Raw genomic sequence first — 113,765 nt, forward strand, 5'->3', positions numbered from 1 at the left:
AAAGCGCCGAAGCTGATAATCGGTGCGATGATGCGCAAGCTGGCGCAGGTGGCATACGGCGTCCTGAAGTCAGGACGCCCGTTCGATGCCACGCTTCATACGGGAAATGCTTGCATGGCATAACAGTATCTACGAATAACGTTTACCAATAATTAAGGCTTTCGGCCAGTCCGTAGGGGGGATAAGCAGCAGCGTCATCCACCAGTTTGTCGGATGGCGCTACGCTTATCCGACCTACGAATAACGTTTACCAATAATTAAGGCTTTCGGCCAGTCCGTAGGGGGGATAAGCGGCAGCGTCATCCACCAGTTTGTCGGATGGCGCTTGCGCCTATCCGACCCAGGAATAGCTTTTACCCATAATTAAGGCCCGCTTGCGGGCCTTAATTTTAGTCCTGGCTCTCGGCCAGCTCGCGCAGATAAGAGAAGATCTGGCGGTAAGACTTCGGCGGCTTGTTGGCCGCTTTTTCTTTCTGGGCGTTGCGGATCAGCCCACGCAGCTGCTGGCGGTCGGCGTCCGGGTACAGGCGCAGCACTTCGGTCATGGCGTCGTCGCCTTCTTCCACCAGGCGATCACGCAGGGCTTCCAGCTTGTGGAACAGCGCAACCTGCTGGTTGTGGCGGTTCTTCAGCTTGTCCAGCGCCTGGCGGATCGGGTCCATGTCGCGGGAGCGCATCATTTTACCAATCAGCTGCACCTGACGGCGGCGGCCTTCTTTCTTGATCTTCTGCGCCAGCTCAATGGCGGCGCGCAGGTCGTCGTCCAGAGGGATTTTGTCGAGCGCGTTTTTGCCCAACTCCATCAGCTCCATGCCTAAGCGCTTTAGCTCTTCGGCATCGCGTTTAATTTCGCTTTTACTGACCCAGATAATCTCATCGTCGTCGTCTTCGTTTTCATTATCGGGGACGTCATCGAGCCAGTCGTCGGGCTGCTTAGTCATATTAGGCTCCTAAAAAAAAGTGGCTAATTCTAACAGTAAAGCCTGTTCACTGCGAAATTGTTCTGTTCCTGTTAGACTTAATTAACTCACCTTAGATTATGGCAGTCGCGATGAAAGTAAACACGCAGGTAGCAGAACAACGTAAGACGCTTGAGCAGGCGGTTTCACAGGCACTCGAACTGGCTTCCGCGCAGTCCGATGGCGCAGAAGTTGCCGTCAGCAAAACCACGGGCATTGGCGTAAGCACTCGCTACGGTGAGGTTGAAAACGTTGAATTTAACAGCGATGGTGCCCTCGGCATCACCGTTTATCATCAGAATCGTAAAGGCAGCGCCTCCACCACGGATTTAAGCCCTGACGCCGTAGCGCGCACCGTGCAGGCCGCTCTGGATATCGCTCGCTACACCTCGCCAGACCCGTACGCGGGCGTGGCGGAAAAAGAGCTGCTGGCTTTCGAAGCCCCAGATTTAGACCTTTTCCACCCGGTAGAAATGGACGCTGACCGTGCCATTGAGCTGGCGGCGCGTGCCGAAAACGCCTCGCTGAACGTCGACAAACGTATCACCAATACCGAAGGCGGCAGCTTTAACAGCCACTACGGCATTAAAGTCTTCGGCAACAGCCACGGCATGTTGCAAAGCTACTGTTCCACGCGCCATTCGCTTTCCAGCTGCGTTATCGCCGAAGTTAACGGCGAAATGGAGCGCGATTACGCTTATACCATTGGTCGCGCTATTGAAGATCTGGAAAGCCCGGAGTGGGTCGGTGCTGAATGTGCTCGCCGCACCTTGTCCCGCCTCTCTCCGCGTAAACTCTCCACCATGAAAGCGCCCGTTATTTTTGCTGCGGAAGTGGCTACCGGCCTGTTCGGGCACCTGGTCGGCGCTATCGCCGGCGGCGCGGTTTACCGTAAATCAACGTTCCTGCTCGATCACCTCGGTAAGCAAATTCTGCCGGAGTGGCTGACCATCGAAGAGCATCCGCACCTGCTGAAAGGCCTGGCCTCCACGCCGTTCGACAGCGAAGGCGTGCGCACAGAGCGCCGTGACATCATTAAAGACGGCGTCCTGCAGCAGTGGCTGCTGACGAATTACTCCGCACGTAAGCTGGGCCTGAAGAGCACCGGTCATGCGGGCGGCATCCACAACTGGCGCATCGAAGGCCGTGGCCTCGACTTTGACGGTATGCTCAAAGAGATGGGCACCGGGCTGGTGGTGACGGAGCTGATGGGGCAGGGCGTGAGCGGCATTACCGGCGACTACTCGCGCGGTGCGTCCGGCTTCTGGGTAGAAAACGGCGAGATCCAGTATCCGGTAAGCGAAATCACCATCGCCGGGAACCTAAAAGATATGTGGCGTGAAATGGTCACAGTAGGCAGTGATATCGAGAAACGCAGTAATATTCAGTGTGGGTCAGTGTTGTTACCGGAGATGAAGATCGCCGGGCAATAGCACGGTAATGGGCGTCTCCTGCGACGCCTTTCTTCGACATAATAATAAGGTAGAAACATGATACGTAAGAACTTGTTTGCAATGTTGGCAGTCTCATCCGTCCTGTTCACCAGCGCTGCCATGGCTGCAGACGTCGGCGAGGATATGGACACCATCGCGGAGAATTACAAAACCGTGATGAGCACCGACAGCGCCGCCGAGCTGAAAACCTCGCTCAACAACATGCGTACCGCCGCGCTGGATGCGCAAAAAGGTACTCCGCCAAAGCTTGAGAATGAAGCGGCAGACAGTGCAAAAATGAAGGATTTCCGCCACGGGCTTGATCTGCTCGTCGGCCAGATTGACGGCGCGCTAAAACTTGCTGACGCAGGTAAAGTGAAAGAAGCTAAGGCTGCTGCCGAAGCGTTCAAAACTACGCGCAATACCTACCATAAAAAATATCGTTAACCCTGTTTGCCCTGATGAGCAGGGCAAATTTCATTACTACCATAAGGATGTCCAATTAATGAAACAGTTACCTGGCTTTATCAAAAATGCTGTCACCGTTTCTCTGCTGGCCTTCAGCGCTTTCGCTGCTAATGCAGAAACGCTGCCGGTAGCCGGTGATTTCCAGGCTAATCACTACTCCGGGAAAGTGACCTCTGTCGATCAGAAAAACCACGTTGTGGTGCTTACCGGCAGTGAAGGCAACGAAGTGACGGTCAACGTGCCTGAGAAAGCGGGCACCCTCGATAATCTGAAAGTGGGTGATATTGTCGATACCACCGTGACGCACTCCATTGCTGTCGCGCTGGATACCGACATTGATAAAGCAGCACCAACGGCTTCTTCTACTAAAGGGTCTGCACAGGCTACCAGGGAAGATCCTCAGCACGAAGCTTTCCGCCAGGTTAACGTGCAGCTGAAAATTAAACACATCGACCTGAAGAAGAATGAAGTGACCTTCGAAGGGCCTAAAGGGCAGCAAAAGACCGTCGCTGTTGAAAACCCGGACATCCAGGCCCGCCTGAAAGATCTGAAAGTTAACCAGAGTGTTCGCGTCACTTATACCGACTCCCTGAAGATCGCAGTACGTAAGTCTTAATTTTCTCCAGACCTGTCCCCCTCGCTGACTTGAGGGGGATCTCCTGCTATTACTCGAATCATGGAAAATTCCGCATAAAGCCCGTGCCTATCCTCTTCTATGAAAGGAGATCGTATAGTATCCGTCCATAACAAGTAGTGGTTCGAAGGACACAAGGGATTTTATGGCTTCGGTTTTACTGGTCGACGATCATCCGGCGATCTGCTTTGCTCTGAAAGTAACGCTGGAGAAAAAGGGCGATCTGCATGTCACTACCTCAAACGGTGAGCGGCTGATTCAGCAAATTCATCGGGACGCACCCGATCTTCTCTTGCTCGATCTTGAACTCGACGGCCAGGACGGGCTGGATCTCCTGCCGCGACTCAAACAACATTTTCCCTCCCTTAGCATTCTTATCTATACCAACCAGCCGGCTGCACTGTATGCCCGTAGAACGGTACAGGCCGGTGCTGACGGTTTCGTGAATAAAAGCCTGGATCTGGATGCGCTGGAGTCAGTTTGTCGCCTGTTACTTGAGGGCTACCACTGTTTCCCTCAGGAAGCGATGGAGCTTTTGCGAAACGATCGGCCTGCGCCGCAGTCCTCGCAGACCTTACTTTCCAGGCTATCGGACCGCGAGCTGACGGTTTTACACTCTCTCATGCGCGGTCAGACCAATAAGCAGATTGGCGATAGCCTGTCGCTGAGCAATAAAACGATCAGTACCTATAAGGTCAGGATCATGAAGAAGTGCGGCGTAGATAGCCTTGATCCCTTGTTTAAGCTGCTGAATGAGGAAGTCGAGAGTTGAAGAAACCTCTGATAGCCGGGATCCTTTTGCTTCTTTTCTCAGGCTCTATTTTTGCTGCGGACAATGAGCTCCAGCTGCTGGCGCGGAGCAACATTGTGCTTGAAGACCCTGGCCTGAACGTCGCGCAATGGCGCTGGGTGCGGGAACACAAGAAGCTGCGGCTTGCCGTCTGGTTGCCGATGTCCCCTCCTTATGACATCACTACTGGTTTAAGCGATTATGGCGGCATTAATGCCGATTTTATCGGCATTATCGGCACCAATCTCAACGTTGAGATTGAGGTGTTACGTTTTAGCAGCTATGACGCCGCGTTAGCCGCCCTGGCAAAAGGAGAGGCTGATATCATGGCCCAGGCGGGCAGCAGCCAGCGGAAAGCAGGCCTGATACTGAGCCAGCCCTACAGTAAAAACCGGCCGGTAGAAGTGAGCAATATGGACGCGCCGAGGCTTAAGGGCGAGCAAAGCATTGCTATTTGCCCGCAATATGACCGGCAGGCGGTGCTGGCCCGCTATCCTTCCGCCCGCCTGGAGACTTTCTCGTCCAGCCGCCATGCGCTGGAAGCGCTGGCGTTTCGTCATATCGATCTGTTTATCTGTGATTCCACTACGGTGCAGTACCTGATAAGCCAGTCCAGTTTAAGTAATTTATCCTCACGTCCGGTTCCTGCCCCCTTTGCCACCGAAGGCTTTTCCTTTGCCGCTTTACCGAAACAAAAGCAATGGATAGGAGCGATTGATCGGCTGCTCCAGGCTTTGCCGGAGAGCGTGTCGGTTGAGATTCATCGGCGCTGGAATGGCGGTATCCCTCTTTCTCTCGGCGAGCAGCGTCCAGTTTTTACCACGCTTGAAAAGAAGTGGGTTGCGGAACACCGTCATATTCGCGTGGCCGTGATTGCGCAGAACAACCCTCTCTCCTGGTTTAATGGCTCGGGCCAGATGCGCGGTATCATTGCCGATATTCTTACCGCGCTGCGATTACGCACCGGTTTGATCTTCGATATTCAGCCTTACCCCAGTTTCGAAGCCGCGCTTAAGGCGGTGGAAAACGATAAAAGCGATATCGTCGCGGGAGCCATTCAGACCAGCATCTGGCAGCATAACCTTCTGACGACGCGTACCTGGCTTTATAACTCATGGGTGATGGTCGGCAAAAAAAATCCGCCGCCTGGTTTGCAGCCGACACGCATCGTGACGCAGCTTGCGCAGGCACCCGCCGACTGGCTTGAGAGACATAGCGACGAAGAGATCGTTAACGTGGATAACTGGCGCGCGGGCCTTAAGCGGGTAATGGACGGCAAGAGCGACATGATGATTATGCCGCTGATTGTTGCAAACGACTGGCTCCTTGCCGATGAGTTTGCCAGTTTGAAAATCCTCGGCAGCGTGGATACCGCACCGATGCGATTTTCATTTGGCTCCTCGCGGCGTTTATACCCCTTGGTGATGATCCTCAATAAAGCATTAATCAATATACCTCCCGAAGATCTCCACGCTATTACCCGCAACAGCGGCAACGGTAATGAGCTGGCGGTGATGCAATCTAACCCTCTGCTGGCGTACAAGGGGCTGTGGATTTCGCTGCTGCTCTTCCTGACTTTACTGGCCGCTGCCGGTGGCTGGCGCATCGCCGTTTTGCGCCGCAGGCTACAGAAAATGACCAGGGAGAAAAACCAGGCCGAAAGCGTAAGCCAGATTAAGACTCAGTATCTTGCCACCATGAGTCATGAAGTGCGTACGCCAGTCAGCGCGATGATTGGTTTGCTGGAGCTGGTGATGTCCAGGCCTCAGGATACCCAGGACAACCAACAGCGTATTCAGGTTGCCTGGCAGGGCGGGCAGTCACTGCTGGCGCTGATTGGCAATATTCTGGACGTGTCACGCATCGAAGCTGACAGGCTGGTTCTTTATCCGCAAAGGACGTCACTGCTCGCTTTGCTTGAGTCGATTGTCGTGCTTTTCGAAGGTATCGCGGGGCAGAAAGGGCTGGCATTTCATGTGGAAATAGACAGCGAACTGGACAAAGAAGTCCTCATCGACCCGCTGCGTTTCCGACAGATATTGTCCAATTTGCTGAGCAACGCCATTAAGTTCACCTCTTCGGGAAGCGTGACGCTGCGGGCGATTCATCACCATGAGGAGTCCAGCAATATGGTTAACGTGCGTCTGGAGGTAGAGGATACCGGGCAGGGGATAGATCATGACGTCCAGCAACGTTTATTTCAGCCGTTTTCTCAGGGGCAGGTGGGGCAAGGAAGTGGCTTAGGACTGTATATCAGCCGCAGGCTCGCGGAAATGATGGGCGGAAAAATCGCGCTTCTGAGCCAGCCTCAAAAGGGCACGCAGGTCACGGTTAGCCTACGGCTGTTGCCTCTTTCGCCGCTGCCTGGCAATATCCCCAAAGCGCAGCACGAGAGCGCACAGCAAAATGTTTCTGCGCGCGTTGTCGTCGTGGATGACAACAGTGCGGGCAGAATGCTGCTTGAACATCAGTTACTGCATCTCGGACACCAGCCCGTGTGCTTTGCCGATGCGTCTGAAGCCTTGCGCTATCTTGAGCAGCATACGGTCGATTTAGTTATCACCGATTGCAACATGCCCGGCATGGATGGTTTTGAACTGGCTGCAGCGCTGCAGGAGCGTAACCCGATGCTTCCTCTGATTGGCCTGACGGCGGACGCGCGAGGCAGCACGCGTGAAGCGGCAATCAATGCCGGAATGACGGCCTGTTTGTTTAAACCCGTTACGCTCGAACAGCTGGCTGAGAACCTTAAAAATGTGGCCTTTGTCCATGCCGCTGCCGCAGACCCACTCCCTTCCATTACGCTTCCCTCCGCGCTACTGGCCGGCGAAAACGGTAAAGCTTTTCTGCGCCTGCAGCTCGATGAGCTGGAAGAGGTCTTGCACTGGTTCAGGCAGGGCGACGCAGCAGAGAGGCAGTCTCGTTTACATCGCCTCCGTGGCGGGCTTCAGCTGCTGGGCGTCCCGGCTATTGAGGCGCTGTGTGTCAGGCTGGAAGAGCAAAGTGAGCCGGAAGAAATGGCTGAGCTTGAGGCGGCGCTAACTGCCCTGCATCAGGCGCTCAACGAGAGACTACAGACGCTGTAGAACGTCCTACAGGAAATTGAAGCCCGAGGCGCGTCGTAAACGTCGCGCGGGGAGCTTACTCTTTTGTTAACAGGATGCAGCCTGGCAACCGCGGGCTGTTTATAAACAAAGGAGAAGTCCATGAAAAAGTTAGCAACCGTTTTAACTCTTATTCTTTCTGCTGGTACCTTTAGCGCTGCTCACGCGGCTCAGTCATGTGCTGACAAAAGCGCAGCGCTGCAAAAAGAGATCTCAATCGCTCAACAGTACGGCAACACTTACAAAGTTGCTGGCCTGAAAAAAGCGCTGGCAGAAGTGAAAGCGCATTGCACCAACAGCAGCGTGCTGGCTGATGCACAGAAAGATGTGAACAAACTTGAGAAAAAAGTCGCTGATAAGCGCGAAGATGTCAGCGAAGTTCAGGCTGATTTGAAGCAGGCGCAGGCTAAAGGCGATCAGAAGAAAGTGGCTAAGTATCAGAAGAAGCTGGCCGAAAAGCAGGCTGACCTGCGCGAAGTCCAGCAGGAACTGAGCCAGGCACGTGCTGAACTTGCTAAGCTGCAAAAATAAGTATTAGCGCTAAGCAAAAGCGGGCCTCCGCTTTTGCTTTTTCGCGTATTAACGCCATGTTGCGTCTCTCCGTTCCGCTGTTAGTCCTCTTCTGTTCGCTCATCCTGCCTGCATCTGCATGGGCCGCCGATAAAACCTGGATAATCCTTAATAACGCCTTTAAAGGCGCTATTTCGCTGACTTTTTATCAGGGTTCACCCTGCCTGACTCGCCCTCTGTTGGAGGAGTGGGGTATTCGCCCGAACGTACTGAAACGGCTTAGCTTTAGCGAACAAGGTTGCCTGACGAAGGCGTCAGCGGAACGCTTCGGCTTTCAATCCTGGTATCGGGAGTCTGCGGGGTTGCTGACCTTACTGCTCCCTGAAGAAGCCCTGGCTCCACAGGAGAACGGGGTGACGACCAGCCGCTGGGACGATGGTATTCCCGCGCTGTTTACAAATTACCGTCTCGATGCTGATAAAAAGAGTGCGCAATATAGCTGGGAGAAAGCGGGAACCGACGCCACGCTTGATCTGGATAATGGCCTGAATATCGGGGCCTGGCGGCTACGCTATCAAAATACCTTCTGGCGAGATCGAACGAACAATCACGGTTCTTATACCCGCTCCGCCTCTTTGTGGCGCAGCATCCGCTCGCTGCGTTCGCGGATGACCTTAGGCGACGGAACAACCTCCAGCGCGATGTTTGACGGCTTCTCTTTTCGCGGGGCTTCTCTTGCCAGTGATGAAGCGATGTATCCGGACAGCTGGCGACCTTCCTCTCCCTGGATTACAGGCTATGCGCGCAGCGAAGCCGAAGTCACCATTCATCAGAACGGGCAGCGGGTCTATCGTCTCCACGTCCAGCCCGGCGCTTTTACCATTCAGGATTTCTATCCTCCCGATCCGCAGGGCGACCTGGAGCTGACGGTGCAGGAGAGCGACGGCACCGAGAGAACGCGCATTTTACCGTGGTCGGTCATGCCCAATCTAACGGGGCAGGGGATTGTCAGCTACGAGCTGGCGGCCGGGCGCTACAAACCTTATCACGGCACCGAGAGCGACAGGGACCGTTTTGCCCAGTCCACCTTTTCATGGGGCGCTGCACCGGGCACAACGCTGTTTGCCGGATGGCAGCAGGGTGATGATTACATAAGCCAGGTCGCCGGGGTCGGGCAAAACTTTTATGCCCTTGGCGCGCTTTCTGCGGATCTCAGCCATGCGCAATATACCCAACAGGGGGTAAAAAGCAGGGGGATGGTCTGGCGGCTTCGTTATACAAAGGCCTTTTTCACCACCCAGACGCACCTCAATGCCCAGCTGCAAGGGTATCCCCACGGCAGCCAGTATCGAACCTTCGAAGAGAAAATTAACCGTGCCGACACGCTTCGCTACGGCTGGGACGATGATACGACCAGCCGGGCAATGCGCGGCCAGCTTGAGATTAACCAGAGTTTTAACGAGGACTCCACGCTGGCCATCTCCTGGAACTGGACGCGATCCCGTCAGCGCCACGCCAGCGACCAGAGCCTGAGTCTCAGCCTGAATACCCGCTGGCAAGAGATCGATATCAGCCTCGCGGTAGACAGAAATCAGTATCAGGAGTATCCCGCTGAAACCGTGATGGGCCTGAACATCAGCGTGCCGTTCTCGGCGGCAAGACACACGGTTAACGTCGGCTACGTTTCCGAGCTGGACAGCAGGAACAGCGCGACGCACGGCGTAAATCTCTACGGCTCGGCGCTGAGTGACTATAGTTTACGCTACGACGTCACCGCGCAGCATCAGGAGCACGCTAACGATGAGCTGAGGATGACGACGGGATATCAGTACAACGCGGGAGAAGCCAATCTTGGCCTGACGCGAAACGGTCGGCAACGGGATTACCATGCGGATATGAGCGGCAGTTTAATGCTGCACAGCGGCGGGTTAACCGCTGGTCAACAGCTGGGTGAAACCGTGGCACTGGTTGATGTTCCTCAGACGCCGGGGGTAAGTTTTTACAATCAGTTTGGCACCACGACTAACGCACGGGGCGAGCTGCTGGTCAGCTATCTGACTCCGTGGCGAGTGAATGAATTAACGGTAGATACGTCCAGCTTGCCTGCCAACGTGCACTTTGACAACGATGAGCTTGAAGTCGTACCCACGCAGGGGGCGGTTGTCAGACGCAGCTTCCTTCCCGCTAGCCCATAATCCCCAACCCCGCCTTCCGACCCGATCACAAATCGTTGCTATGATTATTACTCTCAGGCTAATAATCTGCCCCTGACCTTAATTGATACCCTAAAGAGGTAAGCGCACAATTTAATCAGACTAAAGCAAATCAAAATGATGAGCTGAATCAGGAGGTTAATAATGAAGGCTTCCCAAAAGCCAGCACGAGTGTGGAATTCACGTCGCTTAGAGAAGCAGCGGCGCATGGCTTCCACCAACGTGCAGGGCAAGGTTCTTCCGACTGAAGGCCTTGTCGATATGCTGGAACGACTGATTGCCCCTGGCGATCGCGTGGTACTTGAAGGGAACAACCAGAAGCAGGCGGACTTCCTTTCCCGCATGCTGGCGGAAGTCAGCCCGTCTAAAGTCCACGACCTGCATATGATCATGCCGAGCGTAGGGCGCAGCGAGCACCTTGATATCTTTGAAAAAGGCATCGCACGCAAGCTTGATTTTGCTTTCTCCGGCACCCAGAGCCTGCGCATTTCGCAGCTGCTTGAAGACGGTCAGCTCGAGATTGGCGCCATCCATACCTATATCGAACTCTACTCCCGTCTGTATGTGGACCTGTCGCCAAACGTGGCGCTGATTGCCGGCTTCAAGGCCGACCGCAAAGGTAACCTCTATACGGGCGCCAGCACCGAAGATACCCCGGCCCTGGTTGAAGCCGCCGCGTTCCATGACGGCATCGTTATCGCCCAGGTTAATGAACTGGTCGACGACGAATGCGATCTGCCTCGCGTGGACATCCCAGGTTCGTGGATTGACTACGTGGTTGTTGCCGACAAGCCGTTCTTTATCGAGCCGCTGTTTACCCGCGACCCGCGCCTGATCAAGCAGGAACACATCCTGATGGCGATGATGGCGATTAAGGGCATCTACGCGGAGCATCAGGTGCAGTCGCTGAACCACGGTATTGGCTTCAACACCGCCGCCATCGAGCTGCTGCTGCCAACCTACGGCGAACAGCTGGGCCTGAAGGGCAAAATCTGTAAACACTGGACGCTGAACCCGCATCCGACGCTGATCCCGGCAATTGAAAGCGGCTGGGTAGAAAGCGTGCACTGCTTCGGCGGCGAGCTGGGCATGGAAGAGTACATCCGCGCTCGTCCGGACATCTTCTTTACCGGTGCCGACGGCTCCATGCGCTCCAACCGTGCGATGTGCCAGCTGGCAGGTCAGTACGCGGTGGACATGTTCATCGGCTCTACCCTGCAGGTTGACGGCTTTGCCAACTCCTCCACGGTAACCCGCGGTCGCCTGTCCGGTTTCGGCGGCGCGCCAAATATGGGCCACGACCCGCACGGTCGTCGTCACGCAACGCCAGCCTGGCTCGCGATGCAGAACAAACCAGACATGATGGAGCGCGGTCGTAAGCTCGTTGTGCAGATGGTCGAAACCTTCCAGGCGGGCGTGAAGCCAACGTTTGTGGAAAAACTCGACGCGCTGGACGTGGCGAAATCCTCCGGCATGCCTTTAGCGCCGGTGATGATTTACGGCGATGACGTCACCCACGTGCTGACCGAAGAAGGCATCGCGTATCTCTATCGTGCTGAAAGCATGGAAGAGCGCCGCGCAATGGTCGCCTCCGTGGCCGGGATCACCGACATCGGCCTGGGCGTTGACGCTAAACGTGTCGCCCAGCTGCGCCAGAGCGGCAAAGTGGTCTTCCCGGAAGATATGGGCATTCGCCGCAGCGACGCGACCCGTTCCCTGCTGGCCGCCAGCAGCGTGGCGGATCTCGTTGAGTGGTCCGACGGCCTGTACAACCCACCTGCGAAATTCCGGAGCTGGTAATGAAACTACAGCCACAGACTGGGGTTGAGGGCGGGGCGCTTTGGCTTGCAAGGGTTGCCACCCAAAGCATGATTGAAGAAGCACGTTTAAGCCCGAAGCCCGGTCTTGTGGACAGCCGGGGAAACGGCGCCCATCACGACTTAACGCTAAGCCTGATGGAGCGCTCGGCGCACAGCCTCTCCCCGACGTTTCATGCGCTGGCGCTGCAAAGCTGGAAGCGCCCGGCGGATATCGCCCTGCGTCAGCTGGTTGGCCGCTTAGGCCGTGAAGGCGAAGCGCAGATGATGGAGGCCACCGGCGGAGTGAACACTCACCGGGGGGCTATCTGGGCGCTGGGTTTACTGGTGTCTGCCGCCGCCATGCACGGCATGGAAGGCAGCAGCGAAGAGATAGCCGCGAGCGCGGCGAAGCTCGCCGGTTTACCCGACAGCACGGCACCAAAAATTTTCAGTAAGGGGTTACGCGCCACAAGGCGTTATCAGGTTCCCGGCGCACGCGAAGAAGCGCAGCAGGGCTTCCCGCACGTTATGCGTCTGGCTCTGCCGCAGCTGCGCCGCAGTCGCGAAGCTGGTGCCACCGAGCAGCAGGCCCGTCTTGATGCGCTGATGGCCATCATGACGTCGCTTAGCGATACCTGCGTGCTGTCCCGCGCGGGCCTCAAAGGGCTTGAGACGATGCAGAACGGCGCGCGAAGCGTGCTGGCCGCTGGTGGCACCGCGCAGGCCGCAGGCCATGAGGCGCTGGCAACGCTCGATAAGCAAATGCTCGCGCTTAACGCCTCACCGGGCGGCGCGGCAGACCTGCTTGCCGCCACGCTGCTGATGGACCGCATCGCCTGCGATGACGCTCGCGTCACCCCATTACCGCAACATTCACACTTATAGAGGGTGTTATGGAACACATTACATTGTCATTTCCGGCAACCCGTACGCTCAGCGGCAAAGCGCTGTCCGGCGTGGTTGGCTCCGGCGATATGGAAGTTTTGTTCACCGCCGCCGAAGGCGATGCGCTGACCGTCGATATCACCACCTCCGTGGATAACAGCAAACAGCGCTGGCAGGCCCTGTTTGGCCGCCTGGCCGCGCTCGGCAGCCTGCCTGCGGGGCAGATGCTGATCCACGATTTTGGCGCGACGCCGGGCGTGGCCCGCATCCGTATCGAACAAGTATTTGAAGAGGTGAGCCATGCGTGACGACCGCAGTTTTATCGAACTCAAAGCGCGTGAGCGTGCCCGTCTGCTGCTCGACGACGGCAGCTACCGTGAACTGCTCGACCCGTTCGACGGCATTGTTTCCCCATGGTTAGGCGCTCAGGGCATCGTGCCGCAGTCTGACGACGGCATGGTTGTCGCGAAAGGCACCATCAACGGTGGCCCTGCGGTAGTGATTGCTATCGAAGGGTCGTTCCAGGGCGGCAGCATGGGCGAAGTGTCCGGCGCAAAAATGGCGGCGGCCCTCGAGCTGGCGGCAGAAGATAACCGCAACGGCATTCCGACCCAGGCCGTTCTTTGCCTGGAAACCGGCGGCGTGCGCCTGCAGGAAGCCAACCTTGGCCTGGCGGCAATTGCCGATATCCACGCCGCGATTGTTGACCTGCGCCGCTACACTCCGGTTGTAGGCGTGATTGCCGGGACCGTCGGCTGCTTCGGTGGGATGTCCATCGCCGCCGCGCTTTGCAGCTATCTGATTGTGACCCGCGAAGCGCGTCTTGGCCTGAACGGCCCGCAGGTTATCGAACAGGAAGCCGGTATCGACGAGTACGATTCCCGCGACCGTCCGTTCATCTGGAGCATGACCGGTGGCGAAGTTCGCTACCAGAGCGGCCTGGTGGATGCGCTGGTCGGCGACGGCGTGAACGCGGTTAAGCAGGCGGTTAACGACGCTATCGCCAAAGGCGTTCCCGCTAAGCACCGCACCGATAACTACACGTGGTATCTGGAACGTCTGTCTAACTTCGACACCAGCAAGCAGGCCGATGCCGAACAGATCAAACAGCTTTTTGGGGAGAAACAGTCATGAGCCAGAAACTGAATCGTGCCGCCGTCTGGCTGGACAAACTGACCGCAGGCGCGCCGCGCATGGCCGGTCTGTGCCCGTCCGTGCAGGTTGCTGACGGCGAAGTTGACGGTAAAGCCGCGCGTTTTATCGCGGTAGTGCCGGATGAAAACAACCATTACCCACGTGCCGCAGGCGGTGAAGTAGGGCTGCTGGAAGGCTGGACGCTGGCGAAAGTGGTCAGCGAAACCATCGCAGAAGACGCGGACAAAACCGAGAAGCGCGCCATTGTCGCGGTCATCGACGTGCCGAGCCAGGCCTATGGCCGTCGTGAAGAGGGCTTCGGTATTCACCAGGCGCTGGCCGGTGCGGCAGGGGCTTACGCCAATGCTCGCCTGGCAGGGCACCCGGTTATCGGGCTGATCGTCGGCAAGGCTATGTCCGGGGCGTTTCTGGCCCACGGCTACCAGGCAAACCGCCTTATCGCCTTTAACGACGCCGGGGTGATGATCCACGCGATGGGGAAAGATTCCGCGGCCCGCATCACGCTGCGTACCGTTGATGCGCTGGAAAAGCTGGCGGCAACCATTCCGCCAATGGCCTACGACATCAGCAACTACGAAACCCTCGGCCTGCTTTCAAACCTGCTGGATATCGCTAATCCGCAGGCGCCAGAAGCAGACGACCTCAGCAAAGTGAACGCCGCGCTGGTGACGGCCGTTCGCGAAGCCCGTACCGATACCACCCTGAAAAACAGGCTGCATGCTAAGAATCGCCATAGCTCAGCCCTTGTTCGTGAACGTATGCGCGCAAGCTGGTAAGCACTGAAGACAGACCTGCCAGACGGTACATAAGAACGTCGGCGGTGGGATTTGTAAAACCCTGGGGTGGATAAGCGTAAGCGTCATCCACCACAGCAGGGTCTACAGGTTCCGCCGTTGAGCGTTGACATAAAATCATCGTCTGAAAAAAATAATCATCGCACCAGTGCTGGAACTCTTTTTCAACTACAGGTGAAGTTATGACTTACGTAATTGTTCATGCTCTTGCTCCGATTTTCGTCATTATGCTGCTGGGCTTTTTCGCGGGCAAAGCGAAAATGGTCGACAACAAAAATGTGTCCCTGCTCAATATCTTCGTAATGGATTTTGCCCTGCCTGCCGCGCTGTTCAGCGCAACGGTTCAGACACCGTGGGAAGGGATTGTTAAACAGTCACCGCTGATTGTGGTGCTGGTGCTGGCCATGTGGATCACCTATGCGGCAATCTATTTCACGGCAACCAAAGTGTTCAAAAAATCTCCGCAGGATGCGGCAGTCCTGACGCTGACCGTGGCGCTGCCTAACTACGCGGCCCTTGGCCTGCCGATTCTGGGCAGCGTGCTGGGTGAAAGTTCTGCAACTTCACTGTCCGTTGCGGTTTCCATCGCCTGTGGTTCCGTACTGATGACGCCGTTCTGCCTGATGATCCTAGAGCGTGAAAAGGCGCTTGCCGCCGGTGAAGCAACGGGTTCTACCCTTGCGATGCTGCCGGTGCTGATGTGGCGTTCACTGAAAAAACCTATCGTCTGGGGTCCGCTGCTGGGCGTGGTGCTGTCGGCAATCGGTATCCGTATGCCGGACCTGCTGCTGTCGTCTATCAAACCGCTGGGCCTGTCCGCAACTGCTGCGGCGCTGTTCCTGACCGGTGTGATCCTTTCTGCCCGTAAGCTGAAAATCAACACCATGGTTTGCTTCGCCACCATCACCAAGCTGCTGATTCAGCCGTTCATCGCCTGGGGTATCGTGCTGGCGCTCGGCCTGAGCGGTCCGGTTGCCGTCACCGCTATCCTGATGATTGCGCTGTCCGCTGGCTTCTTCGGCGTGGTCTTCGGTAACCGCTTCGGCGTGCAGTCCCCGGATGCAGAAGCAGTGTTGCTGCTTAGCTCCGTGCTCTCTATCCTGTCGCTACCGCTGTTTATCTCGCTGACTTCAGGAATGTAAATCATGACCACACCACGCCCCCACGACCTGCTCTGGCTGACCGACCGCGATGCGCTCGAAGGCATAACTGAAGAGTGGGTAGCAAGCCAGTGGCGCCCGGCGCTGCCGGTGGTGGTGAGGCGTGATGTGAACCGTGAAGGGCGCATCCCGGTAGGCGTTCGTGGGATGCGCCGCGACCAGCGCGCGGGTGGCTGGGCCAATACAACAAAGGTGAAACGCGTTGTTTCGCCGGAAGCGCTTGCCTCCCACGACGTGCTGGTCAGATCTCCGTTTGTCTCAATGCCTCCGGTACAGGGTGCCATCCAGCTCGCGCTGCGTGAGTGGCCCTGGGCCTGGGGGATAACCGGTAGCGCAGGCTACGCGCTGGCAACGGAAGTTCCGGTGCTGCATGCGGACAGCGATCTCGACCTGCTGATTCGCTGCCCGGAGCGCGTTGCTCGTGAGGCGCTGGCGGAATGGCAGCAGATTATCGGCAGGCTTTTGTGCCGCGCCGATACGCAAATTGAAACCCCACGGGGCGCTTTTGCGCTGGCCGAATGGCTGCGCGAAGGGCGAGTTTTGCTGAAAACCAGCGGCGGCCCGCAGTTAGTCAGCGATCCGTGGGCGTTTGAGGGAGAAGCATGAAAATCCTCTTCACCTTTCCCGGACAGGGAACGCAGCGTGCGGGCATGCTGCAGCAGTTACCGCAGGACAGCGACATTATGCCGCGAGTTCGCGCCGTTTTGGGCGACGAAACAGATTCTTTAGATTCCCCTGATGCCCTGAAGCATACCCGCGCCGTGCAGCTCTGCCTGCTCATTGCGGGCGTGGCATGGGCGCAGGAGCTTGAGCGCAACGACGTGGTGGCGGATATGGTCGCCGGATTATCCATCGGCGCTTTCCCGGCGGCGGTGGTGGCCGGAGCGTTAGGGTTCGAGGACGCGCTGCGTCTGGTGGCCCTGCGCGGTGACCTGATGGAGCAGGCTTACCCGCACGGCTACGGCCTGACCGCTATCACCGGTTTACAGCTCGGCCAGGTCGAGCAGCTGGTGGAAGGCAGCGGCACCTATATCGCTAATATCAACGCCGAGCAGCAGATTGTGATTGCCGGGCGCGATGAAGAGATGGCGAGCGTGGCGCAGAAAGCCCTCGCAAAAGGTGCGCAGAAGGCGAAACGGCTCGCGGTCAGCGTTCCTTCGCATTGTGAATTGTTGAGTGAACCTGCTCTGAAACTTCAGCAGGCGTTTGCGGACGTGGCGCTAAATCGCCCGCGCAGCACTTACCTCAGCGGCAGCACGGGGCGCGTGCTCTGGCAGCCGGAACAAATTGCCGATGATTTAGCGCTGAATATGTCGCGAACCGTACGCTGGCGCGATGCGATGGTTGCCGCTAACGAGCGCGACGTGCGCCTGGCAATTGAAATGCCGCCGGGCAGCGTGCTCACAGGCTTAACCCGCCAGGCCTTCCGCGAAGGCGATACGCTGTGCCGTGAAAACAACAGCATGAGCACCATCGCTCGTCTGGCGCAGCGGGTTAAAGCGGCGCGTTAGGGGAAGAGGCTAAGGCTGCTGATATCCGGCTTCTTTCTGCTGCTTTATCTTCAGGATCACAATGTTGTCGGTTAGCTCGTCGTAGCGATAGAGCATGACATAGCCGCTGCTGCCGAATTCGATAACCAGCTCTTGATATTCCAGCGGGAGATTGGCTACGGGCCGCCCAATTTTGGGCATCGATTGTAGCTGTCGAATGCCGCGGATCAGTATCTCAGCGGCTTTCTTCGCTGCCAGCACGTTTTTAGCTTTCAGGAATTCCTGCAAACGTTATAAATCCTGGCGGGCACCTTAAGAAACAATTAGTTGTGGCATGCCAGCGCATCCTGCTCAGCGTTTGTTCCCCATGACTCCAGCCAGGCTATCGTCTCCTCGGCCGTAATATGTTGACCCGTTTCCTGATAGGCCAGCCAGGCGGCCTCGGCTTCTTTGCGATACTGGCCGCGCTTCTCTTCCCGTTCGACATATTCAACGATGGCTTCCAGCATCAGAGCATGCGCAGAGCTGTGGCGGTCGTCTGCCGGGGTTTCCAACCGATCTTTCTTTTCCTGGTCGATCCGCAGAGTCGTGGTCTGGCGCAGTGTCGTCGTCATAATGATCTCCCGATGATATCTCTGGTGTCACCAATGACATTAAACTTGTTAAGCCATGATGTCACTTTGGCCTGACAGGGAGCAAGCGCTGGCATTCTGCAATGCGTAGCGCCTCGCAAACCAGACTTTAAAGCGGCGCGTTAGGGGTATCGGCAAACGTTCGGGCGTACATGCGCCCTTCGGCGGCCAGCGCCAGCAGGTTCGGATCCAGCTCGCGGTTGCGGGCGAAGACAATCGCGATCTGCTGCTTCATCTGGTACGGCTCGGACAGCTTCAGCAGCTGGATAGAATTCTCGTAGACCTTCTTCATGCGCCCCGGCATTAAAGACAGGCCCACGCCCGCCTGCACCAGGCTCAGCATCGAGAAAATATCGTTCACCCGCGTGACGATCTCCGGCTCAAACCCCGCAATATGAAACGCTTCCTGGAAGCCGTTGTAGGTGGCGAACCCTTCCGCCAGCGAAACAAATTTCTGGTCGTGGAAGTCGCGAAGATCGGCAAACTTGCTGGTATCCAGCGGGTAAGAGGCCGGAGCGGCAAGAAAAATATCGTCCTGGAACAGCGGCAGCGTTTCGAGGCCAGGATCGAGTTCGATTTCAGATACGGAAATCAGGATCGCATCCAGCACGCCGTCTTCCAGCATGTTCAGCAGCAGATCGTTCGAGCCCATCGTCAGATCAAGCTCCAGCTCCGGGCGACGGATCTTCATGCCCATAATCAGGCGCGGCACGGTTTCCAGCGTCAGGGAATAGAGGGTGCCGATGCGCAGCCGCCCCTGGCCCACACCCGCCGTCTGGCGAGTTTCTTCAATGCCGCGCTCCATCAGCGCCACGGCTTCTTTACTGTGTTCCAGAAGCGTAACGGCGGAAGGCAAAGGCACAAGGTTGCGCCCCTTGTGGACAAACAGCGGGCAGCGCACGCCTTCTTCAAGCGTATGCAGGGCGCGGTGAACGCTCACGCCGCTGATCCCCAGCGCATCCGCCGTGCGGGCAATGTTTCCCTTCTCCATAAACGCCATAAAAATCTCAAGCTTACGGAAGGTGATTTCTGCGTCGATTTTCATTTACAGCGTAATCTGCGGATGTTTTACGCCACAGGCTTTGGCGTATCTGGCGATAGTTTCAATACTTGCCCTGACGATATTGGCCTCCATGCGTGAAACGGTCGGAGGAGTGACGCCCATACGCTCTGCAACCTGTGCACGGGTCAGTCCGGCATGGCTACGCCATTGAGCCAGCATTTCCTGGAGTCGGGCTTTACGCTCTTCGGCCTCGTATGCGGCCTGGACTTCCGGGTCGGACATCAGCTCAGCTCTGACTGTTTCCCATTGAACACCTTTAGTCTTTTTCATTCAGCATCTCCTCTAACCTTGCAACGGCGAGCGTAATCTCCCCAGGCGGGGTCTTCCGCGTTTTCTTTATGAATACTCTTAATAAAAAGATGTTTTTGCCTTTTTGATAGACATACAGCCCCCTGGCAATATGGGTCCCCATGGTCCTGACTTCGAATAAACCGTTGCCGAGCGGTTTGCTGTCTGGCTCTCTTAAAACGGTTGGGTTTGCCTCTAATTTATCGATGAGACGGACCATTTTGGTTCTGATAATTGGCGGCAGTGCAGCCAACTCGTCGGGAACGAGATCGTGCAAAATGACGTTAAATGCCATGAGGTTCTCCATGAAAATATTAGCTTATAATGCAATTTGCATCAAAGGCTAATGTCCGTTTATGAGAGCAGCGCGTTGGTACCGGATCGGCGGGATGTGGCAGTTTTTCGGTGGATGGCGCTGCGCTTATCCACCCTACGGCACGAATGGTTTTGTAGGCCGGATAAGCGCAGCGCCATCCGGCGGGTTTAGCTTTGCGGCCCGCCTCGCAGACTGCGAACAAAAGCTTTCGGTGGATGACGCTGACGCTTATCCACCCTACGGCACGGATTGTTTTGTAGGCCGGATAAGCGTAGCGTCATCCGGCGAGCTGTCGCCATAAGCCTTTCCAGTCACCGACTCAAAAATCCACCCACGTCACACTTTTACGCAAAAAACATCACTGGCATTGATGTATTTCACCTGGTAATCACGTGACCTGAATCACACAAAACCAGCGGATTATCGTGATCCCTGCATTTTATGTGGAATAGATCACTATCGAGGGTGGGATTTCCACTTCGAAGTGGAAAACAACTCGCTACAAACCAATAAGCCCCGTCGATACCTTAGAGCCATATCAGCGAATGAGGTACGTAGTGTGAATAACGGAGCGGTAATGGTTAGTGAAGCCGGAAGTACCGAAGCGACACAGCTAACGGAAAAAGCGTTGGCGTTTATCAGAACGTTGTATCAGGCAAGAAATATCACGCCGAACGAGGTACAGGAGCAGATGCTCGAGTCCCACGTTCGTGCCATGGTCCACCGTTCATTGACGGGTGAACCGCTGCCGGAAGTTGAGGAGGAGCTTTTTGAAGAGATCTCCCCTGACTCGCTGGCGATGGCGAAAGAGGTCGTGGATCTGTTTGGCAATTTACCGACGGAAGAGTCGTGGTTGCTGTCGGTACATTTTGAAGTCGCAAAAGACAATCTTTGAATAATCAGGAGAGACACATGGAACAAATTACCGTAGTGATTGGCGATCGTCTGGGTAAAGGCCAGAAAGTAGCAGCAGGCATCGAAAAAGCGGGTGGTCGTGTCATCGTGATTCCTGGCATGGCTGCCGACATGAAACTGGGTGACGTGATGAAAGCTGAGAATGCCACCTTTGGTATCTCCTTCTGCGGCAGCGGTGGCGCAGGGGCTATCACCGCGCAGACCAAACATGGTTATAAAGCGAAATATGGCATGCGTTCTGTTGAAGAAGGTGTGACGGCCATTAACGAAGGCAACAATGTGCTGGGCTTCGGCTTCATGGACAAAGAAGAGCTGGGCGAGCGCCTGGTCCAGGCGTGGAACAAGAAGTACGGTAGCTGAGTATGAAAGAACACTTCTCAGAAAAAGTGAGAGTGAGCGGGCGTGGCGATTCCAAAGCCAAAGCCTTTGCCGATGCCCTGAGCCACGTTCAGGGTACGGTGCTCAAGTCATCACAGCACATTTTACTGCGTATTGAGCCACAGGACGTTCAGGTTGTTCAGGCGCGGGTACAGGCGAAGAAAGAGGCCTTTTTATTCTTCTTTCTGAAGCGTGAACGACGGACATTCAGCGTGGAGCTGGATGTGACGGTCAACGTGACGGCCATTAATCTCGAGAAAGTGGATTTCGTCAGCCAATAATAAAACACACAGAAAGGACAGACTGATGTTCTTAATCATTTTAATAAAATCGCTCATCATCGGCGGCCTGGTTGGTGTAGGCGTCGGTGCAGGGGCTGCGCGTATGTTCCATGCGCCAACATCCCAGGGAATGGGGGCATTTCGTACTCTGGGTGAACTTAATTCCTGTGAAGGCGATCCTGCTTCGCATTTTTCCTTCGGTTTAGGCTTCTTCTTCAACGCCTGGGCGTCCTCTGTTGCCGCGGGTGCGTTTACTCAGGACGTTGACCACCGCATTATCCCTAACTGGGGTGCCGCCGCGTTGATGATTAAAAATCGTAACGTCGCCGAAACCATGCATGACCCGAAAAAAATGGCCATCGCCTGTGGTTTGATTGGCATGGTCGTGGTCGCCTTCCTTAACTCTACCGCTTCCGCTGTACCAGAAGCGCTCCAGGTGACCGCCGTTAAGGTGCTGGTGCCTGCTGCGAACCTGCTGGTTAATACCGTGATGCCGGTGATTTTCTGGCTGGCGGCGATTGATGCCGGTAAGAAATCTGGCTTCTGGGCGACCATCTTTGGCGGCTGCGCGCAGCTGATTATGGGTAACGCCGTACCTGGTCTGGTACTGGGTATTCTGATTGGTAAAGGTGTGGAAGAGAGCGGCTGGAACCGCGTCACTAAAGTGATGATGGGTGCGATTGTTGCGCTGTTCGTGATGAGTGCCTTCTTCCGCGGCTTCGATATGAAAGTGATCGAGTCCTTCCACCTGACCGTGCCGAACTGGCTGGATCTTATCCATAACTCTATGAGCGGAAAATAACGGAGCCTGCAATGGAAGAGAATAAAGGGTTTTGGTATGCCGACTGGTCGTTCCCGATTTTTGTTGGTCTGCTGTCCTCCGGCGTGTTCGCCGGGACACACATGTATTACCTGTACGGCATTGGTGCCTTTAACGAAGTCGCTTTTGTCTCCATGCTGCGTGCCGGGATTGATACCGGAGCTTACGGTGCAGTCGCTGCATTTGGTGCAAGCTTCCTGTTCGCTCGTATCATCGAAGGTTCGCTGGTGGGGATTCTGGATATCGGCGGGGCCATCCAGACCGGTATTGGCCTTGGCGTTCCGGCCCTGTTACTGGGCGCGGGATTTGTCTTCCCGGTAGCCAACTTCGGAGCCTCTCTGGTGACCGGACTGGTGCTTGGCCTGGCCGTTGGCTATGTGATTATTCTGGCGCGTAAATTTACCATCAACCAGAGCGACTCCACCTACGGGGCGGACGTGATGATGGGGGCGGGTAACGCTTCCGGCCGCTTCCTTGGGCCGTTGATTATCCTCAGCGCAATGACCGCTTCCATTCCTATCGGTATCGGTTCACTGGTTGGTTCTCTGCTGTTCTACCTCTGGGGCAAGCCAATTACCGGCGGCGCGATTCTGGGCGCGATGATTCTGGGCGCGATTTTCCCGGTCGCACTGTAACACCACGGTAGATAACACGAAGTGGCGGATGGTGGTTTGTGCCATCCGCCTGTAAAGGAGAAAACCATGTTCGACTTAATCCTGCGTCAGGCCCGTCTGGTAGATGATACGGTTATCGACATTGCGCTGAAGGACGGCAAAATTGCAGCCCTGGGCGAGGTAGCAGGCCAGGCGCAAGAAGAGCGTCAGCTCAATGGCGAATATTACGTTAGCGCAGGCTGGATTGATTCCCACGTTCACTGCTACGCAAAATCCCCGATTTACCACGACGACCCGGACAGCGTTGGTGTCGCAACCGGCGTGACGACCGTCGTCGATGCGGGCAGCACCGGTGCAGACGATATTGACGAGTTTTACGAGATAACCCGCAAAGCCGCGACGGATGTTTACGCACTGCTGAATATCTCCCGCGTCGGGCTGATTGCCCAGAACGAACTGTCCGACATGGCGAATATCGATAAAGCCGCGGTGCGTGATGCGGTGAAGCGCCATCCTGGTTTTATCGTCGGTATTAAAGCGCGCATGAGCAGCAGCGTGGTGGGAGCCAACGGCATCAAGCCGCTTGAACGCGCCAAAGAGATCCAGCGCGAGAATGGCGACCTGCCAATGATGGTGCACATCGGCAACAACCCGCCGGATCTGGATGAAATTACCGAGCTGCTCTCCAGCGGCGATATCATCACCCACTGTTACAACGGCAAGCCGAACCGCATTCTGACTCCTGCGGGCGAGCTGCGTGCCTCGGTCGCCAAAGCCATTGCCAACGGCGTACGCCTTGATGTGGGCCACGGCACCGCCAGCTTCAGCTTTGAGGTGGCAAAAATCGCCATCCAGCAGGGCATCCTGCCGCATACCATCAGCTCCGATATCTATTGTCGCAACCGCATGAACGGCCCGGTACATAGCCTGGGCGCGGTGATGTCCAAATTCCTGTCCATCGGCCTTTCCCTGCCGCAGGTTATTGAGAGCGTGACCGCTAATGCGGCCGACGGCCTGCGCATGAAGCATAAAGGCCGGTTAGAAGTTGGTCTGGACGGCGATCTGACTATTTTTGAACTTAAGTGCCAGCCGACGGTGTTTACCGATTCTGAACAGCAGACGCTCACTGGCGATCGGCTGCTCGTGGCCCTTGCCGCCGTCCGTGCCGGTAAGTGGTTTGATTGCGAATAAGGAAAAGCAGAACATGCCTTCAATCTATGAGAAATATAATTTAAAACAGGTGATTAACGCATCTGGCCGCATGACCGCGCTGGGCGTTTCCACCCCGCGTCCGGAAGTGGTGGATGCCGTGACTACCGGCATGAATCACTACTTCGAAATGAAAGATCTGGTCAACAAAACCGGTGAGTACATCGCGAAGCTGCTGGATGTGGAAGCGGCGACGGTTGTCTCCTGCGCCTCGGCTGGTATCGCCCAGTCCATTGCGGCGGTGCTGGTGAAAGATAATCAGTGGCAGATCGAGAACCTTCACGGCATTACGCTGGAAAATAACGAGATCGTGCTGCCAAAAGGGCACAACGTTAACTTCGGCGCACCGGTCGGCACCATGGTTAACCTGGGCGGCGGCAAAATTGTCGAAGCGGGTTACGCCAACGAATGTTCCGCTGATCAGCTGGCGGCGGCGATTTCCCCGCGCACGGCGGCCATTCTGTATATCAAATCTCACCACTCCGTTCAGAAAAGCATGCTCAGCGTTGAGCAGGCCGTTGTGGTGGCGCGTAAACACAACCTGCCGCTGATTGTCGATGCGGCGGCGGAAGAAGATTTGCAGTGCTACTACCGCGCTGGCGCAGACCTGGTTATTTACAGCGGCGCGAAGGCCATTGAAGGGCCAACCAGCGGCCTGGTTATCGGCAAGCAGCAGTATGTCGAGTGGGTGAAGCTGCAAACCGGCGGGATTGGTCGCGCCATGAAAGTGGGCAAAGAGGGCATTCTCGGCCTGACATGCGCCATTGAGCACTACCTCATCGCACCGAAAGAGAGCGGCGAAGAGATGGTGCAGAAAATGACGCCATTCATTCAGAGCCTGAATACGCTGAACGGCGTAAGCGCCCGCGTTGTGTGGGACGCAGCAGGTCGCGACATTGCCCGTACGGAAATTAAGTTCGATGAAGCGGCTATCGGTATTTCAACCGGTGAGCTGGTCAGCGCGCTCAAGCAGGGCGAATACGCCATCTTCTTCCGCGGCTACAAGGCGAACGAAGGGATTATCGAAGCCGACGTGCGTAGCGTTAGCCCACAGCAGTTAGATATTATTTATCAATGCATTAAAGCGAATACCCGCCAGGAGAAGCAGGCATGAAACTGACCCCAAAATTTTACCGTGAACGCGTTTGTCTGAATGTACTGGCTGGCTCCAAAGAGAATGCCAAAGAGATTTTTGACGCAGCCGAAGGGCATGTGCTGGTTGGCGTGCTGTCCAAAAATTACCCGGATGTGGATACGGCGGTGGCGGATATGCGCGAATACGCGGCGCTTATCGACAATGCACTTTCCGTAGGGCTGGGCGCGGGCGATCCGAACCAGTCAGCGATGGTCAGCGAAATCTCCCGCCAGGTTCAGCCGCAGCACGTAAACCAGGTCTTCACCGGCGTAGGCACTTCTCGTGCGCTGCTGGGGCAGAATGAAAGCGTGGTTAACGGCCTCGTTTCTCCAACCGGCACCGTGGGTATGGTAAAAATCTCTACCGGGCCGCTTAGCGCTAAAGCGCCGGACGGTATCGTACCGGTTGAAACGGCCATCAAGTTGCTGAAAGATATGGGCGGTAGTTCGATTAAGTACTTCCCAATGGGCGGTCTGGCGTGTCGTGATGAGTTCCAGGCGGTAGCCGAAGCCTGTGCGAAACACGATTTCTGGCTGGAGCCGACCGGTGGTATCGATCTGGAGAACTACGAAGAAATTCTGCAGATCGCACTGGATGCGGGCGTCAGCAAAGTTATTCCGCACATTTACAGTTCTATTATTGATAAGGCGAGCGGTAACACTCGTCCGCAAGATGTTGCTACTCTGCTGGATATGACGAAGAAGCTGGTTGGTTAACACGAAACGGCGGATGACGCTGCGCTTATCCGCCCTACCTGGCGGGCGCTCGTAGAGTGGATAAGCGCAGCGTCATCCACCAATAAATCAACATCGAGGATCTCCAATGCCTGCAACACGTAATCTGCTTATCGCTTCACTGGCTATGGTTGCCGGGACGGCAGCGGCCCAGCCGCAGTTCGCCTGGGTAGGGACCTACAACCCAAACGGCGAAGGCGTTTATCGCTTTCAGGTGGATACGAAGACCGGCGCGCTCAGTCATAAAACGCTGGTGAATCAGCTGCCGAATGCCGCCCAGCTTACCGTCTCTAAAGATGGCAAAACGCTGTATGTGGCGAGCGAAGCTGAGAAGGGCGTGGTGGCAGCCTTACGTGTTGGCGAAGATGGAAATCTTACTGAATTAAACCAGGTGGCCTCTGGTGGTGCCGGGCCGGTGTATCTGTCGATGACGCCGAACGGACGCCATCTGCTGGTGGCTAACTATGTCAGCGGCACCATTGCGGTGCTGCCGGTGAAGCAGGATGGCAGCCTGGGTGATGCTACAGACACAAAGCAGGATCAGGGAGAGCCTGGTGCAGCTAAGCCGGAAGCCGCCGTTGAAGGCAGCTTTGCGGCAAGCGATCATAATGGGCCGCATGCGCATATGATCTCCGCCGATCCGAGCGGGAAGTTCGTCTTTTCTACCGATCTGGGTCTGGATCGGATCTATCAGTATCATTTCGATGACGCGACGGGCAAGCTGACGCCAAACGATCCGCCGTTTATCTCCGCCTCATCTAAAGGCGCCGGGCCTCGCCACTTTGTGTTTACGCCGAAGGGGGATGGGCTGTGGTTGATTAACGAAGAGTCCTCAACGCTGACCCACTATCAGCTCGATACGGCGAAAGGGACGTTAACCGAAGGTAAGACGGTATCCGTGCTGCCGAAGGGTTACAAAGGGACAAGTTTCGCGGCGGGCCTGGTGCTGAGTCATGACGGTAAGCAGCTGTATGTCGCCAATCGTCTGCATAACAGCATCGCCCACTTTACTGTCTCCGCAGCTGGCAGCCTGACGCATCAGGACGATATCTGGACGTGCGGTGACTATCCCCGCACGCTTACGCTGGATAGCAGCGGTCATTATCTCTATGCGATGAACCAGCGTAGCGACAATATTACACGTTTTAGCGTGGATAAATCGGACGGTAAGCTGTCATTTATTAACGATTATGCGGCGGTTGGGAGCCCCTCACAGCTGGTATTCTCTCCCGCAAAATAGCTTTACCGGGCACACGCTGCGCCCGTTTAATGAAAGGAAACTGTATTGAGATTCCCAAACCAACGTTTGCACCAGTTGTTTGAGATGCTACAAACCGAGACGCTGCCCCAGGATGAACTGGCGCGGCGTTTGTCAGTTTCCACCCGTACCGTTCGCGCCGATATCACAGCGTTAAATGGCATCCTCGCAGGTCACGGCGCGCAGTTTACGCTGGCTCGTGGCGAAGGCTATCAGCTCATTATCGAAGATGCCGATCGTTATGAGGAGCTGGTTCAACAACCCTCCCGGCAGCTACGTATTCCCAGAACTTCGCCCGAGCGAGTTCACTATCTTATTGTCCGCTTTTTGACTACTGCCTTTTCGATCAAGCTCGAAGATCTGGCTGATGAGTGGTTTGTCAGCAGGGCTACCCTGCAAAGCGACATGGCAGAAGTGCGCGAGTGGTTAACCCGCTACAACCTGACGATTGAAACGCGCCCGCGCCACGGCATGAAGCTGTTTGGTAGCGAAACGGCCATGCGTGCCTGTCTGACAGACCTGCTCTGGCAGCTGACTCAGGAAGACAGTGAAAACCCATTGCTCACCGAAGAGGCCCTTAACGCGGGTGTACCGGAGCTGCTGGCGACAGAGCTGCACGATTGCTTCACCCGCTGCCGTATCCGCCTGACGGATGAAGGTGAGCAGTTCATCGGCCTTTACTGCGCCGTCGCCGTGCGACGCATCAGCGAAGGTTATCCGCTGGCCGAGTTTACCGCCGATAACGTGGAAGATGACGTTCGTGAGGCAGCCAGGCAGATTACTGACCTGCTTGAAAACCTGGCGGGTAAACCCCTTTCTGAAGCGGAAGAGCAGTGGTTACAGGTGCATATCGCCGCACGACAGGTGCAGGACGTGGCGCCGAGCGCTATCAGCGCCGACGATGACGAAGCGCTGGTCAATTACATCCTCCGCTACATCAATACCCACTATAACTACAACATGCTGGCGGATACCCAGCTGCATGCAGATCTGCTCACGCACATCAAAACGATGATTACCCGCGTGCGCTACCAGATAAATATCCCTAACCCGCTGCTGTCCAACATCAAGCAGCACTACCCGATGGCCTACGACATGACGCTGGCCGCGGTATCGAGCTGGGGGAAATACACGCCTTACGCCATCAGCGAAAACGAAATTGGTTTCCTGGTGCTGCATATCGGCGTGGGGCTGGAGCGACACTACAATATTGGCTATCAGCGTCATCCCCGGGCGCTGCTGGTCTGTGACACCGGCAACTCTACGGTACGCATGATTCAGGCGATGCTGCTGCGCAAGTATCCGCAAATCGAAGTGACGAGTATTATTTCCCTGCGTGAGTATGAGCAGCTTCCCGGCGTTGAGGAAGACTTTGTGATTACCACCGCGCGCATTCACGAAAAAGATAAGCCCATTGTGGCGATGTCGCCTTTCCCGACAGAGTATCAGCTCGAACAGCTTGGGAAGCTCGTGCTGGTGGACAGAACGCGCCCCTACATGCTGGAAAAGTTCTTTGATGCCCGCCATTTTATGGTCATTGATAAATCGGTTACCCAGCAGCAGTTGTTCAGCAAGCTCTGTGAGCAGCTTGAGGAAGAGGGCTATGTCGGAGAAGATTTCTATCCGTCGGTTGTGGAGCGCGAGGCGATTGTCAGCACCATGCTGGGCGAAGGGATAGCGTTACCGCACTCGCTGGGGCTGATGGCTAATAAAACGGTGGTTTATACGGTGCTTGCACCCGAAGGCATCAGCTGGGGAGATGAAACGGCACATGTGATCTTCCTGCTGGCGATCAGCAAAAGTGAATATGAAGAAGCGATGGCGATTTACGATATCTTCGTGACGTTTTTGCGCGAAAGAGCGATGCCGAAGCTGCGTGAATGTACAGACTTTGCGAGTTTCAATGCGGTGGCCGTGGAGTGTCTGAGCCGTTTTTGATTTGAGCTTTTCGGTGGATGACGCTGCGCTTATCCACCCTACGTGTCGGTAGGGCGGATAAGCAATGCTTACTTCAGAATCGTAAATGCCGTCGTCACATGCTTCACGCCGCTAACGCGGCTGGTGATATCCGCCGCTGCTTTACCCTCTTTCTCGGTCAGCAGACCCAGCAGGAACACTTCGCCGTTTTCAGTCGTGACTTTGATATTTGAGGATTTCACCTGATCGCTGGACAGCAGCTGCGAGCGAACTTTGGTGGTTATCCACGTATCTGACGATGCGGTGCCCAGGCCAACTGGTGCGATATTACGAATCTCGTTATACACCTCGGTGGTGCCGTCTACGCCAAGAGCGATTTGTTTCGCGCGCGAGGCAAGCTCGGTATTTTGCGTTTGTCCGGTCAGCAGGACTTTGCCCTGATAGGCCGTGACGTTAATACGCGCGTCTTTCTTCAGCTGTTCATCTTTGTTCAGCGCGCTGTTCACGCGAACTTCCAGCGTACCATCGTCAACCTGGGTGCCAACGGTACGCGGGTCCGTGGCGGTTTTAGTCGCGACGGCGGCAGTGCCGACAACCGCGGCAGCAACACAGCCTTGTAGCAGTATCGCGGTAATAAGGACTGCAAGTGGCTTATAGGCCTTCATCTGTACTCCTTAATCATCCTGGTGTGGGAATAACGTGTTATCAATCAAATCACATAGGCAGTTAACCGTCAGCATATGCATTTCCTGAATGCGGGCGCTGCGATGCGAAGGGATGCGGATTTCTACGTCCTGCGGCCCTAATAAGCCGGCAAGCTCCCCGCCATCGTAGCCGGTTAGTGCAACAATGGTCATATCGCGGGTCACGGCGGCTTCTACCGCTTTGACAATATCACGACTGTTACCACGAGTTGAAATCGCCAGCAGCACGTCACCGGTATGTCCTAACGCGCGCACCTGTTTGGCATACACTTCTTCATGCAAACGGTCATTGGCGATAGCGGTTAAGACCACGTTATCAGCATTAAGGGCAATGGCGGGTAAACTTGGCCGTTCGGTTTCGAAACGGTTGATCATGCTCGCGGCAAAATGCTGAGCGTTGGCCGCGGACGTGCCGTTGCCACAGCAGAGAATTTTGTTGCCGTTAAGCAGCGACTGAACCAGCGTCATGGCTGCACGGGAGATAGCATCTGGCAGAGCTTCCGCGGCGGCAATCTGGGTTTGAATACTTTCCGTGAAGCAGACTTTGATTCTTTCGAGCACGTTGTTCTACCTGGTTGTTAAACATCTGCGGTAAACGCGTTGGTTAACCACTCTATTTCATTGCCGGTGAAGGCTACCACATCGAAACGGCAATCCACAGTATCAAAACTACCTGACGTGCGTGCAAGCCAGTTCTGAGCGGCGCGGAGCAGCTTTTGCTGTTTGTTGCGGGTGACGCTGGCGGCCGCGTCGCCAAAGCGATTGCTGCGGCGGTAGCGCACTTCGACAAACACAATCACATTGTGCTGTTTCATGATGAGGTCGATTTCGCCGCCGCGCTGATGGACGTTTGCGGCGATGAAGCGCAGTCCTTTGCGCTCGAGAAAGCGGCGCGCCTGAAGCTCATAGTGCGCGCCTGCCTGTTGACGACTCAGTTGGCCGGGATGATTTGACCCTGAGAGAATTTCAGCCAATTTAACTTCCTGCTAATGACGCAATCCTGGTTTGCGGACAATACGCCGGTGTTCCCGCTCACCTGGTACCCCGGTACCTGACGGATCTGAGAGAAATGGTTTGCCAGTGACCAGGCGTCAACGCCCATCGCGTACAGACGCGCCAGGGAGTAGTCATTGCGCACGCTACTTAATGCCTGCTGCTGGAGCGAAGGATTGCCGCCAGAGAGCATTGGAATGTCGCTGAACTGCAGACCATCCATTTCAAGACGGAAGTCAGGGCCGTTGACGCCGCCGGCGCTGCGGGAGCTGGCATAGAGCTGTGCGCCGCTGCGGCTACCGGTACGCATGGCGATCATCGGTTTGATTAGCGCAACTTCTTCAGGCGTCGCGATGATGTAAGCAGCATCAACGTTACCGCTGGAACCGCCGGTGATCTGCGCATCCGTTGGCGGTGGTGGAATAGTCAGCCCGCCGATGGTGACGGCTTCCTGCTGCTGCGGTGCAGTTGAAGCGACCGGGGTGCCGGTTAAAGCAATGCCGGAACCACTGTTAATACCCTGTTTTAATTCACCCACGGAGCCAAATTTCTGCTGCAGAACGAGACCTCCGCCGAGCTTCTGCCACTCATTGCTGAATGCTTTGGCTACGCGATCGCCCAGGGATGAGCGAGGCAGTAACAGCAGCGGTGCACGATGACCCTGCTGCCAGATGTGGTCAGCAGCATCACGCGCTTCGTCTTCCGGGGAAAGCGCGAAGTAGCAGATATTCGGACGGTTTTGCACGTGCTCTGGCTGGTTCAGTGCCAGCACATTCAGTGAGGTCGTGCTGCTTGCAAGCTGCTCGACGTTACTCTTAAGCAGCGGGCCGACAACAAGCGTTGCGCCGTCCTGCTGAGCCTGAGCCAGCACCTGCGCCAGCGGCTGGGAACTGGTGTCGTAGACTTTTACTTCAGCAGATGGGTTGGCCGGAACCGCAGCAGCGCTTTGCACCTGCGGTTGAGCGGGGGCGGTTGCTGGCTGTTCTGCCTGGTCGACAGGCTGATCTGTAGGTGGTTCGTTGGTCAAATCACTGACGGAGGCAGCAGACGGGCTTGCGACAGCATCGGGATCTTCGACAGGCTGTGGAGCCACTGTGTTATCTGCAGGCTGTACAGCAGGGGTTTGCGCAGGCGCGCTCAGGGCGGAAACCGGTGCAGTACCGTTATTCTTCGCTGCCTCAAAACCTTGCTGTATGGTGCGGCTGTAAACTGCGGCCTGGCCGTTCAACGGCAGCAGAAGGGCAATTTTACCGACGGATGCCTGCTGGTAATTCTGCATATTGCTCAGCTGAGTGGGCAGCGTTTTTGCACCCGGATTCAGCGGATAGCGGGTTTGCCAGTCCTTAATACCCACTTTCAGCATGTTGGGATCGTTGCGGTTATCATTCCAGACACGCTGGAGGTCCAGCCAGCCCTGAAGCACATTTTCGTCTGCGTTGATGACCATGCTGTTCATCTGTGCTGGCGTCAACGCGGACAGTGCCTGCCAGGTACCGTCGATATTTTGCTGGTGGGCTTTACCCGTCAGCATCGGCTCTTGTGCAATATAGGCACGCAGTAGGGGAAGGGAAGGACGGTTCTGGCTGGCATCGATGATGGCCTGATAGTAACGAGCCTGCTGATTTTTGTTAAAACCGGCGGGGTCGAGTTTCGCCAGCAGAGCGTTTGCCCCTGCATAATCTTTCAGCGCGATCTTGATCTCAGGTGCCAGCAGCAACTGTTCGTGACGCTGAACGTCGTCCATTTTTGCTGGCAGCTGGTTATACAGCTGCACGGCCTGCTGGGTCTTGCCTTCTGTCAGCAGTGCATGAATGGCGAGTAATTGCCATGTGGTCTTGCTATCATCTGCGCTTTGCTGCATCTGTTGCAGGTAGTACGCAGAATCCGCAGAGGCTGTGCCCTGGATGTGTGCGCTCGACGGGTCTGGCGTTTTCGTGGTACAGCCGGCGAAAACCAGCGCGGCAAGCACCACAGGCAGACAGCGCCCGGCTTTAGAACGAATTATTTTAGACGGTAGCATTCTGTTTCCAGTGAATTTTTCTTCTCAGTGTTCAATATTAAATCGGCAATACGGATGAAACAATGAAACAACTCGAATCGGCGGCGGTTTCTGCCAGCACGCTCTACATCGTTCCGACCCCCATCGGCAACCTTGGCGACATAACCCAGCGGGCGTTAGCCGTATTGCAAGGTGTCTCACTGATTGCTGCTGAGGATACCCGTCATACCGGCTTACTGCTGCAGCATTTTGCCATTAATGCGCGGCTGTTCGCATTGCATGATCATAATGAACAACAAAAATCAGACACTCTCCTGGCAAAATTGCAGGAAGGGCAGAGTATCGCGTTAGTTTCTGATGCAGGAACGCCGCTGATTAACGATCCTGGCTACCATCTTGTGCGCACTTGCCGTGAAGCTGGTATTCGGATAGTGCCATTGCCAGGACCCTGCGCGGCAATTGCTGCACTCAGCGCCGCAGGATTACCCTCGGACCGTTTTTGTTATGAAGGTTTTCTGCCCGCGAAATCAAAAGGGCGTCGCGATGCGCTCAAAGCGATTGAACAAGAACCTCGCACACTGATTTTCTATGAGTCTACGCATCGCCTGATCGATAGTTTAGACGATATCTGCGCTGTGCTCGGTGAATCCCGCTATGTGGTACTGGCTCGCGAGCTGACCAAAACATGGGAATCCATTCACGGTGCGCCAATTGGCGAACTGGCAGCGTGGGTAAAGGAAGACGAGAATCGCCGTAAAGGTGAGATGGTATTGATTGTGGAAGGTTTCAAAGCGCCCGCTGACGATGCCCTACCTGCCGACGCGCTGCGCACGCTGGCACTGTTGCAGACTGAGCTGCCGCTAAAAAAAGCTGCCGCCCTTGCCGCTGAAATCCACGGCGTGAAGAAAAATGCGCTCTACAAATATGCTTTAGAGAACAATGAGAAGTAAGGTTTCTGCGCGAGCTCAGGCTAGTCCGTAAGGGCAGTTTTTGACATGGCAAACGCCGCCAAAATCGCAGCGTCCGGGTTTGATCTCTGCATTTCCCGGACAGCGAGACTGGCGGAAAACGGTTTGCCAGAAGGTGGCACTGAATGGGCTTATATTACACAGTGTTAACGCTTCTGATTTCCCATTAATGAATAGACCTAAATCACTGGTTATCAATTCATCACCCGGAAATAAAAATCCGTTCGCCTTGTACCAGATTATAAGTTTCAGGTCACGGTCGGTAATAATACAAGAGAACGCCATTCCTGTCTCTGGATTCACTATTGAGTCAATCACCACCCATTTCATTCAAATCTCCTGGTAACTCTTCCCTTTTTATCAATAGGGTGGGTGAATAATATTTATCCCCTTGCATTTAAAGCGCAGAAATATAGCGACTTAAGGTAGAAAATCCATTGGGTTAGAAATTTACGGCCCGGATAGTATCGTCATCATACTTCTCTTGCTAACCATTTTCAGAATCTAGTGTAGATGATTTTCACTTCAACAGATTGAAAATGATCGATTTTTTTTGTTTTTGATGAAAATCCCCTTTCTATTCAAAAGGATATTAAAGTTTAAATAAAATCCGCGGATATCAGTTGTTCGTTTGTATACGGCATAAGGATCATCCTTCGCCACAAAGCAGGTTAGTGATTTTTTTACCGCTTATAATAGCTTTATTTGCCTTCTCAGTGGGGGTGCTGGAACGTATTCAAAGGCTCCAATAAATTCATGCCTCAATGAATATCCAGCCACATCATACAGAAAGAAAAAGTATCCATTCCCCTGGCTTAATAAAAACTCTCCGTTAGCTTGCTTTTTTCTGGATTTAGCCTAATTTTCCCATATCGATGTTGTGGTTATTTGTTTTCAGTATTTTGCTAAGCTTTTAAATAATGGAGAAAAAGATGTCTTTGAGTTCAGGTAACCAGCAGATGCCTGCTGAGCTTTATGCCAGCGACGCGCCGCAACGCATGGGGAGCGTGGTGTTGGAACTGCTGATGTCGGGGAGAACGTTAACGAACAAAGATGTTATCGCGACGCTGATTGCGCGTCTTGAGCGGGAGAACGATATCCTCACGCTTGATACCTACCGGCAATTACTGGAGTTCGTGATTTACCGAACGGGAGGGGGGTCAGGAAAGGTGTTTTAGGCATAAGGCATGTCAGCGGGTAACTGGTTGGTTACCCGCCTGAAACTAAGTCATTTTCAAAAAAATCAGGTCACCGGCGCCGGGTTAAACACCGCCAACGCGTTGTGTAAGCCCCACTGGTCAGAGAAGGTCTGCTTGCGGCCGCTTGCGACATCCAGAATAAATCTGAACAGCTCCCAGCCAACGTCTTCAATGGTTGCCTCGCCGGTGGCGATGGTGCCCGCGTTGATGTCCATCAGGTCGTGCCAGCGGTTTGCCAGCGCGGTGCGGGTAGCCATTTTAATCACCGGCACTGCCAGCAGGCCGTATGGCGTTCCGCGGCCTGTGGTAAAGACCTGCACGGTGATACCTGATGCGACCTGCTGCGTTCCGCAGACAAAATCGCTGGCCGGGGTTGCTGCATAAATCAGCCCACGTTTAGTTGGGCGCTGGCCCGGCGACAGCACTTCGACAATCGCACTCTGGCCGGATTTGGCAATGGAACCCAGCGCCTTTTCCACCACGTTCGCCAGGCCGCCTTTTTTATTTCCTGGTGAAGGGTTAGCGCTGCGGTCGGTTTGCCCCATGTCCAGATAGTTGTCGTACCACGCCATCTCTTCCAGCAGGCGTTTGCCCACCTCTTCGTTGATGGCTCGCGGTGTTAGCAGGTGGATGGCGTCACGCACTTCCGTCACTTCCGAGAACATGACCGTTGCGCCGCAGCGTACCAGCAGATCTGAAGCAAAGCCCACCGCCGGGTTTGCCGTTACGCCGGAAAAGGCGTCGCTGCCGCCGCACTGCATCCCGACAACCAGTTCAGATGCGGGGCAGATTTCACGCTGACGCTGGTTGAGCTTGTGCAGGTGGCGTTCGGCAACCTGAAGAATATCGTCCACCATTGATTTAAAGCCAACGTGATGTTCATCCTGCAACCGTACGATGCTCGCATCTTCTACGGCAATTGCCTGCACGTCGTCGGTGCCTTCCAGCAGGCGCTCCGGCTGAAGCTTCTCACAGCCCAGGCCGATAACCATCACTTCGCCGCCAAAGTTCGGGTTCAGGGCGATGTTATGAATGGTGCGGATAGGAATAACCGCCGCCGGGGCGTTGATCGCCACGCCGCAGCCGTACAGATGATTGAGGCCAACCACGCCGTCAACGTTCGGATAACGCGGCAGCAGATCGCGCTCGATGATTTTGATCACGTAATCCACGACGCCCGCCACGCAGTGCACGCTGGTGGTAATGCCAAGCAGGTTCTTGGTGCCAACGCTGCCGTCGGCGTTGCGGTAACCCTCGAAGGTGTAGCCTTCCAGCGGTGGCAACGGAGCCGGTACTTTAGTCGCCAGCGGCAGCGTATTCAGCGGCGGAGCTTTCGGGAGTTTTACTAAGGATTCGTCGATCCAGCTTCCCTGCGGGATGTCCCGCACCGCGTAACCAATGACTTCGCCATAGCGAATAATCTCACCGTGAGCGGGGATATCGACCAGAGCGGCTTTATGCCCCTGCGGGATATGTTCAATTAACGTCAGGCCGTCCGGGAATTGAGTGCCTGCTTTCAGACCATTGTCGTTAACAATAATAGCGACATTGTCGGTTTCATGAACCTTAATATAAAACGCCGCGGGCGCGTGTTCTTTAATTTCTATCTTTGACATTGTCACTACTCTCCAGATATTACCTGAATGTTAATTAAATAATTTAAAATGTGATTTGCTCACTTGTTGAATAAAGAATGTCAGGTCACGAGAAATAAGAATGTGACGGAGATCACTTAATCTGTTCAGCCCCTGCGCCGTAAGGAGGGCAATCTGAAAATCTGTGCAATGCGCCCCATAAAGCTGTGCCTGTGCTCAATATTATAACCAATTATAAATTGTTTATTGTGCATATGCCTAATGCCCGGCTATTTCATGCTGACTATACTGTATTGCGTATTATCAACACCAGGCTAATTAACGTCAGCGATATAAAGCCAGAATATATTGGTTTCGTCGCGGCTTATAAATAAAAGATCCTTGCAAGCTGTATCCGACCCAGAGGATGTATAAATGATTTTGGACACTGTCGTTGAATCAAAAAAAGGGCATCACACCCGATATTTAATATTATTAATTATCTTTATTGTGACGACCATTAACTATGCGGACCGTGCCACGCTTTCCATTGCCGGTTCCGAAGTTGCCAAAGAGCTGCACCTGAGCGCTATCTCGGTCGGCTATATCTTCTCCGCCTTCGGCTGGGCCTATCTGCTGATGCAGATCCCCGGCGGCTGGCTGCTTGACCGCTTCGGCTCGAAAAAGGTCTACACCTGGAGCCTGTTCTTCTGGTCGCTGTTTACCTTTACGCAGGGATTCGTGGGCATGATCCCGCTGGCTTACGCCGGTATCTCCATGTTCTTCATGCGTTTTATGCTTGGCTTCTCCGAAGCGCCTTCTTTCCCGGCCAACGCCCGTATTGTAGCGGCCTGGTTCCCGACGAAGGAGCGCGGCACCGCTTCCGCGATTTTTAACTCGGCGCAGTATTTCTCGCTGGCGCTTTTCTCTCCGCTGCTTGGCTGGCTGACCTTTGCCTGGGGCTGGGAGCACGTGTTTACCGTGATGGGTGTGATTGGCTTCGTACTGACCTTCCTGTGGGCGAAGTTTATCCATAACCCAACCGACCACCCGCGCATGTCAAAAGAGGAGCTGGATTTCATCTCCAGAGGCGGCGCGGTGGTGGATATGGACCACAAGAAAGAGAAGAATGCGGACAATGGCCCGAAATTGCATTACATCAAGCAATTACTGAGCAGCCGCATGATGCTCGGCGTGTTCTTCGGGCAGTATTTCATTAACACCATTACCTGGTTCTTCCTCACCTGGTTCCCCATTTATCTGGTGCAGGAGAAAGGCATGTCGATTCTGAAGGTGGGCCTTGTCGCCTCTATCCCTGCACTGTGCGGTTTTGCCGGTGGCGTGCTGGGTGGCGTGTTCTCGGATCACCTGATTAAGCGCGGTAATTCGCTGACGTTTGCCCGTAAGCTGCCGATTGTGCTGGGCATGCTGCTGGCTTCAAGCATCATCCTTTGTAACTACACCAACAACACCGCGCTGGTTGTCTTCCTGATGGCGCTGGCATTCTTCGGTAAAGGTTTTGGCGCGCTGGGCTGGCCGGTGATCTCCGATACGGCACCAAAAGAGATTGTTGGGCTGTGCGGCGGGATGTTCAATGTGTTTGGTAATGTGGCCTCCATCGTGACGCCGCTGGTGATTGGTTATCTGGTCAGCGAGCTGCACTCTTTCAACGCAGCTCTGGTGTTTGTCGGCTGTTCCGCCCTGATGGCGATGATTTGCTACCTGTTCGTGGTGGGTGACATCAAGCGTCTGGAATTGCAGAAGTAAGCAACGAAAACTTTAAGGTAAAGCAGATGAATAACAACGTATTCCCGAATAAATTCAAAGCCGCGCTGAAAGCGCAGCAGACCCAAATCGGCTGCTGGTCCGCGCTGGCAAACCCCATCAGCACCGAAGTGCTGGGGCTGGCAGGGTTCGACTGGATTGTGCTGGACGGCGAACATGCGCCGAACGATGTCACCACGTTCATCCCGCAGCTGATGGCGTTGAAAGGCAGCGAAAGCGCCGCCGTGGTCCGCGCGCCGACCAACGACCCGGTGATCATTAAGCGCCTGCTGGATATCGGTTTTTATAACTTCCTGATCCCGTTCGTGGAGACGCAGCCGGAAGCGGCGCTGGCCGTCTCTTCTACTCGCTATCCACCGGAAGGGATCCGCGGCGTGTCGGTTTCCCACCGCGCCAATATGTTTGGCACCGTGCCGGATTATTTCAACCAGTCGAATCAGAACATCACCATCCTGGTACAAATCGAGAGCCAGCAGGGCGTCGATAACGTGGATGCCATTGCGGCCACCGACGGCGTGGACGGCATTTTTGTCGGCCCGAGCGATCTGGCGGCGGCACTGGGCCATCTGGGTAACGCCTCGCACCCGGAAGTCCAGCAGTGCATTAAACACATTTTTGCTCGTGCTAAAGCGCATGGCAAACCAGCGGGTATCCTGGCGCCGGTTGAGGCAGATGCTCGTCGCTATCTGGAATGGGGCGCCACTTTTGTTGCCGTGGGTAGCGATTTGGGTTGCTTCCGCTCTGCGACCCAGAATCTTGCAGATTCTTTTAAAAAATAACCACCATCTAAAGAGAGAGACTGAATTATGACACTGAAAGTTGGTTTTATTGGCCTCGGCATCATGGGTAAACCAATGAGTAAAAACCTCATTAAAGCCGGTTATTCCCTGGTGGTTGCCGACCGTAACGCTGAGGTAATTGCTGAAGTTATCGCGGCGGGTGCAGAAACGGCGGCAACGCCAAAAGATATCGCCGAGCAGTGTGACGTGATCATCACCATGCTGCCAAACTCGCCGCACGTGAAAGAAGTTGCGCTGGGTGAGAACGGCATTATTGAAGGGGCGAAACCCGGCACCGTCGTTATTGATATGAGCTCCATCGCACCGCTGGCGAGCCGTGAAATCAGCGACGCGCTGAAAGCTAAAGGTATCGATATGCTGGATGCACCGGTCAGCGGCGGCGAACCAAAAGCTATCGATGGCACGCTGTCCGTGATGGTCGGCGGTGATAAGGCGATCTTCGATAAGTACTACGACCTGATGAAAACCATGGCTGGCTCAGTGGTGCATACCGGTGACATCGGTGCGGGTAACGTGACTAAACTGGCCAACCAGGTGATCGTGGCGCTGAACATTGCCGCCATGTCCGAAGCGCTGGTTCTGGCGACCAAAGCGGGCGTGAACCCGGAGCTGGTGTTCCAGGCGATCCGTGGCGGCCTTGCAGGCAGCACCGTGCTGGATGCGAAAGCGCCGATGGTGCTGGATCGCAACTTCAAGCCTGGTTTCCGTATCGATCTGCACATTAAGGATCTGGCGAACGCGCTGGATACTTCTCACGGCGTGGGTGCTCAGCTGCCTCTGACCGCGGCAGTCATGGAGATGATGCAGGCGCTGCGAGCGGATGGTCACGGCAACGACGATCACAGCGCGATTGCCTGCTACTACGAAAAACTGGCGAAGGTAGAAGTCGCTAAGTAATGAGATGGGCGCCCTTTGGCGCCCGGTTTTTCTCAGACCAGACCAGGCATGGACAGACTATGAAAATCGTTATCGCACCCGACTCTTATAAAGAAAGCCTCTCGGCGGTGGATGTGGCCCAGGCTATTGAAAAAGGATTTCGCGAGATATTTCCTGATGCGCAGTATATTTCGGTCCCGGTTGCTGATGGCGGGGAAGGCACGGTCGATGCCATGATCGGCGCAACGCAGGGCACAAAAATGGTCGCTACCGTGACTGGCCCGCTGGGTACGCCCGTTTCGGCAGGCTGGGGAATGTCCGGTGATGGCAAAACTGCTTTTATCGAGATGGCCGAGGCCAGCGGTCTGGCTCTGGTTCCCTTTGAACAACGCAATCCTTTAATCACCACCTCCTACGGCACCGGCGAGCTGATTCTTCGCGCCCTGGATAATGGCGCACGTAATATCATTATTGGTATTGGCGGGAGCGCAACCAACGATGGCGGTGTTGGGATGGTGCAGGCGCTGGGGGCGAAGCTGACTGATGCGGAAGGCAAAGAGATAAGCCCTGGCGGCGGCCATCTGCTGAGCCTGAACAGCATTGATATTTCCGGTCTGGACGAACGTCTGCAGGGCTGTGTGATCAACGTGGCGTGTGACGTGACTAATCCGCTTGTCGGCGAAAATGGCGCCTCGCGAGTTTTTGGCCCGCAAAAAGGCGCCAGCGAGGCGATGATCCTCGAGCTGGATCGCAATCTGGATCATTTTGCCAACGTGATCAAAAAGCATCTGCGTGTGGACGTGAAGAACGCTCCCGGAGCGGGTGCCGCAGGTGGCATGGGGGCCGCGCTGATGGCGTTTCTGGGCGCAGAGCTGCGCAGCGGGATTGAAATTGTCACCGAGGCGCTGAATCTTGAAGAGCATATCCATGACTGTTCGCTGGTGATTACCGGGGAAGGGCGCATGGACAGCCAAAGCATCCGGGGCAAAGTGCCGGTGGGCGTTGCCGCCGTTGCAAAGAAATATCACAAGCCGGTAATCGGTATTGCAGGGTCGCTAACCAGCGATGTTGCCGTGGTGCATCAATACGGTATCGATGCCGTGTTCAGCGTACTTAACAGTATTGGTTCGCTGGAGGATGCCCTGAAGAACGCATTTGAAAATATTTATCGCACCTCCAGAGATGTTGCCGCCACCGTGGCGGTGGGGATGCGAATTACGGGCTGACCGGGCGTGACACGGGCAGGCAAACCCATTATACTTCGCGCCGAAGCTGACCAGACAGTCGCCGCTTCGTCGTCGTCCTCTTTCGGGGGGAGACGGGCGGAGGGGAGGAAAGTCCGGGCTCCATAGGGCAGGGTGCCAGGTAACGCCTGGGGGGGTAACCCACGACCAGTGCAACAGAGAGCAAACCGCCGATGGCCCGCGCAAGCGGGATCAGGTAAGGGTGAAAGGGTGCGGTAAGAGCGCACCGCGCGTCTGGCAACAGTTCGCGGCACGGTAAACTCCACCCGGAGCAAGGCCAAATAGGGGTTCATAAGGTACGGCCCGTACTGAACCCGGGTAGGCTGCTTGAGCCAGTGAGCGATTGCTGGCCTAGATGAATGACTGTCCACGACAGAACCCGGCTTATCGGTCAGCTTCAACTCATTCAACGAAACGCCCGCGCAATGCAAATTGTGCGGGCGTTTTGTTTTGTACAAAGGGCAGATGAATGACTGTCCACGACGCTCTTCATGAAAGAAAGCGGCTTATCGGTCAGCTTCAACTTCTTCTAAAACAATACGTTGGTGTGTCTTAGGTGCTCAGAAGCAAAAATGGGATACACCAACGGTTGCGACATCCCCCAGCCGCTAAGACATTTACTATGTCTACTTTCGTTTACCTTATATCTACATCACCAAGTTGAAGTACTGCCCATACAGCAAGACCTTTGATACCACTGGCAGTGAGCAAATTTCGGGATGAGGCCCGAATTACCGAATGTTACGGAACGTAGTTTTACGTATGTCTAATACTTGTTGCTCACGTGGCTATTGTTTGTAAAATGACCGCTGCAATTATTTTCACAACAAGTAAAGGGACTTATGAAACAGTACACCAATGAACTTACTGCCGAAATGCTGGCAGCCTTTGACCCGTCACCATTCACAGCCGAACAGCTCGCAGAAATGAACGAAGAAGTCCGTAGCCTGATCACTCAAAGAAACGCCTACAACCTCGCTTATCCAGTTACAGCCGCATATCTGATCGCTACAGAGGGCAGCTTAACCCGCGACGGGGGAACGGTTATCAGTGAATACAACGGGCAGCAGATCGAAATTGAGGGCAGTGTACGGCTAAATGTCTCTCTTGTGGGTGATGGGGTTCGTTATCCAGATGGAACCACCGCGAAGATTAGCACCGGGGCAGGAAATAGCTCTGGTGACTCAGCCGCTCTTGTCGGTAGCTTACTGGACAACGGCGACGAAATAATCAGTAGCCCACAAGGAAGTGTCAGAAAAGCGGCCCGAGCCGGGGAACCCTTACCAGAAAGCTTTCTGAAATAAGGCGGCTACTATGGCATCAGTAAACAGAGGCTGCACGGTTCACGGTAAGAACGTTGGTCTACACGGAGATAAAACCTCTACAGGTGCACAATGTATTGCCGCCCGCCCTGGTATGTCTGTCATGGGCAAGTGGAAACTTTACATTGGTGATAAAACAACTCCTTGCCCGAAATGTGGGAAAGTTGGAGTCATTGTTACTGGGGATCACCGACAAACGAACAGCGTATCTGTCGCTGTTGATGGCTCCATCATCCATTGCGATTGCCCGGAAGGCTCAAACTTTCTGATTGCCCCCGGAACAGTTCAGATCAATGACCCCTTAGGAGTATCAGTACCAACAGTAAATAAAGCCGCTGATGCGGCGGCAGCCCTGAGTGCTTTACCCGTTTTTGCAAAATCCTGTCTGCGGGAGGATGGATGCACTGACGCAGGAACCGATCAGGAATCCGTTGATAACTTCGGTCATGCTGGCTATTACCGTGCAACTCCTCAAGCAGAACAACCACAAGAAGAACCAGTTCAGTACGCGCAGGCAGCAAAGAAACACAAATCAGCCGAACCAACACCACCACCAGAAGATAATCGCCCGTGGTATAAGCGCCTTTTCAGCTCCCCGGATACAGCCAAAGCCGCAGCGACCGCAGGAATGGCAACAGCAAGAGCAGCGACAACTGCCGGGATTACGACAGGCGCAGCAACCGAAGCTGGATATGCGGCATTGCAGAAAATCGGCGGGAACTTTGCAACCACTGGTCGCTGGATAGCCCCCAACCCCACGACTGTTTTTCTGTTTGGTATGTTCTATTCGCCAAAGCTCAACAGTGGCGAGCAGGACTACATAGATAAAATGCGTCTTGAGCAGGCAGCACAGAAGAAAGAAGACGTTCCAACCCGTGTTCGCTTTCGCTGGGAGGCTGACCAGTACGGCACCATGAGGCCGAAAGGCTTCCACGTCAGCGCCAGGGGTGGGCAGGATAAAGTTCCGGTGCGTATGCTTCAGAAGAACACCACAACGGGGAATTACGAATTCTGGGAAGATGGTGCAAACAAACCGACTATAGTCTGGACACCTGACGATCCGGGATATGTTTCACCTTCCAACACCGGCAATCAGGATAACGTATACATCCCTCCGAATGTGCTGGTTTACCCTGAAAGCGAAATTAACAGCCCGTGGTCAACGGAAACACCTGCACCGGGAGAACGTTCATTCCGGGATTATATTCTGGTACATCCTGCCGGGACATTTGACCCGATTTACATCTATCTTAATGCGGATCACAAATACCACACGGCACCAAAAGGGACCCCACCCTTACCAGCGTTCCCTGACGCGAAAAGAGCACCACGTAAGACTGCTATTCAAGGTGGCGGGCAACTTCGTGCCCGATGGAAAGATTCCAAAGGTAAAATTTACGAATGGGATTCTCAGCATGGCACAGTCGAAGTTTATGACCGTTCGGGCCGTAATCATTTAGGCGAGTTCAATCACATTACAGGTGAGCAAACCAAGCCAGCAGACCCAACCAGAAAGGTAGAGAAGTGATGATAATCTATGCTGTGGAAATTTTCGACAAGCAAAGTGAAGAGTTAGTTTTAGAAGTCGAGATCCCTCAAAGCAAATTGAAAGGAGTTGCTGCTGTTATGGGATGGGGGCCAGATGACGAAGATGCATTTGTCAAAGGCATCGCAGGATTTAATGTTAACCAGAAACAAGCATTGGATTTAGAAAATTTACTAGGCGAAAAATTTTATTCAGACAACGTTATCGTGCAAATCGCTGGCGGGGAAACTGCTTGAAAAAGATATTCAGCGATTATAAAAGAGGCGATCTTATCAGTCTCGTTGCTGAAATCATTAGCGACCAAGGTACTGAAGAGCATCAAGATAATCTCTTGGAATTGTTTATTCAACTGACGGAGCATCCTGAAGGCTCGGACTTGATTTACTACCCTCAAGCAGCAGTAGAAGCAACCCCTGAAGCTATCGCTGATAAAGTTCAGGAATGGCGTAAAGCCAATGGTAAACCCGGCTTTTGCGGTGAGTAAATCCCATTGGTGAACGAACTGGCTGGGTTTTGTCCCGGCCTTTCTTTTGTCTGTTTGACCTGCTTTATCTGCAATACAAACTGCGATACAGTCTGCGGTACACGACAACCCCAGCACTGTAGATGCCTGACGTATGGTTGAACGAAGCCGGCTTATCGGTCAGCTCCAACCATTCAACGAAACGCCCGCGCGATGAAAATTGTGCGGGCGTTTCGCTTAAGACCTGATAAATAAGACAAAGAGATATTCAGACTAATTTAACTTATTCAATAAGTTATTTTTATAGGTGTTTTCAATTTGTAACTATAGAGTTGCAATCGTTAACTACACTGTTTGATATAGCAGCGTATCGATAAAGGCCTGTTTAGACGCTGACAGGCGCAATAATGGGATTGCAATGAAAAATGACGAAGCTGTTTATAGCAGGTTTCATTGCATTTGCCCTCTCTGGCTCGTCGGTATCTCAGACCGCGCAAACAACGTCTGCCGCCAATGCCGCGCAGACTTCGAGCCCTAAAAAGCTCCCCTGCACGGCAGGGGAGTTCCTTTAACATATTTATACTTAGGGGCCTGGAAATGTCATCGTGGAAATTGCTTTGTACATCACTCACGCTATCTGCCAGTGCTTCGCTTTGCGCGGCACAGTCCGGTAGCAGCGACGCTCAGGCGAATAACCCACTGGCAAATATGACTGCATTTAATATGCAGAACTATTACATCGGTGACGTGAGCGGGACGGATAAGGACGCTAACCAGTTCTGGCTGCGTTTTGCCAAACCCTTCTCTGTAGATGATTCCAACTGGATTTTGCGCGCTTCGCTTCCGGTCAATACCTATCCAACACCTCCGGACGGCGGACATAAAACCGGATTGGGGGATGTAAACCTGTTTGCCTCCTGGTTGATTGATACGGGCAATCCAGCGGTAAGCTTCGGCTTTGGACCGCAAATCACCGCGCCTACGGCCACTGATGATGCATTAGGAACCGAAAAATGGTCCGCAGGTTTAGTCAACGTGCTGTTTAACGCCAGTTCGCCGAAATTTCAGTATGGTTATCTCGCCTCGTGGCAGCACAGTTTCGCGGGCGACAGTAACAGGGACGACGTGAATCTCGGGACATTCCAGCCATTTATGTTCTACCAGCTGGGCGGAGGCACCTATTTACGCGCTGCGCCAATCTGGGTTTATAACTTCCAGAATGATAGCTACAGCGTGCCGTTAGGGGTAGGTATTGGGCAAGTTATCAAGCAAGGCAGCACGGTTTATAATTTCTTTGTTGAACCTCAGGGGTCCGTTGCCGATCACGGTCCCGGGCAGCCTCGCTGGCAGGTATTTGCAGGTCTGAATCTCCAGTTCAATTAATACGAGAGGCCAGGTCGCTTTTCTGCGCAGGTCTTGACGCTGTGTGGGTAAGGGATCGCCTCTGCCTTTCAGCAAAACGCCCGTGCAGGTAAAACTACGCGGGCGTTTTATATTCAATCTTGTTCTTCGCCTTTGGCGCTTTTCGCGCGGATGAGCAAAGAGCGATCGATAAATTCGTTCGTTTGCGGATCGTAGTAGCGCGACGGCCAAATCGACCACGGGTTGGTGTTTAAGGCCCTGGCGATAAGCTGTTCGCCTTTTGGCCACGGACGACTTAAAGCATTCGCCAGAGTGGCTGAATTGAGCCCTGCTTTGCGGGATTCAGCGGCAAGAGATGTCCCCCTTTTACGTAGCCCGGCGATAATGTCCGCCGGGTGCCAGTCTTTCTGATTTTTATTCATTTATTCCTCCCTGGAAGTGACGCAACAACCAATTTTTGCTTATTCGTTTTTGGTTTTTATAACACAAAAGGACTCGAAAAATTCCAATAAAAAACATCAAAGATGAGATCTGTGTTTGATTGCACAAAGTCTTGTGAAACGGGAGAGAGTTTGCAGATTGAAAGAGGGGTAGCCAAAAAGTGAAGGGTGATTTCTGGAAAGTTTAGCGCGCTTTTTACGGCGCGCTAACACAGTTTAGCGATCGCGCTGTACGGCCATATGAGCCAGGGCAATTAATGCTTCACGGGATTCGCTGTCTGGCAGAATAGTCAGCGCGGCAATAGCTTTATCTGCCTCTTCTTCTGCGCGTTGACGGGTCCATTCAAGTGAGCCACACGCTGCCATGGTGTCGAGCACGGGCTGAAGTAAATGACGCCCATTACCTTGTTCTATGGCTTCACGAATCATCTGTGCCTGCTCCGGCGTACCGTTACGCATCGCGTGCAGCAAGGGAAGCGTGGGTTTACCTTCGTTAAGGTCATCGCCGACATTTTTCCCCAGCGTCTCGCCGTCCGCACTGTAGTCCAGCAGATCGTCAATCAGCTGGAATGCGGTGCCCAGATAGCGACCGTAGTCCTGAAGCGCCTTCTCCTGTTCCGGGCTGGCTCCCGCCAGGATGCTGGAACATTGTGAAGCGGCTTCAAACAGACGCGCGGTTTTGCTGTAGATGACGCGCATGTAGCTTTCTTCTGTGATATCCGGATCGTTGCAGTTCATTAACTGCAAAACTTCACCTTCTGCAATCACGTTCACCGCTTCAGACATCACCTCCAGCACCCGAAGTGAACCGAGCTTTGTCATCATCTGGAAGGAGCGGGTGTAGATAAAGTCGCCTACCAGCACACTGGCTGCATTACCAAATGCCGCATTGGCAGTGGCTTTGCCACGTCGCATGTCAGATTCGTCAACCACATCGTCATGCAGCAGCGTGGCGGTGTGAATAAACTCGATTAACGCCGCAATGCTAACGTGTGCATTACCTTGATAGCCCAGTGCACGTGCGGACAGAACAGCTATCATCGGGCGGATACGTTTCCCACCACCGCTCACGATGTAATAGCCTAACTGATTGATCAATTGGACATCCGAGTTGAGTTGCTCAAGGATGACCGCGTTGACACCCGCCATATCTTGCGCGGTTAACTCATTAATTTTTTCTAAATTCATCGCAAAAGTCTGGCTACAGTCCTGTTTACCACATGTCCATAAGGAATAACGTGGAGGTAGAGGAGTGATAATGTAGTACAGATTGTACTGAAAAAACGAGGCAGATAAACGTTGTGTGTGACGTTGCGTTTTTTTTCTACGTGTATGCACAATCGGGCTTGTCAAATGCTCCGTGTTTGCGTAATATTCGCGCCCTATTGTGAATATTTATAGCGCCACCTGAAACCAATGTAAGGTGTGTGCGGAAAGCGGAGTTTTATATGTACGCGGTTTTCCAAAGTGGTGGTAAACAACACCGAGTAAGCGAAGGTCAGACCGTTCGCCTGGAAAAGCTGGACATCGCAACTGGCGAAGCTGTTGAGTTCGCTGAAGTTCTGATGATCGCTAACGGTGAAGATGTCAAAATCGGCGTTCCTTTCGTTGATGGCGGCGTAATCAAGGCTGAAGTTGTTGCACACGGTCGTGGCGAGAAAATTAAGATTGTTAAGTTTCGTCGTCGTAAGCACTACCGTAAGCAGCAAGGCCATCGTCAGTGGTTCACTGATGTGAAAATCACTGGTATCAGCGCTTAAGAGGAGCAGATTAAATGGCACATAAAAAGGCTGGCGGCTCAACTCGTAACGGTCGCGATTCCGAAGCTAAACGTCTGGGCGTAAAACGTTTCGGCGGTGAAGCAGTTCTGGCAGGCAGCATTATCGTTCGTCAACGTGGTACTAAATTCCACGCTGGCAGCAACGTAGGCTGCGGCAAAGATCACACTCTGTTCGCTTTGACTGACGGTAAAGTTAAGTTCGAAGTTAAAGGCCCGAAAAACCGTAAGTTCATCAGCATCGTTGCTGAGTAAGTTTTTCGCGTCCCGGTAACGGATTGAAGCCCCGCAACACGTTGCGGGGCTTTTTACATTCTGCGCCCGGTAAATTTATGCAGTTGCAGGGAGCGTCGGCGTGAAACAGCAGGCAGGAATTGGCATTCTTCTGGCATTGACCACCGCTGTTTGCTGGGGGGCGCTGCCAATAGCCATGAAGCAGGTGTTGGTGGTGATGGAGCCCCCAACGGTCGTGTTTTACCGTTTCCTGATGGCCAGTATTGGTCTGGGAAGCATTCTGGCTATACGCGGGAAACTGCCTTCCCTGGAGCTGTTCCGCAAACCACGTTGGTTGGTTTTGCTGGCGATAGCGACTGGGGGGTTGTTCGGTAACTTCTTGCTGTTTAGTTCTTCACTGCAATACCTTAGCCCAACAGCGTCGCAGGTGATAGGCCAGCTCTCTCCGGTGGGGATGATGGTGGCAAGCGTTGTTGTGCTGAAAGAGAAGATGCGCGGCACGCAGATTATTGGAGCTATTATGCTCCTGTGCGGCCTGGTGATGTTCTTCAACACCAGCCTGATAGAGATTTTTACCCGCCTGACGGACTACACCCTTGGGGTGCTATTCGGCGTTGGCGCGGCGACGGTATGGGTCAGTTATGGTGTGGCGCAGAAGGTGTTATTACGCCGTCTGGCCTCGCAACAGATCCTCTTTTTGCTGTACACTTTATGTACTCTTGCTCTGTTGCCTCTGGCAAAGCTGGATATGCTTTTTCAGCTTAGCGGCTGGCAGCTGGCATGTTTAATTTTCTGCGGTCTGAATACCTTTGTGGGGTATGGAGCACTGGCAGAGGCAATGGCCCGGTGGCAGGCGGCGCAGGTGAGCGCACTCATTACGCTCACCCCCCTGTTTACCTTACTGTTTTCAGATTTATTAGCGTTAGCCTGGCCAGACTTTTTCGCCATGCCGCTGCTTAACCTTGTGGGCTATTGCGGCGCGTTTGTCGTGGTGGCCGGCGCGATGTATTCCGCCATTGGTCACCGTCTCTGGGGACGCTGGCACAAAACCGACGCTGTCATACCAGTACAACGTTCGGGCGAATGATTTACGGAGAAGTGAAATGAAGTTTGTTGATGAAGCAACGATCCTGGTCGTAGCAGGTGATGGCGGTAACGGCTGCGTTAGCTTCCGTCGTGAAAAATATATCCCAAGGGGTGGCCCGGACGGCGGTGACGGCGGTGATGGTGGTGACGTATGGCTGGAAGCCGATGAAAACCTGAATACGCTTATCGACTACCGTTTTGAAAAATCTTTCCGCGCCGAGCGTGGCCAGAATGGTCAGAGCCGTGACTGTACCGGTAAGCGTGGTAAAGACGTCACTGTTAAAGTGCCGGTGGGTACTCGTGTTATCGATCAGGGCACTGGCGAAACCATGGGCGATATGACGCAGCATGGTCAGCGCTTAATGGTCGGTAAAGGCGGCTGGCATGGCCTGGGCAACACCCGCTTCAAATCTTCCGTGAACCGTACTCCGCGTCAAAAGACAATGGGTACGCCGGGCGACAAGCGTGACCTGCAGCTGGAGCTGATGCTGTTAGCTGACGTGGGGATGCTGGGCCTGCCGAATGCGGGTAAATCGACCTTTATTCGCTCCGTCTCCGCAGCAAAACCAAAAGTGGCTGATTATCCCTTTACCACTCTGGTGCCAAGCCTTGGCGTTGTCCGCATGGATAACGAGAAGAGCTTTGTGGTTGCCGATATCCCGGGCCTGATTGAAGGTGCTGCGGAAGGTGCCGGTCTGGGGATTCGCTTCCTGAAGCACCTGGAGCGTTGCCGCGTGCTGCTGCACCTCATTGATATTGCGCCAATCGACGAATCCGACCCGGTTGAAAACGCCCGCATCATCATTGGTGAGCTTGAGAAGTACAGCGAGAAGCTGGCGCAGAAGCCACGCTGGCTGGTCTTCAACAAAGTTGACCTGATGAGCCAGGAAGAAGCCGAAGCACGCGCGAAAGAAATCGCCACCGCTATGGGCTGGGAAGATAAATACTACCTGATCTCTGCGGTTAACCGCGAAGGCGTGAACGCGCTGTGCTGGGACGTGATGGACTTCATCATTGCCAATCCTAAAGTCAGCGAAGTTGAGCCTGTGGCCCCTGAGAAAATTGAGTTTATGTGGGATGACTATCATCAGCAGCAGCTCGACGCCGCGGAAGCGGAAGCGGAAGACGATGACTGGGATGACGACTGGGACGAAGATGACGACGAAGGCGTCGAAATCATTTATCAGAAATAGTCAGTCAGAAATAATCAGCGTTGAGAAGAAGGGCCGGAGATTCCGGCCCTCAGACTGATGACAAACTCATACCGAATGAAATTCGAAAAGATCTCACCAAATAAATAACCAGGAAAATCAAGTCATTGATTTTCGGCTGCGAACCACAAAGAAGGAAAAACTACGTTTTTTCCTTCTTTGTCAGCAAGCTAAGGGCCGGAGATTCCGGCCCTTTTTTATTGGATGGTGTCAGGCAGCCAGCAGCAGGCTTCCAGGCCGTTCCCCTGCTGGCGGTTATTCAAAGAGAGTCTGCCGTGATGCAGCTGGACTATTCGCTGCACGATGTTTAACCCCAGTCCACTTCCGCCATAACGCTGATCCATACGGCGGAACGGCTCGGTGAGCAGCTGACGCTGTTCCTCATCGATGCCCGGCCCCTGATCGCATACGCTGACCGCCGTACCGTTATCTTGAGGTGCCAGAGAAACCGTAATAACGCTCTGCTCTGGGCTATATCGGGAGGCATTTTCCAGCAGGTTGCGCAGCATCAGACGCAGCAGTACGGCGTCTCCTTGTACGGACGCCGCGTCTGCTTCAGGCCAGGTAATGCTTTGTCCGCGCAGCAGCATCATTTCGTCCATTTCCATTTTCAGCGGCGCAATGATGTCGCTCGTCCAGCTCAGCGTGCTGTATTGGCCGCTTGCCAGCGCCTGTCCCGCTCTTGATAGCATCAGCAGCTGTTCGATGGTGTGCATCAGCAGGTCGATGCGATCCAGCAACATGGGGGCCTGTGTGTTACCAGCATTTGCCATCAGTTCCAGATGAAGACGCAGGCCTGCAAGCGGCGTACGTAGCTCGTGAGCGGCATCTGCGGTAAACAGTCGTTCCTGTTGGATGGTGCTGTCCAGCCGCCCCAGAAGCTGATTGAGGGACGTCGTAACGGCAACCATTTCATCCATGTCAGAGAACATCGGGAGCGGAGAGAGATTATCTGCCGAGCGATTAGCAAGGCTGGTTCGCAGACGGTTCAACGGACGAGTTATCCAGGTGATAGCCCAGAATGAGAAGAACAGGGTGAAGCCAACCATAACCAGTGAAGGAACCAGCAGTGAAGCTATCGCCTCGCGTATCTCTTTCTCAACATGCTGATTGCGCGATTTAGCGGAGAGGGTTTCGTTGACCAGGAAACCGATTTGCTCCTGGCTTTCATGCCAGAGCCACAGCACGCTGATTAACTGAAAAAAAAGCAGAATCAGCGCCAGCAGAACCATTAACCGCCGACGCATGCTGTTCATGAACGGCTCTCCAGGCGATAGCCAACGCCGCGCACGGTTTTAATGCGGTCCTTGCCCAGCTTACGGCGCAGGTTATGAATATGTACTTCAAGCGTATTTGAACCAGGATCGTCCTGCCAGCTATAGATATCCTGCTGTAAGGTTTCGCGGTGGACGGTTTGCCCGATACGCATCATTAAGCGCGTCAGTAGGGCAAATTCTTTAGGCGTGATTTCCAGCGGGCGATCCTGCAGCAGCACCTGCTGTGTCTGCAGGTTCAGCGTCAGATCGTCCTGCTGGAGAAGGTTATCGCTGTGCCCCTGGTAGCGGCGTATTAAAGCGCGAGCACGTGCCTGCAGCTCTGCCAGCGCAAAAGGCTTAACCAGATAGTCATCTGCGCCAGAGTCCAGGCCTTTGACTCGATCTTCCAGAGCATCACGAGCGGTCAGAATTAGCACGGGATTACTCACTCCACGGCGCCGCCACTGGCTTAGTAACGCCGCACCATCTTTATCCGGCAGGCCGAGATCCAGAATAATCAGGCTGTACTCGCCGCTTTGAAGCAGCGCGTCGGCCTGGGCCGCAGTTGCTGCGCAATCCAGCGCATAGCCCTCATTGCTCAATGCCTGTGCCAGACCTTCCTGTAGCAATAAATCGTCTTCAACAATCAGCAGTTTCATGGCTTAGTTATTCTGGTAAATATCCTTATAGAGACGGCTTTCAAAGCGTACTAACGGGATACGTCGGTTACGTTGATCGGCTGGCTCTACGGCGTAGCCGGATAAGTACTGCACGAAAGCCATGCGTTGCCCGCTGGCTGTCGTAATAAAGCCGGCCAGGTTGTAAACACCCTGTAGGGAGCCGGTTTTCGCTGAAACTTTGCCGTCCACGCCGGCCTGGTGCAGACCTGCGCGATACTGTAACGAGCCGTCATAACCTGCCAACGGCAGCATAGAGATAAAGTTTAGCTGGCTGTCGTTTTGTGCAATGTATTGCAGCACCTGCATCATGGTGGCCGGTGAAATTAAGTTATGGCGGGACAAACCCGAACCGTCCACCACAATAGTGTTACCTAAATTGACGCCAGCCTTCTGGCTGAGGATCTGACGTACGGCATCAGAGCCTGCACGCCAGGTGCCCGGTACGCCAAAACGATTATGGCCAATCGTTCTGAACACGGTGTCGGCAATCATATTGTCCGATTTTTTGAGCATGATTTTTAGCAAATCATGCAGGGGCGCTGAGTTCTTGCTGGCGATTACGGTGCCCGGCGTGTTGACCTGTGTCTGACGCAACAGGGTACCAGTGTAGGTAATGCCCGCTTCTTTTAGTTCGGCTTTCAGGATAGCGCCAGCATAGCTTGCACCATCCTGAATCGCGAATGCCAGCGGCAGAGGATCGGCGCGCTGTGTCATACATCCTGTCAGAGTGAATCGGTTTAAATCGCCGGGCACCACGTCAAGTTCACAATACTGGGCATCTGGAGAGCCTTTTGCGAGCGTGCGTACCTGGCTTGCCATCAGCACCGGATAGTATGACGCGACGCGGATGAACGCTAAATCGTCTGGTTTCGGCGCGCTGTAAAGCGAAATGGAGAAGCAGTTACGGTCGACAATGGCGGCGGCAGGCGGTGCGCTGAAGCACTGTGTCATGTCATTCCACGGCCAACCCGGCGCTTTGTCATGGCTGGCGAAAACAGAGGTATCGATTAATACGTTCCCCTGTATTTGCTGCACGCCTGATTTTTTAAGCACCGCGACCATATTGCGAATATCCTGACGTTTTAACGTCGGATCGCCGCCAAATCGCGCAATCAGGTCACCGTTTAGTACCCCGTTTGCGATCTGTCCATGGCTTTCCAGGGTCGTCGTAAAGCGAAAGTCAGGGCCCAGCTGCAGCAGGGCAGCCAGCGCGGTGATCACCTTTTGCGTGCTGGCAGGCAGCGCCATTTGCTGACTGTGATAGTCGATTGACGGGGTCTGAGCTCCCACCTTTTGCACCATGAGTGCCAGGTTCGCCCCCGCAGGTAACTGGGAGGTGTACTCTTCAACGTTAGCGGCCTGAACGTTCAATACCACTGCACTGGTCAATCCAATAACAAATCTAAAAAATCGCATAATCTCGCGGTAACAACCTGGAAACGTGCAGCCATACTACGGTGCATCGCGGTGCAAAGTAAACGATGACCCTCAGGGAACTCCAGGGTAAAATACGTATCAAATTGAAAACCGTTCCTGGCCTGGGGCATTGCTCCGGGTCAGTTTTCTTTTATTTGTTGCCAGGCAAATGCGCTGGCTATGCTCTTAAGTCAGTGTCGCTTCCGGCGGTGCTGAACAGGACAGTTTTTAAGAGGTATAACAAATGCAACCTATTCCGATGACCCTACGTGGCGCTGAAAGATTACGTGAAGAGCTGGACTTCCTGAAGTCCGTTCGTCGCCCGGAAATTATTGCCGCGATTGCTGATGCACGCGAGCATGGCGACCTGAAAGAGAACGCAGAGTATCACGCAGCGCGTGAGCAGCAGGGTTTCTGCGAAGGTCGTATCCAGGATATCGAAGCCAAATTGTCGAACGCTCAGGTTATTGACGTGACCAAAATGCCGAATAACGGCCGCGTCATTTTTGGCGCAACGGTAACAGTTTTGAATCTTGAGAGTGAAGAAGAGCTGACTTATCGCATCGTTGGCGATGATGAAGCTGATTTTAAACAGAATTTAATTTCTGTTAACTCGCCTATCGCACGCGGTCTGGTGGGGAAAGAGCAGGACGATGTGGTGGTAATTCGTACGCCTGGCGGCGATGTCGAATTCGAAGTCCTGAAAGTCGAGTATTTATAATCACAACCCCACTCAGTGCGGGGTTCGTGTATTGTAAAGAAAGGAAAAAGGCCGCATAGCGGCCTTTTATCAACTCACAGAGCGTGGCATTTTGCACAATCTGCTTACTTTGGCAGAGAAATCTTACGCTCTTTGGATGGGCGATAAAGCACCAGCGTTTTACCGATGACCTGTACATTACAGGCGCCGGTTTCTCGCACAATAGCATCCACAATCAATGTCTTAGTCTCACGGTCTTCTGTTGCGACTTTGACCTTGATTAACTCATGGTGCTCAAGTGCTTGTTCAATCTCGGCCAGTACCCCTTCGGTCAAACCATTGTTGCCCAGCATGACTACTGGCTTGAGTGGATGAGCAAGACCTTTCAGGTGCTGTTTTTGTTTAGTACTCAGATTCATCGTATTATTTGCTTACGTTGGGATTGAAAACGGTTCATTCTACCGCCATCTCCAGTGTATCGCCAAATCGGCTGTGCTGATTTTTAACAGTCTGCCACTCACGATGAACAAAGTTGGAAATTGAGATGACAGGTAAAAAGCGTTCTGCCAGCTCCAGTCGCTGGCTGCAGGAACACTTTAGCGATAAATATGTACTTCAGGCACAGAAAAAGGGGTTGCGTTCCCGTGCCTGGTTTAAACTTGATGAAATACAGCAAAGTGACAAACTTTTTAAGCCCGGAATGACAGTTGTCGATCTGGGTGCTGCTCCTGGCGGCTGGTCGCAGTACGTTGTGACAGAAATCGGGAATCAAGGGCGAATCATTGCTTGCGATCTTTTACCAATGGATCCTATCGTTGGTGTGGACTTCCTTCAGGGCGATTTTCGTGATGAATTAGTCGTCAAGGCCCTGCTGGAGCGTGTTGGTGACAGTAAAGTTCAGGTTGTCATGTCAGATATGGCGCCAAACATGAGCGGGACACCGGCAGTAGATATCCCACGCGCTATGTATTTAGTAGAACTGGCACTCGAAATGTGTCGTGATGTTCTGGCGCCGGGCGGAAGTTTTGTAGTGAAAGTGTTTCAGGGCGAAGGTTTCGATGAATACCTGCGGGAAATTCGCTCCCTGTTTACGAAGGTGAAAGTTCGTAAGCCGGACTCTTCTCGTGCCCGCTCACGTGAAGTGTACATTGTAGCGACCGGGCGCAAAGTATAGTACCCTGACGCTGTTTGTTAACACAGTTGTAATATGAGGTTAATCCCTTGAGTGACATGGCGAAAAACCTAATACTCTGGCTGGTCATCGCGGTTGTGCTGATGTCTGTGTTCCAGAGCTTTGGGCCCAGCGAGTCAAACGGCCGTAGGGTGGATTACTCCACTTTCCTGTCTGAAGTGAATCAGGACCAGGTTCGTGAAGCGAGTATCAATGGACGTGAAATCAAAGTTACCAAGAAAGATAGTAACCGATACACGACTTACATCCCCGTTAACGATCCCAAGCTGCTTGATAATCTGCTGACCAAGAACGTTAAAGTTGTAGGCGAGCCGCCTGAAGAGCCGAGCTTACTGGCTTCTATCTTTATTTCCTGGTTCCCAATGCTGTTGTTGATTGGGGTCTGGATATTCTTTATGCGCCAGATGCAGGGCGGCGGTGGCAAAGGTGCCATGTCGTTCGGTAAGAGCAAGGCGCGTATGCTCACCGAAGACCAAATCAAAACCACTTTCGCGGATGTCGCAGGTTGTGACGAAGCAAAAGAAGAGGTTGCTGAGCTGGTTGAATACCTTCGTGAGCCGAGCCGCTTCCAGAAGCTGGGCGGTAAAATCCCGAAAGGCGTGCTGATGGTTGGCCCTCCGGGTACCGGTAAAACCCTGCTGGCGAAAGCCATTGCGGGTGAAGCGAAAGTACCATTCTTTACCATTTCCGGTTCTGACTTCGTAGAAATGTTCGTCGGTGTGGGCGCATCCCGTGTGCGTGACATGTTCGAACAGGCCAAGAAAGCCGCTCCGTGCATCATCTTCATCGATGAAATCGACGCCGTAGGCCGCCAGCGTGGCGCAGGTCTGGGCGGTGGTCACGATGAACGTGAGCAGACGCTGAACCAGATGCTGGTTGAGATGGATGGCTTCGAAGGTAATGAAGGCATTATCGTCATCGCGGCAACTAACCGTCCCGACGTGCTTGACCCGGCGCTGCTGCGTCCAGGTCGTTTCGACCGTCAGGTTGTGGTGGGTCTGCCAGATGTTCGCGGTCGTGAGCAAATCCTCAAGGTGCATATGCGCCGTGTGCCACTGGCGCCAGATATCGATGCAGCAATCATTGCTCGCGGTACGCCTGGTTTCTCCGGTGCGGATCTTGCGAACCTTGTGAACGAAGCTGCGCTGTTTGCCGCTCGTGGCAACAAGCGTGTGGTATCGATGGTTGAATTCGAGAAAGCGAAAGACAAAATCATGATGGGTGCGGAACGTCGCTCCATGGTGATGACGGAAGCGCAGAAAGAGTCCACTGCCTACCACGAAGCGGGACACGCGATTATTGGCCGCCTGGTACCAGAGCACGATCCGGTACACAAAGTGACCATTATTCCTCGTGGCCGTGCGCTTGGTGTGACGTTCTTCCTGCCTGAAGGTGACGCGATCAGCGCCAGCCGTCAGAAGCTGGAAAGCCAGATTTCTACGCTGTACGGCGGTCGTCTTGCAGAAGAGATCATCTACGGTGCGGAACATGTTTCTACCGGTGCGTCTAACGACATCAAAGTCGCGACTTCCATCGCTCGTAACATGGTTACCCAATGGGGCTTCTCTGAGAAACTCGGTCCGCTGCTGTACGCGGAAGAAGAGGGGGAAGTCTTCCTGGGTCGTTCAGTCGCAAAAGCGAAGCACATGTCCGATGAAACAGCACGTATCATCGATCAGGAAGTTAAGCTGCTTATCGAGCGTAACTATGCTCGTGCGCGTCAGCTGCTGAATGAGAACATGGACATTTTGCACACCATGAAAGATGCGCTGATGAAGTACGAAACCATCGATGCACCGCAGATCGACGATCTGATGGCTCGCCGTGACGTTCGTCCGCCAGCGGGTTGGGAAGACTCCAGCAACGGCAGCAATAACTCTGATAACAACGGTACACCTCGTGCGCCGCGTCCGGTCGATGAACCGCGTACGCCAAACCCGGGTAACACCATGTCAGAACAGCTGGGCGATAAGTAAGCCGAGTCTGACCGATGTTTTTGTGGTAAGTAATTCAAACCCCGGGCCTGCCCGGGGTTTTTTGTTTTTGTCTTAAGTTGTCTACCCAAGGGATAATTGATGAAACTCAACGCTCAGGGCACCACGCTCGATCTCTCCCATCCTCATGTCATGGGGATCTTAAACGTCACCCCCGATTCGTTTTCCGACGGCGGCAAACATAACTCGCTGGTTGAGGCGGTTAAGCATGCCAACGCGATGATTAACGCCGGGGCGACAATTATTGATATTGGTGGAGAGTCGACGCGGCCAGGCGCGCTTGAAGTGAGCGTTGAGGATGAATTAGCCCGCGTTATCCCGGTGGTCGAGGCCATTGCCCAGCGCTTTGAGGTCTGGATCTCAGTGGATACATCTAAAGCAGAAGTGATCCGTGAGTCTGCGCGAGTGGGCGCTCACATCATCAATGACATCCGTTCATTGCAGGAACCCGGCGCGCTTGAAGCGGCCGCAGAGACAGGATTGCCTGTTTGCCTGATGCATATGCAGGGGGAGCCGAAGAGCATGCAGCAATCTCCTCAGTACAAAGACGTTTTTGCGGATGTCGATCGCTTCTTTGTTGACCAAATAGCGCGCTGTGAGGCGGCGGGCATCCCAAAAGAAAAATTGTTGCTCGACCCGGGCTTCGGTTTCGGTAAAAATCTCGGTCATAATTACCAGCTTCTTGCCCGGCTTTCAGAATTCCATCACTTCGGTTTACCGCTGCTGGTCGGGATGTCTCGGAAATCAATGGTTGGCCAGCTGCTTAACGTCGGGCCGGATCAACGCCTGAGCGGCAGCCTTTCCTGTGCTGTTATCGCAGCGATGCAGGGGGCGCACATCATTCGAGTTCACGATGTGAAAGAGACCGTAGAAGCCATGCGCGTGGTCGAGGCCACGCTTTCAGCGAAGGAAAATAACCGCTATGAGTAATCGTAAATATTTTGGTACCGACGGCATCCGTGGCCGCGTAGGCGACAGCCCAATCACCCCAGACTTCGTGTTAAAGCTGGGCTGGGCCGCGGGTAAAGTCCTGGCGCGTCATGGCTCACGTAAAATCATCATCGGGAAAGACACTCGTATTTCTGGCTATATGCTCGAATCCGCTCTGGAAGCTGGCCTGGCTGCTGCCGGCCTGTCCGCCTCTTTCACCGGCCCGATGCCGACCCCTGCCGTGGCTTATCTGACTCGCGCGTTTCGTGCCGAAGCGGGTATTGTGATTTCTGCCTCCCATAACCCGTTCTACGATAACGGGATAAAGTTTTTCTCTATCGACGGCACCAAACTGCCGGATGACGTGGAAGAAGCCATCGAAGCAGAGATGGAAAAAGAAATTACCTGTGTGGATTCCGCTGAGCTGGGTAAGGCAAGCCGTATCGTGGATGCCGCTGGTCGTTACATCGAGTTCTGCAAAGGGACTTTCCCGAATGAACTTAGCCTGAGCGGGCTGAAAATCGTCGTGGATTGCGCCAACGGGGCGACCTACCACATCGCACCAAATGTGCTGCGTGAGCTGGGGGCGAAGGTTATCGCGGTCGGCTGCGAACCAGATGGCGTCAACATCAATGAAAAATGCGGTGCAACTGACGTTCGTATGCTGCAAGAGCGAGTGCTGGCAGAGAAAGCCGATATCGGTATCGCGTTCGACGGAGACGGTGATCGTGTGATCATGGTTGACCATCAGGGCCTGAAGGTGGATGGCGATCAGATCCTCTACATCATCGCTCGTGAAGGTCTGCGTCAGGGCCAGCTGCGCGGCGGTGCCGTTGGTACGCTAATGAGCAATATGGGGCTGGAGTTAGCGCTTAAACAGCTTGGTATTCCGTTTACTCGCGCAAAAGTGGGTGACCGCTACGTGCTGGAAAAACTGCAGGAAAAAGGCTGGAGAATTGGCGCTGAAAACTCCGGCCATATTATCCTGCTGGACAAAACAACCACCGGTGACGGTATCGTCGCTGCGCTGCAGGTGCTGACTGCCATGGTGCGTAACCATATGAGCCTGCACGATTTGTGCAGCGGAATGAAGCTGTTCCCGCAGATTCTGGTTAACGTTCGTTTCACCGCAGGCAGCGGCGATCCGCTTGAACATGATAGCGTCAAAAAAGTGACCGCCGAAGTTGAAGAAGCGTTGAGTGGTCGTGGACGCGTACTGTTGCGTAAATCCGGTACTGAACCTTTAATTCGTGTGATGGTTGAAGGCGAAGACAACGATCAGGTAACGGAATATGCCAATCGTATTGCTGACGCGGTGAAGGCTGTTTAAAAAAGCTGTGCTGTAAACGAACAAAAAGGCGGCGCTTGCCGCCTGTTATATAAGCAAAAAAGTCAGTCCTGCTGTTTTTTTCTGCAATCAGCACAAGGATAATAAATTGCCCTTGCGCAGCAGTGCTGCTTTGGTTAGTATTCTCACCCGCTTCAGTGGGTAAACGTAACTTTGCCCGCTTCACTGGTTTGAAGCAATTGGTATGCGGTAATCCCGCAAGGAACAGGTTGATTATGTACGAAGCTCTTTTAGTAGTTTTCCTTATTGTAGCTCTGGGCCTTGTAGGTCTCATCATGCTGCAGCAAGGTAAAGGCGCTGATATGGGAGCCTCCTTCGGAGCAGGCGCTTCCGGAACACTCTTCGGTTCAAGTGGTTCTGGTAACTTCATGACCCGTATGACTGGTGTGCTGGCAACGTTGTTCTTCATCATCAGCTTGGTGCTGGGTAATATCAATAGCAACAAAACCAGTAAAGGAAGTGAGTGGGAGAATCTGAGTCAGCCAGCGAAATCTGAGCAGACCACGCCAGCGGCACCTACCAGGCCGACCAGCGATATCCCGCAGTAATAGCAGTAAGCTTCTGTACGGCAGAACTGAGAGCCGTACGCAAAGTGCCGAGGTGGTGGAATTGGTAGACACGCTACCTTGAGGTGGTAGTGCCCGATTGGGCTTACGGGTTCAAGTCCCGTCCTCGGTACCAAATCCCAGCAATTCTTGCATTTATTGCAATTCTGGCGTAGTATTTGCCACGTTTTCGGACGCGGGGTGGAGCAGCCTGGTAGCTCGTCGGGCTCATAACCCGAAGGTCGTCGGTTCAAATCCGGCCCCCGCAACCACTTTCCCTGAGAGTTCTTTTTCAAATATACTGTGAGCCATTTGGTGCCTCGCGAAGAATTTAGAAAAAAATTCTCTGGACGGTGTCCGGGCCGCTATTGCGGCATACAGGGTTCAGTTATATAAAGCCCCGATTTATCGGGGTTTTTTGTTATCTGACTTCAGAATAACTGGGCTATATGCCCTTTTTTTATGTCTTGGGGGTGGGCTTGTCCACATTAGAGCAAAAATTAACAGAGATGATTACAGCACCCGTCGAAGCACTGGGCTATGAACTGGTGGGTATCGAATTCGTTCGAGGTCGCCAATCTACGCTGCGCATCTATATTGATAGTGAAGACGGCATCAATGTTGATGATTGCGCTGATGTCAGTCACCAGGTCAGTGCAGTGCTGGATGTCGAAGATCCTGTCACTGTGGCCTATAACCTGGAAGTTTCCTCACCTGGTCTCGATCGCCCAATGTTCATTAGCGAACATTACGTTCGCTATACTGGCGAAGAAGTGAGCATTGTGTTGCGTATGGCCGTGCAGAACCGTCGCAAATGGCAGGGTATTATTAAAGCCGTCGAGGGTGAGATGATCACGGTCACGGTCGAAGGTAAAGACGAAGTGTTCGCGCTGAGCAACATCCAGAAAGCGAACCTGGTACCCCACTTTTAATAGTTTGGATTGAGGTGAAAACCCAGGATGAACAAAGAAATTTTGGCTGTTGTAGAAGCAGTTTCCAACGAAAAATCTCTTCCGCGCGAAAAGATTTTTGAAGCACTGGAAAGTGCGCTGGCAACGGCGACGAAGAAAAAATACGAGCAAGAGATCGAAGTGCGTGTGAGCATCGATCGTAAAAGTGGTGACTTTGATACTTTCCGCCGCTGGGTCATTGTCGAAGAAGTGACGCAGCCGACGCGTGAAATCACCCTTGATGCCGCTCAATTCGAAGACCCTGCGCTGAACGTGGGCGAATACGTAGAAGACCAGATCGAATCTGTGACCTTTGACCGTATCACCACACAAACCGCAAAACAGGTTATCGTACAGAAGGTTCGTGAAGCTGAACGTGCGATGGTTGTCGATCAGTTCCGTGAGCACGAAGGTGAGATCATTACCGGCGTGGTTAAGAAAGTTAACCGTGACAATATTTCTCTGGATTTAGGCAATAACGCGGAAGCCGTCATCATTCGTGAAGACATGCTGCCACGTGAAAACTTCCGTCCAGGCGACCGTATTCGCGGTGTGCTGTATGCCGTACGCCCTGAAGCGCGCGGCGCGCAGCTGTTCGTTAGCCGTTCCAAACCGGAAATGCTGATTGAACTGTTCCGCATCGAAGTGCCAGAAATCGGCGAAGAAGTCATTGAAATCAAGGCCGCAGCCCGCGATCCGGGTTCTCGTGCGAAAATCGCCGTGAAGACCAATGACAAACGTATCGATCCAGTTGGTGCTTGCGTGGGTATGCGTGGTGCACGCGTACAGGCAGTTTCCACTGAACTGGGCGGCGAGCGTATTGATATCGTGCTGTGGGATGACAACCCGGCGCAATTTGTTATCAATGCCATGGCCCCGGCTGATGTGGCTTCCATTGTGGTTGACGAAGACAAACACACGATGGATATCGCGGTAGAGGCAGGCAATCTGGCGCAGGCGATTGGCCGTAACGGTCAAAACGTGCGTCTGGCAGCGCAGCTGAGCGGCTGGGAACTCAACGTGATGACCGTTGATGACCTGCAGGCTAAGCACCAGGCTGAAGCGCATGCCGCCATTGATACCTTTACCAAATACCTCGACATTGACGAGGATTTCGCCACCGTGTTGGTTGAAGAAGGCTTCTCAAGCCTTGAAGAGCTGGCCTATGTGCCGGTGAAAGAGCTGTTAGAAGTTGACGGCCTTGATGAAGACACAGTGGAAGCATTACGCGAACGCGCCAAAAACGCCCTCACCACTCTGGCACTTGCTCAGGAAGAAAGCTTAGGCGATAGCAAACCTCAAGAGGATCTTCTGAACCTCGAAGGGATGGATCGCACGCTGGCATTCAAACTGGCTGCACGTGGTGTGAGCTCACTGGAAGACCTGGCTGAGCAAGGTGTTGACGACCTGTCAGATATTGAAGGATTAAGCAACGAAAAAGCCGGTGAGTTGATCATGGCTGCTCGTAATATCTGCTGGTTCGGCGACGAAGCGTAATAAACTGTAGCAGGAAGGAACAGCATGACAGATGTAACCGTAAAAGCGCTGGCCGAAGAGATTCAGACCTCCGTGGACCGCCTGGTACAGCAATTTGCTGATGCAGGCATCCCGAAGTCGGCTGATGACTCTGTTTCCGCGCAAGAGAAACAAACCTTGCTGACCCACCTGAACCGTGAACACGGCTCAGCACCAGACAAGTTGACTTTACAGCGCAAAACGCGCAGTACTTTAAATATTCCAGGTACCGGTGGGAAAAGTAAATCGGTACAAATCGAAGTCCGCAAGAAGCGCACCTTTGTGAAACGTGATCCGCAAGAGGCTGAACGCCTGGCCGCGGAAGAACAAGCGCAGCGTGAAGCGGAAGAGCAAGCCCAACGTGAGGCGCAGGAAGCTGCCAATCGTCAGGCGCAAGAAAAAGCTAAACGTGATGCTGAAGAACAAGCTAAGCGTGAAGCCGCTGACAAAGCGAAACGTGAAGCTGCGGAAAAAGACAAAGTGAGCAATCAACAAGACGATATGACGAAAACCGCCCAGGCCGAGAAAGCCCGCCGCGAAGCAGAATCTGCCGAGATTAAGCGCAAAGCGGAAGAAGAAGCCCGTCGCAAACTAGAAGAAGATGCCCGTCGTGTCGCTGAAGAGGCCCGTAAAATGGCTGAAGCGAACGCTGGCGTCTGGACGGAAGAAGAGAAAGTGGAAGACGACAAAACTGATTACCATGTAACCACTTCTCAGCACGCCCGCCAGGCTGAAGACGAAAACGATCGTCAGGTAGAAGCTGGACGGACTCGCGCTCGTACTACTGCGACTAAAGCACCACGCCAGAAGAAAGGCGGCAAGCACGGTGAATCTAAAGCCGATCGCGAAGAAGCTCGCGCAGCGGTTCGTGGTGGTAAAGGCAAGCGTAAGCCAAGCTCCCTGCAGCAGGGCTTCAACAAGCCTGCCCAGGCTGTTAACCGTGACGTTGTGATCGGCGAGACCGTCACCGTTGCCGAGCTGGCTAACAAAATGGCTGTTAAAGGCTCTCAGGTCATCAAAGCAATGATGAAACTGGGCGCAATGGCGACCATCAACCAGGTCATCGACCAGGAAACCGCACAGCTGGTTGCCGAAGAGATGGGCCACAAGGTTATCCTGCGTCGTGAAAACGAGCTGGAAGAAGCGCTGATGAGCGACCGTGATACAGATGCAGTTGCTGAAGCACGCGCGCCGGTTGTTACCATCATGGGTCACGTTGACCACGGTAAAACCTCTCTGCTCGACTACATTCGTTCTACTAAAGTCGCATCCGGCGAAGCGGGTGGTATTACCCAGCATATCGGTGCTTACCACGTAGAAACTGACAACGGTATGGTCACCTTCCTGGATACCCCGGGCCACGCAGCGTTTACTTCTATGCGTGCTCGTGGTGCTCAGGCGACCGATATCGTTGTTCTGGTTGTTGCCGCAGACGATGGCGTGATGCCACAGACAATCGAAGCAATCCAGCACGCGAAAGCGGCGCAGGTGCCGGTTGTTGTTGCGGTGAACAAAATTGACAAGCTGGAAGCCGATCCAGACCGCGTTAAGCAGGAACTGTCTCAGTACGGCATCATGCCAGAAGAGTGGGGCGGTGAAAGCCAGTTCATCCATGTCTCTGCTAAAGCAGGTACGGGCATTGACGAACTGCTGGACGCAATCCTGCTGCAGGCTGAAGTTCTTGAACTGAAAGCAATGCGTGAAGGCATGGCAAGCGGCGTGGTTATCGAATCCTTCTTGGATAAAGGTCGTGGTCCGGTAGCAACCGTTCTGGTGCGTGAAGGCTCCCTGAACAAGGGCGACATCGTGCTGTGTGGCTTCGAATATGGCCGCGTTCGTGCAATGCGTGACGAAATGGGTCGCGAAGTGACTGAAGCTGGTCCTTCTATCCCGGTTGAAATCCTCGGTCTGTCTGGTGTGCCAGCAGCGGGTGATGAAGTTACCGTTGTTCGTGACGAGAAAAAAGCGCGTGAAGTTGCTCTGTATCGTCAGGGTAAATTCCGCGAAGTGAAACTGGCTCGCCAGCAGAAATCCAAACTGGAAAACATGTTCGCCAACATGACCGAAGGCGAAGTGTCCGAAGTGAACATCGTGCTGAAAGCCGACGTTCAGGGTTCTGTGGAAGCGATCAGCGACTCCCTGCTGAAGCTGTCTACTGATGAAGTGAAAGTGAAAATCATCGGTTCCGGCGTGGGCGGTATCACTGAAACTGACGCAACGCTTGCTGCGGCTTCCAACGCAATCCTGGTTGGCTTTAACGTTCGTGCCGATGCCTCTGCTCGCCGCGTGATTGAAGCTGAAAGCCTGGATCTGCGTTACTACTCCGTCATCTACCATCTGATCGACGAAGTGAAAGCAGCGATGAGCGGCATGCTCTCTCCGGAACTGAAACAGCAGATCCTCGGCCTGGCCGAAGTTCGCGATGTGTTCAAATCACCGAAGTTTGGTGCCATCGCAGGCTGTATGGTTACCGAGGGCGTGGTCAAACGTCACAACCCAATCCGTGTTCTGCGCGACAACGTGGTTATCTATGAAGGCGAGCTGGAATCCCTGCGCCGCTTCAAAGATGACGCGAACGAAGTGCGTAACGGCATGGAATGTGGTATCGGCGTTAAGAACTACAACGACGTCCGCGTGGGCGATGTCATCGAAGTCTTCGAAATCATCGAAATCCAGCGTACGATCGCCTGATAGAGTCCGAGTTATCGGCAATATCTTAAGGGGGGCCGAGCGCCCCCCGATTTGTATGGAGAATTTATTATGGCGAAAGAATTTGGTCGCCCGCAGCGCGTCTCTCAGGAATTGCAGAAAGAAATCGCAATTATCCTGCAGCGCGAAATTAAAGATCCGCGTCTGGGCATGATGACCACCGTTTCCGGTGTCGAAGTCTCCCGCGATCTGGCCTATGCCAAAGTGTTCGTCACCTTCCTGAACGACAAAGACGACAATGCCATCAAAGAAGGCATTAAAGTTTTACAGGACGCTTCCGGCTACATCCGCACTCTGGTAGGCAAAGCGATGCGTCTGCGTATCGTGCCTGAACTGACCTTCTTCTACGACAACTCGTTAGTCGAGGGGATGCGCATGTCCAACCTGGTTTCCAACGTCATCCGCAGCGATGACGAGCGTCGCGTGAATACGGACGACAGCAAGGAGGATTAATGAGTCGTCCTCGTCGTCGTGGTCGTGATATCCACGGTGTGCTACTGCTGGATAAGCCACAGGGGCTGTCGTCTAACGATGCCCTGCAAAAAGTAAAACGCATTTATAACGCCAACCGCGCTGGCCACACCGGCGCGCTGGATCCTCTGGCAACCGGCATGCTACCGATTTGCCTGGGTGAAGCGACCAAGTTTTCTCGCTACCTGCTGGATTCAGACAAGCGTTATCGTGTGATCGCCCGCCTGGGTCAGCGCACTGATACGTCGGACGCGGATGGTACCGTGGTGCAGGAGCGTCCGGTTACGTTTAGCGAGCATGAGCTGGCGGCGGCACTGGACAGTTTCCGTGGCGATACCATGCAGGTGCCGTCCATGTATTCGGCGCTGAAGCATCAGGGCAAACCGCTGTACGAATATGCCCGTCAGGGTATTGAAGTTAAGCGTGAAGCCCGCCCAATCACGGTCTACGAACTGCTGTTTATTCGCCATGAAGGCGATGAGCTGGAGCTGGAGATTCACTGCTCTAAGGGTACGTATATTCGTACCATCACCGACGACCTGGGTGAAAAGCTGGGCTGCGGCGCACACGTGACTTTCCTGCGCCGCCTTGCCGTTAGCAAATATCCTGTCGAACGTATGGTGACTCTCGAACAGCTGCATGAGCTTGTTGAACAGGCTCATCGGCAGGACGTGGAGCCGGGCTCTTTGTTAGATCCACTTTTAATGCCAATGGACAGTCCGGCTTCGGACTTCCCACTCGTTAATTTGCTTCCTGTGGTTGCGGGCTATTTCAAAAATGGCCAGCCGGTACAGGTCGCGAATGTTCCAGCCGACGGGCTGGTTCGGGTGACTGAAGGCGATGACGCTAAATTCATTGGCATGGGCGAGATAGACGAAGATGGTCGCGTCGCGCCTCGTCGTCTGGTCGTCGAGTATCCCGTGTGACATCTGTAGTGACCTTGCGATAAGAGGTGGCTACAGGTAAAATAGCGCGGCTTAGCATCGGGACGTTTGTTTAACAATCTACCCGATGTGCACTGGGGTTGCTGAATTAGAGATCGGCACCCTGTCTATTTATCTATTATTCTGGAGTTGAAAATGTCTCTAAGCGTTGAAGCTAAAGCTAAAATCGTTTCTGAGTTTGGTCGTGGTACTAACGACAGCGGTTCTACCGAAGTTCAGGTTGCACTGCTGACCGCACAGATTAACCACCTGCAGGGTCACTTTGCAGAGCACAAAAAAGATCACCACAGCCGTCGTGGTCTGCTGCGTATGGTTTCTCAGCGTCGTAAACTGCTCGACTACCTGAAGCGTAAAGATGTAGCACGTTACACCAGCCTGATCGAGCGTCTGGGTCTGCGTCGCTAAGTCTTGCGAGTTTCAGAAAAAGGGGCCTTTTAAGGCCCCTTTTTTCAACCAGACGGCAGCAATTCTATGGAAACTAATGTATTGTTGCTGTGTGTGATCTTTGTTGCAGAGGTTCGCGCGGCTAATGAGAAGCTTGACCCGCAGGGACGGTTCAGGATTGTCATTAGTCGCGAGGATGTGATGAAGATCGGGTCATAACGACACCGCGTGAAGTCACCGGTAGTCTAAGAATCTAAAGGATAATATCTTGCTAAATCCGATCGTTCGTAAATTCCAGTATGGTCAGCATACGGTCACTATTGAGACCGGCATGATGGCGCGCCAGGCTACCGCAGCAGTAATGGTAAGCATGGACGACACCGCAGTATTCGTGACCGTTGTAGGTCAGAAAAAAGCGAAGGCGGGCCAGGACTTCTTCCCACTGACCGTTAACTATCAGGAGCGTACCTACGCTGCTGGTCGTATCCCAGGCAGCTTCTTCCGTCGTGAAGGCCGCCCAAGCGAAGGCGAAACCCTGATTGCGCGTCTGATTGACCGCCCGGTTCGTCCGCTGTTCCCGGAAGGCTTCGTCAACGAAGTTCAGGTTATCGCTACCGTGGTTTCCGTAAACCCACAGGTACATCCTGATATCGTTGCAATGATCGGTGCATCTGCTGCGCTGAGCCTGTCTGGCATTCCATTCAATGGTCCTATTGGTTCTGCTCGTGTGGGCTACATCAATGACCAGTACGTACTGAACCCAACCGCTGACGAGCTCAAAGAGAGCAAGCTGGACCTGGTTGTTGCCGGTACCGAAAATGCAGTACTGATGGTTGAATCCGAAGCAGAACTGCTGAGCGAAGACCAGATGCTGGGTGCAGTTGTGTTCGGTCACGAACAGCAGCAGGTTGTTATCCAGAACATCAACTCTCTGGTTGCCGAAGCGGGCAAACCACGCTGGGACTGGCAGCCAGAAGCTGTGAACGAAGCGCTGAACGCGCGCGTTGCAGCCCTTGCTGAAGCTCGCCTGAGCGACGCATACCGTATCACCGACAAGCAAGAGCGCTACGCGCAGATTGGCGTGATCAAAACTGAAGTTATCGCAGCGCTGCTGGCGGAAGAAGAAACTCTGGATGACGCTGAGCTGAGCGACATCCTGCACGCTATCGAGAAAAACGTTGTTCGTAGCCGCGTTCTGCGTGGCGAGCCGCGTATCGATGGCCGCGAAAAAGACATGATCCGTGGTCTGGATGTGCGTACCGGCGTTCTGCCACGTACTCACGGTTCCGCACTGTTCACCCGTGGTGAAACTCAGGCGCTGGTTACTGCGACCCTGGGCACCGCGCGTGACGCGCAGAACCTGGACGAGTTGATGGGCGAACGTACCGACAACTTCCTGTTCCACTACAACTTCCCTCCGTACTCCGTAGGCGAAACCGGCATGGTCGGTTCACCGAAGCGTCGTGAGATCGGTCACGGTCGTCTGGCTAAGCGTGGCGTTCTGGCTGTAATGCCTGAAGCTGACCGCTTCCCGTACACCGTGCGTGTAGTGTCTGAAATCACTGAATCTAACGGTTCTTCTTCCATGGCTTCCGTTTGTGGTGCTTCCCTGGCCCTGATGGACGCAGGTGTGCCAATCAAAGCCGCGGTAGCGGGCATTGCGATGGGCCTCGTGAAAGAAGGCGAGAACTTCGTGGTTCTGTCCGACATTCTGGGTGACGAAGATCACCTGGGCGACATGGACTTCAAAGTTGCCGGTAGCCGTGAAGGTATCTCTGCGCTGCAGATGGATATCAAAATCGAAGGCATCACCCGCGAAATCATGCAGGCTGCTCTGAGCCAGGCTAAAGGTGCGCGTCTGCACATCCTGGGCGTGATGGAGCAGGCTATCAACGCACCGCGTGGCGATATCTCTCAGTTCGCACCACGTATTCACACCATCAAGATCAACCCAGACAAGATCAAAGACGTGATCGGTAAGGGTGGTTCTGTGATTCGTGCGCTGACCGAAGAAACCGGCACTACCATTGAAATCGAAGATGACGGTACTGTGAAGATCGCAGCAACCGACGGCGAAAAAGCGAAACACGCGATTCGTCGTATCGAAGAGATCACCGCAGAAATCGAAGTGGGCCGCATCTACGCTGGTAAAGTTACCCGTATTGTAGACTTCGGTGCGTTCGTTGCTATCGGCGGCGGCAAAGAAGGTCTGGTTCACATCTCTCAGATCGCTGACAAGCGCGTTGAGAAAGTGACCGACTATCTGCAGATGGGTCAGGAAGTGCCTGTGAAGGTACTGGAAGTTGACCGTCAGGGCCGCGTTCGCTTGAGCATCAAAGAAGCAACCGAGCAGTCCCCGGCAGAAGGTGCAGCACCTGCTGCTCCAGAAGCTGAGTAAGGTATTATCCTTTAGCTCCCTGTGGTGACATGGGGAGCTGTTTATTACGGAGCAGGATGCTCCGTTTTAGCAGCCGGCGGACAGGATGTTCATTCAATTGTTGTCTTCGGGAGTAGGAAATGAAGCCTTTCTTGCGCTGGTGTTTCGTTGCGACAGCTCTCACGCTGGCAGGATGCAGCAACTCTGCCTGGCGTGAAAGTGAAGTCCTGGCGGTGCCATTGCAACCGACTTTGCAGCAAGAAGTCATTCTGGCACGCATGGAACAGATACTTGCCAGTCGGGCTTTAACCGATGATGAACGCGCACAGCTTTTATATGAGCGCGGAGTGTTGTATGATAGCCTCGGCTTGCGGGCTCTGGCGCGAAATGATTTTTCGCAAGCGCTGGCAATCCGCCCCGATATGCCTGAAGTATTCAATTACTTAGGCATATATTTAACGCAGGCAGGCAATTTTGATGCTGCCTATGAAGCGTTTGATTCTGTACTTGAGCTTGATCCAACTTACAACTACGCGCATTTAAATCGCGGTATCGCCCTCTACTACGGTGGTCGTTATCGTTTAGCGCAAGATGATCTGCTGGCGTTTTATCAAGACGATCCCAATGATCCTTTCCGCAGTCTGTGGCTCTATATCGCTGAAAGCAATATTGACGCAAAACAGGCCAAGGAGTCGCTACAACAGCGGCTCGATAAATCGGATAAAGAGCAATGGGGATGGAACATTGTCGAGTTCTACCTGGGGAACATTAACGAAAGCACGTTAATGGAACGCCTCAAGGCGGACGCAACGGATAACACCTCGCTCGCTGAGCATCTCAGTGAAACCAACTTCTATTTAGGTAAGTTCTACCTAAGTCTGGGGGAAAAGGACAGCGCCACGGCACTGTTCAAGTTAGCGGTCGCTAACAACGTACACAACTACGTTGAGCATCGTTATGCATTGTTGGAATTAGCGCTCTTGGGCCAGGAGCAAGATGACCTGGCAGAATCGGACCAGCAATAGCTGACGAACATCGATCAGCCCATAAACTTTATCCATTAAAGTCATCACCTTCACGGGTGAGGGCGTTTTTGTTCGTTAATCAACCAAATTTGAGCCGGTTCACACTTTTCAATGAAAATTGCAGGTCAATTTCACGATGAGTTATGTAGACTGGCCGCCATCTACGAGGCACGTGTACTACATGACTGATATCATCGAGACTACTACTATCGAAACTACTTTTACCGATCTGGGCCTTAACGGCTCCATTCTCAAAGCCCTGAACGATCTGGGCTACGAAAAGCCATCTCCAATCCAGGCAGAGTGTATTCCACACCTGCTGGGTGGCCGCGATGTTCTGGGTATGGCCCAGACAGGCAGCGGCAAAACCGCAGCGTTCTCTTTACCACTGCTGCACAACCTTGATCCAGAGCTGAAAGCACCACAAATCCTGGTGCTGGCACCAACCCGCGAACTGGCGGTTCAGGTTGCTGAAGCCATGACGGATTTCTCTAAACACATGCACGGCGTAAACGTAGTGGCCCTTTACGGTGGCCAGCGTTATGACGTACAGCTGCGCGCCCTGCGTCAGGGTCCACAAATTGTTGTGGGTACCCCGGGCCGTCTGCTCGATCACTTAAAACGCGGTACGCTGAACCTGTCCAGCCTGAAAGGCCTGGTACTGGATGAAGCTGATGAAATGCTGCGTATGGGCTTCATCGAAGACGTTGAAACCATCATGGCGCAGATCCCGGAAGGTCATCAGACCGCTCTGTTCTCTGCAACTATGCCAGAAGCGATTCGTCGTATTACCCGTCGCTTCATGAAAGATCCACAGGAAGTTCGCATTCAGTCAAGCGTGACGACTCGTCCGGACATCAGCCAGAGCTACTGGACCGTGCACGGTATGCGTAAGAACGAAGCGCTGGTTCGTTTCCTTGAGTCAGAAGATTTTGATGCGGCGATCATCTTCGTTCGTACCAAAAACGCAACTCTGGAAGTGGCTGAAGCGCTGGAGCGTAGCGGCTATAACAGCGCTGCACTGAACGGTGACATGAACCAGGCCCTGCGTGAGCAGACTCTGGAGCGTCTGAAAGATGGTCGTCTGGACATCCTGATTGCTACCGACGTTGCGGCCCGTGGCCTGGACGTTGAGCGTATCAGCCTGGTTGTTAACTACGACATCCCGATGGACTCAGAATCTTACGTTCACCGTATCGGCCGTACCGGTCGTGCGGGTCGTGCTGGCCGTGCGCTGCTGTTCGTTGAGAACCGCGAGCGTCGTCTGCTGCGCAACATCGAACGCACCATGAAGCTGACCATTCCAGAAGTTGAGCTGCCAAACCGTGACCTGCTGAGCGAGCGTCGCCTGGCTAAGTTCGCGGCTAAAGTTCAGCAGCAGCTGGAAAGCAGCGATCTGGATCTGTACCGTGGTCTGCTGGCAAAAATTCAGCCTTCTGCGGAAGCTGAAGAAGCGCTGGATATCGAAACGCTGGCAGCAGCACTGCTGAAAATGGCTCAGGGCGAACGTCCACTGATCCTGCCACCAGATGCGCCAATGCGTCCACGTCGTGAATTCCGCGAGCGTGACGAACGTTTCGAACGCAGTGACCGTGCTCCACGCGGTGACCGTGGCGACCGCGCTCCACGTGGCGATCGTCCACAGCGTGATGGCGATGCTCCACGTCGTGAACGTCGTGACGTTGGCGATATGGAACTGTACCGCATCGAAGTTGGCCGTGATGACGGCGTTGAAGTTCGTCACATCGTTGGCGCTATCGCTAACGAAGGCGACATCAGCAGCCGTTACATCGGTAACATCAAGCTGTTCGGTACTCACTCAACTATCGAGCTGCCGAAAGGCATGCCGGGTGAGATCCTGCAGCACTTTACCCGCACTCGTATTCTGAACAAGCCGATGAATATGCAGCTGATGGGTGATGCGCAGCCACGTACTGACCGCGGTGGCGAACGCCGTGGCGGCGGTGCTCCTGCAGGCCGTGGTTTCGGTAGCGGTGAGCGTCGTGAAGGCGGTCGCGGTCCACGTCGTGACGGCCCGGCAGGCGCTGGCGCAGGTCGTAGCTTCAGCGGCGAACGTCGCGAAGGCGGCCGTGGCCCACGTCGTGAAGATGGCGCAGCACCTGCTCGTCGTCGTACAACTGAAGCTTAATTAGCCGAAGTTTATGCCTGCATTTAGCGTGCAGGCAGCCATAAAAAGTCCCGGTTAGCGATACCGGGATTTTTTTTATCCAAAGTGTACTCATGTACTGGTACAATACTCCGCATTCGGGCCGTCACTCTGGCGGCTCTCATGTTTCAGGAATTTGTATGACGACCTTATCGACCACCAAAGCCACGCCTTCCATCCTCGGCGGCGTGATGATCATTGGTGGCACCATTATCGGCGCAGGCATGTTTTCCCTTCCCGTTGTGATGTCGGGAGCCTGGTTTTTCTGGTCGCTGGCCGCGCTGGTCTTTACCTGGTTCTGCATGCTGCACTCCGGCCTGATGATCCTTGAGGCCAACCTTAATTATCGCGTCGGGTCGAGCTTTGATACGGTCACGAAAGATCTGCTTGGTAAGGGCTGGAACCTGATCAACGGTCTGTCCATTGCGTTTGTACTCTATATCCTGACCTACGCCTATATTTCGGCGAGCGGTTCGGTGATCCACCACACGCTAAAAGAGATGTCCATCGACTTTCCGGCCAGGTTTGCAGGGCTGATATTCGCCCTTGTGGTAGCGTTTATCGTCTGGCTCAGCACGCGGGCGGTCAGCAGGATGACGACGATTGTCCTCGGGGCGAAGATTCTCACCTTCTTTATGACGTTCGGTGGCCTGATGTGGCACGTGGAGCCGGCAACGCTGCTGGACAGCAAATCGCTGAACCCGAGCTATCTGCCTTATCTGTTTATGACGCTGCCGTTCTGCCTCGCCTCCTTTGGCTACCACGGCAACGTGCCGAGCCTGATGAAGTACTACGGCAAAGATCCGCAGACTATCAAACGCTGCCTGCTCTGGGGCACGGTGATGGCGCTGGTGCTGTATTCCATCTGGCTTGTCGGCAGCATGGGGAACATCCCGCGCGGTGATTTTATTGCCATTGCGGAAAAGGGCGGGAATATTGATGTGCTGGTTGGGGCGCTAAGCGGCGTTCTCAACAGCCGGGCGCTGGATCTGCTGCTGATTATCTTCTCCAACTTCGCGGTTGCCAGCTCGTTCCTGGGCGTGACGCTGGGCCTGTTTGATTACCTGGCCGACCTGTTTAAGTTTGACGATACCCCTGTGGGCCGCCTGAAAACCGCGCTGGTCACCTTTATTCCACCCGTTGTGGGCGGGGTGATTTGGCCGGATGGATTTATCTATGCGATTGGCTACGCGGGCCTGGCGGCAACAGTCTGGGCGGCCATCGTGCCTGCGCTGCTGGCAAAAGCCTCACGCAAGAAGTTCGGCAGCCCGACTTACCGGGTCTGGGGCGGGAATAAAATGATTGCGCTGATCCTCGTCTTCGGGGTGGGCAACGCGATTATCCATATTCTTTCGAGTCTGAATTTACTTCCTGTGTATCAATGACTTGTAGGGTAGAGAGATGGGGGCGTCACCCGACAAAAAAGGTGGATGGCGCTTGCGCTTATCCACCCTACGAGTCCTACGAACTACAAACTCTCGTGCACGTCCATCGCCAGATCGAACGAATGCAGCCGCGCCTGGCTGTCAAAAATCTGCCCGTTGACCATGATCTCATCCGCCTGGGTTTCCCGCAGCAGTGAAATCAGCCCGTGACGTACTTTCGCTTTATCGCCTACCAGAGACATGCCCAGCGCCTGCTGTACGCCATACTGCTCTGCCGGACTCCAGACGTTTTCCATACTTTCGACAGGGGCCGGAAGCTGCCCTGACTCACCGCGACGTAATTTCACAAACGCCTGCTGCATAGAGGTAAACAGGAATTCAGCATCGCGGTTGCTGTCCGCGGCGACGATATTGATGCACACCATCGCGTACGGTTTTTCGAGACGTTCAGACGGTTTGAACTGGGCGCGATAGAGCTGCAGCGCCTGGAAAAGCATGTCCGGTGCAAAGTGCGAAGCAAACGCGAACGGCAGGCCCATCTGCGCCGCCAGCTGCGCGCTGTACAGGCTGGAGCCTAATAGCCAGACGGGTATTTTACTGTTGTAGCCGGGAACCGGGCGTACTGCCGGGTTCGGATCTTTGGCATCAAACCACGAAACCAGTTCGCTGACATCGCGCGGGAAGTTGTCGATATCACCGCTCATATGGCGACGTAGCGCCATCATTGTGCGCTGATCGCTACCCGGCGCGCGCCCCAGCCCCAAATCAATACGGCCTGGATACAGGGTTTCCAGCGTGCCGAACTGTTCGGCAATAACTAATGGGGAATGGTTTGGCAGCATCACGCCGCCCGAACCAAGACGCAGGGTCGTTGTGTTCGCGGCAAGATAGCCAATCAGGACCGATGTCGCGGCGCTGGCGATGCCGGTCATATTATGATGCTCGGCAAGCCAGTAGCGGTGGTAGCCACGCTTTTCGGCCAGGCGAGCGAGATCGAGTGAACGATGGAACGCATCTGCCGCCTGCGATCCCTGTGGTATCGGGGACAGGTCCAGCAGCGAGAAGGGCACTTGAGTAGATTCAGACATAACGGCTCACTTTGTTTGGGTACTTCGTTTGCTGAGAATCCCTTCAGTATTGCCGAAATTCACCAACAGTTAAGTAACAAAGTGAGCCTTTTACCTAACCCCGGTCGACCAGCTCAAGCCCGGCGACCCGCCGCCAGTAGCCGTTGCAGTCGCTGTTGGACTTCAGCTGTAGTGGATTATCGCCGTTCTCGTTGGCGCGATAAGTCTCCAGCACGCGCAGCGTATCCAGCCCCATCGGCGACAGGCGGACCATATCCACCAGCCCTTTCATGGAGGCCAGCTCGTTGCCCAGGTTATAGACATAGCCGCTCATCGTCTGGATACCGTTGAGCACGAAGACCTGCTGGTTCTCCTGCGACAGCATATCGCGCCCGGTAGGATATTTAATGCAGCAGGTTTCGCATTCGTCTTTCGCGCGGTCTTCCGAGCGTGCGGTAAAGCAGCGGGCGGAATAAGCGAGCGGCAGATGGCCGTAGCTCAGGACCTCCACTTCAAACTGATTGCGGATCCCCAGCTCGTCGCACTGGTTAAGCAGATTTTCCAGCCAGTCCCGCGACAGCTCTACCGGCATACACCAGCGAGTCATGCCCTGTTTGAGCAGCAGCCGCAGCGTGACGGCGTTATAGCAGTTAAGGGCATGACCGGCGACAAACGGCAGCTTGCGTTCGGCTGCCACGTTCACCGCGCCGATATCATTCGCTTCAATCAGAAAGTCGCCGTTATCCACGTAGCGCTTCAGCTCGTTAAGCTCGGACGGCGCCTGCACCAGCGCGAGGGTGGAGAGCACCACCTGCTTGCCCTGGCCCGCCAGCATTTTTGCCATCTCCAGCCAGTCGCCCACTTTGGTTGCGCGACGCTTGCTGCAAACGGCCTCGCCGAGATAAATCACGTCGGCGCTGCTTTTGGCGGCGGCCTGGTAAAAGCTTTCCAGCGTCTCTTTCGGCCAGTAGTACAGCACCGGCCCTAATGAATATTTCATCTGATTTCCTACTGCCATTTGCGGTGATATGCGCCGAGCGTGGTTTGCGTGCCTTCGGCCATTGAACCCAGGGTGTCCATCCAGGCCTGCTGCGCGCGGTAATTTTCAGGATCGGCCATGCAGCGGTCGATGGCCTGACGCCACACTTTGGCGACCTGGCTGACATAGGCCGGGCTGCGCTGGCGGCCTTCGATTTTCACCGAGGCGATATTAGCGGCGAGCAGCTCCGGCAGAAGTTCGAGGGTGTTGAGGCTGGTCGGCTCTTCCAGCGCGTGATATTTCTGATCGTCCACCAGGTAACGGCCTTTGCAGAGCGTCGGGTAACCCGCGTTTTCGCCGTCTTCGTAACGATCGATCAGCACGTCGTTCAGACGTGATTCCAGCCCCTGCGGCGTCTGCTGCCAGCGAACAAAGCGCGCCGGGGAGCAGGCGCCCACTGTGTTCGGGGATTCGCCGGTCAGATAGGAAGAGAGATAGCAGCGGCCTTCGGCCATGATGCAAAGGCTGCCGAAGGCGAAGACCTCCAGCGGCACCGGCGTGACGCGGGCCAGCTGCTTCACCTGATGAATGGATAACACGCGCGGCAGCACCACGCGGGCCACGTCGAAATTACGATGATAGAAGCGCACGGCCTCTTCGTTCGTCGCTGAGGCCTGAACCGAGACGTGGCGCTCAATATGCGGATAGCGATTTGCGGCATACTCAAGCATGGCCAGGTCCGCCAGAATCAGGGCGTCGGCCCCCAGCTCTGCCGCCATATCCACCGCTCGCTGCCAGCGAACATAGCCGTCCGGGTGCGCGAAGGTGTTAATGGCAATGTGCAGCTTGCGGCCGCGCTGATGCACGTAGCTCACGGCTTCCTGTAGTTTCTTTTCCGTGAAATTCAGACCAGCGAAATGGCGGGCGTTTGTGTCATCTTTCAGACCGATGTAAACCGCGTCGGCACCATTATCAATGGCCGCTTTCAGCGCCGGGAGATTTCCGGCAGGGCAAAGCAACTCCATAATTCATCCTGATTCTTCGGGTAACCTGTAAAGTCACCCGGCCGCCTGCAAGGGCCGCAAAATTGTTAACGAACTGGGATTCTAGTTAACCTGTCGGCGACAAATTTTGATTTAAGGCAGCTAATGACGTATTGATGACATCCATCGGTGCCGGGGATAAACCCATGGGTTTATTGATTTGCCCCGCTATCGCGAACGGCGGGTGTGGCAAAATAGCCAAAAATTTTTCTCAAGGAGTAAGCTCGTGTTGGATAAACTGCGTTCACGTCTGGTACAGGTCGGCCCCTCTTTATTACGTACGCCGGTCAAACTGACGCCTTTTGCCCTGAAGCGTCAGGTGCTGGAGCAGGTGCTGGGCTGGCAGTTTCGTCAGGCGCTGGAGGACGGCGAGCTTGAGTTTCTGGACGGGCGCTGGCTGAGCATTGAAGTGCGCGATCTTGGTCTAAAATGGTTTACCTCCGTCCAGGACAATAAGCTGGTTGTCCGTGAGGATGCCCCGGCGGATGTTAGCTTTAGCGCGACGGCTAACGATCTGCTTTTGATTGCCGCACGCAAACAGGACCCGGATACGTTATTCTTCCAGCGTCGTCTGGTCATTGAAGGCGATACGGAACTCGGTCTGTACGTCAAGAACCTGATGGATGCCATTGAGCTGGACGCGATGCCAAAACCTTTACGCGTTCTGCTGCTGCAACTGGCAGATTTCGTCGAAGCGGGCCTGCAGCACAAGCCCGTTCCAGACAGTAACTCGGTAGGTGAGCCATGCTAATTCGTGTAGAAATACCCATCGATGCGCCAGGCATCGACGCACTGCTGCGCCGCACGTTCAACGGTAACGGTGAAGCGGATCTGGTGAAAGATTTACGGGAAGATGGCCAGCTGACGCTGGGGCTGGTCGCCACCGACGACGAAGGTCAGGTGGTGGGCTATGTGGCCTTCAGCCCGGTCGCCGTAGAGGGTGAAGAGCTACAGTGGGTGGGGCTTGCGCCGCTTGCCGTGGATGAAGCCTATCGCGGTCAGGGGCTGGCTAAGCGGCTGGTTTATGAGGGGCTGGATTCGCTCAATGAGTTTGGCTATGCCGCCGTGGTCACCTTAGGTGAACCCGCGCTGTACGGGCGACTGGGCTTTGTACCAGCCGCACAGCACGGCTTGCGCTGTGCCTGGCCGGAAACGGAAGCGTATTTCCAGATCCGCCCGCTGGCGGACGATGCGCTTAACGGCGTCAGCGGTCTGGTGGAGTATCACGACCATTTCAATCGCGAATTCTAATCCGTCGGCTGCTTATGGAGACCTGCCAGCAGGTCTTCAAAAGCCAGGCCGCCGCTCACCAGCCTCTCTTTTTGCGCTTTGGTCAGCTGCTTGATGCGGTATTCCAGACGCAGCGCCGCAGAGCGGTCGCCCACCAGGTGACTAAACGCCAGCTTCAGCTCGCCTTTTCCCCGCAGGGCCTTGGCGCCTTTTCCGGATTGATGCTGCAGGAAACGACGATCCACATCGGTGGTTATCCCGGTGTAGAGGCGGTTATCGAGGGTGCGGACTAAATAGAGATACCAGCTGGACATAGGTCGGGCGCATAATTGAAATTCACTGCAGGGTAACATCGTTCAGGATGGACATGGAAACACTAGATGCCATCAGCCGCTGGCTGAACAAACAGCACGTGCTTAGCTACTGCGTCGGCGGTAACGACGAGCTATGGTGCGCTAACGCTTTTTATTACTATGATGCGCAGCGCGTGGCCTTCTATCTGCTCAGCGAAACCTCAACGCGCCACGGCGGGCTAATTGGGGCAGGTACAAACGTTGCGGGGACCATCAACGGGCAGCCCAAAACCGTCGCGCTGATTCGTGGCGTTCAGTTTCGTGGCCGCATCAGGATGATGGAAGAAAGCGAAGGGGCGACCGTGCGGGCGCTCTACTGTAAAAAATTCCCGGTTGCGAGAGTGATGATCGCTCCCGTCTGGGAGATCCGGCTCGACGAGCTGAAAATGACGGACAACACTCTCGGCTTTGGTAAAAAACTGCACTGGCTGCGGGAAAACTAGCGGCCTAACAGACGCAGCGCTTCGCGGTTAAACGCCGGTAAATCCTCTGGCGTACGGCTGGTGACAAGCTGATCTTTATCGACCACGACCTCTTTATCATAGAAGTCCGCGCCTGCGTTTTTCACGTCAATCACGATAGGCTTCACGGCGGTAAGTTTGCGTCCGCGCACCACATCGGCGCTGATCAGCAGCTGCGGGCCGTGGCAAATAGCAAAGACCGGCTTGCCGCTGTTCATGAAGTCACGGGTAAAGGTCACGAAGCGCTCGTCGCCACGCAGGCTGTCCGGGGAATGCCCGCCCGGAAGTAAAAGCGCGTCGAAATCTGCCGGGCGAACTTCATCAATGGCCTTGTCGATTTTAACTTTCGCTTCACCCTGTTTGCCGGTAACTGTTTTTCCGGCCTGCTTCTCAATGGTGATAACCTCATGGCCCGCTTTGCGGAACTCTTCTGCGGGTGAAGTAAATTCTGAATCCTCAAATTCGTCGGTGATCAGGACCGCAATCTTCTTGCTCATAGTGCCTCCGTATTGATGGTTCCAGTCATTAAGCCTGGTCCACGAGGCAGACTTTGCAAGCGAAAGGGCTAGACTTAGAATCATCTGAATAAGGAGCTTCCATGAGCCGAGTACTGATTACCGGGGCCACGGGCCTGGTGGGTGGGCACCTGCTGCGTCTGCTGAACGACGATCCTCGTATCACCCATATCACCGCCGCAACGCGCCGACCGCTGGCCGCCGAAATGGCAAAAGTCTCTAATCCCCACGACCCGCAGCTGAGCGACGCGCTGGTGCAGATTACCGGGCCGCTGGATATCGTTTTCTGCTGCCTGGGGACGACCATGCGCGAGGCGGGCAGCAAAGAGGCGTTTGTTCTGGCGGACTATACGCTGGTGGTGGATACCGCCATCACGGGGCAGCGGCTGGGGGCGACGCATATGCTGGTGGTCAGTTCGATAGGCGCCAACAGCAGCTCACCATTTTTTTACAATCGGGTGAAAGGGAAGATGGAGGAGGCGCTGATTGCCCAGCAGTGGCCGCGGCTGACCATTGCGCGCCCGTCCATGCTGCTTGGGCACCGGGAATCACAGCGGTTCAACGAGTCGCTGTTTGCTCCGCTGTTTAAAATCATGCCCGGTAAATGGAAATCCATCCAGGCCAGAGACGTGGCGCGGGCGATGCTGCAGGAGGCCGTTTCTCCCACCCATGAAGGTACTGCGGTTCTGGATTCCAGGGAGCTAAGGAAAATTGCCGCGCATGGTGGCTACAGGTAAGCGCGGCTTTCCAATAGCGGGGCGGCAAGCGTAGTATTAGCGGCAAATAATTATCACCACGTTAATACTCTCAGGGCACACCGTTATGCAAACTCAAACTTCACCCCGGGTGAGCGAGCCTTCGTTCGCCTGGTGGAAACCAGCGCTGTTCTTCCTCGTTGTGATTGTCGGGCTGTGGATAGTTAAATGGCAGCCGTACTACGGTAAAGCCTTTACCGCCGCCGACACGCACAGTATTGGTAAATCGATTATCGCCCAGCCGGAGGCGAACCCGCTGAAAGCGGCATGGGACTACGCGATGGTTTATTTCCTCGCGGTCTGGAAGGCGGCGGTGCTCGGCGTGCTTTTAGGCTCGCTGATTCAGGTTTTAATCCCCCGGGACTGGCTCCTGCGCACGCTCGGCAAACCGCGTTTTAGCGGCACGCTGTTCGGCACGCTTTTTTCATTGCCTGGCATGATGTGTACCTGCTGTGCGGCACCCGTTGCCGCTGGCATGCGCCGTCAGTCGGTGTCGATGGGCGGCGCGCTGGCGTTCTGGCTGGGGAACCCGCTGCTTAATCCCGCCACGCTGGTGTTTATGGGATTTGTGCTGGGCTGGCATTTCGCGCTGATTCGGCTGGCGGCGGGTATTGTCACGGTGCTGGGCGTAGCGACCATCGTGCAGTATTGGGTTAAGGATAAGCCGCAGGCGGTGGAGATCCCCCAGCCGACGGTTTCGCCACTGCGGGAGGGAAACTTTATCCAGCGCTGGATGAAAGCGCTGTGGAGCCTGTTCTGGAGCACGATCCCCGTTTACATCATCGCGGTTCTGGTACTGGGGGCAGCGCGAGTCTGGCTCTTCCCGCACGCGGATGGCGCGGTGGGCAATACGCTGTTCTGGGTGATTGCGATGGCGATTGCGGGCTGCCTGTTCGTTATCCCGACCGCCGCCGAAATTCCGATTATTCAGACCATGATGCTGGCCGGCATGGGCACCGCTCCGGCGCTGGCCCTGCTGATAACCTTGCCAGCCGTCAGCCTGCCGTCGCTGGTGATGCTGCATAAGGCGTTTCCGGCAAAAGCCTTATGGCTTACCGGTGGGCTGGTGGCGCTGAGTGGGGTGATTACAGGAACGCTGGCGCTGCTGTAGTTGTAGGGTGGATAAGCGCAGCGTCATCCACCGTTTATAATTCCGGTGGGCGACGCTGCGCTTACCCCGCCTTAAGAAATTGCGGCTTTAGCGTAAGTGATGAACGACCTGGTTACTGCTGCCGCGCCAGATTAGCGCCGGGTCTTTCAAATCCTGTACAAACTTGCCGTCGACCAGCACGTTGATGAGATTGACCACTTCCCGCTGGCTCTCCGTCAGCTCATCCAGCTTATAGCCCGTCCACATCCAGATATCTTTGCCCGGGCATTCTGCCCGCACGCGCTGGACCAGCTTCAGAATATCCGGCACGTTTTGCGGATGCAGCGGGTCGCCGCCCGAAAGCGACAGACCCTGGCGGCGCACGCGGGTATCGTTCAGATCGCTTATGATCTGGTCTTCCATCGCCCGGGTGAACGGCATGCCAGAATTGACCCGCCAGGTGCTTTTGTTATAGCAGCCGGGGCATTCATGCACGCAGCCGGAAACGAACAGCGTGCAGCGGGTACCCGGCCCGTTAACGATATCCACCGGGTAGTACTGATGCATGTTCACTTAGCCGATCTGCCCGTTGCCCAGGTGTTTCACGCGGCGCTTAACTTCCTCCTGCTTGCCGGCGTTGAACGGACGGGCGTCCGGGCTGCCCAGGTAGCCGCAAACGCGACGGGTAACGGAGACGCGAGCCGCATCGTGGTTACCGCATTTCGGGCAGGTGAAGCCCTTGCTGGTGCATTCGAACTCGCCGGTGAAGCCGCACTCGTAGCACTCGTCGATTGGCGTGTTGGTGCCGTAATACGGAACGTGTTTGTAGCTGTAATCCCAGACGTCTTCCAGCGCCTGCAGGTTGTGCTGGATGTTCGGGTATTCGCCGTAACAAATGAAACCGCCGTTAGCCACGGGTGGATACGGTGCTTCAAAGTCGATTTTGTCGTATGGGTTAACTTTCTTCTCAACGTCGAGGTGGAAGCTGTTGGTGTAATAGCCTTTATCGGTCACGCCCGGCACTACGCCAAACTCGGCGGTATCCAGACGGCAGAAGCGGTCGCACAGGTTTTCACTTGGCGTGCTGTAGAGGCTGAAGCCGTAGCCGGATTCCTCTTTCCAGGCATCCGTTGCCTGACGCAGGCGGGCAACAATCGCCACGGCTTTCTGGCGCAGAGCTTCGCTGTCGTAAACGTGCTGGTTGCCAAACAGCGCGTTAACGGTTTCGTGAATGCCGATATAGCCCAGGGAAATAGAGGCACGACCGTTTTTGAATATATCAGCCACGTTATCGTCCGCTTTCAGACGCACACCGCAGGCACCTTCCATATACAGGATTGGCGCTACGCGGGCCTTCACCCCTTCCAGGCGGGCGATGCGGGTCATCAGCGCTTTGTGTGCCAGCTCCAGACGGCTGTCGAGCAATTTCCAGAACGCGGCTTCGTCGCCTTTGGCTTCCAGCGCGATGCGCGGCAGGTTGAGGCTGATCACGCCGATGTTGTTACGGCCATCGTGGATCTGCTCGCCGTTCTCTTCATACACGCCCAGGAAGCTGCGGCAGCCCATCGGGGTTTTGAACGAGCCGGTTACTTTGACTACCTGATCGTAATTCAGGATGTCCGGATACATGCGCTTGCTGGCGCACTCCAGGGCCAGCTGTTTAATGTCGTAGTTCGCGTCGCCGGCCTTATGGTTCAGGCCGTCTTTAATGGCAAACACCAGCTTAGGGAAGACGGCGGTTTTACGATTTTTACCCAGCCCCGCGATGCGGTTACGCAGAATAGAAGTCTGGATCAGGCGGGATTCCCAGCTCGTCCCCAGACCAAAACCGAAGGTGACGAACGGCGTCTGGCCGTTGGCGGTGTGCAGGGTGTTCACTTCATATTCCAGCGACTGGAAGGCGTCGTAGCACTCTTTCTCGGTGCGGGAGAGGGCGTAGCCTTCGGCGTCCGGGATCTGCCACTCTTCGGCCGTTTTGCGATGTTTTTTGAAGCTTTCGGTCACAAACGGAGCCAGCACTTCATCAATGCGGTTAATGGTGGTGCCGCCGTAGATGTGGCTGGCAACCTGGGCGATGATCTGTGCGGTAACCGCCGTGGCGGTAGAAATGGACTTTGGCGGTTCAATTTCCGCGTTACCCATCTTAAAGCCGTGGGTCAGCATGCCTTTCAGGTCGATAAGCATGCAGTTAAACATCGGGAAGAACGGAGAGTAGTCCAGATCGTGATAGTGGATGTCACCACGCTCGTGCGCCAGCACCACGTCACGCGGCAACAAGTGCTGCTTGGCATAATGCTTGGCCACAATGCCCGCCAGCAGATCGCGCTGGGTTGGGATCACCTTGCTGTCTTTATTCGCGTTTTCGTTGAGCAGGGCGGAGTTGGTTTGTTCGACCAGGCCACGGATCTCCTGGTTTAACCGGCCACGTTTTTCACGTTCAAGATCGCGGTCATGGCGATATTCGATATAGGCACGGGCCAGCTGCTTGTAGTTACCTGCCATTAGCTGGTTTTCTACTGCGGTCTGGATCTCGCCGATATCCACCTGGCTGCGGCCTTCCATCTGCGTGCGAACGATATCTGCGACGCGGCCGCAGTAATCTGCGTCATCGACTCCCGCTGCTTTAGCTGCACGAAGAATGGCTTCTTTAATGCGCTCTGAAGTGAAAGGTACTTTGCACCCGTCTCTTTTCATCACATGCGGTGTCATGATCTCTCCATTTTTAAAATTGGTTATCCACACCGGGCCGGCAGACACCGTTGCCTGATATAGATATGTTTTGCCAAAGACTTCCGAATTTCTGCCCCTGTTATCCACAGGTAATGCCCAGAGTTATCCTGTGGGTGCTGTTGCGATAATAGTCGATATATACAACATATGGGGGCAGGGTGCATTTTAAGGTCTATATATAGTGCTTGCACCAAAGATGTTTGAACTTTTATTGATGCAGGACAAAGTATTGCGGGCGTTGCAGGAAGGGTGCGGCGTCGGTTCGGAAAACAAATTTAAGCGCTGAATTTTTCGCGTAAATAGTCGACAAAAACGCGGGTTCGCGTGGGATGTGAAAAGAGCAGGGCGGACAGGCGCAGGCGCCATCCGCCGCTTGAGTTCTACTTCTGCAGCCAGTAAACCGCCTCATAAGGCCGCAGGCTGATTTCCCCCGGCTTGCCTGAGGCCTCAGCATAGTTGCTCATCAGCACCTCCCAGCTGCCCTCAAAGGCATCCGGCTGCCACCACTGGTTATGGCGGCTGAGGTTTGCCGCGACCACCAGCGTCTGGCCCTGCCATTCCCGGCGGTAGCACCACAGATAAGGGTGTTCCGGCAGCAGATCCTGATAGCTGCCCCAGGTGAAGATCGGCTGGGCCTTGCGCAGCTTAATAAGCCGCTGGTAGGCATAAAACACCGAATCCGGATCGTCTACCGCCTTGCTGGCGTTGATCGTTTCGTAGTTATCGCACAGGTTGATCCACGGCGTGCCGGTAGTGAAGCCCGCGTTTTCACCGCTGTCCCACTGCATTGGCGTGCGGCTGTTATCCCTGGATTTACTGGCGAGGATTGCCAGCAGGTTGTCGCTGTCGCGGCCCTGAGCGCGCAGCTCCGCGTACATGTTATGGCTCTCAACGTCACGGTAATCAATGATGCGGCTGAAGTGGGGGTTGGTCATCCCCAGCTCTTCGCCCTGATAGATATACGGCGTGCCCTGCATGCCGTGCAGCACCATGGCCAGCATCTTCGCCGCCGGAACCCGCAGCTCCCCTTCGTCCCCAAAGCGGGAAACGATGCGCGGCTGGTCGTGGTTACACCAGAACAGCGCGTTCCACGCCACGTTGTGCATGCCCTGCTGCCAGTGGCTGAAAATGGCCTTCAGCGCCACAAAGTCCGGCTCCGCCAGTGTCCATTTCTGCCCGCCGGGATAATCCACTTTCAGGTGGTGGAAGTTGAACGTCATCGACAGCTCGTCGGCGTTCAGCGCCGCGTACTGCTGGCAGTTATCGAGCGTGGTGGAGGACATTTCGCCCACCGTCATCAGCTCGCGGGGTACAAACACATCGCGGCTAAGCTCCTGCAAATACTCGTGGATGCGCGGCCCGTCGGTATAAAAACGGCGGCCGTCGCCCCCTTCGATATCGTCCGGGAAATCCTGGTCTTTCGAGACGAGGTTGATGACGTCGAGGCGCAGACCGTCAACGCCACGGTCCGCCCAGAACTCGCAAACCCTTTTCAGCTCGGCGCGAACCTGCGGGTTTTCCCAGTTCAGATCCGCCTGTTCCGGGGCGAAGAGATGCAGATAGTACTGGCCGCTTTCCGCATGCCAGCGCCAGGCGTTACCGCCAAATTTCGAGCGCCAGTTGTTCGGCAGCACGTCCGGCGTGCCGTCGCGCCAGATGTAGAATTCGCGGTATGGACTGTCCTTGTTAAGCGACTCGTGGAACCAGGCGTGCTGCGTGGAAGTATGGTTAAACACCATATCCAGAATGACGCGGATGCCGCGCTCGTGCGCACCGGCCACCAGCAGGTCAAAATCATCCAGCGTGCCGTAGGTATGGTCGATGGCGCAGTAGTTCGCCACGTCATAGCCGTTGTCCACCTGCGGTGAGACATAAAACGGCGTCAGCCAGATGGCGTCCACGCCCAGCAGCTTGAGGTAGTCGAGACGCTTAATCACGCCAATTAAATCACCGGTTCCGTTGCCGGTCGTGTCCTGAAAACTCTTCGGGTAGATCTGGTAGATGACACCATGCTGCCACCATGGAGGAGTTGTATTCATAGCGCTTTCCTAAAGCTAAGGGGCCAGCAGCTGGCCCCGGTTACATCAAATTAAACCTACACCACTAACAGCGTGCCCTGACGGTATTTGCGCTTGTACACCGCCGTCGTCAGAACAATCGGGATCACCACGGCAATCAGAATCGCGATGGAGTAAACCTCCCAGTAGCGCGGCTGAATGGACAGAATGCCCGGCAGGCCGCCGACGCCAATGCCGTTCGCCATCACGCCGTTCAGGCCGCAGAGCAGGCCCGCGATACCTGAGCCAACCATTGCGCAGAGCATCGGGAAACGGTACTTCAGGTTAATCCCGTACATTGCCGGTTCGGTGACGCCCAGATAAGCGGATATCGCCGCCGGAACCGAAATTTCACGTTCGTTGTGCTTGCGGCTGCAAATGATCACCCCAACTACCGCCGAGGCCTGCGCAATGTTAGACAGCGCGATCAGCGGCCAGACAGGCGTACCGCCCATGCTCTGAATCATCTGCATGTCGATGGCCAGCGTCGTCTGGTGCACGCCGGTAATCACCAGCGGCGCATACAGGAAGCCAAACAGCGCGGCCCCTATTGGCGCAAAGCTGCCGGTCATCAGGTGGCGCACGGCGAAGGCAACACCGTCGCCAATCCAGCGGCCGAACGGGCCGATGAACGCGTGGGCCAGGAACACGGCCAGAATCAAAGAACACACGGGCACTATTACAAGATAGAGGTAATCCGGGACTATGCGTTTAAGACGCGTCTCAATAAAGCCCAGCGCCAGGCCCGCCAGCAGGGCAGGAATAACCTGCGCCTGGTAGCCCACCTTCTCAATGGTGAACCAGCCGAAGTTCCAGACCTCCGGGATTTTGGTCCCTAAATCGTAGGCGTTCATCAGCTGCGGCGACACGAGCGTAACGCCCAGCACGATACCAAGGATAGGCGTCCCGCCCATTTTGCGCACGGCGGACCAGCAAATCCCTACCGGTAGATAGAAGAAAATCGCTTCGCCAATCAGCCACAGGAAGTCATAGATGCTTTGCAGCGACGGGTGCATCTGCGCCAGCGTCTGGCCGTTGCTCATCGGCAGATCGCCAATCACGTTGCGGAAGCCGAGGATCAAACCGCCACTGATGAGCGCAGGCAGTAAGGGGAAGAAAATCTCCGCGAAGTGCGAGATAAGCTGCTCGTGCCACTTCATGTTCTGGCGGGCGGCCAGCTTCGCCTGCTCTTTGTCCGCCGTGTTGTGGCCGCTGGTGGCAATCAGCGCCTTATAGTAATCGCCCACTTCCGGGCCGATCACGACCTGGAACTGCCCGGCGTTGGTAAAGCAACCTTTCACCATCGGCAGATCTTCGATCTCTTTCGGTCGGGCAATCGCCGTGTTGTTCAGTACAAAGCGGAGTCGGGTAATGCAGTGGCTCACGGTGGCGATGTTTTCGCGTCCGCCGACCAGCTCAATTAGCCTGTCGATGTCCTGTTGTTTTACTTTGCTCATTGTGGAATCCCGAGGTAAGGAGGAATGACCTGGCCGCAAGGTTACCGGGTAATGATTTTTGCGAAAACGGGAACGTTCCCGAAATCGGGTGACGATCACAATAAACCTGCGATCGGGGGAGAATTACTGAAGCGTGCTGGGGATAACGATCTGGCGCAGATCGCGGGCCTGGGTTACCTGGCCGATAAGCTGCAGTACCGCCTGACGCCCGGCTTCCGCATAGCCTGGATCGACGGTAATGATTTCCGGGTGGAGGAACTTCATCAGCGGCGTGTTGCCGACGCTCGCCAGCTGGAGCGAAGCCTGGTGCTCCTGCAAATATTTGCTGGCGCCTAACGCGAGGGTATCGGTGGCGCAGAGCAGGGCGGTAGTCTCCGGCAGCAATACCTCGGCGACGTGTTCATAGCCCTGTTTCATCGCCAGCCCCGGCAGAGCCACCTTCGGCGTCAGCCCGTGCTTTTTGCAGAAGGCGAGATAGGCCTCATGGCGACGCAGGCCCGTCGTTACGTCGGTATGCGGCACGCCGAGGAAGCTGATATGGCGGTGCCCCTGAGCATAAAGTTTAGCCATCAGGCTGGTAATGGCACCTTCGTCGTCGTAGCAGACGGAGGCAAAGCCTTTGGCTTCCCGGGCCATCAGCACCATGGTGGCCTGCCACGGCTGGAGTATTTTTTCGCTGATGCCGGTGAAGCCGAAGAGGATCACGCCGTCGATATTGCGGCGCTTGAGCATGCCAAGATGCTCCTCGACCAGCTCAGGATCGAACTGGCTTTCCATCATGATCGGATCGTATCCCTGTTGATACAGGCCCGGCAGCATGGTCTGCACCGCCAGGTTCTCCGACAGCGAATCCAGACGGGTGACGATGATCGCCACGACCTTATCGCTTTGCCCGCGCATGGCGCGAGCCGATCGGGAGGGGGAAAACCCTTCCTGCTGCATCACCGCCTCCACCCTTTCGCGCGTGCGGGCGCTGACGCCGCTCTCGTTGTTCAGCACGCGGGAGACGGTGGACTTGCCCACGCCGCTTAGTCGGGCAATGTCTTTGATGGTGAGGCGATTTTGCATGTCTCTGGTCATTCCCTGAAATAATTAGCGTAGGTTTTATACATTAAAGTTGTCCATGCCAACAAACGGCAATGGGTAAAATCTGGTTTACGTTGGGTTTAGTTTCGCGGGCGTATTATATCCGCACTTTCGCTGCGCCTGAGGGCGTAACGAAGCAAACCCAAAATCTTTCACCGGAGGCGACATGGAACCCGATCCCAGTCCAGACCCTGTAATGACAGGAACCATCCGGTAAGACACCCTTCTTTGAAGTGATTGCCTTACCGGAAACCGTAAGGCAGTGACCCTCTTGATGTCGATCCCTGCTGAATAAATTTGACCTGCAAGGTCGGCTTAGCCGTGCCCGCAGGACAGCCGAGCGCCGCTTCAGGCGACGCTAAGGGACTATTATGCTGTTTAAAAACCTGACCCGGCAGTTGTTTTCACAACTGAGCCGCCATCTGCCACGCCGTCTGATCCAGCGCGACCCCATGCCGGACGGCAAAACTGTTTCTCAGGCGACGGATATCCCCGCCACGCTCACCGAAGCGTGCCTGAAATATGCCTACGCCAGCGAAGAGCAGCTCTATCGTGAATTCTCCAGCCATCCCGAAGGGCTGAACGCCCGTGAAGTGGAAGATGCGCTGGAGGCCCACGGCCCGAATCAGATCCCAACCCAGGCGGCAGCGCCGTGGTGGAAGCATCTGTGGAGCTGCTACCGTAACCCCTTCAACCTGCTGCTGACGCTGCTGGGCATCTTCTCTTACGCGACGGAAGACGATCTTTTTGGTGCCAGCGTGATTGCGCTGATGGTGGTTATCTCCACGCTGCTCAATTTCATTCAGGAAGCCCGCTCCACCAGGGCTGCGGACGCGCTTAAAGCGATGGTCAGCAACACCGCTACGGTGCTGCGCGTGGTGAATGAGAAGGGCACCAGCGACTACGTTGAAGTCCCCATTGACCAGCTGGTGCCGGGGGACATCGTTAAACTCTCGGCGGGAGATATGATCCCGGCGGATTTACGCGTCATCCAGGCCCGGGATCTGTTCGTCGCCCAGGCTTCCCTGACCGGTGAATCTCTGCCGGTAGAGAAGGCCGCCGCCAGCCGCGAAGCGCGGCACAGCAATCCGCTCGAATGCGACACGCTGTGCTTCATGGGCACCAACGTGGTCAGCGGCACCGCGCTGGCCATGGTGGTGGCAACCGGGGGCAACACCTGGTTTGGCCAGCTTGCCGGGCGCGTAACCCAGCAGGAAAACGAGCCTAATGCTTTCCAGAAGGGCATCAGCCGCGTCAGCTGGCTGCTGATCCGCTTCATGCTGGTGATGGTGCCGGTGGTCCTGCTGATCAACGGTTTCACCAAAGGCGACTGGTGGGAGGCCGCGCTATTCTCGCTCTCCGTTGCGGTCGGGCTGACGCCGGAAATGCTGCCGATGATTGTCACCTCGACGCTTGCTCGCGGGGCGGTGAAACTCTCTAAACAGAAGGTCATCGTTAAGCATCTGGACGCCATTCAGAACTTTGGCGCGATGGATGTTCTCTGCACCGATAAAACCGGCACGCTGACCCAGGACCGTATCATCCTCGAAACCCATACCGATATTCTGGGCGGCGTGAGCGACCGCGTGCTGCATACCGCGTGGCTTAACAGCCACTATCAGACCGGGTTGAAAAACCTGCTGGACGTGGCGGTGCTGGAAGCGCTGGACATAGACCATGTTCGTAAAGCGGTTGCCCGCTGGCAGAAAGTGGATGAAATCCCGTTTGATTTTGAGCGTCGCCGCATGTCGGTGGTGGTGTCCGAATCGCCGGACGCGCACCAGCTGATCTGCAAAGGGGCGCTTCAGGAGATCCTCAACGTCTGCACCCAGGTGCGCCATGGCGATGAGATCGTGCCGCTCAACGATGGCATGCTCAAACGTATTCGCCGGGTGACGGACGATCTGAACCGTCAGGGGCTGCGCGTTGTTGCCGTTGCCACAAAGTTCCTCCCGGCGCGTGAGGGAGATTACAGCCGCGTTGACGAGTCCGATCTGATTCTGGAAGGTTATATTGCGTTCCTCGATCCGCCGAAAGAGACGACGGCTCCGGCGCTGAAAGCCCTGAAGGCCAGCGGCATCACGGTCAAGATCCTTACCGGCGACAGCGAGCTGGTGGCGGCAAAAGTTTGCCGTGAGGTGGGGCTGGACGTAGGCGAGCTGGTGGTAGGAAGCGAAATCGAAAACCTTAGCGATGAAGATCTGGCAAAGCTTGCTCTGCGCACCACGCTCTTTGCCCGTCTGACGCCGATGCACAAAGAGCGTATCGTCCGGCTGCTGCGCGGTGAGGGCCACGTTGTCGGCTTTATGGGCGACGGCATCAACGATGCGCCTGCGCTGCGGGCGGCGGATATTGGCATCTCCGTGGACGGCGCGGTGGATATCGCCCGCGAGGCGGCGGATATCATTCTGCTTGAGAAAAGCCTGATGGTGCTGGAGGAGGGCGTGATCGAAGGGCGGCGCACTTTTGCCAACATGTTGAAATACATCAAAATGACCGCCAGCTCTAACTTCGGCAACGTCTTCAGCGTGCTGGTGGCGAGCGCCTTCCTGCCGTTCCTGCCGATGCTGCCGATTCACCTGCTGATCCAGAACCTGCTGTACGATGTCTCCCAGGTGACGATCCCGTTTGATAACGTGGACGACGAGCAAATTCAGAAGCCGCAGCGCTGGAACCCGGCGGACTTAGGGCGGTTTATGGTGTTCTTCGGGCCGATAAGCTCCATCTTTGACATCATGACGTTCTGCGTCATGTGGTGGGTCTTCCAGGCTAACACCCCGGAACACCAGACCCTGTTCCAGTCCGGCTGGTTTGTGGTGGGGCTGCTGTCACAAACATTGATTGTGCATATGATTCGCACCCGTCGTATTCCGTTTATTCAGAGCCGGGCCGCCTGGCCGCTGATGGTGATGACTCTGGTGGTGATGGCCGTTGGCATTGCGCTGCCGTTTTCGCCGCTGGCGGGCTATCTGCACCTCCAGGCGCTGCCGCTGGCCTATTTCCCATGGCTGGTGCTGATTCTTGGCGGTTACATGACGCTGACTCAGGCCGTAAAGGGCATTTACAGCCGCCGTTACGGCTGGCAGTAATCCTAAAAAATACAAAACCCTGGCGAGATGTGATCCCCGTCTCGCCATAATCTTGATGAATATTTCCCCACGTGTTACCAGAGAGGTTTGCCTTTTCTGGCCCGTCACTTGAAAGGAATATTCATGTTTAAATCAATACGTTTGAGCCTGCTTGCCGGCTGCATTGCTACCGCCTGTCAGGCTCACGCCGCGCCCGCAGGGGATCTCCCGCTAATGCCCTGGCCGCAGCAGGTGAGCCGCCCGGCGGCGGAGGGAAGCCTCGTACTGGATAACTCGGTATCGATTAAAATCAGCGGTGACAAGCTGGACGGGGCCACGGAGCGCTGGCGTAAGCGAATCACCCAGCAAGCCGGCTGGCAGCTTCAGCCTGCTCAGGCTAATCCTGGCAAGCCCACTATCAATATTCATATCAAAAATGCCGTTGACCCTTTGCCGAAGCTCGGCAGCGATGAAAGCTATACCCTGAGCGTGACGGCAGATGGGGTGCAGCTAACCGCGAATACCCGCTTCGGCGCGATGCGCGGCATGGAAACGCTGCTCCAGCTTATTCAGAACGGCCCGCAAAATACCTCAATACCGTTTGTGGCAATCAAAGATGTGCCGCGTTTCCCGTGGCGCGGGGTCCTGCTGGATTCCGCCCGCCACTTCATCCCGGTGAAAGATATTCTGCGCCAGCTGGACGGCATGGCGGCCGCCAAGTTTAACGTGCTTCACTGGCACCTGACGGATGACCAGGGCTGGCGCTTTGCTTCCGCTAAATATCCTAAGCTCCAGCAGCTGGCCAGCGACGGCGACTTTTATACCCAGGCACAGATGAAAGAAGTTGTGCGCTACGCAACGAAGCTGGGGATCCGCGTCGTGCCGGAAATGGACATGCCGGGCCATGCGTCCGCGATTGCGGTGGCTTACCCGGAACTGATGAGCGCGCCGGGGCCGTACGAGATGGAGCGCCACTGGGGCGTGCTTAAACCGCTGCTTAATCCGGCCAACGAAGCGGTCTATAAATTTGCCGATACGATGGTGGGCGAGCTGACGGCGATTTTCCCGGATGCCTATTTGCATATCGGCGGGGATGAAGTTGATGATACGCAGTGGCAGGAATCGAAACCCATTCAGGCGTTTATGAAACAGCAAAAGATTGCTGATACCCACGCGTTGCAGACTTATTTCAACCAGCGTCTGGAGAAGATCCTCGAGAAGCACCACCGCCAGATGATGGGCTGGGATGAGATTTACCATCCGGATCTGCCGAAGAGCATTCTGATCCAGTCCTGGCAAGGGCAGGACGCGCTGGGGGCGGTTGCCGCCAACGGCTATAAAGGGATCCTGTCGACGGGGTTCTATCTCGACCAGCCGCAGTCCACCGCTTACCACTATCGCAACGAGATCCTGCCGCAGGGCCTGAACGAGGTCGATCGCATCACCAAAGCCGACAGCGCGCAAAGCTGGTTCTTCTCTATGCCGCGCCTGAAAGGTAAGCCGGTGGAGGGCAGCTTCACGCTGGTGAATAACGAAATGGCCTGGCGAGGATTTATCGACTTCAAAGGCAAATCTCGCCGTGCCGTAAGGGACATCGAATGGCTAAGCCCAACCCAGGTGACCTTTACCGTGGATACCTGGATGGGGGAGACTCGCCCGGTGGTCACGGTGGATAAGGACCGGCTGAGCGGCTACTTCCTGGTGGGCAACGTGCGCTACCCGGCGACCGGACAGAAGCTGGACAGCGTGCCGGATGGCGTGCAGCCGGTGGTACCCAATGCCGAGCAGATGAATAATATCCTCGGCGGCGAAGCGGCGCTGTGGGCGGAGAATATTTCTGCGCCGCTGCTGGACATCAAGCTCTGGCCGCGGGCGTTTGCGGTGGCGGAGCGGCTGTGGTCGACGGAAGAGGTGAAAGATATCGACAACATGTACCAGCGCTTGCAGGCGATAGACGCCTGGACCACCGTTTCCGTAGGGCTTCAGCAGCATACCGCAGCGGTACAGCAGTTCACTCGCCTGGCGGGGACCACGGAAATCATGCCATTACAAATTCTCGCTCAGGCCGTTGAGCCGGCGCAGTATTACACCCGTCAGCATCTGAAGTTCCAGGCGGGCAATTATCACCACTTCGAGCCGCTTAACCGCTTTGCGGATGCGCTGGTGGCGGAAAGCAGCCAGGTGCGGGCGATGGACGGCTGGGTCGATAAGCTGATTGCCGACCCGGAAGACGGCAACAGCGCCGAGTCCCTGCGCCATACCTTTACCCGCTGGCAAAGCAATACGCCGGACGTGCTGGCGCTTATCGACGGCAGCTACCAGCTGAAGGCGCTGAAACCTGTGGCGGAAGACGTGGACAAACTGGCGGGCATCGGCCTGCGGCTGACCGACCTGGTGGCGAAACAGGGATCGTTAAGCGGCGGCGAGCGTGATGATATTCAGAAGCAGCTGGATAAAGCCGCACAAACTCAGGATGAGGTTATTGTTGCCGCCGTTTACCCGCTGCAAAAATTATTACGAGCAAGCATTAAATGAACCCGTAATTAATAATGGCCGCTTTCGCGGCCATTATAAAAAGGGTACTGTAACCATCACGCACCAGACAAAACCATTAAAGCCGGGGGAGCGGACTCCCCCGATGGGTTATTGACCGGCCGGGCAGGCCAGTTTGCTGAAGATAACCACGTCCTTATTAATAAAGAAGAACTCGCACAGCGAGTCCTGAATCAAAAAGGTAATAGTGATTAGCGTTAAGCAAACGATCAATAAACCATATAACTTTATGGTTTTATGCATGTAATTCCTCTTGAAAAGATGCTCAGGAGGAACTACCATCATCACACCTGTCTGGGGTGTGTGTTTGGTAGTTCCCCCATCCGCTAGTTAAAGGGATGGGGACCTCTACCAATAATCCTGCAACACAACCCTCACCGAAGTGCATTTATGCTGAAGATTAATGGCTTCAGCACCCGCAGCAATACTATTTTAAAACTCCCGCTATGACTAATTTTTATTTAATATGAGCCTGGATTTTATATCTGTTGGATGATTAACATGGAATCTTGTAACAGGTTGCAGTAATAATGTTGGTGAGAAATTTTATTGGCATTATTTAATAACGATGATAGGGTGTTTATATAAATGGCGGTACATGGCGCTATTTATGTTTTACAAGTCCTTTTCATTTCTATCTTGAGCAAAAAAGCCGGTTCATCACTGAACCGGCTTTTTTTTATCTTGAAGTTAATTAGCGACGAACCGCGATCGCTTCAATTTCAATTTTCACATCTTTTGGCAGACGCGCCACTTCCACGCAAGAACGCGCCGGGAAGGTTGCCTTGTGCTCGTTGAAGAATGCTTCGTAGGTCGCGTTCACGGTGGCGAAATCATTCAGGTCTTTGACGAAAACGGTGGTTTTCACGATATCGCCAACTTTCAGGCCTGCCGCTTCCACGATCGCCTGCACGTTCTCCAGCGACTGGCGCGCCTGAGCGGCAACGTCTTCCGGAACGGTGCCGGTTTTTGGGTCAACCGGGATCTGGCCGGAAGTGATAATCATGCTGCCAAGATCAACGCCCTGAACGTATGGGCCGATAGCTGCGGGTGCATTTTCGGTGCTGATAGTACGAGACATGTTCATTCCTTTATGAGAGTTCGTAGGGCGGGCAGGCAACGCATTACCCGCCGGAATTTAAACGGTGGACGACGCCTGCGCTTATCCACTCTGCTTTTTCATGAATCCTCGCCCATTATAGGTAAGCGAGCCTGGGCGGCAACGATTAATCCGCCAGCACCACATGATGCGCGAACTCTTTCTCACAGTATTTGCATTTAAGGCTGATGTCCTCACCACGCTTTCTTACCGCAAAGGAGGAGTGGACGGGTTCGCTGCGGCTGATACAGTTGGTGTTCGGACAAACCAGCACCTTTTCGATGCTTTCAGGCAGCTTAGGTTTGCTCTTGCCGACCACTTCGTATTCCTCGATGCGGTTGACGGTGGCGTGGGGCGCGTACATCGCCAGCTGGTCTACCTGCTCGTCGGTCAGAAACGTATTTTCGATTTTGATCAGGTCCTTACGCCCCTGCTCGCGGGACGGCAGGTTCAGGCCGATGGTAATGCGCTGGTCGGTTTCGGTCAGCTGGAACAGGGTGAGCAGCTTAAAGCCTATCTGCGCCGGGATATGGTCGATAACCGTGCCGCGTTTAATGGCTTCTACCTGTAATTTGTTATCGTGCGTCATCTCTTTATCCTCTCACTTAAACCAGTTCGCGATTCAAAACCAATGCCAGCAGCGCCTGGCGAGCAAAAATGCCGTTGCCTGCCTGCTGGAAATACCAGGCGTGCGGCGTCTTATCCACGTCGGTGGTGATCTCATCCACGCGCGGCAGCGGATGTAGCACCTTCATATTTTCGCGAGCGCCTGCCAGGTCCGCCGCGCGCAGCACAAACTGCGCTTTCACATTGGCGTATTCGGACGGATCCAGACGCTCTTTCTGTACGCGGGTCATATACAGAATGTCCAGCTCGGTGACCACGTCGTCGATGGCCTCATGGCTGCTCCACTCAATGCCTTTCTCATCCAGCATATCGAGAATGTACTTCGGCATCGCCAGGGCGTTCGGCGCGATAAAGTAGAAGCGGTTGCCGCTAAATTTCGCCAGCGCCTGGGCCAGAGAGTGCACGGTGCGGCCATATTTCAGGTCGCCGACCATGGCGATATGCAGATTTTCCAGACGCCCCTGGGTTTCCTGAATGGTGAACAGGTCGAGCAGGGTTTGGGTTGGGTGCTGGTTCGCACCGTCGCCCGCGTTGAGAATCGGTACATTGCCGGAGAACTCTGTTGCCAGGCGAGCCGCACCTTCCTGTGGGTGGCGCATCACGATGGCGTCAACGTAGGTGCTGATAACCGAAATGGTGTCGGCCAGCGTTTCGCCTTTCTTGCCCAGCGACGTATTGCTGCTGTCAGAGAAGCCGACAACCGAGGCGCCAAGACGGTGAATGGAGGTTTCGAAAGAGAGGCGCGTGCGGGTTGAAGCCTCGAAGAAGCAGCTGGCGATAACCTTGTGCTTAAGCAGCTCCGGCTGCGGGTTTGCCTTAAGCTTAGCCGCGGTAGACAGCACCAGTTCAAGCTCTTCACGACTGAGATCGTTGATGGAAATGATATGTTTTTGATAGAGCGGGTTAGTCATGCTTATCTCCTGTTCTCGGCGTCGGGCAAAAAAAAAGCCCCTCAACGAGGGGCCTTTGGAATTGATTGAAGCAGCGGAAAGAAAAACGGGGTCGCATCGTCTTTCAGACGACGAGGTGTGACAGCTTTTTGAACACACTGGACCATGCTTCCTCCCGGCAAATTGTGGCGCATTATACGCGCGTGGTTGAGCTTGGCAAGCGGGAACTTCACACTTTTTTATACATGGGCAATCGGTTGCTGTGAATACTCATGCAATTTCATGCAGGCCCAGCGTCTGGATAATCCGGCGGTGAACCAGCGGCGTTTTTTTCACTTCGCGCGGGGCTATCCACACGACGCTGCTGCCCGCGACGACGCCTAAAATCTCTGGCAGAGCGCGGTAATCAAGAATCTTTGCCACGGCGCGGCCATAGCCTGCCACGGCGTGAATCATAATAAATTCGGCGTTATGCTCGACGCTTATCACCATCTCTGCCACCGAGCGGGCGGCGTCCGGCTCTGGCTGCTCCTGAGGATTCAGCGCATAGATTTTTTGCCCTTTGGCGTTGCGCATTTTAATGACGCCCAGCACCTTCAATAGCCGGGATACCGTGGACTGGCTGATTTCGGTAAAGCCGTGGCGCTGCATATCCCGGCGCAGCTCTTCCTGAGAGTGGTAGCTTTTATGGACGATGAGCCGCTGGCAGAGTGTCAGCTGGCTCAGCTCTTTTTCGGAGGTTGTGCGGGAGATCCTCATCGTATTCACCATTCCATGATTTTACTGGGGATTAATTTACGCCATTTATGAATTTATTCTGTTTGATCGGTCTGACTTTGAGATTTTAACTTGCTAAAAATATTGCAAAAAAACCTCATCCCAGAACGAATCGCCCCTTTCGGGGCGAATAGTGGATTAAGCAATCTGTATAGCTCCGCTGATGACCAATTTTAGCGTCCAGGCAGCGACCAGCAGCAATGCCACCACAATGGCCCACTCATAACTTTTTAGCAGCGTCTGACCCTGCTGCTTTTTCTGCCACAGGAAAACCAGCAGCCCCGGGGTGAACAGCAGTGAGCTGAGCAGCATCGAGTCCCCGGCGGCATAGCACAGCCAGAAACCGTACACGGTGGCGATAACTCCCAGTACTATGCCGCCGGTGCGGGACTCCCCGTTTTTATAACGTTCACCAGTCCATGCCAGCTTCAGGCCGTAGGCGGCGCTGAACAGATAAGGAGGCAGGATTGCCGCAGTGGCGATGGAAAACAGCGCCTGGTAACCGGCCTGATAGAACAGCGTCAGGATGAGAAAAAGCTGGATTAAACCGTTGGTGATCCACAGAGAAAACGATGGGGAGTGGCGCGCATTTTCTTTAGCAAAGACTTTCGGGAAAATACCGTCGTTAGCGGCCACGCGGGGCAGCTCGGCGGCAAATAGCGTCCAGGCAAGCAGCGCTCCGGCAACTGACAGAATCACGCCACCGGCAACGAATTTTGCTCCCCAGGGGCCGACCACATTTTCCAACACGCCTGCCATTGAAGGGTTTTTCAGTCCGGCAAGCGCTGCCTGATCCAGGATCCCCATCGACAGCACGCTCACCAGCACGTAAATCGCCAGTGCGCCCAGCAGCCCAATCACCGTGGCTTTACCGATATCGCTGCGGTTTGCCGCGCGGGCAGAAACCACCGTTGCCCCTTCGATGCCGATAAACACCCAGGTGGTGACCAGCATGGTGTTTTTCACCTGATCGAACAGCGCCGGTTCTTTGCCGTCGACCAGCATCATGCGCCCCCAGAAATCGGCGGTGAATACGCCGATTTTAAAGGCGATCAGCACGGCGACGATAAATACCAGCAGGATCACTACTTTCACGACGGTCAGGATCGTATTGATATAGGCAGCTTCCCGCACGCCACGCAGCACCAGCGCGTGAACCAGCCACAGCACCACCGACGCACCGATAATCGACGGCAGGTTGTTCCCGTCACCAAACACCGGGATGAAAAAGCTCATCGCGCTGAACAGCAGGACGGCGTAGGAGACGTTGCCGAGCCAGGCAGAGAACCAGTAGCCCCAGGCTGACTGGAAGCCAATAAAATCACCAAAACCGGCACGGGCGTAGCTGTAAACCCCACCTTCAAGCTCCGGGCAGCGGGAGCTAAGATTCTGATAGATAAACGCCAGGCAAAGCATCCCGACGCCGGTAATCACCCAGCCGATGAGCAGCGCACCGGGTGACGCAACGGAACCAAAGTTTTGCGGCAGGCTGAACACCCCGCCGCCAATCATTGAACCAATGACCAGCGCAACCAGCGCGCTGAGCCCTAATTTTTTTTCTGTGGTCGCGGACGTCGCTGCGACATCCCCGTGGGTAACATCGGCCATTTTCCTTTCCTCCTGCGGACTCTGCCGCACGAATGCACATCCGGCGGCGAGGGGATCCCCGCCGCCGGTGGGGATTACTCTCCGAGCGTGGCAACCATAACGGCTTTAATGGTGTGCATGCGGTTTTCCGCTTCGTCAAAGACGATGGAGTTCGGGGACTCGAAGACCTCTTCGGTCACCTCCAGCCCTTTCAGGCCGTACTCGGCTTCGATCTCTTTGCCCACTTTGGTCTGCTCGTTGTGGAAGGCGGGCAGGCAGTGCATAAACTTGACGTTCGGGTTGCCGGTGGCTTTCAGCACGCTGCCGTTCACCTGGTAAGGGGTCATGATGCTCACGCGCTCCGCCCAGGCTTCTTTTGGCTCACCCATCGACACCCAGACGTCGGTGTAGAGGAAGTCGACGCCCGCCACGCCTTCTTCCACGCTGTCGGTCAGCATGATGCGGCCGCCGGTTTCTTTGGCGATGGCCCGGCACTGTTCCACTAGTTCAGCCTCCGGCCAGAAGGCTTTTGGCGCGACCAGGCGGATATCCATGCCCATCTTCGCCGCGCCGACCATCAGGGAGTTACCCATGTTGTTGCGGGCATCGCCAAGATAGGCAAAGGCGATTTCCGGCAGCGTTTTCTGCGGCGCGTGTTCCAGCATGGTCATCAAATCTGCCAGGATTTGCGTCGGGTGGAATTCGTTGGTCAGCCCGTTCCATACCGGCACGCCGGCAAACTCACCCAGCTCCTCGACGATGTCCTGGCCGAAGCCGCGATACTCGATGCCGTCATACATCCGGCCAAGCACACGGGCGGTGTCCTTCATGGACTCTTTATGGCCAATTTGCGAACCGCTTGGGCCGAGATAGGTCACCTGCGCGCCCTGATCAAAGGCGCCTACTTCAAAGGCGCAGCGAGTGCGGGTAGACGTTTTCTCGAAGATCAGCGCGATGTTTTTTCCGGCCAGCGTTTTCTTTTCGGTACCGGCTTTTTTCGCGGCCTTCAGGTCGCGCGCAAGATCGATCAGGTACTGGATCTCGGCAGGCTTGAAGTCCAGCAGTTTCAGGAAGTTGCGGTTTTTCAGGTTGATGGTCATTGTCTCATCCTTAATTTTTTGGTGGATGGCGCTATCGCTTATCCATCCTACGAATCGGTAAATTTTCCAGGTCGGGAAAGCGCAGCGTCTCCCGACATGATTTCGGAGATTACTCGCGGATCAGCGTGCCTTTTTCACCGGCCAGAATTGCCGGGCCATCCTCCAGCGCGCCAATTCCGGCGATGCCGTGGCACTGGGCGACGAATCGGCTGCAGGCGGCGACCTTCGGCCCCATAGAGCCTGCATCGAACTTCATGCCGTCCAGCTCCTGAGGGGTGATGTGGCTAATCGGGCGCTGTGCTGGCGTACCCCAGTCGAAGTAAACCGCGTCGGCGTCGGTAAGGATCAGCAGGGCGTCGGCTTCTATCTGGCGGGCGAGCAGGGCGGCGGAAAGATCTTTGTCGATCACCGCTTCAATGCCGTGGTAGCCGTCGGCTTTCTCCACCACCGGCACGCCGCCGCCGCCGTTACAAATCACCAGGTGATCCCGCTGGATAAGCGCGGTAATCGCATCGCTTTCCACAATCCGTTTTGGCTGCGGCGACGGCACCACGCGGCGGTAATACTGGCCGTCCGCCTTCACTGACCAGCCTTTCTCCGCGACCAGCGAGTCGGCCTGCGCTTTGTCATACACCGGGCCGATGTATTTGGTCGGGTTCTGGAACGCAGGATCTTTGGCGTCCACTTCCACCTGGGTCAGCAGCACGCTGACTTCCCTGTCAGGCAGATGGTTTTTAAGCGACTGCTGAAGCATGTAGCCGATCATTCCCTGGCTCTCGGCACCGAGAATATCGAGCGGGTAAGGCGAAACTTTCTCATAGGCACTGTTCTGCAGCGCCAGCAGCCCCACCTGCGGGCCGTTTCCGTGAACCAGCACCACGCGCCATGAGTTGGTGAGCTGTGCGATAGTTTTAGCCGCCAGATCGATATTTTTACGCTGCGTGTCGGCTTCCAGCGGCTCGCCGCGTTTCAGCAATGCGTTGCCGCCAAGCGCCACGACCAGGGTTGGTTTGTGTTCCATTTCGTCTTCTCCTTGCCTCAGATACCGTCACGTTCAAGCGGGCAGCTCATGCAGCGTGCGCCGCCGCGGCCACGGCCCAGCTCGTCGCCCGGAATGGGCAGCACGGTGATCCCGGCCTTGTCGTATTTTTCGTTGGTCCAGATGTTGCGCTCGTAGCCGATGACCACGCCCGGACGCACGGTCAGCACGTTGTTGGCGTCATTCCACTGCTCGCGCTCGGCTTCAAAGGCGTCGCCGCCGGTAGTGATCAGGCGCACCTGGTCGATACCCAGCGCCTGTTCAATGGCGTGCAGCAGGTTTGGTTCCTGGTGGCGCTTAATGCCGCCTTTGCCGTCCGGCGTCAGCGTCCAGCACTGGGCGTCTTTGCGAACCACTTCCGGATAAACGGAGAACGTGTCGAGATCGATATGGGTCATTACCGTGTCGAGGTGCATACAGGAGCGGTGTTTCGGCAGTTCAACGGCGATAACGCGAGTTGCCTGCTGGTGTTTGAATAATGATTCAGCCAGAAACTCGACGCCCTGCGGCGTGGTGCGTTCGGAAAGCCCGATTAATACCGCGCCACGACCAATCACTAATACGTCCCCGCCTTCCAGAGTGGCATGGTCATAATTAATATTGTCGTCGCCGTAATATTTAATAAAGTTGCCGTCGGTAAACGCCGGATGCCAGCGATAAATCGCGCGAAGGTTATTTGTTTCACGCTGACGAGCGGCTTTTGCCATCGGGTTAATTGATACGCCGTTATATATCCAGCAGGAGGTGTCTCGGGTAAATAAATGGTTAGGCAGCGGCTTCATAATAAAGTCAGTGGCCTCGTGAGTATCCACAACCATATTGTGAATATAAGTAGGGATTTCGCCGTAGGTCAGCCCACCGCTCAGGTGACGGGCAAGCTCACGGTGCGGCATATCCGCCAGCCAGCCGCGAATATCAGAGGCGAAGGCTGGTCCCAGCCGATAGTCGGAGATCTGCGTCTCCAGTAGCCAGGCTTTGGCATCAATCACATCCAGCGTCTGGGTTAATAAATCAGTCAGAAGTAAGACTTCGACGCCTTCACCGCGTAACGTATTGGCAAAAATATCGTGCTCTTCCCCGGCACGCTCTACCGATAAAACATCATCAAATAAAAGCTCCTGGCAATTGGAAGGCGTCAGTCTTTTCAGGCTGAGATTGGGGCGATGCAGCATGACGCTGCGTAATTGTCCAATTTCGGAACCGACATAATGTTTGTCCATGACTTTACCTTTTCATTAATCCACAGATAAGAATGCCTGTGATGCAAATTTATTTGCACCGGAGTTGAAATATGTTTGTCGTCTTGCTTGAGGATGTATCTTAATTTCCTGACAACTATTTAATGTGAGGGTTATCACGCGGGCAAGGTGGTTTTCTATTCTCTGATAATTAATTGATAAGGGTCAGATAATAATAAATGAGCGATGGGTAATGAATGAATAAATAAGCGTTGTGATGCCAGTTTTATCTGAATGCTGTTAAAGTAATGTTATTTTATACAAAACGGTGAATTTCATAACCGACTGAATATAAACATTATTTTTGGTCTTGATGCATAACTATGCGGCCAGGTAATACTTTCATCCCAGGCGAGAAATTAAACCGCAGATAGTTATGATTGAATTTGCACTTATTGACGTGATCTAAAACGTGATCGCGGGTTTGTTTTTTATCACAGCCTTTAATTATCAATATGATAGGCTCATTCTCAAATCGAGAAATTTTCAGGTTATGCTCAATTCCTGCATAAAAACCTCAGCGCCGCCGCCGGGCCGCGGCAACTTTTGCGATAACTATGCGCCAGCGCGAATTTTGGTAAAAAAGCCGTAGCCAGAGAAGGGGAACTTTCGTATAAATACGATATTAAAACATCGTTTCAAAATGGAGTTGAGCATCATGATTATCGGTAATATCCACTCTCTGCAAAGCTGGCTGCCTGAAGAGCTACGCCTGGCTATCGAATACGTTAAGCAACACGTCACGCCGCAAACGCCCCCCGGCAAGCATGATATCGACGGCAACCGCCTGTTCATGCTGGTCTCCGAAGACAGCACCGAGCCGTTTGCAGATCGCAGGGCGGAGTTTCACCAGCGCTATCTCGACATTCAGATTGTCATGCGCGGCCAGGAAGGCATGACCTTCAGCTGTTTGCCCGCCGGTACGCCGGATACGGACTGGCTCGCCGAAAAAGACATCGCGTTCCTGCCGGAAGGCGAACAGGAAAAAACCGTCGTGCTAAGCGAAGGGGATTTTGTGGTGTTTTATCCAGGAGAGGTACACAAGCCGCTGTGTGCGGTAGGAAAGCCGGAGACCGTGCGTAAGGTAGTTGTTAAGCTTCTGGTCGCATAAAACGGTGTCGGATGGCGCCAATGCTTATCCGACCTACTGTACCGAAAGTCGTTGTAGGGCGGATAAGCGTTAGCGTCATCCGCCAATGATTTCTATCCCTGAACCAACGTCGCGACCATCACCGCCTTAATGGTGTGCATGCGGTTCTCCGCCTGATCGAACACGATGCTATGCGATGATTCAAATACTTCGTCCGTGACCTCCATGCCGCCTTTCAGATCGTACTGCTCAGCCATCTGCTTACCCACTACGGTCTGGTCGTCGTGGAACGCCGGGAGGCAGTGCAGGAACTTCACCTGCGGATTGCCCGTCAGCGCGAGCATCTCGCTGTTAACCTGATAGGCGCGCAGCAGGGCGATACGCTCGGCCCACTTCTCTTTCGCTTCGCCCATCGACACCCACACATCCGTATAAATGAAGTCTGCGCCTTTTACGCCAGCGGCCACATCTTCCGTCAGGGTGATCTTACCGCCGGTTTGTTCTGCCAGCGCCCTGCATTTCGCAACCAGATTTTCGTCCGGCCAGCAGGCCTCCGGGGCCACAAGGCGTAAATCCAGCCCGGTCAGCGCGGCGGCCTCAAGCATTGAATTACCCATGTTGTTACGGGCGTCACCGGCATAAACCAGCGTCATCTCTTTGAAGGATTTGCCCGGCAGATGCTCCTGCATGGTCAGCAGGTCCGCCAGCAGCTGGGTGGGATGGAATTCGTTTGTCAGGCCGTTCCATACGGGCACCCCGGCAAACCCGGCCAGCGTTTCGACGATCTCCTGACCGTAACCGCGATACTGAATGCCGTCGTACATTCTGCCCAGCACCCGGGCCGTGTCCTTAATTGATTCTTTATGCCCAATCTGGCTGCCGCTTGGGCCGAGATAAGTGACGCGAGCGCCCTGGTCATAAGCGGCAACTTCGAAAGAGCATCGTGTGCGGGTTGAGTCTTTTTCGAAGATGAGCGCGATATTTTTTCCGGTAAGCTGCTGAGTCTCTGTGCCTTTTTTCTTGTCGGCTTTAAGCTTCGCGGCGAGGGTCAGTAATTCGTTGAGCTGGGCCGGAGTAAAATCCAGTAATTTAAGAAAGTGCTTTTGATAAAAGTGACTCATCTTTTCCTCACATGGCTCATGCCACTTATTGAATTAAAATTCAATTTATATGGATGGATATTCATTTGCAACCCCCGTATCGCAAATCTTTCGCGGGAAAGGTGGAGGCAAACCCATGCGTGTGTGAAAATAGAAGTATCTGCCGACAAACTGAGGAAAGGGCCATGGCAAATCCAGAACTGCTGGAAGAGCAGCGCGAAGAGACGCGTTTGATTATTGAAGAATTACTGGAAGATGGCAGCGATCCGGACGCGCTGTACACCATCGAACATCACCTTTCTGCAGACGATTTCGAAACCCTGGAAAAAGCAGCGGTTGAAGCGTTCAAAATGGGTTATGAAGTCACCGACCCGGAAGAGCTGGAAGTGGAAGAGGGCGAAACCGTCATCTGCTGCGACGTGCTGAGCGAAAGCGCCCTGAAAGCTGAGCTGCTGGACGAGCAGGTTGAACAGCTGCTGAACCTCGCCGAGAAATTTGGCGTGGAGTACGACGGCTGGGGGACTTATTACGAAGACCCGAACGGCGAAGAGGGTGAAGAGGGCGACGAAGACGATCTCGTGGATGAAGATGACGACGGCGTGCGTCACTGATCCTTACCATGCAGCGGCGCCAGCCGCTGCATGACTTTATAACGCTTTTATCATTCTCACTTCGCAGTCTACGTGTCCGGTACAGCCCAGCGGCTCGGAAATGTGCTCAAAACCAAGACGCTCATATAAAGCGATGGCTTCTGTCAGGAAGGCCGTGGTTTCCAGATAGCAGCGCTTAAAACCTTCTTCATGGGCAAAATCCATTGCCTGCAACGCCAGGCGTTTCGCCAGCCCTTTGCCGCGCACCACGGGCAGGAAATACATTTTCTGTAGCTCACAGATATCGGGTTCGCTACAGCTCAGTGGCGCAACGCCGCCGCCGCCGACGACCTTACCTTCCATCTCCACGACCCAATACGCGTGCCCGGGCCTGCTGTAAACCTGGAACAGCTCGTCGAGATTAGGGTCCGCAACGGTGTAGCCTTTGTCGGCGGTTAGCCCATATTCAGCGGAGACCTGGCGGATCACGCGGGCGATAGCGGCATTGTCATGTGGTGTGATCCTGCGCAGGGCAAGACCAACCGGAGCTGCGATAGTCATAAATTTGGCTCGTGTTACTTTTCGACAGATGTTGCGAGTTAATAACACTCTCTTTTGCAGGGTGCAAGTAGGCAAACCGTACTTTTGAAAAACAAAAAGGCCGGGAATCATCCCGGCCTTCAGACGGATGACAAACCTAAAGCGAATGAGTTTCGCAAAGATCTCACCGAATAAATAACAAGGAAAATCAATTTATTGATTTTCGCCTGCTTAACACAAAGAAGGAAAAACCACGTTTTTTCCTTCTTTGTCAGCAATATAAGGCCGGGAAATTTCCCGGCCTTCGCTTTTCAACTTAGCGGTTACAGCGCGGCAATAACAGCCTGCTGCTCGATAAGCTTAGCTTTGGCATCGGCGAAGCCTGCCAGACGCTCGCGCTCTTTTGCGACCACATCCGCTGGCGCACGCGCCACAAAGCCTTCGTTTGAGAGCTTGCCTTCGATTTTGCCAATCTCAATTTCGATCTTAGCGACTTCTTTGGCCAGACGTTCAATCTCGGCGGCTTTGTCTACCAGGCCTGCCATTGGGATCAGCAGCTCTGCACCGTCGATGATTTTGGTCACGGAAACCGGACCTTTGTCATCCACCGGCAGAATGGTGATGCTTTCCAGGCGGGCCAGGTTCTGCAGGAAGGTGCGGTTGTCGGTTACGCGACGGATCGCCTCTTCGTTGCAGCCGCGCAGCAGCACGTCCAGACGCTTGCTCGGCGCGATGTTCATTTCGGCACGGATGTTACGCACCGCGGTGATCACGTCTTTCAGCCATTCGGTATCAGAGAACGCAGCTTCATCGTCCTGCGCGCTGTTATACGCCGGGAACGGTTGCAGCATGATGGTATCGTCAGTGATGCCTTTGAACGTTTTCACGCGCTGCCAGATGGTCTCGGTGATGAAAGGAATAATCGGATGCGCGAGACGCAGCAGACCTTCCAGCACGTTAATCAACGTATTACGCGTGCCGCGCAGCTCGGCCTCTGTTCCGCTGTTCATCACCGGCTTGGTCAGCTCCAGATACCAGTCGCAGAACTGGTTCCAGGTGAATTCGTACAGGATGTTAGCCGCGATATCAAAGCGATAGGTATCAAGCGCTTCGCGATATGCCTTCACCGTGCGGTTGAACTCGGCCAGGATCCAGCGATCCGCCAGCGACAGAACCATCTCGCCGCCGTTGAAACCGCAGTCCTGATCTTCAGTGTTCATCATCACGAAGCGGCTGGCGTTCCACAGCTTGTTACAGAAGTTACGGTAACCTTCCAGACGCTTCATGTCCCAGTTGATGTCGCGACCGGTTGAGGCCAGCGCCGCCAGGGTAAAGCGCAGGGCATCGGTGCCGTGCGGCTCGATGCCGTTCGGGAACTGCTTCTCGGTGCGCTTGCGGATTTTCTCCGCCAGCTGCGGCTGCATCATGTTGCCGGTACGCTTCTCGAGCAGGTCTTCCAGGGAGATGCCGTCAACCATATCCAGCGGATCGATAACGTTACCCTTGGACTTGGACATCTTTTGCCCTTCGTCGTCGCGGATAAGGCCGGTCATGTAGACAGTTTTAAACGGCACCTGCGGCTTGCCGTCTTCATCTTTGATGAAGTGCATGGTCAGCATGATCATGCGGGCAATCCAGAAGAAGATAATGTCGAAGCCGCTGACCATCACGCTGGTCGGATGGAAGGTGCGCAGCGCTTCGGTGTTCTCTGGCCAGCCGAGAGTGGAGAACGTCCACAGGCCGGATGAGAACCAGGTATCCAGCACGTCTTCGTCCTGGTTCAGCGCAACGTCTGTACCCAGGTTGTTTTCAGCACGCACTTCCGCTTCGTTGCGGCCCACGTAGACGTTGCCTTCGGCATCGTACCAGGCCGGGATGCGGTGACCCCACCACAGCTGACGGGAGATACACCAGTCCTGAATATCGCGCATCCAGGAGAAGTACATGTTTTCGTACTGCTTCGGCACGAACTGGATGTCGCCTTGCTCTACCGCTTCAACGGCAACTTTTGCCAGCGGGGCAGTGCGCACGTACCACTGGTCGGTGAGCATTGGTTCGATAACCACGCCGCCACGGTCGCCGTACGGTACGGTCAGGTCGTGCGGTTTGATTTCGTCGAGCAGGCCCATTTCGTCAAATTTCGCGACGACGGCTTTACGCGCGGCAAAGCGCTCCAGTTTCTGGAACTCAGCCGGGATATCGCTGCTGTAAACGGTAGATTCTTCGCCGTTGGTATCGAACACTTCCGCCGCTTCACGGATATCGCCGTCGAAGGTCAGAATGTTGATCATTGGCAGGGCGTGGCGGCGGCCAACTTCGTAGTCGTTAAAGTCGTGCGCAGGCGTGATCTTCACGCAGCCGGTGCCTTTTTCCATGTCGGCGTGTTCGTCGCCAACGATTGGAATGCGGCGGTTAACCAGCGGCAGCACCAGGAACTTACCGATAAGATCTTTATAACGCGGATCTTCCGGGTTTACGGCCACGCCGGTATCGCCCAGCACGGTTTCCGGACGGGTTGTTGCCACGACAAGGTAATCTTTACCTTCGGCGGTTTTCGCGCCGTCGGCCAGCGGATAACGCAGGTGCCACATGGACCCTTTAGACTCGCGGTTTTCAACTTCCAGGTCGGAAATGGCGGTGCGCAGTTTCGGGTCCCAGTTTACCAGGCGCTTGCCGCGATAAATCAGGTCTTCTTTGTACAGGCGGACGAACACTTCTTTCACCGCGTTGGACAGGCCATCGTCCATGGTGAAGCGCTCACGCTCCCAGTCTACGGAGTTGCCAAGACGACGCATCTGACGGGTGATGGTGCCACCAGACTCTGCCTTCCACTGCCAGATTTTATCGATAAAGGCGTCGCGACCATAATCGTGGCGGGTTTTCCCCTCTTCGGCGGCAATTTTGCGCTCGACGACCATCTGGGTCGCGATGCCGGCGTGGTCAGTCCCCGCCTGCCACAGGGTGTTTTTCCCCTGCATGCGCTGGTAGCGGATCATGGTGTCCATGATCGTCTGCTGGAAGGCGTGACCCATATGCAAGCTGCCGGTGACGTTCGGCGGTGGGATCATGATGCAGAAGCTTTCCTGGCTGGTATCGCCATTTGGCTTGAAGTAGCCCTGCTCTTCCCAATGCTCGTAAAGCGGCTGTTCGATATCTTGCGGGTTATATGTCTTTTCCATTGTCTGCTATGTCGTTCCCGGCGGGGTATGAGTCGCCGTAGTCAAGTGGAAACCAGCGACGCGATACGCTTTATAGCGTTCACGGGCCAATTGTTTTTGAGTGTCTTCGTAAGGGACGAAGTCTATCACTTCATGGAAAGCGGTGGCAAAATCTGCGAACTGTGGCAACAGGCTTATCAGTATATCGCGAGATGAGCTGCCGCGTCGTGCGGGCCAGGCAAGCTCAACCGGAGCGCCATAACGCGGGCCTTCGCCGGCGAGGTTATGGGGCACAAAGGCGCTGGCATCGCGCTGCCAGAGCGCTTCGTCCAGGCGGATGGCCTGCTCTTCATCTACACAGGCAATCAGCAGGCGCTTACCTGCCCGAAAACATTCTGCCGCAAGTTCACACACCAGCTGCTCGACAGCATTTAGCCCATCAAGATGGGTGTCGTTATCCAGCAGGTAGAACGTCGCGTTTTTCATTTTACTCGCATCTTTCGATTTAGCCGTTTCGTAGGGTGGATAAGCAAAGCGTCATCCACCATTTTCTCTACAAAATTATCGCTTACTCTTCGCCGTTAAACCCGGAACGGTTCAACAGGAACTGCGAAAGCAGCGCCACCGGACGGCCAGTCGCCCCTTTGGCTTTACCAGAACGCCAGGCTGTGCCTGCGATATCCAGGTGCGCCCAGTTGTACTTACGGGTAAAGCGGGACAGGAAGCACGCGGCGGTAATCGCCCCGCCCGGGCGGCCACCGATGTTCGCCATATCGGCAAAGTTGGAGTCCAGCTGATCCTGGAACTCATCGGCAATCGGCAAACGCCATGCGCGGTCGCCCGCCTGTTCGGATGCGCTGATTAGCTCATGAGCCAGCGGGTTGTGGTTGGACATCAAACCGGTGATGTGATGGCCCAGGGCAATCACACAGGCACCGGTCAGCGTCGCCACGTCGATAACCACTTCCGGTTCGAAGCGCTCAACGTAGGTCAGCACGTCGCACAGTACCAGACGGCCTTCCGCATCGGTGTTCAGCACTTCCACGGTCTGGCCGGACATGGTTGTCAGCACGTCGCCCGGACGATAAGCGCGGCCGCCAGGCATGTTTTCACAGCCCGCCAGCACGCCGATGACGTTAATCGGCAGGTTCAGCTCTGCAACCATGCGCATCACGCCGTACACGGACGCCGCACCGCACATGTCGTATTTCATCTCGTCCATGCCTTCGGCAGGCTTGATGGAGATGCCGCCGGAGTCGAACGTCAGCCCTTTGCCAACCAGCACAATCGGGCGGGCATCCGGTGAATGATTACCTTTGTATTCAATCACCGACATCAGTGATTCATTCTGCGAGCCGTCACCCACCGCAAGGTAGGAGTGCATGCCCAGCTCTTTCATCTGCTGTTCGCCAATCACGCGTGTGACAACGTTTTTGCTGAAAGAGTCCGCCAGCTGGCGCGCCTGAGAGGCGAGGTAAGCCGCGTTACAGATGTTTGGCGGCATATTGCCAAGGTCTTTGGCTGCTTTGATGCCTGAAGCGATAGCCAGGCCGTGCTGGATGGCACGCTCGCCGCTGGTCAGCTCACGGCGAGTTGGCACGTTGAAGACCATTTTACGCAGCGGACGACGCGGTTCACTTTTGTTAGTTTTCAGCTGATCGAAGCTATAAAGCGACTCTTTCGCCGTTTCTACCGCCTGGCGCACTTTCCAGTAAGTGTTACGGCCCTTAACGTGCAGCTCCGTCAGGAAGCAAACCGCTTCCATCGAGCCGGTATCGTTCAGGGTATTGATAGTTTTCTGGATAACTTGCTTATACTGACGTTCATCCAGCTCACGTTCTTTACCACATCCGATGAGCAGAATACGCTCTGAGAGCACGTTCGGAACGTGGTGAAGCAATAAAGTCTGGCCTGCTTTTCCCTCAAGCTCACCACGGCGCAACAGGGCGCTGATGTAGCCATCGCTGATTTTATCGAGTTGTTCGGCGACCGGGGACAGGCGACGCGGTTCAAAGACACCCACAACGATGCAGGCACTGCGCTGTTTCTCTGGGCTACCGCTTTTTACACTGAACTCCATGCACTACGCTCCTGAATCTTAAAGACAACGGCGGTGGCTACAGCTAGAATTGCAAGCTCTCGTAACACAGATCCGCTATTGCGATGACTTCGTGTTAATCTTAACGAATGTTTTTGTACGGTTTCGGCAACGTCAGTTAAAACATCCTGTGGCATCATATCGCCAGGCTGTTTAATCTTAGCGATGTTTTCGACGACTCAAGAGAATAAATGACGTATAAGCGATGAAACAAGCGATTTTCCTGCAAAAAGACTCGTTTTCACAGGCGTACTTAATGTGATTATCATAAGATATCTGGTTCGGGAGACGCTCAAGAGCCAACTTGCGATCCTCTTTATCCTGCTGCTGATCTTCTTTTGTCAGAAGCTGGTCAGGATCCTCGGTGCGGCCGTTGACGGCGATATCCCGACAAATCTCGTTCTTTCCTTATTAGGTTTGGGTGTGCCTGAAATGGCGCAGCTGATCCTGCCTCTGAGCCTGTTTTTAGGGCTATTGATGACGCTCGGTAAACTCTACACCGAAAGCGAAATCACGGTAATGCATGCCTGTGGTCTGAGTAAAGCCGTACTGGTCAAAGCCGCGATGATCCTCGCACTCTTTACCGGTGTGGTTGCGGCGGTCAACGTCATGTGGGTCGGCCCCTGGTCCTCTTTGCATCAGGATGAAGTTCTCGCAGAAGCGAAAGCTAACCCTGGCATGGCGGCGCTGGCTCAGGGCCAGTTCCAGCAGGCGACGGACGGCAACTCGGTGCTGTTTATCGAAAGCGTAGCAGGCTCCACTTTTCAGGACGTGTTCCTCGCCCAGCTGCGTCCTAAGGGCAACGCACGTCCTTCGGTGGTGGTGGCCGATTCAGGTCAGCTCTCCCAGCGCCCGGATGGCTCACAGGTTGTGACGCTCAATACCGGTACGCGTTTCGAAGGGACTGCGATGCTGCGTGATTTCCGCATCACCGACTTCAAAGACTACCAGGCGATTGTCGGCCATCAGGCTGTTGCGCTTGACCCCGACGATGCCAGCCAGATGGACATGCATACGCTGTGGCAATCGGACAAGCCAAATGCTCGCGCCGAGCTGCACTGGCGTATCACGCTGGTGCTGACCGTGTTTATTATGGCGCTGATGGTGGTGCCGCTCAGCGTGGTCAACCCTCGTCAGGGCCGCGTGCTGTCAATGCTGCCGGCGATGCTGCTGTATCTGGTCTTCTTCCTGTTGCAGACGTCGCTCAAGTCGAACGCCGCGAAGGGAAAAATCGACCCGTTCATCTGGATGTGGCTGGTGAACCTGGTCTACTTTGCCATCGCCGTGGTGCTGAACATCTGGGATACAGTGCCGATGCGCAAGTTTCGTGCGGGCTTCAGTAAAAAAGGAGCGGCATAAATGTTTGGCGTACTCGACCGTTATATCGGTAAAACCATCTTCACCACCATCATGATGACGCTGTTCATGCTGGTGTCGCTGTCGGGCATCATCAAGTTTGTCGACCAGCTCAAGAAAGCGGGGCAGGGTTCCTACTCTGCTTTAGGGGCCGGGGTTTATACCGTCCTCAGCGTGCCGAAAGATATTCAGATCTTCTTCCCGATGGCCGCGCTGTTAGGCGCCCTGCTGGGACTGGGGATGCTGGCACAGCGCAGCGAGATGGTGGTCATGCAGGCGTCGGGCTTTACCCGTATGCAGATAGCCCTTTCGGTAATGAAAACCGCGATTCCGCTGGTGCTGCTGACCATGGCAATTGGCGAATGGGTGGCGCCGCAGGGTGAGCAAATGGCCCGTAACTATCGCGCCCAGCAGATGTATGGCGGTTCTTTGCTGACGACACAGGAAGGGCTGTGGGCGAAAGATGGTGACAACTTTGTCTACATCCAGCGGGTGAAAAACGACAAC

The 113,765-nt window shown here is 54.8% G+C and carries 112 protein-coding genes, 2 tRNA genes, 1 other RNA gene and 1 pseudogene (1 of these 116 running past the window's edge); 73 read left to right on the top strand and 43 right to left on the bottom strand.

Annotated elements, in window-relative coordinates; all coding sequences use genetic code 11:
* Nucleotides 1–123, top strand: a pseudogene (locus HYQ67_RS12785) (IS110 family transposase); the annotation flags it as partial.
* Between the two features lie 266 nt (nt 124–389).
* Here HYQ67_RS12785 and yjgA read toward each other — a convergent pair.
* Nucleotides 390–941, bottom strand: a complete 552-nt coding sequence (gene yjgA, locus HYQ67_RS12790; RefSeq protein WP_202304065.1) for a ribosome biogenesis factor YjgA — start codon at nt 939–941, stop codon at nt 390–392.
* A 98-nt stretch (nt 942–1,039) separates the two neighbouring features.
* On the opposite strand from yjgA, the gene pmbA reads away from it, so the two are divergent.
* The 15 genes from pmbA to mdcH all read left to right on the top strand — a co-directional run bounded on the left by pmbA (nt 1,040) and on the right by mdcH (nt 17,415).
* Entirely contained in the window at nt 1,040–2,392 is a 1,353-nt protein-coding gene (gene pmbA, locus HYQ67_RS12795) for a metalloprotease PmbA (protein WP_202304066.1), read from the top strand.
* A 60-nt stretch (nt 2,393–2,452) separates the two neighbouring features.
* Nucleotides 2,453–2,839 carry a cytochrome b562 gene (gene cybC, locus HYQ67_RS12800; RefSeq protein ID WP_202304225.1) on the top strand — a complete coding sequence of 129 codons (387 nt, stop codon included), beginning with the start codon at nt 2,453–2,455 and terminating at the stop codon, nt 2,837–2,839.
* 58 nt (nt 2,840–2,897) lie between these two features.
* Nucleotides 2,898–3,476 (top strand): hypothetical protein, encoded by a 579-nt coding sequence (locus HYQ67_RS12805; protein WP_202304067.1) that lies wholly within the window; start codon nt 2,898–2,900, stop codon nt 3,474–3,476.
* Nucleotides 3,477–3,639: 163 nt separating this feature from the next.
* Entirely contained in the window at nt 3,640–4,266 is a 627-nt protein-coding gene (locus tag HYQ67_RS12810) for a response regulator transcription factor (protein WP_202304068.1), read from the top strand.
* Complete coding sequence (locus HYQ67_RS12815) at nt 4,263–7,370, top strand: ATP-binding protein (RefSeq protein WP_202304069.1); 3,108 nt, start codon at nt 4,263–4,265, stop codon at nt 7,368–7,370. Before HYQ67_RS12810 ends, HYQ67_RS12815 begins: the two co-directional genes overlap by 4 nt.
* 120 nt (nt 7,371–7,490) lie before the next feature.
* Nucleotides 7,491–7,919 (top strand): DUF1090 domain-containing protein, encoded by a 429-nt coding sequence (locus HYQ67_RS12820; protein ID WP_202304070.1) that lies wholly within the window; start codon nt 7,491–7,493, stop codon nt 7,917–7,919.
* A gap of 56 nt (nt 7,920–7,975) precedes the next feature.
* Nucleotides 7,976–10,093: a fimbria/pilus outer membrane usher protein gene (locus HYQ67_RS12825; RefSeq protein ID WP_202304071.1), complete on the top strand. Its 2,118-nt coding sequence runs from the start codon at nt 7,976–7,978 to the stop codon at nt 10,091–10,093.
* Nucleotides 10,094–10,255: 162 nt separating this feature from the next.
* Complete coding sequence (gene mdcA / locus HYQ67_RS12830; RefSeq protein ID WP_202304072.1) at nt 10,256–11,911, top strand: malonate decarboxylase subunit alpha; 1,656 nt, start codon at nt 10,256–10,258, stop codon at nt 11,909–11,911.
* Nucleotides 11,911–12,795 (top strand): triphosphoribosyl-dephospho-CoA synthase, encoded by an 885-nt coding sequence (locus HYQ67_RS12835; RefSeq protein ID WP_202304073.1) that lies wholly within the window; start codon nt 11,911–11,913, stop codon nt 12,793–12,795. Before mdcA ends, HYQ67_RS12835 begins: the two co-directional genes overlap by 1 nt.
* An 8-nt stretch (nt 12,796–12,803) precedes the next feature.
* Entirely contained in the window at nt 12,804–13,103 is a 300-nt protein-coding gene (mdcC, locus tag HYQ67_RS12840) for a malonate decarboxylase acyl carrier protein (protein WP_202304074.1), read from the top strand.
* A complete protein-coding gene (locus tag HYQ67_RS12845) occupies nt 13,096–13,929 on the top strand; it encodes a biotin-independent malonate decarboxylase subunit beta (protein WP_202304075.1) in 834 nt (277 codons plus the stop codon). Before mdcC ends, HYQ67_RS12845 begins: the two co-directional genes overlap by 8 nt.
* The gene (gene mdcE / locus HYQ67_RS12850) at nt 13,926–14,726 is read left to right on the top strand and encodes a biotin-independent malonate decarboxylase subunit gamma (RefSeq protein ID WP_202304076.1); all 801 of its coding nucleotides are present in this window, start codon (nt 13,926–13,928) and stop codon (nt 14,724–14,726) included. The genes HYQ67_RS12845 and mdcE overlap by 4 nt, the downstream gene beginning before the upstream one ends.
* A 200-nt stretch (nt 14,727–14,926) precedes the next feature.
* Nucleotides 14,927–15,886, top strand: a complete 960-nt coding sequence (locus HYQ67_RS12855) for an AEC family transporter (RefSeq protein ID WP_202304077.1) — start codon at nt 14,927–14,929, stop codon at nt 15,884–15,886.
* A complete protein-coding gene (locus tag HYQ67_RS12860; RefSeq protein WP_202304226.1) occupies nt 15,887–16,510 on the top strand; it encodes a malonate decarboxylase holo-ACP synthase in 624 nt (207 codons plus the stop codon).
* On the top strand, nt 16,507–17,415 hold the full coding sequence (mdcH, locus tag HYQ67_RS12865; protein ID WP_202304078.1) for a malonate decarboxylase subunit epsilon: 909 nt from the start codon (nt 16,507–16,509) through the stop codon (nt 17,413–17,415). The genes HYQ67_RS12860 and mdcH overlap by 4 nt, the downstream gene beginning before the upstream one ends.
* 9 nt (nt 17,416–17,424) lie before the next feature.
* On the opposite strand, the gene HYQ67_RS12870 is transcribed toward mdcH, so the two are convergent.
* The 5 genes from HYQ67_RS12870 to HYQ67_RS12890 form a co-directional block, all read right to left on the bottom strand.
* Nucleotides 17,425–17,682, bottom strand: a complete 258-nt coding sequence (locus tag HYQ67_RS12870; protein WP_237391238.1) for a type II toxin-antitoxin system RelE/ParE family toxin — start codon at nt 17,680–17,682, stop codon at nt 17,425–17,427.
* Nucleotides 17,683–17,717: 35 nt separating this feature from the next.
* Entirely contained in the window at nt 17,718–18,008 is a 291-nt protein-coding gene (locus tag HYQ67_RS12875) for a CopG family ribbon-helix-helix protein (RefSeq protein ID WP_202304079.1), read from the bottom strand.
* 127 nt (nt 18,009–18,135) lie between these two features.
* On the bottom strand, nt 18,136–19,071 hold the full coding sequence (locus HYQ67_RS12880) for a LysR family transcriptional regulator (protein ID WP_202304080.1): 936 nt from the start codon (nt 19,069–19,071) through the stop codon (nt 18,136–18,138).
* On the bottom strand, nt 19,072–19,359 hold the full coding sequence (locus HYQ67_RS12885; RefSeq protein ID WP_202304081.1) for a helix-turn-helix domain-containing protein: 288 nt from the start codon (nt 19,357–19,359) through the stop codon (nt 19,072–19,074).
* On the bottom strand, nt 19,346–19,672 hold the full coding sequence (locus tag HYQ67_RS12890) for a type II toxin-antitoxin system RelE/ParE family toxin (protein WP_202304082.1): 327 nt from the start codon (nt 19,670–19,672) through the stop codon (nt 19,346–19,348). The genes HYQ67_RS12885 and HYQ67_RS12890 overlap by 14 nt, the downstream gene beginning before the upstream one ends.
* 94 nt (nt 19,673–19,766) lie before the next feature.
* Between HYQ67_RS12890 and HYQ67_RS12895 the strand changes: the two genes are divergently transcribed.
* The 11 genes from HYQ67_RS12895 to HYQ67_RS12945 all read left to right on the top strand — a co-directional run bounded on the left by HYQ67_RS12895 (nt 19,767) and on the right by HYQ67_RS12945 (nt 28,975).
* Nucleotides 19,767–19,994 carry a hypothetical protein gene (locus HYQ67_RS12895; RefSeq protein WP_202304083.1) on the top strand — a complete coding sequence of 76 codons (228 nt, stop codon included), beginning with the start codon at nt 19,767–19,769 and terminating at the stop codon, nt 19,992–19,994.
* Nucleotides 19,995–20,270: 276 nt separating this feature from the next.
* Nucleotides 20,271–20,588: a glycine dehydrogenase gene (locus HYQ67_RS12900; protein WP_202304084.1), complete on the top strand. Its 318-nt coding sequence runs from the start codon at nt 20,271–20,273 to the stop codon at nt 20,586–20,588.
* Nucleotides 20,589–20,605: 17 nt separating this feature from the next.
* Complete coding sequence (locus HYQ67_RS12905; protein WP_202304085.1) at nt 20,606–20,968, top strand: SFCGS family glycine-rich protein; 363 nt, start codon at nt 20,606–20,608, stop codon at nt 20,966–20,968.
* Nucleotides 20,969–20,970: 2 nt separating this feature from the next.
* Complete coding sequence (locus HYQ67_RS12910; protein ID WP_202304086.1) at nt 20,971–21,267, top strand: DUF4312 family protein; 297 nt, start codon at nt 20,971–20,973, stop codon at nt 21,265–21,267.
* A 25-nt stretch (nt 21,268–21,292) separates the two neighbouring features.
* Complete coding sequence (locus HYQ67_RS12915; protein ID WP_202304087.1) at nt 21,293–22,069, top strand: DUF4311 domain-containing protein; 777 nt, start codon at nt 21,293–21,295, stop codon at nt 22,067–22,069.
* 11 nt (nt 22,070–22,080) lie between these two features.
* Nucleotides 22,081–22,722 carry a DUF4310 family protein gene (locus HYQ67_RS12920; protein ID WP_202304088.1) on the top strand — a complete coding sequence of 214 codons (642 nt, stop codon included), beginning with the start codon at nt 22,081–22,083 and terminating at the stop codon, nt 22,720–22,722.
* Nucleotides 22,723–22,788: 66 nt separating this feature from the next.
* On the top strand, nt 22,789–23,892 hold the full coding sequence (locus HYQ67_RS12925) for an amidohydrolase/deacetylase family metallohydrolase (RefSeq protein WP_202304089.1): 1,104 nt from the start codon (nt 22,789–22,791) through the stop codon (nt 23,890–23,892).
* 13 nt (nt 23,893–23,905) lie between these two features.
* On the top strand, nt 23,906–25,024 hold the full coding sequence (locus HYQ67_RS12930; RefSeq protein ID WP_202304090.1) for a DgaE family pyridoxal phosphate-dependent ammonia lyase: 1,119 nt from the start codon (nt 23,906–23,908) through the stop codon (nt 25,022–25,024).
* On the top strand, nt 25,021–25,761 hold the full coding sequence (dagF, locus tag HYQ67_RS12935) for a 2-dehydro-3-deoxy-phosphogluconate aldolase (RefSeq protein WP_202304091.1): 741 nt from the start codon (nt 25,021–25,023) through the stop codon (nt 25,759–25,761). The genes HYQ67_RS12930 and dagF overlap by 4 nt, the downstream gene beginning before the upstream one ends.
* Nucleotides 25,762–25,867: 106 nt before the next feature.
* Nucleotides 25,868–27,019 (top strand): lactonase family protein, encoded by a 1,152-nt coding sequence (locus tag HYQ67_RS12940; RefSeq protein WP_202304092.1) that lies wholly within the window; start codon nt 25,868–25,870, stop codon nt 27,017–27,019.
* 45 nt (nt 27,020–27,064) lie between these two features.
* Nucleotides 27,065–28,975 (top strand): BglG family transcription antiterminator, encoded by a 1,911-nt coding sequence (locus HYQ67_RS12945; protein WP_202304093.1) that lies wholly within the window; start codon nt 27,065–27,067, stop codon nt 28,973–28,975.
* Nucleotides 28,976–29,043: 68 nt separating this feature from the next.
* Here the strand turns inward: HYQ67_RS12945 and dolP are convergent, their stop codons facing one another.
* From dolP to HYQ67_RS12965, 4 genes are read right to left on the bottom strand one after another with little or no spacing between them, the layout of a single operon-like run.
* Nucleotides 29,044–29,619 carry a division/outer membrane stress-associated lipid-binding lipoprotein gene (gene dolP / locus HYQ67_RS12950; protein WP_202304094.1) on the bottom strand — a complete coding sequence of 192 codons (576 nt, stop codon included), beginning with the start codon at nt 29,617–29,619 and terminating at the stop codon, nt 29,044–29,046.
* A 9-nt stretch (nt 29,620–29,628) separates the two neighbouring features.
* A complete protein-coding gene (gene diaA, locus HYQ67_RS12955) occupies nt 29,629–30,219 on the bottom strand; it encodes a DnaA initiator-associating protein DiaA (RefSeq protein WP_202304095.1) in 591 nt (196 codons plus the stop codon).
* Nucleotides 30,220–30,236: 17 nt separating this feature from the next.
* Nucleotides 30,237–30,632, bottom strand: coding sequence for a YraN family protein (locus HYQ67_RS12960; protein ID WP_202304096.1), 396 nt, complete (start codon nt 30,630–30,632; stop codon nt 30,237–30,239).
* On the bottom strand, nt 30,590–32,671 hold the full coding sequence (locus tag HYQ67_RS12965; protein WP_202304097.1) for a penicillin-binding protein activator: 2,082 nt from the start codon (nt 32,669–32,671) through the stop codon (nt 30,590–30,592). The genes HYQ67_RS12960 and HYQ67_RS12965 overlap by 43 nt, the downstream gene beginning before the upstream one ends.
* 62 nt (nt 32,672–32,733) lie before the next feature.
* Between HYQ67_RS12965 and rsmI the strand changes: the two genes are divergently transcribed.
* Nucleotides 32,734–33,600, top strand: coding sequence for a 16S rRNA (cytidine(1402)-2'-O)-methyltransferase (gene rsmI / locus HYQ67_RS12970; RefSeq protein ID WP_202304098.1), 867 nt, complete (start codon nt 32,734–32,736; stop codon nt 33,598–33,600).
* A gap of 15 nt (nt 33,601–33,615) precedes the next feature.
* On the opposite strand, the gene HYQ67_RS12975 is transcribed toward rsmI, so the two are convergent.
* The gene (locus tag HYQ67_RS12975; RefSeq protein WP_202304099.1) at nt 33,616–33,948 is read right to left on the bottom strand and encodes an anti-adapter protein IraM; all 333 of its coding nucleotides are present in this window, start codon (nt 33,946–33,948) and stop codon (nt 33,616–33,618) included.
* A gap of 602 nt (nt 33,949–34,550) precedes the next feature.
* Between HYQ67_RS12975 and HYQ67_RS12980 the strand changes: the two genes are divergently transcribed.
* A complete protein-coding gene (locus HYQ67_RS12980; RefSeq protein WP_202304100.1) occupies nt 34,551–34,796 on the top strand; it encodes a biofilm development regulator YmgB/AriR family protein in 246 nt (81 codons plus the stop codon).
* Between the two features lie 65 nt (nt 34,797–34,861).
* On the opposite strand, the gene garD is transcribed toward HYQ67_RS12980, so the two are convergent.
* Complete coding sequence (gene garD, locus HYQ67_RS12985) at nt 34,862–36,433, bottom strand: galactarate dehydratase (protein ID WP_202304101.1); 1,572 nt, start codon at nt 36,431–36,433, stop codon at nt 34,862–34,864.
* Nucleotides 36,434–36,826: 393 nt separating this feature from the next.
* Between garD and HYQ67_RS12990 the strand changes: the two genes are divergently transcribed.
* The 10 genes from HYQ67_RS12990 to HYQ67_RS13035 all read left to right on the top strand — a co-directional run bounded on the left by HYQ67_RS12990 (nt 36,827) and on the right by HYQ67_RS13035 (nt 45,810).
* Complete coding sequence (locus HYQ67_RS12990) at nt 36,827–38,158, top strand: MFS transporter (RefSeq protein WP_202304102.1); 1,332 nt, start codon at nt 36,827–36,829, stop codon at nt 38,156–38,158.
* A 26-nt stretch (nt 38,159–38,184) separates the two neighbouring features.
* Nucleotides 38,185–38,955, top strand: a complete 771-nt coding sequence (garL, locus tag HYQ67_RS12995; RefSeq protein ID WP_202304103.1) for a 2-dehydro-3-deoxyglucarate aldolase — start codon at nt 38,185–38,187, stop codon at nt 38,953–38,955.
* Nucleotides 38,956–38,982: 27 nt separating this feature from the next.
* Nucleotides 38,983–39,873: a 2-hydroxy-3-oxopropionate reductase gene (gene garR / locus HYQ67_RS13000; RefSeq protein ID WP_202304104.1), complete on the top strand. Its 891-nt coding sequence runs from the start codon at nt 38,983–38,985 to the stop codon at nt 39,871–39,873.
* 59 nt (nt 39,874–39,932) lie between these two features.
* A complete protein-coding gene (gene garK / locus HYQ67_RS13005; RefSeq protein WP_202304105.1) occupies nt 39,933–41,078 on the top strand; it encodes a glycerate 2-kinase in 1,146 nt (381 codons plus the stop codon).
* A gap of 42 nt (nt 41,079–41,120) precedes the next feature.
* An RNA gene (gene rnpB, locus HYQ67_RS13010) (RNase P RNA component class A) lies at nt 41,121–41,499 on the top strand.
* A gap of 439 nt (nt 41,500–41,938) precedes the next feature.
* The gene (locus tag HYQ67_RS13015) at nt 41,939–42,400 is read left to right on the top strand and encodes a PAAR domain-containing protein (RefSeq protein ID WP_202304106.1); all 462 of its coding nucleotides are present in this window, start codon (nt 41,939–41,941) and stop codon (nt 42,398–42,400) included.
* 10 nt (nt 42,401–42,410) lie between these two features.
* Nucleotides 42,411–43,946 carry an S-type pyocin domain-containing protein gene (locus HYQ67_RS13020; protein WP_202304107.1) on the top strand — a complete coding sequence of 512 codons (1,536 nt, stop codon included), beginning with the start codon at nt 42,411–42,413 and terminating at the stop codon, nt 43,944–43,946.
* Entirely contained in the window at nt 43,946–44,200 is a 255-nt protein-coding gene (locus HYQ67_RS13025; RefSeq protein WP_431355442.1) for a DUF7683 domain-containing protein, read from the top strand. Before HYQ67_RS13020 ends, HYQ67_RS13025 begins: the two co-directional genes overlap by 1 nt.
* Nucleotides 44,197–44,448 carry a bacteriocin immunity protein gene (locus tag HYQ67_RS13030; protein WP_202304109.1) on the top strand — a complete coding sequence of 84 codons (252 nt, stop codon included), beginning with the start codon at nt 44,197–44,199 and terminating at the stop codon, nt 44,446–44,448. Before HYQ67_RS13025 ends, HYQ67_RS13030 begins: the two co-directional genes overlap by 4 nt.
* Nucleotides 44,449–45,024: 576 nt before the next feature.
* Nucleotides 45,025–45,810 (top strand): hypothetical protein, encoded by a 786-nt coding sequence (locus HYQ67_RS13035; protein WP_237391239.1) that lies wholly within the window; start codon nt 45,025–45,027, stop codon nt 45,808–45,810.
* 113 nt (nt 45,811–45,923) lie between these two features.
* Here the strand turns inward: HYQ67_RS13035 and sfsB are convergent, their stop codons facing one another.
* On the bottom strand, nt 45,924–46,211 hold the full coding sequence (gene sfsB, locus HYQ67_RS13040) for a DNA-binding transcriptional regulator SfsB (protein ID WP_202304110.1): 288 nt from the start codon (nt 46,209–46,211) through the stop codon (nt 45,924–45,926).
* 234 nt (nt 46,212–46,445) lie between these two features.
* The gene (ispB, locus tag HYQ67_RS13045) at nt 46,446–47,417 is read right to left on the bottom strand and encodes an octaprenyl diphosphate synthase (RefSeq protein ID WP_202304111.1); all 972 of its coding nucleotides are present in this window, start codon (nt 47,415–47,417) and stop codon (nt 46,446–46,448) included.
* Between the two features lie 260 nt (nt 47,418–47,677).
* On the opposite strand from ispB, the gene rplU reads away from it, so the two are divergent.
* The 4 genes from rplU (at nt 47,678) to cgtA (ending at nt 50,519) form a co-directional block, all read left to right on the top strand.
* On the top strand, nt 47,678–47,989 hold the full coding sequence (gene rplU / locus HYQ67_RS13050; RefSeq protein ID WP_202304112.1) for a 50S ribosomal protein L21: 312 nt from the start codon (nt 47,678–47,680) through the stop codon (nt 47,987–47,989).
* A 14-nt stretch (nt 47,990–48,003) separates the two neighbouring features.
* Nucleotides 48,004–48,261 (top strand): 50S ribosomal protein L27, encoded by a 258-nt coding sequence (gene rpmA / locus HYQ67_RS13055; RefSeq protein ID WP_121267728.1) that lies wholly within the window; start codon nt 48,004–48,006, stop codon nt 48,259–48,261.
* A 100-nt stretch (nt 48,262–48,361) separates the two neighbouring features.
* Complete coding sequence (locus HYQ67_RS13060; RefSeq protein ID WP_202304113.1) at nt 48,362–49,327, top strand: EamA family transporter; 966 nt, start codon at nt 48,362–48,364, stop codon at nt 49,325–49,327.
* 16 nt (nt 49,328–49,343) lie between these two features.
* Complete coding sequence (gene cgtA / locus HYQ67_RS13065; protein ID WP_202304114.1) at nt 49,344–50,519, top strand: Obg family GTPase CgtA; 1,176 nt, start codon at nt 49,344–49,346, stop codon at nt 50,517–50,519.
* Between the two features lie 215 nt (nt 50,520–50,734).
* Here cgtA and pmrB read toward each other — a convergent pair whose 3' ends face one another.
* From pmrB to dacB, 3 genes are read right to left on the bottom strand one after another with little or no spacing between them, the layout of a single operon-like run.
* Nucleotides 50,735–51,793, bottom strand: a complete 1,059-nt coding sequence (gene pmrB, locus HYQ67_RS13070) for a two-component system sensor histidine kinase PmrB (protein WP_202304115.1) — start codon at nt 51,791–51,793, stop codon at nt 50,735–50,737.
* Nucleotides 51,790–52,452, bottom strand: coding sequence for a two-component system response regulator PmrA (pmrA, locus tag HYQ67_RS13075; RefSeq protein ID WP_202304116.1), 663 nt, complete (start codon nt 52,450–52,452; stop codon nt 51,790–51,792). The genes pmrB and pmrA overlap by 4 nt, the downstream gene beginning before the upstream one ends.
* A gap of 3 nt (nt 52,453–52,455) precedes the next feature.
* Complete coding sequence (gene dacB / locus HYQ67_RS13080; RefSeq protein ID WP_202304117.1) at nt 52,456–53,889, bottom strand: serine-type D-Ala-D-Ala carboxypeptidase; 1,434 nt, start codon at nt 53,887–53,889, stop codon at nt 52,456–52,458.
* Nucleotides 53,890–54,133: 244 nt separating this feature from the next.
* On the opposite strand from dacB, the gene greA reads away from it, so the two are divergent.
* The gene (gene greA / locus HYQ67_RS13085; RefSeq protein WP_202304118.1) at nt 54,134–54,610 is read left to right on the top strand and encodes a transcription elongation factor GreA; all 477 of its coding nucleotides are present in this window, start codon (nt 54,134–54,136) and stop codon (nt 54,608–54,610) included.
* A 104-nt stretch (nt 54,611–54,714) separates the two neighbouring features.
* On the opposite strand, the gene yhbY is transcribed toward greA, so the two are convergent.
* Complete coding sequence (gene yhbY, locus HYQ67_RS13090; RefSeq protein ID WP_202304119.1) at nt 54,715–55,008, bottom strand: ribosome assembly RNA-binding protein YhbY; 294 nt, start codon at nt 55,006–55,008, stop codon at nt 54,715–54,717.
* Nucleotides 55,009–55,133: 125 nt separating this feature from the next.
* Here yhbY and rlmE point away from each other — a divergent pair, with 125 nt between their 5' ends.
* From rlmE to mtr, 18 genes are all read left to right on the top strand, one after another.
* Nucleotides 55,134–55,763 (top strand): 23S rRNA (uridine(2552)-2'-O)-methyltransferase RlmE, encoded by a 630-nt coding sequence (gene rlmE, locus HYQ67_RS13095; protein WP_167610764.1) that lies wholly within the window; start codon nt 55,134–55,136, stop codon nt 55,761–55,763.
* A 56-nt stretch (nt 55,764–55,819) separates the two neighbouring features.
* On the top strand, nt 55,820–57,757 hold the full coding sequence (gene ftsH, locus HYQ67_RS13100; RefSeq protein WP_202304120.1) for an ATP-dependent zinc metalloprotease FtsH: 1,938 nt from the start codon (nt 55,820–55,822) through the stop codon (nt 57,755–57,757).
* A 99-nt stretch (nt 57,758–57,856) separates the two neighbouring features.
* The gene (gene folP / locus HYQ67_RS13105; RefSeq protein WP_202304121.1) at nt 57,857–58,705 is read left to right on the top strand and encodes a dihydropteroate synthase; all 849 of its coding nucleotides are present in this window, start codon (nt 57,857–57,859) and stop codon (nt 58,703–58,705) included.
* Nucleotides 58,698–60,035, top strand: a complete 1,338-nt coding sequence (gene glmM / locus HYQ67_RS13110; protein WP_202304122.1) for a phosphoglucosamine mutase — start codon at nt 58,698–58,700, stop codon at nt 60,033–60,035. Before folP ends, glmM begins: the two co-directional genes overlap by 8 nt.
* 233 nt (nt 60,036–60,268) lie before the next feature.
* Nucleotides 60,269–60,601, top strand: coding sequence for a preprotein translocase subunit SecG (secG, locus tag HYQ67_RS13115; RefSeq protein ID WP_202304123.1), 333 nt, complete (start codon nt 60,269–60,271; stop codon nt 60,599–60,601).
* 46 nt (nt 60,602–60,647) lie between these two features.
* Nucleotides 60,648–60,734: transfer RNA gene (locus tag HYQ67_RS13120), tRNA-Leu, on the top strand.
* A gap of 59 nt (nt 60,735–60,793) precedes the next feature.
* Nucleotides 60,794–60,870, top strand: a tRNA-Met gene (locus tag HYQ67_RS13125).
* Nucleotides 60,871–61,077: 207 nt separating this feature from the next.
* Nucleotides 61,078–61,530 (top strand): ribosome maturation factor RimP, encoded by a 453-nt coding sequence (rimP, locus tag HYQ67_RS13130; protein WP_202304124.1) that lies wholly within the window; start codon nt 61,078–61,080, stop codon nt 61,528–61,530.
* Between the two features lie 27 nt (nt 61,531–61,557).
* A complete protein-coding gene (gene nusA, locus HYQ67_RS13135; protein WP_202304125.1) occupies nt 61,558–63,045 on the top strand; it encodes a transcription termination factor NusA in 1,488 nt (495 codons plus the stop codon).
* A 24-nt stretch (nt 63,046–63,069) separates the two neighbouring features.
* A complete protein-coding gene (gene infB, locus HYQ67_RS13140; protein WP_202304126.1) occupies nt 63,070–65,754 on the top strand; it encodes a translation initiation factor IF-2 in 2,685 nt (894 codons plus the stop codon).
* 69 nt (nt 65,755–65,823) lie between these two features.
* Entirely contained in the window at nt 65,824–66,225 is a 402-nt protein-coding gene (gene rbfA, locus HYQ67_RS13145; protein ID WP_202304127.1) for a 30S ribosome-binding factor RbfA, read from the top strand.
* Complete coding sequence (gene truB / locus HYQ67_RS13150) at nt 66,225–67,169, top strand: tRNA pseudouridine(55) synthase TruB (RefSeq protein WP_202304128.1); 945 nt, start codon at nt 66,225–66,227, stop codon at nt 67,167–67,169. The genes rbfA and truB overlap by 1 nt, the downstream gene beginning before the upstream one ends.
* Before the next feature lie 153 nt (nt 67,170–67,322).
* Nucleotides 67,323–67,592, top strand: coding sequence for a 30S ribosomal protein S15 (gene rpsO, locus HYQ67_RS13155; RefSeq protein WP_002434239.1), 270 nt, complete (start codon nt 67,323–67,325; stop codon nt 67,590–67,592).
* 247 nt (nt 67,593–67,839) lie between these two features.
* Nucleotides 67,840–69,969, top strand: a complete 2,130-nt coding sequence (gene pnp / locus HYQ67_RS13160; protein WP_202304129.1) for a polyribonucleotide nucleotidyltransferase — start codon at nt 67,840–67,842, stop codon at nt 69,967–69,969.
* Between the two features lie 119 nt (nt 69,970–70,088).
* On the top strand, nt 70,089–70,973 hold the full coding sequence (nlpI, locus tag HYQ67_RS13165; RefSeq protein WP_202304130.1) for a lipoprotein NlpI: 885 nt from the start codon (nt 70,089–70,091) through the stop codon (nt 70,971–70,973).
* 111 nt (nt 70,974–71,084) lie between these two features.
* On the top strand, nt 71,085–71,162 hold the full coding sequence (gene yrbN / locus HYQ67_RS13170; protein ID WP_110510645.1) for a protein YrbN: 78 nt from the start codon (nt 71,085–71,087) through the stop codon (nt 71,160–71,162).
* Complete coding sequence (locus HYQ67_RS13175; RefSeq protein WP_202304131.1) at nt 71,155–73,122, top strand: DEAD/DEAH family ATP-dependent RNA helicase; 1,968 nt, start codon at nt 71,155–71,157, stop codon at nt 73,120–73,122. The genes yrbN and HYQ67_RS13175 overlap by 8 nt, the downstream gene beginning before the upstream one ends.
* A gap of 158 nt (nt 73,123–73,280) precedes the next feature.
* Nucleotides 73,281–74,525: a tryptophan permease gene (mtr, locus tag HYQ67_RS13180; protein WP_202304132.1), complete on the top strand. Its 1,245-nt coding sequence runs from the start codon at nt 73,281–73,283 to the stop codon at nt 74,523–74,525.
* Between the two features lie 83 nt (nt 74,526–74,608).
* Here mtr and HYQ67_RS13185 read toward each other — a convergent pair whose 3' ends face one another.
* From HYQ67_RS13185 to ubiU, 3 genes are all read right to left on the bottom strand, one after another.
* Nucleotides 74,609–75,613, bottom strand: a complete 1,005-nt coding sequence (locus tag HYQ67_RS13185) for a luciferase-like monooxygenase (RefSeq protein ID WP_202304133.1) — start codon at nt 75,611–75,613, stop codon at nt 74,609–74,611.
* A 94-nt stretch (nt 75,614–75,707) separates the two neighbouring features.
* Nucleotides 75,708–76,592: a U32 family peptidase gene (locus tag HYQ67_RS13190; RefSeq protein ID WP_202304134.1), complete on the bottom strand. Its 885-nt coding sequence runs from the start codon at nt 76,590–76,592 to the stop codon at nt 75,708–75,710.
* An 8-nt stretch (nt 76,593–76,600) separates the two neighbouring features.
* Nucleotides 76,601–77,596, bottom strand: coding sequence for a ubiquinone anaerobic biosynthesis protein UbiU (gene ubiU, locus HYQ67_RS13195; protein WP_202304135.1), 996 nt, complete (start codon nt 77,594–77,596; stop codon nt 76,601–76,603).
* Nucleotides 77,597–77,840: 244 nt separating this feature from the next.
* Between ubiU and ubiT the strand changes: the two genes are divergently transcribed.
* Nucleotides 77,841–78,365 carry a ubiquinone anaerobic biosynthesis accessory factor UbiT gene (gene ubiT / locus HYQ67_RS13200; RefSeq protein ID WP_202304136.1) on the top strand — a complete coding sequence of 175 codons (525 nt, stop codon included), beginning with the start codon at nt 77,841–77,843 and terminating at the stop codon, nt 78,363–78,365.
* Nucleotides 78,359–78,865, top strand: a complete 507-nt coding sequence (locus tag HYQ67_RS13205) for a GNAT family N-acetyltransferase (RefSeq protein WP_202304137.1) — start codon at nt 78,359–78,361, stop codon at nt 78,863–78,865. The genes ubiT and HYQ67_RS13205 overlap by 7 nt, the downstream gene beginning before the upstream one ends.
* Here the strand turns inward: HYQ67_RS13205 and HYQ67_RS13210 are convergent.
* A complete protein-coding gene (locus HYQ67_RS13210) occupies nt 78,862–79,158 on the bottom strand; it encodes a GIY-YIG nuclease family protein (RefSeq protein WP_202304138.1) in 297 nt (98 codons plus the stop codon). The genes HYQ67_RS13205 and HYQ67_RS13210 overlap by 4 nt on opposite strands.
* A gap of 53 nt (nt 79,159–79,211) precedes the next feature.
* Here HYQ67_RS13210 and HYQ67_RS13215 point away from each other — a divergent pair, with 53 nt between their 5' ends.
* Nucleotides 79,212–79,640, top strand: coding sequence for a YhbP family protein (locus HYQ67_RS13215; protein WP_202304139.1), 429 nt, complete (start codon nt 79,212–79,214; stop codon nt 79,638–79,640).
* Here HYQ67_RS13215 and HYQ67_RS13220 read toward each other — a convergent pair.
* Nucleotides 79,637–80,155, bottom strand: coding sequence for a type 1 glutamine amidotransferase domain-containing protein (locus HYQ67_RS13220; protein ID WP_202304140.1), 519 nt, complete (start codon nt 80,153–80,155; stop codon nt 79,637–79,639). The two genes, HYQ67_RS13215 and HYQ67_RS13220, sit on opposite strands and share 4 nt — an antisense overlap.
* A gap of 101 nt (nt 80,156–80,256) precedes the next feature.
* On the opposite strand from HYQ67_RS13220, the gene HYQ67_RS13225 reads away from it, so the two are divergent.
* Both HYQ67_RS13225 and HYQ67_RS13230 read left to right on the top strand, forming a co-directional pair.
* Complete coding sequence (locus tag HYQ67_RS13225; protein ID WP_202304141.1) at nt 80,257–80,910, top strand: NAD(P)H-binding protein; 654 nt, start codon at nt 80,257–80,259, stop codon at nt 80,908–80,910.
* Nucleotides 80,911–80,995: 85 nt separating this feature from the next.
* Nucleotides 80,996–82,039, top strand: a complete 1,044-nt coding sequence (locus HYQ67_RS13230) for a permease (RefSeq protein ID WP_202304142.1) — start codon at nt 80,996–80,998, stop codon at nt 82,037–82,039.
* 87 nt (nt 82,040–82,126) lie between these two features.
* Here the strand turns inward: HYQ67_RS13230 and nrdG are convergent, their stop codons facing one another.
* The 5 genes from nrdG to treR all read right to left on the bottom strand — a co-directional run bounded on the left by nrdG (nt 82,127) and on the right by treR (nt 89,330).
* Nucleotides 82,127–82,591, bottom strand: coding sequence for an anaerobic ribonucleoside-triphosphate reductase-activating protein (nrdG, locus tag HYQ67_RS13235; protein WP_202304143.1), 465 nt, complete (start codon nt 82,589–82,591; stop codon nt 82,127–82,129).
* On the bottom strand, nt 82,592–84,727 hold the full coding sequence (nrdD, locus tag HYQ67_RS13240; protein WP_202304144.1) for an anaerobic ribonucleoside-triphosphate reductase: 2,136 nt from the start codon (nt 84,725–84,727) through the stop codon (nt 82,592–82,594). It abuts the gene before it with no gap.
* A gap of 401 nt (nt 84,728–85,128) precedes the next feature.
* The gene (treC, locus tag HYQ67_RS13245; RefSeq protein ID WP_202304145.1) at nt 85,129–86,787 is read right to left on the bottom strand and encodes an alpha,alpha-phosphotrehalase; all 1,659 of its coding nucleotides are present in this window, start codon (nt 86,785–86,787) and stop codon (nt 85,129–85,131) included.
* A gap of 56 nt (nt 86,788–86,843) precedes the next feature.
* Nucleotides 86,844–88,262, bottom strand: coding sequence for a PTS trehalose transporter subunit IIBC (treB, locus tag HYQ67_RS13250; protein ID WP_202304146.1), 1,419 nt, complete (start codon nt 88,260–88,262; stop codon nt 86,844–86,846).
* Between the two features lie 123 nt (nt 88,263–88,385).
* Nucleotides 88,386–89,330, bottom strand: coding sequence for a trehalose operon repressor TreR (gene treR, locus HYQ67_RS13255; RefSeq protein ID WP_202304147.1), 945 nt, complete (start codon nt 89,328–89,330; stop codon nt 88,386–88,388).
* A gap of 389 nt (nt 89,331–89,719) precedes the next feature.
* Between treR and mgtA the strand changes: the two genes are divergently transcribed.
* Entirely contained in the window at nt 89,720–92,437 is a 2,718-nt protein-coding gene (gene mgtA, locus HYQ67_RS13260; protein WP_431355440.1) for a magnesium-translocating P-type ATPase, read from the top strand.
* 123 nt (nt 92,438–92,560) lie between these two features.
* Nucleotides 92,561–94,951 (top strand): beta-N-acetylhexosaminidase, encoded by a 2,391-nt coding sequence (locus HYQ67_RS13265; RefSeq protein WP_202304148.1) that lies wholly within the window; start codon nt 92,561–92,563, stop codon nt 94,949–94,951.
* Nucleotides 94,952–95,059: 108 nt separating this feature from the next.
* Here the strand turns inward: HYQ67_RS13265 and HYQ67_RS13270 are convergent, their stop codons facing one another.
* The 10 genes from HYQ67_RS13270 to arcA all read right to left on the bottom strand — a co-directional run bounded on the left by HYQ67_RS13270 (nt 95,060) and on the right by arcA (nt 103,308).
* On the bottom strand, nt 95,060–95,212 hold the full coding sequence (locus HYQ67_RS13270; protein WP_202304149.1) for a Hok/Gef family protein: 153 nt from the start codon (nt 95,210–95,212) through the stop codon (nt 95,060–95,062).
* Nucleotides 95,213–95,663: 451 nt separating this feature from the next.
* A complete protein-coding gene (ridA, locus tag HYQ67_RS13275; protein WP_202304150.1) occupies nt 95,664–96,050 on the bottom strand; it encodes a 2-iminobutanoate/2-iminopropanoate deaminase in 387 nt (128 codons plus the stop codon).
* A gap of 145 nt (nt 96,051–96,195) precedes the next feature.
* Nucleotides 96,196–96,657, bottom strand: a complete 462-nt coding sequence (gene pyrI, locus HYQ67_RS13280; protein WP_202304151.1) for an aspartate carbamoyltransferase regulatory subunit — start codon at nt 96,655–96,657, stop codon at nt 96,196–96,198.
* Between the two features lie 16 nt (nt 96,658–96,673).
* Entirely contained in the window at nt 96,674–97,606 is a 933-nt protein-coding gene (gene pyrB, locus HYQ67_RS13285; RefSeq protein WP_202304152.1) for an aspartate carbamoyltransferase, read from the bottom strand.
* Nucleotides 97,607–97,647: 41 nt separating this feature from the next.
* Nucleotides 97,648–97,779, bottom strand: a complete 132-nt coding sequence (locus tag HYQ67_RS13290) for a pyrBI operon leader peptide (protein ID WP_431355441.1) — start codon at nt 97,777–97,779, stop codon at nt 97,648–97,650.
* 76 nt (nt 97,780–97,855) lie between these two features.
* Nucleotides 97,856–98,344, bottom strand: coding sequence for an arginine repressor (locus HYQ67_RS13295; RefSeq protein WP_202304154.1), 489 nt, complete (start codon nt 98,342–98,344; stop codon nt 97,856–97,858).
* Nucleotides 98,345–98,500: 156 nt separating this feature from the next.
* Entirely contained in the window at nt 98,501–99,970 is a 1,470-nt protein-coding gene (gene arcD, locus HYQ67_RS13300; protein WP_202304155.1) for an arginine-ornithine antiporter, read from the bottom strand.
* A gap of 74 nt (nt 99,971–100,044) precedes the next feature.
* Nucleotides 100,045–101,049, bottom strand: a complete 1,005-nt coding sequence (gene argF / locus HYQ67_RS13305; protein ID WP_202304156.1) for an ornithine carbamoyltransferase — start codon at nt 101,047–101,049, stop codon at nt 100,045–100,047.
* 109 nt (nt 101,050–101,158) lie between these two features.
* Nucleotides 101,159–102,070 carry a carbamate kinase gene (locus HYQ67_RS13310; RefSeq protein ID WP_202304157.1) on the bottom strand — a complete coding sequence of 304 codons (912 nt, stop codon included), beginning with the start codon at nt 102,068–102,070 and terminating at the stop codon, nt 101,159–101,161.
* Nucleotides 102,071–102,087: 17 nt separating this feature from the next.
* Complete coding sequence (gene arcA, locus HYQ67_RS13315) at nt 102,088–103,308, bottom strand: arginine deiminase (protein ID WP_202304158.1); 1,221 nt, start codon at nt 103,306–103,308, stop codon at nt 102,088–102,090.
* 676 nt (nt 103,309–103,984) lie between these two features.
* Between arcA and HYQ67_RS13320 the strand changes: the two genes are divergently transcribed.
* Entirely contained in the window at nt 103,985–104,437 is a 453-nt protein-coding gene (locus HYQ67_RS13320; protein ID WP_202304159.1) for a YhcH/YjgK/YiaL family protein, read from the top strand.
* Nucleotides 104,438–104,529: 92 nt separating this feature from the next.
* On the opposite strand, the gene argF (HYQ67_RS13325) is transcribed toward HYQ67_RS13320, so the two are convergent.
* The gene (argF, locus tag HYQ67_RS13325) at nt 104,530–105,537 is read right to left on the bottom strand and encodes an ornithine carbamoyltransferase (RefSeq protein ID WP_202304160.1); all 1,008 of its coding nucleotides are present in this window, start codon (nt 105,535–105,537) and stop codon (nt 104,530–104,532) included.
* Nucleotides 105,538–105,701: 164 nt separating this feature from the next.
* Between argF (HYQ67_RS13325) and rraB the strand changes: the two genes are divergently transcribed.
* Complete coding sequence (gene rraB, locus HYQ67_RS13330; RefSeq protein WP_202304161.1) at nt 105,702–106,127, top strand: ribonuclease E inhibitor RraB; 426 nt, start codon at nt 105,702–105,704, stop codon at nt 106,125–106,127.
* 36 nt (nt 106,128–106,163) lie between these two features.
* Here the strand turns inward: rraB and HYQ67_RS13335 are convergent, their stop codons facing one another.
* The 4 genes from HYQ67_RS13335 to pepA all read right to left on the bottom strand — a co-directional run bounded on the left by HYQ67_RS13335 (nt 106,164) and on the right by pepA (nt 111,884).
* Nucleotides 106,164–106,667, bottom strand: a complete 504-nt coding sequence (locus tag HYQ67_RS13335; RefSeq protein WP_202304162.1) for a GNAT family N-acetyltransferase — start codon at nt 106,665–106,667, stop codon at nt 106,164–106,166.
* A 302-nt stretch (nt 106,668–106,969) separates the two neighbouring features.
* Complete coding sequence (locus tag HYQ67_RS13340; RefSeq protein WP_202304163.1) at nt 106,970–109,825, bottom strand: valine--tRNA ligase; 2,856 nt, start codon at nt 109,823–109,825, stop codon at nt 106,970–106,972.
* Nucleotides 109,826–109,831: 6 nt separating this feature from the next.
* The gene (locus HYQ67_RS13345; RefSeq protein ID WP_202304164.1) at nt 109,832–110,290 is read right to left on the bottom strand and encodes a DNA polymerase III subunit chi; all 459 of its coding nucleotides are present in this window, start codon (nt 110,288–110,290) and stop codon (nt 109,832–109,834) included.
* Between the two features lie 82 nt (nt 110,291–110,372).
* Entirely contained in the window at nt 110,373–111,884 is a 1,512-nt protein-coding gene (pepA, locus tag HYQ67_RS13350; RefSeq protein ID WP_202304165.1) for a leucyl aminopeptidase, read from the bottom strand.
* A 276-nt stretch (nt 111,885–112,160) separates the two neighbouring features.
* On the opposite strand from pepA, the gene lptF reads away from it, so the two are divergent.
* A complete protein-coding gene (gene lptF / locus HYQ67_RS13355; protein WP_202304166.1) occupies nt 112,161–113,261 on the top strand; it encodes an LPS export ABC transporter permease LptF in 1,101 nt (366 codons plus the stop codon).
* Nucleotides 113,262–113,765: the beginning of an LPS export ABC transporter permease LptG gene (lptG, locus tag HYQ67_RS13360; RefSeq protein WP_202304167.1), read on the top strand. 576 nt of this gene lie beyond the right edge of the window; the window shows 504 of its 1,080 coding nt (coding positions 1–504); its start codon is at nt 113,262–113,264; its stop codon lies beyond the right edge, outside the window.

The sequence above is a fragment of the Dryocola clanedunensis subsp. sulfonylureivorans genome, assembly GCF_016756775.1.
GTDB lineage: Bacteria > Pseudomonadota > Gammaproteobacteria > Enterobacterales > Enterobacteriaceae > Dryocola > Dryocola clanedunensis.

Excerpts from the sequence above, each read along its gene's own strand:
- HYQ67_RS12820 (WP_202304070.1), top strand. The coding sequence starts at position 7,491 with ATGAAAAAGTTAGCAACCGTTTTAACTCTTATTCTTTCTGCTGGTACC.
- mdcE (WP_202304076.1), top strand. The coding sequence starts at position 13,926 with ATGAGCCAGAAACTGAATCGTGCCGCCGTCTGGCTGGACAAACTGACC.
- rplU (WP_202304112.1), top strand. The coding sequence starts at position 47,678 with ATGTACGCGGTTTTCCAAAGTGGTGGTAAACAACACCGAGTAAGCGAA.
- pepA (WP_202304165.1), bottom strand. The coding sequence starts at position 111,884 with ATGGAGTTCAGTGTAAAAAGCGGTAGCCCAGAGAAACAGCGCAGTGCC.
- dagF (WP_202304091.1), top strand. The coding sequence starts at position 25,021 with ATGAAACTGACCCCAAAATTTTACCGTGAACGCGTTTGTCTGAATGTA.
- nlpI (WP_202304130.1), top strand. The coding sequence starts at position 70,089 with ATGAAGCCTTTCTTGCGCTGGTGTTTCGTTGCGACAGCTCTCACGCTG.
- treC (WP_202304145.1), bottom strand. The coding sequence starts at position 86,787 with ATGAATACAACTCCTCCATGGTGGCAGCATGGTGTCATCTACCAGATC.
- HYQ67_RS13345 (WP_202304164.1), bottom strand. The coding sequence starts at position 110,290 with ATGAAAAACGCGACGTTCTACCTGCTGGATAACGACACCCATCTTGAT.
- dolP (WP_202304094.1), bottom strand. The coding sequence starts at position 29,619 with ATGAAGGCCTATAAGCCACTTGCAGTCCTTATTACCGCGATACTGCTA.
- secG (WP_202304123.1), top strand. The coding sequence starts at position 60,269 with ATGTACGAAGCTCTTTTAGTAGTTTTCCTTATTGTAGCTCTGGGCCTT.
- HYQ67_RS13035 (WP_237391239.1), top strand. The coding sequence starts at position 45,025 with ATGTCATCGTGGAAATTGCTTTGTACATCACTCACGCTATCTGCCAGT.
- HYQ67_RS12940 (WP_202304092.1), top strand. The coding sequence starts at position 25,868 with ATGCCTGCAACACGTAATCTGCTTATCGCTTCACTGGCTATGGTTGCC.
- argF (WP_202304160.1), bottom strand. The coding sequence starts at position 105,537 with ATGAGTCACTTTTATCAAAAGCACTTTCTTAAATTACTGGATTTTACT.
- pmrB (WP_202304115.1), bottom strand. The coding sequence starts at position 51,793 with ATGAACAGCATGCGTCGGCGGTTAATGGTTCTGCTGGCGCTGATTCTG.
- HYQ67_RS13190 (WP_202304134.1), bottom strand. The coding sequence starts at position 76,592 with ATGAAATATTCATTAGGGCCGGTGCTGTACTACTGGCCGAAAGAGACG.
- HYQ67_RS13295 (WP_202304154.1), bottom strand. The coding sequence starts at position 98,344 with ATGAGGATCTCCCGCACAACCTCCGAAAAAGAGCTGAGCCAGCTGACA.
- mdcH (WP_202304078.1), top strand. The coding sequence starts at position 16,507 with ATGAAAATCCTCTTCACCTTTCCCGGACAGGGAACGCAGCGTGCGGGC.
- HYQ67_RS12825 (WP_202304071.1), top strand. The coding sequence starts at position 7,976 with ATGTTGCGTCTCTCCGTTCCGCTGTTAGTCCTCTTCTGTTCGCTCATC.
- HYQ67_RS12895 (WP_202304083.1), top strand. The coding sequence starts at position 19,767 with ATGTGGCAGTTTTTCGGTGGATGGCGCTGCGCTTATCCACCCTACGGC.
- mdcC (WP_202304074.1), top strand. The coding sequence starts at position 12,804 with ATGGAACACATTACATTGTCATTTCCGGCAACCCGTACGCTCAGCGGC.
- garD (WP_202304101.1), bottom strand. The coding sequence starts at position 36,433 with ATGTCAAAGATAGAAATTAAAGAACACGCGCCCGCGGCGTTTTATATT.
- nusA (WP_202304125.1), top strand. The coding sequence starts at position 61,558 with ATGAACAAAGAAATTTTGGCTGTTGTAGAAGCAGTTTCCAACGAAAAA.
- HYQ67_RS13210 (WP_202304138.1), bottom strand. The coding sequence starts at position 79,158 with ATGTCCAGCTGGTATCTCTATTTAGTCCGCACCCTCGATAACCGCCTC.
- mgtA (WP_431355440.1), top strand. The coding sequence starts at position 89,720 with ATGCTGTTTAAAAACCTGACCCGGCAGTTGTTTTCACAACTGAGCCGC.
- rraB (WP_202304161.1), top strand. The coding sequence starts at position 105,702 with ATGGCAAATCCAGAACTGCTGGAAGAGCAGCGCGAAGAGACGCGTTTG.
- HYQ67_RS12975 (WP_202304099.1), bottom strand. The coding sequence starts at position 33,948 with ATGAAATGGGTGGTGATTGACTCAATAGTGAATCCAGAGACAGGAATG.
- HYQ67_RS12890 (WP_202304082.1), bottom strand. The coding sequence starts at position 19,672 with ATGGCATTTAACGTCATTTTGCACGATCTCGTTCCCGACGAGTTGGCT.
- infB (WP_202304126.1), top strand. The coding sequence starts at position 63,070 with ATGACAGATGTAACCGTAAAAGCGCTGGCCGAAGAGATTCAGACCTCC.
- HYQ67_RS12880 (WP_202304080.1), bottom strand. The coding sequence starts at position 19,071 with ATGAAAATCGACGCAGAAATCACCTTCCGTAAGCTTGAGATTTTTATG.
- HYQ67_RS13025 (WP_431355442.1), top strand. The coding sequence starts at position 43,946 with ATGATAATCTATGCTGTGGAAATTTTCGACAAGCAAAGTGAAGAGTTA.
- garL (WP_202304103.1), top strand. The coding sequence starts at position 38,185 with ATGAATAACAACGTATTCCCGAATAAATTCAAAGCCGCGCTGAAAGCG.
- HYQ67_RS12855 (WP_202304077.1), top strand. The coding sequence starts at position 14,927 with ATGACTTACGTAATTGTTCATGCTCTTGCTCCGATTTTCGTCATTATG.
- HYQ67_RS13265 (WP_202304148.1), top strand. The coding sequence starts at position 92,561 with ATGTTTAAATCAATACGTTTGAGCCTGCTTGCCGGCTGCATTGCTACC.
- ubiU (WP_202304135.1), bottom strand. The coding sequence starts at position 77,596 with ATGGAGTTGCTTTGCCCTGCCGGAAATCTCCCGGCGCTGAAAGCGGCC.
- yjgA (WP_202304065.1), bottom strand. The coding sequence starts at position 941 with ATGACTAAGCAGCCCGACGACTGGCTCGATGACGTCCCCGATAATGAA.
- HYQ67_RS12920 (WP_202304088.1), top strand. The coding sequence starts at position 22,081 with ATGGAAGAGAATAAAGGGTTTTGGTATGCCGACTGGTCGTTCCCGATT.
- HYQ67_RS12925 (WP_202304089.1), top strand. The coding sequence starts at position 22,789 with ATGTTCGACTTAATCCTGCGTCAGGCCCGTCTGGTAGATGATACGGTT.
- arcD (WP_202304155.1), bottom strand. The coding sequence starts at position 99,970 with ATGGCCGATGTTACCCACGGGGATGTCGCAGCGACGTCCGCGACCACA.
- folP (WP_202304121.1), top strand. The coding sequence starts at position 57,857 with ATGAAACTCAACGCTCAGGGCACCACGCTCGATCTCTCCCATCCTCAT.
- HYQ67_RS12900 (WP_202304084.1), top strand. The coding sequence starts at position 20,271 with ATGGTTAGTGAAGCCGGAAGTACCGAAGCGACACAGCTAACGGAAAAA.
- HYQ67_RS13185 (WP_202304133.1), bottom strand. The coding sequence starts at position 75,613 with ATGTCTGAATCTACTCAAGTGCCCTTCTCGCTGCTGGACCTGTCCCCG.
- ridA (WP_202304150.1), bottom strand. The coding sequence starts at position 96,050 with ATGTCTCGTACTATCAGCACCGAAAATGCACCCGCAGCTATCGGCCCA.
- HYQ67_RS12835 (WP_202304073.1), top strand. The coding sequence starts at position 11,911 with ATGAAACTACAGCCACAGACTGGGGTTGAGGGCGGGGCGCTTTGGCTT.
- HYQ67_RS12810 (WP_202304068.1), top strand. The coding sequence starts at position 3,640 with ATGGCTTCGGTTTTACTGGTCGACGATCATCCGGCGATCTGCTTTGCT.
- pmbA (WP_202304066.1), top strand. The coding sequence starts at position 1,040 with ATGGCAGTCGCGATGAAAGTAAACACGCAGGTAGCAGAACAACGTAAG.
- HYQ67_RS13205 (WP_202304137.1), top strand. The coding sequence starts at position 78,359 with ATGCTAATTCGTGTAGAAATACCCATCGATGCGCCAGGCATCGACGCA.
- argF (WP_202304156.1), bottom strand. The coding sequence starts at position 101,049 with ATGACCATCAACCTGAAAAACCGCAACTTCCTGAAACTGCTGGACTTC.
- HYQ67_RS13215 (WP_202304139.1), top strand. The coding sequence starts at position 79,212 with ATGGAAACACTAGATGCCATCAGCCGCTGGCTGAACAAACAGCACGTG.
- HYQ67_RS13230 (WP_202304142.1), top strand. The coding sequence starts at position 80,996 with ATGCAAACTCAAACTTCACCCCGGGTGAGCGAGCCTTCGTTCGCCTGG.
- HYQ67_RS13175 (WP_202304131.1), top strand. The coding sequence starts at position 71,155 with ATGACTGATATCATCGAGACTACTACTATCGAAACTACTTTTACCGAT.
- HYQ67_RS13335 (WP_202304162.1), bottom strand. The coding sequence starts at position 106,667 with ATGACTATCGCAGCTCCGGTTGGTCTTGCCCTGCGCAGGATCACACCA.
- HYQ67_RS13340 (WP_202304163.1), bottom strand. The coding sequence starts at position 109,825 with ATGGAAAAGACATATAACCCGCAAGATATCGAACAGCCGCTTTACGAG.
- HYQ67_RS12930 (WP_202304090.1), top strand. The coding sequence starts at position 23,906 with ATGCCTTCAATCTATGAGAAATATAATTTAAAACAGGTGATTAACGCA.
- rlmE (WP_167610764.1), top strand. The coding sequence starts at position 55,134 with ATGACAGGTAAAAAGCGTTCTGCCAGCTCCAGTCGCTGGCTGCAGGAA.
- ftsH (WP_202304120.1), top strand. The coding sequence starts at position 55,820 with ATGGCGAAAAACCTAATACTCTGGCTGGTCATCGCGGTTGTGCTGATG.
- glmM (WP_202304122.1), top strand. The coding sequence starts at position 58,698 with ATGAGTAATCGTAAATATTTTGGTACCGACGGCATCCGTGGCCGCGTA.
- HYQ67_RS12965 (WP_202304097.1), bottom strand. The coding sequence starts at position 32,671 with ATGCTACCGTCTAAAATAATTCGTTCTAAAGCCGGGCGCTGTCTGCCT.
- HYQ67_RS13290 (WP_431355441.1), bottom strand. The coding sequence starts at position 97,779 with ATGCGCCACAATTTGCCGGGAGGAAGCATGGTCCAGTGTGTTCAAAAA.
- HYQ67_RS13225 (WP_202304141.1), top strand. The coding sequence starts at position 80,257 with ATGAGCCGAGTACTGATTACCGGGGCCACGGGCCTGGTGGGTGGGCAC.
- garR (WP_202304104.1), top strand. The coding sequence starts at position 38,983 with ATGACACTGAAAGTTGGTTTTATTGGCCTCGGCATCATGGGTAAACCA.
- treB (WP_202304146.1), bottom strand. The coding sequence starts at position 88,262 with ATGAGCAAAGTAAAACAACAGGACATCGACAGGCTAATTGAGCTGGTC.
- HYQ67_RS12905 (WP_202304085.1), top strand. The coding sequence starts at position 20,606 with ATGGAACAAATTACCGTAGTGATTGGCGATCGTCTGGGTAAAGGCCAG.
- yrbN (WP_110510645.1), top strand. The coding sequence starts at position 71,085 with ATGAAAATTGCAGGTCAATTTCACGATGAGTTATGTAGACTGGCCGCC.
- sfsB (WP_202304110.1), bottom strand. The coding sequence starts at position 46,211 with ATGAATAAAAATCAGAAAGACTGGCACCCGGCGGACATTATCGCCGGG.
- dacB (WP_202304117.1), bottom strand. The coding sequence starts at position 53,889 with ATGCGATTTTTTAGATTTGTTATTGGATTGACCAGTGCAGTGGTATTG.
- HYQ67_RS13270 (WP_202304149.1), bottom strand. The coding sequence starts at position 95,212 with ATGCATAAAACCATAAAGTTATATGGTTTATTGATCGTTTGCTTAACG.
- rpmA (WP_121267728.1), top strand. The coding sequence starts at position 48,004 with ATGGCACATAAAAAGGCTGGCGGCTCAACTCGTAACGGTCGCGATTCC.
- HYQ67_RS13020 (WP_202304107.1), top strand. The coding sequence starts at position 42,411 with ATGGCATCAGTAAACAGAGGCTGCACGGTTCACGGTAAGAACGTTGGT.
- arcA (WP_202304158.1), bottom strand. The coding sequence starts at position 103,308 with ATGGACAAACATTATGTCGGTTCCGAAATTGGACAATTACGCAGCGTC.
- HYQ67_RS12845 (WP_202304075.1), top strand. The coding sequence starts at position 13,096 with ATGCGTGACGACCGCAGTTTTATCGAACTCAAAGCGCGTGAGCGTGCC.
- HYQ67_RS12805 (WP_202304067.1), top strand. The coding sequence starts at position 2,898 with ATGAAACAGTTACCTGGCTTTATCAAAAATGCTGTCACCGTTTCTCTG.
- yhbY (WP_202304119.1), bottom strand. The coding sequence starts at position 55,008 with ATGAATCTGAGTACTAAACAAAAACAGCACCTGAAAGGTCTTGCTCAT.
- truB (WP_202304128.1), top strand. The coding sequence starts at position 66,225 with ATGAGTCGTCCTCGTCGTCGTGGTCGTGATATCCACGGTGTGCTACTG.
- greA (WP_202304118.1), top strand. The coding sequence starts at position 54,134 with ATGCAACCTATTCCGATGACCCTACGTGGCGCTGAAAGATTACGTGAA.
- HYQ67_RS12885 (WP_202304081.1), bottom strand. The coding sequence starts at position 19,359 with ATGAAAAAGACTAAAGGTGTTCAATGGGAAACAGTCAGAGCTGAGCTG.
- mdcA (WP_202304072.1), top strand. The coding sequence starts at position 10,256 with ATGAAGGCTTCCCAAAAGCCAGCACGAGTGTGGAATTCACGTCGCTTA.
- treR (WP_202304147.1), bottom strand. The coding sequence starts at position 89,330 with ATGCAAAATCGCCTCACCATCAAAGACATTGCCCGACTAAGCGGCGTG.
- garK (WP_202304105.1), top strand. The coding sequence starts at position 39,933 with ATGAAAATCGTTATCGCACCCGACTCTTATAAAGAAAGCCTCTCGGCG.
- HYQ67_RS13220 (WP_202304140.1), bottom strand. The coding sequence starts at position 80,155 with ATGAGCAAGAAGATTGCGGTCCTGATCACCGACGAATTTGAGGATTCA.
- pyrB (WP_202304152.1), bottom strand. The coding sequence starts at position 97,606 with ATGACTAACCCGCTCTATCAAAAACATATCATTTCCATCAACGATCTC.
- HYQ67_RS12990 (WP_202304102.1), top strand. The coding sequence starts at position 36,827 with ATGATTTTGGACACTGTCGTTGAATCAAAAAAAGGGCATCACACCCGA.
- ispB (WP_202304111.1), bottom strand. The coding sequence starts at position 47,417 with ATGAATTTAGAAAAAATTAATGAGTTAACCGCGCAAGATATGGCGGGT.
- rbfA (WP_202304127.1), top strand. The coding sequence starts at position 65,824 with ATGGCGAAAGAATTTGGTCGCCCGCAGCGCGTCTCTCAGGAATTGCAG.
- HYQ67_RS12915 (WP_202304087.1), top strand. The coding sequence starts at position 21,293 with ATGTTCTTAATCATTTTAATAAAATCGCTCATCATCGGCGGCCTGGTT.
- mtr (WP_202304132.1), top strand. The coding sequence starts at position 73,281 with ATGACGACCTTATCGACCACCAAAGCCACGCCTTCCATCCTCGGCGGC.
- HYQ67_RS12875 (WP_202304079.1), bottom strand. The coding sequence starts at position 18,008 with ATGACGACGACACTGCGCCAGACCACGACTCTGCGGATCGACCAGGAA.
- cgtA (WP_202304114.1), top strand. The coding sequence starts at position 49,344 with ATGAAGTTTGTTGATGAAGCAACGATCCTGGTCGTAGCAGGTGATGGC.
- HYQ67_RS13015 (WP_202304106.1), top strand. The coding sequence starts at position 41,939 with ATGAAACAGTACACCAATGAACTTACTGCCGAAATGCTGGCAGCCTTT.
- HYQ67_RS13310 (WP_202304157.1), bottom strand. The coding sequence starts at position 102,070 with ATGGAACACAAACCAACCCTGGTCGTGGCGCTTGGCGGCAACGCATTG.
- nrdD (WP_202304144.1), bottom strand. The coding sequence starts at position 84,727 with ATGACACCGCATGTGATGAAAAGAGACGGGTGCAAAGTACCTTTCACT.
- HYQ67_RS13320 (WP_202304159.1), top strand. The coding sequence starts at position 103,985 with ATGATTATCGGTAATATCCACTCTCTGCAAAGCTGGCTGCCTGAAGAG.
- pmrA (WP_202304116.1), bottom strand. The coding sequence starts at position 52,452 with ATGAAACTGCTGATTGTTGAAGACGATTTATTGCTACAGGAAGGTCTG.
- rsmI (WP_202304098.1), top strand. The coding sequence starts at position 32,734 with ATGAAACAACTCGAATCGGCGGCGGTTTCTGCCAGCACGCTCTACATC.
- pyrI (WP_202304151.1), bottom strand. The coding sequence starts at position 96,657 with ATGACGCACGATAACAAATTACAGGTAGAAGCCATTAAACGCGGCACG.
- HYQ67_RS12980 (WP_202304100.1), top strand. The coding sequence starts at position 34,551 with ATGTCTTTGAGTTCAGGTAACCAGCAGATGCCTGCTGAGCTTTATGCC.
- HYQ67_RS12910 (WP_202304086.1), top strand. The coding sequence starts at position 20,971 with ATGAAAGAACACTTCTCAGAAAAAGTGAGAGTGAGCGGGCGTGGCGAT.
- rpsO (WP_002434239.1), top strand. The coding sequence starts at position 67,323 with ATGTCTCTAAGCGTTGAAGCTAAAGCTAAAATCGTTTCTGAGTTTGGT.